This is a genomic window from Bradyrhizobium sp. 87 (assembly GCF_023073015.1).
In the GTDB taxonomy this organism is placed as follows: Bacteria; Pseudomonadota; Alphaproteobacteria; order Rhizobiales; family Xanthobacteraceae; genus Bradyrhizobium; species Bradyrhizobium canariense_D.
In genome coordinates, this window is the sequence record NZ_JADPIQ010000011.1 from 56493 (window position 1) to 171835 (window position 115343).

Consider the following 115343-nt stretch of genomic DNA (forward strand, 5'->3'; position numbering starts at 1 on the left):
ATGGTGAAGGGCGAGCCACTGGCTGCGCCCGCCGGCCGCGCCGACGATTATGCCTGGCCGCGCCGCGAAGTCGGCCGCGAGCAGGCCAAGGGCGATACGCCGGTCGCCACGACGACACCCGATGGCGGTACGCCGGGTGCGGCCGCGGCGATCGCCCCGCCAAAGCTTGCGCCGAAGAAGCCACCGGCGCCGCAGCAACCGGCACAGGCAGCGCCATCGATGCGCGATTTCTTCGGCTTTGGCTCGCCGCCGCCCCCGCCGCGTCAATTGGCGCCGGCGCCGCGCAATCCGAATCCCAACCCTGCGATCCCGCGTCCGCCTGGCAACGTCGGGCGATCGGCGGAAGTGTTCCGATAATTTTCTAAGCTGAGCTCTCGTGTCCCGGACGCGCTGCAGCGTGAAACGCTGCTGCGCAGAGCCGGGACCCAGCTCGTCCGACAGTCACAAAAAGAATGGGCCCCGGCTCGGCAACGCGGCGTACGCGCCGCGCTGCGTCCGGGGCCCTGATGCTTATCGCGCGTTGGCTTTAGCCTAGTAGCGCCAGCGCGGCGGCGGGCGGCGCGAAGGCCGCGCCATCAGCAGTGCCAGTGCAAAGCCGATGCCGCCGGCGACCAGCAGCGCGCCCATCGGGTTGTCCTGCACCTTCTGGGCAATCGCCTGCGAGCCGTCACGCAAGGTTTCGGCCGGCTTGTCGTAGGCGTCCTTGGCATAGCTTGCCGCGGTGTCCGTGGCGTCACGTACGGCATCCTTGGCCTGGCCGTAAAGATTCTGCACACTGCCGGCGGCTTCGCGTGCCTTGCCGGACGCCTGTGTCTGCGTATCGCTAGCCAAATCTCCGATAGCGCCTTCCGCGCGTCCGGCGAATTCCTTGGCCGATCCGACAATCCGATCCTTATCCATGATGCTCCTCCTCGGGGGTCAGCCCAAGTAACCGATCAGGAGCGGCGCAGTTCCATCTGACTTGAAATTGGACTCAGAGAATCAGCCCGCCGTCGACGACCAATGTCTGGCCGATGATGTAGGACGACAGCGGCGATGCCAGGAACAGCGCCGCGCCCGCCATGTCAGCCGGGGTGCCCAATCGCCGCAGCGGAATGCGTGAAAGTGCACCTTCGAGCCGCTTGGGATTGTCGGTCGTCACCTTCGTCATCTTGGTGTCGACCAGACCGGGCGCGATGCCGTTGACGCGGATGTCATCTTCGGCCCAGGCCTCGCCCAGCGTCCGCGTTAGTCCGACCGCGCCGGTCTTCGACGCGTTGTAAGCGGGATTGCCCATGGTGGAATGATAGGCCGCGGTCGAGGACACCATAATCAGCGATCCCCGCGCGTCCCGCAACATGGGATGGAAGCGCGTGGCGCAGGCCATCAGGCTCATCAAATTGACCTCGACGACCTTGCGAAAGCCCGCCATCTCGAACTCGCCGCGGCGATAGAGCACCGCGCCCTGTGCGAGCACCAGGATATCGAGCCGATCGAACGACGGCTTGAACGCTTCGACCGCTCCGGCATTGCCGACGTCGAGCTGCGCATAGGAAAGACCGGTGAGATCCGAGCCTTCAGCTTGCGAATATTCCTTCGCGTGAGCACGCGTGCCGCAGACCGCAACCTGCGCGCCCCTGACGCGAAAGGCTTGCGCAATGCCGTTGCCGATGCCGCTGGATCCGCCGACAACCAGCACCTGCTTGCCTGAGAAATCGAGCTCGTTCGTCATCGCTGGCCTCCCTCATTGTCTTGCTTGTTTGACCTGTCTGCGGATCGATGACAGCCTTGTCAATCACAACAAGAACAAGCAGGGCTCAGAGGAAACAGCATGGCCGATTTCAAACAACTCAGCCGGTCCGTGAAGGGCCTGACCGTTCTCGTTACCGGCGCGGCCAGCGGCATGGGACGCGCGACGGCGCGCGTGTTTGCCACTGAGGGCGCGAACGTTGCCGTCACCGATTATGACGAGCAGGGCGCGCTGGCCGTCGCGAAGGAGATCGTGGCAAGCGGCGGCGCCGCGAAAGCCTGGAAGCTCGACGTTGCCGACGGCGATAAGATCAAGCGCGTGGTCGGCGACGTCGCTGCACATTTCGGTGGACTCGACATCATCGTCAACAATGCCGGCATCTCCGTGCGCGTCGCGATCGACGACGACGCCTATGAGGAAGCCTGGGCCAAGGGCCTCGCGGTGATGCTGACGGCGCATCCGCGCATCATCCGCGCCGCGCTGCCTCACTTGCGCAAGTCGAAGAGCCCGCGCATCGTCAACATCGCCTCGACCGAGGCGCTCGGCGCCACCGCATTGCACGGCCCCTATTCGGCGGCGAAGGGCGGCGTCGCCAGCCTCACCCGCTCGCTCGCGGTGGAGCTTGGCCGCGAGGGCATCACCGTCAACTGCATTTGCCCGGGGCCGATCCGCACCGCCATCACCGACCGGATCTCGGAAGAGCACAAGACCATCTACGCCAAGCGCCGCACGGCACTCGGCCGCTACGGTGATCCGGAAGAGGTCGCGCACATGACGCTGAGCCTGTGCCTGCCGGCAGCGTCCTTCCTCACCGGCGCGGTCATCCCTGTCGACGGCGGCCTGATGGCGCGCAACGCGTAAGCGGCACCAAAGGTGCGTAGCCTGGATGGAGCGCAGCGCAATCCGGGGTTCTCACATCGCAGGAAGACTCCCCGGATTACGCTTCGCTCCATCCGGGCTACGGGCAGCTATGCGCGCCCAGCGTTGACATCGCTTGTTACGGGAGTAACTTTTTCCTCGACAGAGCGGGACCAACCGCTCGCGGTTCGCGGGAGAAACGTCATGACGATCGCCATCCGGCAGCTTCACAAACATTTTGTCGGCGAGGTCTCGGGCCTCGACCTGCGGCAACCTCTCACCGAGGCCGAGGCGCGCGAGATCGAAGCCGCCATGGACAAATATGCAGTGCTGGTGTTCCACGACCAGGACATCACCGACGAACAGCAGATGGCCTTTGCGCTAAACTTCGGCCAGCGCGAGGACGCGCGCGGCGGCACGGTCACGAAGGAGAAGGACTACCGGCTCCAATCGGGCCTGAACGACGTTTCCAATCTCGGCAAGGACGGCAAGCCGCTGGCAAAGGACAGCCGCGCGCACCTGTTCAACCTCGGCAATTGCTTGTGGCATTCCGACAGCTCGTTCCGCCCTATCCCGGCAAAATTCTCGCTGCTGTCGGCCCGCGTGCTCAACCCGAAGGGCGGCAATACCGAATTCGCCGACATGCGGGCGGCCTATGACGCGCTCGACGACGAGACCAAGGCGGAGATCGAGGATCTCGTCTGCGAGCACTCGCTGATGTATTCGCGGGGATCGCTGGGCTTCACAGAATACACCGACGAGGAGAAGGAGATGTTCAAGCCGGTGATGCAACGTCTCGTGCGCACCCACCCGGTCCATCGCCGCAAGTCGCTCTATCTCTCATCGCATGCCGGCAAGATTGTCGGCATGAGCGTCCCCGAGGGAAGGCTGCTGCTGCGCGATCTCAACGAGCACGCCACACAAAGCGAGTTCGTCTACGTCCACAAATGGAAGCTGCATGACCTCGTGATGTGGGACAACCGCCAGACCATGCACCGCGTCCGCCGCTACGACCAGTCGCAGCCCCGTGACATGCGCCGCGCGACGGTGGCGGGCACGGAGCCAACGGTGCAGCAGCAGGCGGCGGAGTAGTTCTCCAGTCGTCCTGGACCAGCGAGCGAAGCAGCGCCGATCCAGGACCCATTACCACCGATGTCCAGTTCGGCGAAGGCTGGTGGTTGCCAGCCTGCTTCAACAATTGCAGCCTGGGGTAATGGGTCCTGACCTTCGCCAGGACGACACTGAGGCGCTACGCGTGCCCCGCCTCGTTCGAGAGCATGCCAGGATCGATGCCGATCTTACGCAGCGCGCGTCCGTATTTTTCGTCGACGTCGTCGCCGAAGATCAAATCCGAATCCGCGTCGCAATGCAGCCAGCCATTGCTCTGGATCTCGGTCTCGAGCTGGCCCGGCGCCCAGCCGGCATAGCCGAGCGCCAGGATGGCGTGCTTGGGGCCGGAGCCGTTGGCGATCGCGCGCAGGATGTCGACGGTCGCGGTGAGGCAGACGCCGTCGTCGATCCGGAGCGTCGCATTCTCGATGTAGAAATCGCTGGAATGCAGCACGAAGCCGCGGCCGGTATCGACCGGACCGCCGCGCAGCACCTTCATGCTTTCGGCATTCTCCGGCAGCTTGATGTGCTCGCCCTTGTTGATGATGCCGAGCTGCTGCAACAGCTCGGGGAAGTCGATGCTGCCGGCCGGATGGTTGACGATGATGCCCATCGCGCCTTCGGCGGAGTGGGCGCAGAGATAGATCACCGAGCGCTCGAAGCGCTCGTCGCCCATCACGGGCATGGCGATCAACAGCTGGCCGTCGAGGTAGCCCGCCGAACTCGGGAGCGCGGGGGCTGGCTTGCGGGTGCTTTCGCCCGTCCTCTTGCCTGTGGGAGCCATCGGTGAAGCACTCCGGTTTCAATTCCTATCCTGATGTCGGGCCGGGCCGCTGTCAAATCAAGGCTTTCAGGGACTTGATTCAAGTGCATCCATCACAAGCAATTCAATGGTTTGCCGCCGGGCGACCCTGTAAAGACGTACCATGCTGACAAGAGTTCCCCGGCGTGCGGCGATTGGCGTCGCGACAACCCTGCTCGCGTCCTCGCTGGCGCTTGCGGCCCATGCCGACGACGCATCGCCGTGGCAGCGCGACGGACATTCCGCGGTGCGGTTGCTGGCAGGATCGCGCAGCGGCGCCGTCCTGCTCGGCGGTATCGCCTTCCAGATCCAGCCCGGCTGGAAAACCTATTGGCGCATGCCGGGCGATTCCGGCGTTCCGCCGCGCTTCGATTTCTCGAAGTCCGACAATGTCGAAGCGGTGACGGTGATGTGGCCGGCCCCGCAGAAATTCGACGACGGCGCGGGCGGCCATTCGATCGGCTATCACGACCAGATCGTGCTGCCCCTGCGCATCATCGCCAAGGCGGCCGACAAGCCGGTGACGTTGCGCGCCGAGATCAATTATGCGGTGTGCGAAAAGCTTTGCATTCCCGTCGAGGCCCGCGCCGAGCTTGGCTTCAACAGCGTCGCCTCGACCGAGGACGCCAATTTGCGTGCAGCGCTCGACACCGTGCCCAAACCTGCCGCCATCGGCGATCCCAATCCGCTCACCATCCGCGACGTGAAGCGTGATGGGCCCAAGAATGTGGTGGTCGACGTGGTCGTTCCGGATGCGCGCACCGTCAGTCTGTTCGTGGAAGGTCCGACGCCCGATTGGGCGCTGCCCATCCCGGCGCCGGTCGAGCCCAGCCCACCGGGCGTGAAGCGATTTTCTTTCGAACTCGACGGCCTGCCGCCGGGCGCCCAGCCCGGCGGCGCAGCGCTGAAGTTCACGCTGGTCGGACCGGAGAAGTCGTACGAGTTCAATACCAATCTGGAGTGAGTGGTCGTCCTGGCGTTCGCCCGGACGACATCTTTGATCCAACCGAATCTTAACGAATGGTTGCTAATCCCCAGGGCTACTGCGGCAAGTCTGCCGCAGCATTCGTGTGCGCCTCGGGGATCCTTCGAATTGGCCGTGATGGATGCAGAACCCGCAACGACCGGACCTGCCGGCCTCATCGCGCGGCTGCGCGACAAATTGACGGGCGGGTCGAGCGAAGCGTCGCTGACGCGGCGGCTGGCAGGCACCATCTTCCTCATCCGCGTGATCAGCGCCGGCCTTGCATATTTCTCGCAGGTCCTGCTCGCGCGCTGGATGGGGACGTCGGACTACGGCGTCTATGTCTATGTCTGGACCTGGGTGCTGCTGCTCGGCAGCATGATGGACTTTGGCATCTCGGCCTCCGCGCAAAAGATCATTCCGGAATACCGCAGCCGTGGCGAGCATGCGCTGCTGCGCGGCTTTCTCTCGGGCAGCCGCTGGCTGACCTTTTGCGCCTCCACGCTGGTCTCGCTCGGCCTCGCGGGCATCGTCAAATTGCTCTCGCCCTGGATCGATCCCGCCGAAGTGCTGCCGCTCTACATCGGCTGCATGACGCTGCCCGCTTTCGTCGTCGCCAACACCCAGGACGGCATCGCCCGTTCGCATGACTGGATGCAACTCGGCCTGATGCCGCAATTCATCATCCGCCAGACACTAATCATCGGCATCACGGCTTGCGCCTTCCTGCTCGGCTATCATCTCGGCGCGGTTGCCGCGATGATCGCGAGCGCAGGCGCGGTGTGGATCGCGATGACCGGGCAGATGGTGGTGCTGAACCGCAAGCTCGCCGATCACATCGAGGCGGGCCCCAAGGCCTACGACGTCGGCGGCTGGCTCGCCGTGTCGCTGCCGATCCTGCTGGTCGAAAGCTTCTATTTGCTGCTGTCCTATACCGACGTGCTGGTGCTTCAGCAATTCCGCCCCTCCGACGAGGTCGGCGTCTATTTCGCCGTGGTGAAGACGCTGGCGCTGGTCTCCTTCATCCACTACGCGATGTCGGCGACGACCGCGCATCGCTTCGCCGAATACAACGCGGCTGGCGACAAGGCGCGGCTGTCGGCTTACGTGGCGCATGCCATCAACTGGACGTTCTGGCCGTCGCTGGCGGCGACCATCGTGCTGCTCGCGCTCGGCAAGCCCCTGCTCTGGCTGTTCGGGCCGCAATTCGTGATCGGCTACGACATCATGTTCGTCGCCGCGATTGGCCTCGTGGTCCGTGCCGCGATCGGCCCGGTCGAACGGCTGCTCAACATGCTCGGCCAGCAGAAGATCTGCGCGCTGGCCTATGCGCTGGCCTTTGCGATGAACCTGGTGCTCTGCATCGCGTTGGTGCCGCGCTTCGGCGGCCATGGCGCGGCGGCCGCGACCTCGATCTCGCTCAGTTTCGAGACGGTGCTGCTGTTCTGGATCGTGCGACAGCGGCTCGGCCTGCACGTGCTGGCGTTTGGGAAATAGACTTCCGACTGCCTTCGCGTGCTGCTCTCGGGGAACGGCTGCTTCGAAGCATGCCCGGGAACAACGCGAAACACCTATTTATTGCCAAGGGCACAGCACGATTTTTCTTATTTGGCCCAAGCGGTTGCACCGCAGGGAAAGTTTATTCTACGTCGTATTGCCCAACTGACGAGATAAACCTAAGATTCCCTGGACATGATCGATCCACTCTACGTCGCCTCTGGTTTCGGCGTCGGCCTGCTGGTCGGGATGACCGGCGTCGGCGGCGGTTCGCTGATGACGCCGCTGCTGATCCTCCTGTTCGGGATTCATCCATCGACCGCGGTCGGCACCGACCTGCTCTATGCTGCCGCCACCAAGACCGGCGGCAGCGTGGTGCATGGCTGGTCGCGCAGCGTGCACTGGCCGGCGGTGCTGCGGCTCGCCTGCGGCAGCCTTCCGGCGAGCGCGCTGACGCTGCTGGTGCTCTGGAAGCTCGACCTCAAGAGCGATTCCGAGCGCAATCTCGTCAACCTCGTGCTCTGCTTCGCGCTGCTGCTGACAGCGACCTCGCTGATCTTCCGCAGATCGATCATGGAGCGCTATCGCCGGCGCCTGGAGCAGGTCGATGACCGCGCCACGGCGATCGCGACGGTCGTCACCGGGATCGTGCTCGGTGTGCTGGTCTCGATTTCATCGGTCGGCGCCGGCGCGGTCGGCGTCACCGTTCTGCTGCTGCTCTATCCGCGCCTGCCGGTGGCGACCATCGTCGGGTCCGACATCGCCCATGCGGTCCCGCTGACGCTGATCGCCGGAATGGGGCACTGGGCGCTTGGCGACGTGGATTGGGCGCTGATGGGCGTGCTGCTGTTGGGCTCGCTGCCCGGCATCGTCGTCGGCAGCTTTAGCGCGACGCGCGTGCCCGAGACGGTGCTGCGCCTCACACTCGCCAGCGTGCTGTTCGTGGTCGCCGGCAAGATCATGTTCGCGGAGCTGCACCTGTCCTCGGCATTCGAGACGGCGCTGGCCTGGACGCACTGAACGAAAATGGCGGAGCTCGGCTTCCGCCATTCGCCAGCGATCGCGGTCTACTCCGCGGTCCAGCCGCCGTCGATCGACAGATTCGTGCCGGTGATCTGCGCGGCATCGTCGCCGCACAGGAACAGCGCGAGGGCTGCGACCTGCTCGGAGGTGACGAACTCCTTGGTCGGCTGCGCGTCGAGCAGCACGTCGTTGATGACCTGGTCGCGCGTGAGGTTACGGGCCTTCATGGTGTCGGGGATCTGCTTCTCCACCAGCGGCGTCCAGACATAGCCGGGGCTGATGCAGTTGCAGGTGATCTTGCTGGTCGCGACCTCGAGCGCCACGGTCTTGGTCAGGCCGGCGATGCCGTGCTTGGCCGAGACATAGGCCGACTTGAAGGGCGAGGCGACCAGCGAATGCGCGGAAGCGGTATTGATGATGCGGCCCCAGCCCTTCTTCTTCATGCCCGGGACGGCGGCGCGAATGGCATGGAACGCCGAGGACAGGTTGATCGCGATGATCTGATCCCATTTCTCCGGCGGGAATTCCTCGATCGGCGAGACGAACTGGATGCCCGCATTGTTGACGAGAATATCGACCGAACCAAAGCTCTTCTCGCCGAGCGCGACCATCCCGGCGATCTCGGCCGGCTTGGTCATGTCGGCCGGCGAATAGACCGCCTTCACGCCGAAATCGGACTCGATCTTGGCGCGCTCCTTCTCGATGTCCTCCGGCGAGCCGAACCCGTTGATGACGACATTGGCGCCGGCGGCGGCGAAGGCGCGCGCATAGGCAAGTCCGATGCCGCTGGTCGACCCGGTCACGACGGCGTTCTTGCCTGACAGACTACCCATATTATTCGCTCCTTCTTGGCGGGGGCGCAGTGACGTCCCCCGTGAGATCGTAGGTCACCATGGTCTCGCCGGATTGCGGCCGCTCGAGCCAATCCTTGTGGCGCATCGACAGATGCACGTCACGCACGCCGGCTTCCCAATGCTCGACCATGGCGACATGCGAGAAATCGTAATCCTTGGACGAGGATTCGTAGTTCTTGCTGCGGTAGATCAGGTGCACCACAGTCACGGTGCTTTCGCGCGATACCTTGGCAAGGAATTCCACGGAAGGGTCGTTCTTGAGATAATCGGGCAATTTGGAAATCAGGTCGCGCACGGCCCTGCGGGCGTTGTGCACCTGCTTGTTCTTGTCGGTGTTCATCCGCGTGCGGCTCGAGAAGCGGATGTCCTTCTCGCGCTCGGTCGCCTCGAGTAGCGAGGTCGGCAGATCGCCGCGGGCGCTGAACAGGTCGATCTGGAAGATCAGGAGATCGCGGTCGGTCTCGGCGTCCAGCACGTAGTCGAGCGGCGTGTTGGAGGCAATGCCGCCGTCCCAATAATGCTCGCCGTCGATCACGATGGACGGAAAGCCGGGCGGCAGCGCGCCGGAGGCCATGATGTGCTCGGGTCCGATTTTCTTGCCGAGCTTCCTGAACTCGAAATTGTCGAAATATTTGAAGTTGCCGGAGGTAACGCCGACTGCACCGACCGACAGCCGCGTCTTCAGATCGTTGATGCGGTCGAAATCGACCAGACGCTCCAACGTCTTCTTCAGGGGTGCAGTATCGTAATAGCTCTCGGCCTGGGGGCTGCCGGGCGGCCAGAGCGGCGCGGGCGGCATCCGCGGAACGAAGAAGCCGGGCACGCCGAAGGTCGCGATCAATGCGGCGCTGGTCGAATTGAACAGTTCGCGGCTGTGCTCGCTTTTGCCGATCGGCTTCCACGGCACCGGCGCGGAGACCATCTCCCAGAATTCCTTGAGCCGCTTGACGCGCGTCTGCCCTTCGTTACCGGCGATGATCGCGGCGTTGACCGCGCCGATCGAGATGCCGGCGACCCAGTCCGGCTCGAAGCCGGCATGGCAGAGCGACTGATAGGCGCCGGCCTGATAGGAGCCGAGCGCGCCGCCGCCCTGGAGGACCAGGACACGTTGCGCGTTCGCGGGGATAGTTGCGACTTCCGGGCTATGATCGGTCATGCGGGAACAGTAGCAGATGGCGAGCGACCGTGGCGACAGTCTGCCGCGGCGTCAATGCATCCCGTGATCAAGTCTGGCTTATCGGGAGTCCGTCGAGGCCAGGATCATGGTCCAGAACACCTTGTATTTGGTGCCGGGAGCATAGCCCGCCGCAATGCCCAATTTTGTGACACCGCTCTTGAGCATGTTCGCGCGGTGCGGGGGCGAGTCGCGCCAGCCGGAAAACGCTTCCGCCAGCGTATGATAGCCGGCCGAGACGTTCTCGACCGCAACGGTCGCCGGATAGCCGCCGGCGCTGAGGCGCTTGGCCAGCGGCGCGCGGACGTCATGGTCCATCTTGTTGGCGGCAGCCATGGCCTGGGACTGAGATTCGGCGAGCCGCATCAGTTCGGGGTCGATCACGAGGGTGCCGAGCCCGTTGTTCTGGCGGTATTGCGAGATCATGATCGCTGCGGCCTGCGCGTCGAGCTTTGCGCCCGGGACAGCCATATCGGCATACATCGAGGGCTGCTGGACCGATGCTTCGTTGCCGGCGCAGCCGGCGAGCAGCAAAAGGATTGATATCGCGGCCGCGACGCGCATGAACAGGAGCCCCCAAATCAGGCGCCGTTGTTGCATACCAACCGTGGCTGAAAGGTGAATATTGAGGAAAAATTGACCGGTTGACCCCGCTCAGGCGCCCCCAAATATCCGGTAGCGGCGGGGCTCCAGGCCGATCGTGTCGCCGGCGCGCAGTTCCCTGTCCCGCGGAGCGTCGATCTCGATGGTCTCTCCGCCTGATAATGCCACCTCGGCCCGCTGCACGGGACCGAAATTCCGGACGTGCTGCACGGCGCCCTCGAAGGCACCGCTGCCGGGCGGGCCAACGAGCATGTCGTGCCGCCGCACGAACAGTCTTGACGCGCCAGGCGCAAGCCCATCTGCCGCGAGCTGAAGCGGCCGGTCGCCAAGCCTGATGACGCCGTCGGCGATCAGGACCGGAAGCTCGATGGATTCGCCGATGAAGCTGTGGACGAAGGCGGTCGCCGGGCTCTCATAGACGTCATCGGGCGAGCCGATCTGCTCGATCTTGCCCTTGTCCATCACCACGACGCGGTTGGCGACTTCGAGCGCCTCCTCCTGGTCATGGGTGACGAAGATCGAGGTGACGTTGATCTCGTGGTGCAGCGAGCGCAGCCATTTACGCAGCTCCTTGCGCACCTTGGCATCAAGCGCACCGAAGGGTTCGTCGAGCAGCAGGATACGTGGCTCGATCGCGAGCGCGCGGGCCAGCGCGATGCGCTGGCGCTGGCCGCCGGAGAGCTGGCTCGGGTAGCGGTCGGCGAGCCAATCGAGCTGCACGAGATCGAGTAGCTCCTTGACGCGCGCACGGATGGTCGCTTCGTCCTTGCGGATCGCGCGCGGCTGCACGCGGAGGCCAAAGGCGACGTTCTCGAACACCGTCATGTGGCGGAACAGCGCGTAGTGCTGGAATACGAATCCGACGTGCCGCTCGCGCGCGCCCTGCGCCAGCGCGTCCTCGCCGTTGAAAGATACCTCCCCGGAATCGGGCCAGTCCAGCCCCGCGATGATCCGCAGCAGCGTGGTCTTGCCGGAGCCAGACGGACCGAGCAGCGCGAGCAGCTCGCCGTCATTGACCTTGAGGTCGACGCCGTCGAGAGCTTTGAAGCTGCCGAACTTCTTGACGAGATTCCTGACTTCAATGCTCACTTGCGTCATGTCCTTCGTCGAGATGATTTTCGAGAACGGTTTTCGCGACCAGCGTGATCAGCGCCAGCATCGCGAGCAGCGAGGCGATCGCGAACGCCGCGACGAACTGATATTCATTGTAGAGAATCTCGACCAGGAGCGGCATCGTGTTGGTCTCGCCGCGGATATGGCCGGAAACGACGGAGACCGCGCCAAACTCGCCCATCGCGCGCGCGTTGCAGAGCAGGACGCCGTACAGCACGCCCCATTTGATATTGGGCAGCGTGACGCGGAAGAAGGTCTGCAGGCCCGAGGCGCCGAGCGAGATCGCGGCCTCCTCCTCCTGCGTGCCCTGCTCCTGCATCAGCGGGATCAACGCCCGCGCCACGAAGGGGAAGGTCACGAAGGTGGTCGCAAGCGCGATGCCCGACACCGCGAACAGGATCTGGATGTCGTGATCGCGCAGCCAGCCGCCGAAATAGCCCTGCGCGCCGAACAGCAGCACGAAGACGAGGCCCGAAATCACCGGGCTGACCGAGAACGGCAAATCGATCAGCGTGATCAGGAAGGTCTTGCCCGAGAATTCGAATTTTGCAATCGCCCAAGCCGCGACCAGGCCGAAGACGAGATTGAGGCCGACGGAAATTGCAGCAACCAACAGCGTCAACTTGATCGCGGACAGCGCCTCCGGGTCGGTCAGCGCGGCGAAATAAGCGCCAATTCCCTTCGAGAAGGCCTGCGCGAACACCACGACCAGCGGCAACACGACGAAGACTGATAGAAAGGTCATCGCCAGCGCGATGATGACGATGCGGACCGCGCGCGGTTCGGTGCGAAGGTTGTTCCGCGCGGCGGCTGCGTACGCGCGTGCCTTGGCGTCGGAGGCCGGGAGTGGGACGGAATCTGCGATCTGCATCGTCATGGCCCCGTCCTCACCGCACCGGAATCCGGCTCTGCGCCCAGCGCTGGAGCCGGTTGACCGCGAAGATAATGACGAAGGACACGACCAGCATGACAACCGCGATGGCGGTCGCATCGGCATAGCGGAATTCGGAGAGCCGGATCACGATCAGCAGCGGCGCGATCTCGGAGACGTTGGGCAGATTGCCGGCGATGAAGATCACCGAGCCGTATTCGCCGACCGCACGCGCGAAGGCGAGCGCGAGTCCGGTGAGCAGCGCCGGACCGAGCGAGGGCAGGATCACGCGAATGATGGTCTGCCAGCGGCTCGCGCCAAGGCTGCCCGCGGCCTCCTCGATCTCTGGGTCGAGATCCTGGAGCACCGGCTGCACCGTGCGCACCACGAACGGGATACCGATGAAGATCATGGCGACGAAGATGCCGACCGGCGTGAACGCCACCTTGATGCCGGCCGCCGCAAGCGGCGCGCCGAGCCAGCCCTTCTCGGCGAACAACGCGGTCAGCGCGACGCCGGCAACCGCCGTAGGTAGCGCGAACGGCACGTCGACGATGGCATCGAACAGCCGCCGACCGGGGAAGCGGTAGCGCACCAGCGCCCAGACGATGATGCTGCCCATCACCAGATTGACGCAGGCGGCTGCGAAGGCGAGTCCGAGGGACACGCGCAACGCATTCAGGGTGCGGCGGCTGGAGAGGATGTTCCAAAACTGCTCGGGACTCAGCTCGACCGATTTCAGGAACAGGCCGGCGAGCGGAATCAGGATGATGATCGACAGCCAGGATAGCGTCAGCCCCATGGTGAGACCGAAGCCCGGCAATGTCCGGCGTCGTGCTGCGATTGCGCTCACCAGGCCCCCTGTTTAAGCCCCGCCGACAGCGCCCGATCAGTTCTTGTAGATCTGATCGAAGACGCCGCCGTCGGCAAAATGTTCCCTCTGCGCCTTGGTCCAGCCGCCGAAAAGTTCGTCGATCGTGAACAGCTCGACCTTCGCGAAGGAGTTTTCATGTTTTTTGGCGATCTCGGGATCGCGCGGACGATAGAAGTTGCGCGCCGCGATTTCCTGACCTTCCTTGGTGTACCAATATTGCAGGTAGGCATCGGCGACACTACGGGTGCCTTTTTTATCGGCAACCTTATCGACGATCGTCACCGGCGGTTCCGCCAAGATCGAGAGCGGCGGCGCCACGATCTCGAATTTCTCCGGACCGAATTCCTTGAGCGCCAGGTACGCCTCGTTTTCCCAGGCGAGCAGCACGTCGCCGACGCCGCGCTCGACGAAGGTCACGGTCGCGCCGCGCGCACCGGTGTCGAGCACCGGCACCTGCTGATAGAGCTTTCCGATGAAATCCTTGGCCTTGTCCGCCGAGCCGTATTTCTTCTGCGCAAAGCCCCAGGCGGCCAGATAATTCCAGCGCGCGCCGCCTGACGTCTTCGGGTTCGGCGTGATCACGGCGACGCCGAGCTTGAGCAGATCGTCCCAGTCCTTGATGGCCTTGGGATTGCCCTTGCGGACCAGGAACACAATGGTCGAGGTATAGGGCGACGAGTTTTGCGGCAACCGTTTCTGCCAGTCGGCCGTCGTGAGGCCTTTGCCCGCGATGGCGTCGATGTCGTAGGCGAGCGCAAGCGTCACCACGTCGGCCTGCAATCCGTCGATCACGGCGCGCGCCTGCGAACCGCTGCCCCCATGCGACTGCTTGATCTCGACGCTCTTGCCGGTTTCCTTCTGATAGGCACTCGCGAACGCCTTGTTGAACTCGACATAGAGCTCGCGCGTCGGATCGTACGAGACGTTCAGCAGAGTGATGTCAGCGGCAAGAGCCGCGCTTGCCAACAAGCCTGTCACGAGCAGTCCTGCCGCGAGCGGAACGATACGACGCATCATGTCCATCTCCATTCACATCAATGACGTCGGCGTCATCGATGGCAGGCATAACTCGGGGCGAAACGCGCTTAAGTCAACGGAACCGGATTTTCTTGTTCGTAGCCGGGCAGCGTAACTTTGCTACGAAGTCTTCATCGTGTGGATGCCGCATTCCGTCTTGGCCCGGCCACGCCAGCGACCGGCACGCTCATCCTCGCCTTCGGCCGTTCTGCTCGTGCAAGGCATACACCCAACCGATAGAAATCCCGACGCGACCAGGGGATGACGCGGCAATTTGGCGCGGGCGAAAATCGCCTCGAGTTCCTCCCGCGAGACATTGGCGAAGGGATTGAACTTCAACCGCGTACCGTCGTCCTCGACCACCGGGATGTCGGCGCGCGAGTTGCCCTGGAAGCGCTTGCGGCCGTTGAGCCATGCATCGAACGGTTTCAGCGCCCGCGCCAGCGGCTCGACCTTGCGGATACGGCAGCAAGCGTCGGGATCGGAAAACCAGAGGTCGCGGTCGGGATCTCCGCGCGACAGCGTCTCCTCGGCAGGCTTGATCGAGCGGACGTCCTTCAGGCCCAGCGTCGCGATCAGCGTATCACGATAGGCCAGCGTCTCCTCGAACAGCCAGCCGGTGTCGAGGAAGATCACCGGGATCGCCGGATCGACATCCGCCATCACCTTGAGCAGCGTCGCCGATTCCGTACCGAAGGACGACACCAGCGCAAGCTTGTCGCGCCCGACCGTCTTCAGCGCAGCGGCGATGATTTCGGCGGGCGAGGCATCGCGCAAGGCGCGATCGAGGTCCTCCGCCGAGGGCAGCGCCGAGGCGGAGATTGCCGAAATTGGAGACGCGATTGCGTTCACGTGCCGACACCCTCGGAATGACGCAGCTGCATGCGCCGGTGCAGCGCCGTGATGCGGCCATCGCCGGTGGGCTGGTAGAAGACCGAATAGCGCTTCGCGGTCTGCATGAACGCTTCCGCGTCGGCCTGCTTCTTGACGTCGAAGGAATCGAAGCCAGCGCGCAGCATGAACACGAACTGGTCCCGCAGGATCTGGCCCGTCGCACGCAACTCGCCGCGGTAATTGTAACGCTCGCGCAGCAGCCGCGCCTGGCTGTAGGCGCGTCCGTCGCGGAAGGTTGGGAACACCAGCGCGACGACGGCAATCTTGCCGAGATAGGGCACCAGCTCGGCGATGTCGCGATTGTTCGGCCAGATCACACCGACCTTGCCGGTCCGCTTGAGCAACGCATCCGCCTCGCCAACGAAACGCTCGGCCGGCACCAGAATGTCGCCGCCCTCGGGCAGCGGCGTGTCGACGGCGAGCTTGACGAAGCTGTCGTCGGCGATCTTTCCGCCGTTAACGAGTGGCATAAACGCGCTCCTTGAAGGGTTCGACGCCGAGGCGTTTTACCGTGTCCATGAACAGCTCTTCGGGCCGCTCGCGCAGCGCCAGATAGGCTTCCACGATGTCCTCGACGACGTCGGCGACCTCGTCGAACTTGACGCCGGGGCCGATCAGATTGCCGAGTGCGGCACTCTCGTCGGCGCGCCCGCCGATGGTGATCTGGTAGACCTCCTCGCCGTTCTTCTCGACGCCGAGAATGCCGATATGACCGACATGGTGATGGCCGCAGGCGTTGATGCAGCCGGAGATGTTGATGTGCAACCGGCCGATCAGATTGGCCAGCTCATGATTGGCGAAGCGCCGCGTCAGTTCCTGCGCGATCGGGATCGAGCGCGCATTGGCCAGCGAGCAATAGTCGAGACCCGGGCAGGCGATGATGTCAGTGATCAGATTGACGTTCGGCGTCGCCAGCCCGAGCTTGTCGAGCGCCTTCCACAGCGCCGGCAAGTCACGCTTGGCGACATGCGGCAGAGCGAGGTTCTGCTCGTGGCCGACGCGGATCTCACCGAAGGAGTATTCGTCGGCGAGATCGGCGAGCGCATCCATCTGCTCGGCGGTGGCATCGCCCGGAGGCGCGCCGATCGGCTTCAGCGAGATCGTGACGATGGAATAGCCCTGGGCCTTGTGCGGGGCCACCGAGTTCTTGCGCCATGCCTCGAAATCGGGATCGGCCGCGGCCTGGCGCAGCTCGTCCGGCATGTGCGGCAGCTTCTCGTAGGCAGGATAGGTGAAGCGCGAGCGGATGTCCTCGACCACCTCGTCGTCGATCTGGAGCGAGGAGTTGCGGATGTGCTGCCACTCCTCCTCGACCTCGCGCGAGAACTTCTCGATGCCGAGCTCGTGCACCAGGATCTTGATGCGCGCCTTGTAGATGTTGTCGCGGCGGCCGTACTGGTTGTAGACGCGCAGAATCGCCTCGATGTAGCTGAGAATGTCGCGGCCGTGGACGAAATGCTTGATGGTCTTGCCGATGAACGGCGTGCGTCCGAGCCCGCCACCGACCAGCACCTCAAAGCCGGTCTCGCCCTTCTCGTTCTTGATCAGCTTCAGCCCGATGTCGTGGATCTTGATCGCGGCCCGGTCGTGGTCCGACGCGGTGATCGCGATCTTGAACTTGCGCGGCAGGAACGAGAATTCCGGATGCAACGTGGTGTGCTGGCGGATCAGCTCCGACCAGATGCGGGGATCCTCGATCTCGCCGGGCGCGACGCCGGCCCACTGATCCGAGGTGACGTTGCGCATGTTGTTGCCGGAGGTCTGCATCGCATGGATGCCGACCTCGGCGAGATCGGCCAGCGCATCCGGCAATTCGGCGAGCTTGATCCAGTTGAACTGGATGTTCTGCCGCGTCGTGAAATGGCCGTAGCCACGGTCGTATTTGCGCGCGACGTGGGCGAGCGCCCGCAGCTGGTTCGACGCCAGCGTCCCGTAGGGGATCGCGACGCGGAACATATAGGCGTGCAGTTGCAGATAGACGCCGTTCTGCAGCCGCAGGATCTTGAACTCGTCCTCGGTGAGCTCGCCGGAGAGGCGGCGCTTCACCTGGTCGCGGAATTCCGAGACGCGCTCGTTGACGAGCGTGCGGTCGATTTCATCGTAAGCATACATAAGAAAGCGCCTTAAACCTGAACCGGCTGTCCGATGGTCACGCCGGTGCGGCGGATCTGTTCGCGCAGATTTCCGGGTTCGACCTTGCCGTCTGCACCGACCTGTACCGGCGCGATATAGGGGCCGATCGCGCCGACGTCATCGGCAACGGATTCCGCAAGCAACGCCTTCGCCTCGTCGGAGTTGCGCACGATCGCGGCTTCCGACAGGTCCGCGGACCAGCTCTTGGCGGCGGTGCGGTAAACCACGATGCCGTCCCAGGTGCGGTTGGCGGTCACGACCGAGGGGCCGGCGATCTTGATCTTCTTCTGTTCAAGCGGGGAGGTCATTCGGCTGCATCCAATAGGTCAGAGATGATTTGCTTTGGGGTTTGGCGGCGAAGCGAGCCGGCATGCCGGACCACATCGCCGATGATGAGAATGGCGGGACCGCCGTTGGTCCGGCGGACCAGTTCGGGCAGATCGCGCAGCGTGCCGATCTCGCCTTGCGCATCGGGACGCGTGACGCGGGCGAATACGCCGACCGGCGTCTCCGGCGAACGGCCGGCGGCCAAGAGGCCGGCGCGTATGGCCGGCGCAGCCGTCATGCCCATGTAGACCACGACGGTCATCCTGGCGTCGGTCAGCGTCGACCAGTCCACGACTTCTGCGTCGCGCGCCTTGTGCGCGGTGAGGAAGGTGATGCGCGTTGCTTCGTGACGATAGGTGAGCGGCACCTCGAAATCGGCGGCGCCGCCGAGACCTGCGGTGATGCCGGGAACGATCGAATAGGCAAGGCCGGCGGCACGAAGTGCTTCGACTTCTTCGCCGCCGCGGCCGAACACGAAGGGATCGCCGCCCTTCAGCCGCACCACACGCTGGCCGGATTGCGCGGCCTCGATCATGCGCTTGTTGATGGCGTCCTGCCCGATGCCGGGCTTGCCGACGCGGCGGCCGACCGGCACGCGCGTGGTGTCACGGCGGATGCGGTCGAGAATTTCAGGCGAGACCAGCTCGTCATGGAAGACGATGTCGGCATCCTGGAGCGCGCGCAACGCCTTGATGGTGAGCAAATCCGGATCGCCAGGCCCGGCGCCGACCAGCGCGACGGATCCTTCCGGCTTGTCGGCCCGCGCGAACGCGGATGGATCTGAAATCGCCTTGAGCGCTGCGTCCGCCTCGCCTTTGCGGCCGGCCAATACGGCGGCACCGATCGGGCCGTCGATGACGCGCTCCCAGAAGCGGCGGCGCAGCGGAAACTCGGCAATACGTTCGTTGATGGATTTGCGGAAGCCGCCGATGAACTCGGCGAGCTCGCCGATGCGCGCCGGCAGCAGCGCCTCGATCTTCTCGCGCACGCGCCGCGCCACCACCGGCGACGTGCCGCCAGTGCCGACGGCGACCACGACATCGCCGCGATCGACGATCGCCGGAAAGATGAAGCTCGAATGCTCGAGATCGTCCATGACATTGACCGGCAGGCCGAGCGCCTTGGCGCGGACCGACATCGCCACGCCGACATCGCCGGCGCCGGCGCAAACCACCGCGATGATTCCCGAGAGATCGGCGGTCAGCGGATCGGTGGCCGAGATGTCGATACGCGCCGCGTCCTCGGAGCTCAGACCCAGGTCGTGATTGCCATCGATCGCATGCACGCGAATGCGCGCACCGGCAGCGGTCAGCACGCGCAGCTTGGCGCGCAAAAGCTCACCCGCACCGATGAGGACCACCGGACCGGCCTTGAGATCGAGGAACACGGGCAAGAACCGCATACGATACTCGCTTACCCCACATGCGGGGTTGACTGGAATTATTTTCTATATATGTGTCGTTTCAGGCGCGCAAAGAGAAAATTTTTTCTTCTCTCTTGCACCGCAACTATAGAATTTTCGCCTCCAAACGCAAAGTGGCAGAGATGCATCTTCTCAAGGACAATTCCACTGCTGGCGGGCTGAGCAGCCCCGCTCTCGCCGAGCGCGTGCCCGCGCAAGAATTTTCTTCTGACCTTGCCCCGAGCATGGACCATCTCGACCAGCTCGAGGCCCAGAGCATCTACATCTTCCGCGAAGCCTTCGGCCGCCTCAAGAAGATCGCCCTGCTGTGGTCGCTCGGCAAGGACTCCAATGTCATGATCTGGCTGGCGCGCAAGGCATTCTTCGGCCGTCTGCCGTTCCCGGCCCTCCATGTCGACACCGGCAAGAAGTTTCCGGAGATGTATCGCTTCCGCGATCACTACGGCAAGGAATGGGATCTCGATCTGCGCGTCGAGCCCTGCCCGCCGATTGATGCCGTCGACCCAACGCTGCCGCCCGCCGCCCGTTCCGCCGCGCGCAAGACCGAGGGCCTCAAGATGGCGCTCGCCAAATACGGTTTCGACGGTCTGATCGCCGGCATTCGCCGCGATGAGGAGGCGACGCGCGCCAAGGAGCGCGTGTTCTCGCCGCGCGGCTTGGAGGGTAATTGGGACGTGCGCGACCAGCCGCCGGAGTTCTGGGATCATTTCAATGCGTCGCCGCCGCAGGGCGCGCATTTGCGCATCCATCCGATCCTGCATTGGACCGAGTCCGATATCTGGGCCTACACCAAGCGCGAGAACATCCCGATCATCCCGCTGTATCTGTCGCAAAACGGCAAACGCTATCGCTCGCTGGGCGATCAGGACATCACCAATCCGGTCGCCTCAAACGCGTCGACTATCGACGAGATCCTGATCGAACTCGAGCAGACCAAGGTGCCGGAACGTTCCGGCCGCGCGCTCGACCACGAGACCGAGGACGCTTTCGAGCGCCTGCGCGTCGCCGGCTATCTCTGATCAAGGACGCGAGCGTCGTATGAACATGATCGTCACCCCCGCATCGCCCGCCACCCCGAACGGCACCACGCGTCCGCAGGTCCGCATCGTCATCGTCGGCCATGTCGACCACGGCAAGTCGACGCTGGTCGGCCGCCTGCTGCACGAGACCGGCAGCCTGCCCGACGGCAAGCTCGACATGCTCAAGGCCGTCAGCGCGCGGCGCGGCATGCCGTTCGAATGGTCGTTTCTGCTCGACGCGCTCCAGACCGAGCGCGACCAGGGCATCACCATCGACACCACGCAGATCCGCTTCCGCACCAATTCGCGCGACATCGTACTGATCGACGCGCCCGGCCACGCCGAATTCCTGCGCAACATGATCACCGGCGCCTCGCAGGCGGACGGCGCGGTGCTGATCATCGACGCGCTCGAAGGCGTGCGCGACCAGACGAGGCGGCACGGCTATCTCCTGCATCTGCTCGGCGTGAAGCAGGTCGCGGTCGTCGTCAACAAGATGGACCGCGTCGACTTCTCCGCAGCGCGCTTCAAGGAGATCAGCGACGAGATCTCGGCGCATCTGCAAGGCCTCGGTGTGAAGCCCACGGCCGTGATCCCGATTTCCGCCCGCGAGGGCGACGGCGTCGCTGAGCGCACCGACCGCATCGGCTGGTACAAGGGTCCGACCGTGGTCGAAGCGCTTGACCGGCTCGAGCCGGCCCGGCCGCTGGAAGCGCTGGCGCTGCGGCTGCCGGTGCAGGCGATCTACAAATTCGACGATCGCCGCATCGTGGCGGGCCGGATCGAATCCGGCAGCCTGGTTGCCGGCGACGAAATCGTGATCATGCCCGCCGGCAAGATCGCCAGAATCAAGACGGTCGAGAGCTGGCCGGTGACGCCGGTCGCAGGCCGCCAGGGTGCGGGCCGCTCGGTCGGCATCACGCTCGACCGCGAGCTGTTCCTCGAGCGCGGCGACATCATCGCGCATGCCAACAGCGCGCCGCGCGAGACACGACGGCTGCGCGCGCGGATCTTCTGGCTGCACGACAAGCCGCTGGCCAAGGGCGACCAGCTCCTGGTTCGCTGCGGACCGAAGGAAAGCCGTGCCACCGTCGTCGCCATCGAGAAGGCGGTCGATCCCGGTGAGCTGTCGAGCGTCGAGAACAAGGCAATCGGCCGCAACCATGTCGGCGAGATCGACATATCCCTTTCGAATCCGATTGCCACCGATCCCTACACGGAAAATCCGCGCACCGGCCGTCTCGTGATCGAGGTGTCCGGGCGCATCGCCGGCGGCGGTCTCGTGCTGTCGGTCGATGCCGGCCAGCGCGCCTTGCCCGTCGACATCGTGCCGGTGGAATCCGCGCTGCGGCCCGACGAACGCTCCGCGCGCTATCGTCACAACGGCGCCGTGGTCTGGCTCACCGGCCTCCCCGCCTCCGGCAAGTCGACTCTAGCCAAGGCGCTGGAGCGGCGGTTGTTCAGCAATGGCGGCTCACCGATCCTGCTCGACGGCGACACGCTGCGTGCCGGGCTCAACAGCGATCTCGGCTTCTCGGCCGCCGATCGCAGCGAGAACATCCGCCGCCTCGCCGAAGTCGCGACGCATCTCGCCCGTAACGGCCACATCGCCATTGTCGCCGCCGTCTCGCCCGCCCGCGAGGACCGCGCCACCGCGCGCCGCATCGCCGACACGTCGTTCCGCGAGATCTACGTCGCGACGCCGGCGGAAATTTGCGAGGAGCGCGACCCCAAGGGCCACTACAAGAAGGCCCGCGCCGGCACGCTCGCGTCGTTCACCGGTATCGGCACCGACTACGAGCGGCCCGAGGCCGCCGAGCTCGTGATCGACACCTCGACGCGGACGGTCGCCGAGGCGGCGGACGAGATCGAACAGATGCTCAAGACGACCGGCGTGCTGTTCGACGAACTCGTGGACCTCGCCGCGAATATTTGAAGCCGGGCTGCTGCTCCGCTGTCGTCGCCCGGCTTGACCGGGCGACCCAGCATTCCACCGACAGCAGTGATTCAGGCGAGAGGCCGCGGCGTACTGGATTTCCCCGCCTTCGCGGGGAATGACACCGTGCGTGGGCCGCCCACCTCGCCTTGACATTTTGACAACTTTTGGGGGCCTTCTCACGGCCCCGATTTTGGGGCTAATAAGACCCCGAAAGCCGCTCCTTGGAGCGCATTTTGCTGCTGTCGGGTCAAAAGCAGCCAAAAACAGCCATTTCCAACAAGAAAGCCCATCATGAAACGCGTCGACGCCCACGGACTGAAGATCGCTCCCGTCCTGTTCGATTTCATCGCCAAGGAAGCGGCCCCGAAGACGGGGATCGCGCCGGATGCGTTCTGGGCCGGGCTCGCCGCCATCATCAAGGAGCTGGGGCCGAAGAACCGCGCGCTGCTGGCGGTGCGCGACACGTTGCAGGCCAAGATCGACGACTGGCACCGGGCCAACAAGGGCAAGGCGTTCGACCTCAACGCCTATACCGCCTTCCTGAAGGAGATCGGCTATCTCCTCCCGGAGCCGGCGACGCAGAAGGTCGAGACCGCCAATGTGGACGAGGAGATCGGCAAGATCTGCGGCCCGCAGCTCGTCGTGCCGCTGACCAACGCACGCTATGCGCTGAACGCGGCGAATGCGCGCTGGGGCTCGCTCTATGACGCCTTCTACGGCACCGACGCGATCCCGCACGATCCATCCGAGAGCGGCAAGGGCTACAACAAGGCGCGCGGCGACAAGGTGATCGCCAAGGCAAAAGCGTTCCTCGATGCCGCCGTGCCGCTGGCGACCGGCAGTCACACCGACGTCACCGCCTATAGCGTGGTCGCGGGCCAGCTCGCGGTGAAGCTGAAGAGCGGCAACGCCACCGCCCTGAAGAACGCCGCGCAATTCGCAGGCTTCCAGGGCGACGCAGCCGCACCGAGCGCGGTACTGCTCGTCAACAACGGCCTGCACGTCGAGGTAAAAATCGACCGCACCAGCGCGATCGGCAAGGACGATCCGGGCGGCGTCGCGGACATGGTCATGGAGTCCGCCGTCTCCACGATTCTCGACATGGAAGACTCGGTCGCTGCCGTCGATGCCGAGGACAAGGTGCTGGTCTATCGCAACACGCTCGGCCTGATGAACGGCACGCTGTCGGCCGATTTCGAGAAGGGCGGCAAGACGCTGACGCGCTCGCTCAATGCCGACCGCAGCTACAAGATGCCTGACGGCAAAGGCGAAGTGAAATTGCACGGCCGCAGCCTGCTGCTGATGCGCAATTGCGGTCACCACATGTTCACCGACGCGGTGCTGGACGACAAGGGCGAGGAGATTCCGGAAGGCTTGCTCGACGCCGCCGTCTCCGGGCTTCTTGCTGTCCATGATCTGAAAGGCAACTCCAAGGTCAAGAACAGCCGCACCGGCTCGGCCTATATCGTCAAGCCGAAGATGCACGGCCCCGACGAGGTGTCGCTGACCTGCGAGATCTTCGACCGCGTCGAGAAGATGCTGTCGCTGCCCGAGAACACGCTCAAGGTCGGCATCATGGACGAGGAGCGGCGCACCACCGTCAACCTCAAGGCCTGCATCCAGCGCGCCTCCAAGCGCATCATGTTCATCAACACCGGCTTCCTCGACCGCACCGGCGACGAGATCCACACCTCGATGGAGGCGGGTCCGATGATCCGCAAGAACGAGATGAAGGCGCAGCCCTGGATCAAGTCCTATGAGGACTGGAACGTCGATATGGGCCTGACCTGTGGCCTGCCCGGCCATGCCCAGATCGGCAAGGGCATGTGGGCCGCGCCGGACAAGATGGCGGACATGCTGGCGCAGAAGCTCGCCCATCCGCAGGCCGGTGCTATCACCGCCTGGGTGCCCTCGCCGACCGCCGCGACGCTGCACGCGCTGCACTACCACCAGGTCAACGTCACCGCGCGCCAGCAGGAGCTCGCCAAGGGCGGCCCACGGGCAAAGCTCGAAGACATCCTCACCATCCCCGTGTCGAAGTCGAACTGGGCGCCCGACGACGTCAAGCAGGAGATCGACAACAACTGCCAGGGCATTCTGGGCTATGTCGTGCGCTGGATCGACCAGGGCGTCGGCTGCTCGAAGGTGCCTGACATCCACGACGTCGGCCTGATGGAAGACCGTGCCACCTTGCGCATCTCCAGCCAGCACCTCGCCAACTGGCTGCACCAGGGCGTGATCACCGAGGCGCAGGTGATGGAATCGCTCAAGCGCATGGCGGTGGTCGTCGACAAGCAGAATGCGGGCGATCCCATCTACAAGCCGATGGCGCCCGCCTTCGACGGCACAGCCTTCAAGGCGGCCAGCGACCTCATCTTCAAGGGACGCGAGCAGCCGAACGGCTACACCGAATACATCCTCACCGCCCGCCGCCGCGAGGCCAAAGCCCTTGGCTGACAACGCCCTGGCTGACAAGGCGGCCTGCCGACCCGACTAGAACACCAAAAGCCCCGGCTCGCGCCGGGGCTTTTTCGTTGCGCTAGCTAAGCGCCCGGCTAAAACACTGCCAGATATTTCAGCAGCGAGACGATGCCGATGATGATGACGACGACGCGCGCGATCTGCTTGGCGCGGCCGTCCATCGGCAGCATGTTGATGAGGTAAAGTACGAGAATGACGACGAGAAAGGTGACGAGTACGCCGACCAGCATCGCTAGGACCCCCCTTTAGGCAAAATTGCTGACAGTCTCCTAACGCGCAGCTCGTGGCTTGGTTCCATCGACGCAACCCTTTGCAACTTCTAGTAAATACGTACTTCTACGATCAGCCGGCCTGCTGAAAACTTTACCCTTTTCCTTTCAGATGCGGAAACCGTTTGGGCCCTGAGCCGCAAACGGCATGCGATTGCCTTGTCTGACGGGCCCCTTTTTCTGCTGTTGCCGGGGCGCCTTTACGAACTTTGTATTGGGAATTGGGGGACTTCGATGCTGAATCGTCTGACCGTATCCGCGCTGCTGAAGGCGGTGATCGCGATCACGTCGATCTGCGTGGTGATCGCGCTCTCGCTCACCGCCTACGAGTCCTGGGATCGCCTGAAGACCGCCAACCGCATCTCGCAGATCGCCGACACGTCCGCCGATCTGTTCAAGGCGATGCACAATCTGCGCACCGACCGCTCGACCACGGTCCGCCTCCTGAATGCGACCGAGCCGATGGACGGCGAGATCGAGAAATATCTGCGCGCGCTGCGCGATGCCCAAATGCCCGCCATGGCGCGCGCGATCGAGCTGCTGCCGGCCATGGACTTTCCGCAATCAGGCACGCTGGTACCGGAGCTTGCGCGCCTCTACAAGCTGCTGATCGAGGAGCAGAAGCAGTTCTGGGAGGATGTAGCCAAGCCGAAGGACCAACGCCGCGCCGGTCTGCCCAAGGAATATATGGAGACAACGCAGGGCCTGCTCGACACGCTCGACAAGCTCTCGAACACGTTGGCCGCCACGGTCAATCACCTGGACGCCGCGATCGACCAGCTGCTGTCGATCAAGCAGAACGCCTGGCTGCTCCGCAACACCGCAGGCGAAGCATCGCTGATCGTCTCGACCGGGCTGGCCGCCGGCAAGATCACGACGGAGGGCCGCTACGCCTATACCCAACATGTCGGCGGCACGAGCGCGATGTGGAAGGCGCTGGAGCTGTCGACGTCCGGCATGCAGTTGCCGTCGGGGCTCGCCTCCGCGATGGCCTCCGCCAAGACCTCGTATTTCGAGCCGCAATATCTGGCCTTGCGCGACCGTCTCACGGACGCGCTGGTCAAGGGTGAGAAGCCCGAGATGACGGCGAACCAATGGAGCCCGCTCACGGTCGCCCGTATGGCGAGCGCCGTCACAGTGGCAGAAGGTGCGCTCGATGCTGCCAAGATCCACACGCAGGAGCAGCGCGGCGCCGCACAGCGCGCACTGATCGTGCAGCTTACGCTGCTGGCGCTCGCCGTGGGGCTTGCCGTCGGCGCGATCATGCTGGTCAGCCGCCGCGTCATCACTCCGCTCAACACCATCCGGGACGCCATGCTGAAGGTCGCCGGCGGCGACCTTGCCGTCGATAGCGGCTATCTCGACCGCAACGACGAGATCGGCGCGCTTGCCGGCGCGCTGGAGACCTTCAAGCAGCAGGCCAACGACAAGCTCACGATCGAGGCGCAGGAGCGCGAACGCAATGCGGGCGCCTCCGCGCGCCAGCGCGCGGTCGAGACCTATGTCGGCGAGTTCGAGGGCGCGGTGCGCAAAACGCTCGGCGAATTGAGCGAAGCCTCTGGCGAGATGCGCAAGACCTCGGGCGATCTCTCCGCGGTGTCGCGGCAGACCAACGACCGCGTGCAGATCGCCGGCAAGGCCTCCAATGACGCCTCCATGAGCGTCGACAGCGTCGCCGCCGCCGCCGAAGAGCTGAGCGCCTCGATCAACGACATCAGTCAGCAGGCCGCGCATGCCGCGGGCATCGCCAGCCGCGCCGTGACCCAGGCGCGCGAGACCGACGGCACGTGCAGGGACTTCAAAAGTCGGCCGGCCGCATCGGCGAGGTCGTCGGCCTGATCAACACCATTGCGCAGCAGACCAATTTGCTCGCGCTTAACGCCACGATCGAGGCGGCCCGCGCCGGCGAGGCCGGTCGCGGCTTTGCCGTGGTCGCCTCCGAGGTGAAGTCGCTGGCGAGCCAGACGGCGAAGGCGACCGAGGAGATCTCCGAGCAGATCGCCGACATCCAGAAGGTCGCGGCCGACGCCATCAGCGCCATCCAGACCATCGGCGGCATCATCGGCGAAGTGAACGAGGTCGCGACCGCAATCGCCGCCGCCGTGCAGGAGCAGGGAGCGGCCACCCAAGAGATCACCCGCAGCACCCAGTTTGCGGCGCAGGGCACCAAGAACGTCTCGGACAACATCACCGGCGTCAAATCCGATGCAGACGCTGCTGCCGCTGCCGCCGACAACGTGAAACACGCCTCCGAGATGCTGGAGAGCCAGAGCCGCCAGCTCGGCCATGACGTCAGCGACTTCCTCGGCAAGATCCGGGCGGCATAGCCCACACTCTTGGTGTCGTCCTGGCGAATGCCAGGACGACGTTGAGGCCTATTCCTTCGCCACCACCGGCACCTGGCGGAATCTTGCGCGAACCGAGTCGGGCAGCGGCGAGAAATTCATCGCGACGCCGCGGCGGTCGTTGGCATTGCGGCTGGCGACCACCAGGCCGTCCGCGCCCGCGACGATGTCGCCCTTGCGCAAGGTGGGATCGTCGTCGACCTTGACCTGAGCGAGCCCGACCGGATCCTTGCCGTTGCAGGTACAGCCTGCGACAATCTCATTGCGATAGCGGAACGCGTTAGGCAGGTCGGAATAGGATTTCCCCTTATCCGTCGTCGCGTCGTCGATGTTGCCGCCATAGACCAGCGAGGTCTCCGAGGCCGGGCAGAAGCTCTTGCAGGATTGCGCCTTGCTCTCGGAATCGTTTCCCTGCGCCGGGAAATAACGTCCGTCGCAGCCGCGCACGCAATAGGCCGTGCCGCCACCGTAGGAGGCCCGCTGGCGCGGCGGGTCGTAGCGCGGCGTGTCATCGGTCTGGAAAGGCATGCGAATCTCGGGCGCCGGCCGTCCGCGGAAGCCGCCGAACAGCGCCGAGAAAAAGTCCTCCGCATGGGCGGATGGCGTCAGCGCGAGGCCGAAGGAGGCAATGGCGACGAACGCCGCCGCGCCCCCGGCGAGTTTGCCGATCGAACGTCTCTTCATGTGACCTCACTCGACCCTTAGTTCACGGCCGAATTCGAAATGTTCAGCGCCTGCCGGCCTGAGGGCAGCGCGGTCACGGCTGGGCGCTTGCGCACGGAATCACTGCCTTTCGCCATCAGCGGCGCGTTCTTCGGTAGCACGACCACCTTGGCGCCGACATTGACACGGCCGAACAGGTCGGTGACATCCTCATTGGTCATGCGGATGCAACCGGACGAAACGAACTTCCCGATCGTGGTGGGATCGTTGGTGCCATGGATGCGGTATTCGCTCGACCCGAGATACATCGCACGCGCGCCGAGCGGATTGCCGGGGCCACCAGCGACGAAGCGGGGCAGATAGGGTTGGCGCGCGATCATCTCAGCCGGCGGATGCCAGTCCGGCCACTCCGCCTTGCGGCTGACGCTCTGCACGCCCGACCAGGTGAAGCCCTCGCGGCCGACGCCGACGCCATAACGGATCGCGCGGCCCTGGCCGAGCACATAGTAAAGGTAAGTATTGTTGGTATCGATGACGATGGTGCCGGCCGGCTCGCTGCGGTCGAAGCTGACAATCTGCCTGCGCAGGCGATCTGGCAGCGCGGCATCCTCGTCGGGCGCTTGCGCGTTCTGACTTGCATAGCCTTGGTTCGCATAGCCCTGGTTCGCATAGCTTGGGCTCGCATAACCCTGCGAATAGCCCTGGTCCTGCGGGTAAGCCTGATCTTGCGGATAGGTGTAGCCCAGCGTCTGTGCGCTTGCGGCGCCGAACGGCACTGCCAGCAAAGCGGTTGCAAAGGCAAAAGCGGTGATGCGGCGCTGCGATAAGCGGCGTCGGACTGCAGAGAACTTCGTCATGTGCTGCCCCGTGTGGATGCCTGCATCAGGGTGATGCGCTGGTTTGTTCAACGCGGTCCAACCGCTACAAGTTCCGCGGCGGGATGCAGCAGCGACGTCAGAGTCAAGCGAGCGCTTCTTCGCGAAGCCGCGATGGAACCCGCAGGGCGCGAGGACGTTCTCCCCTGGTCATGGGCGCGAGGACTGAAGTCTCCGTGCCGGAGAGGTATTGTGCGCGTCCTTCCCAGTGAACGTATGACTCCCGGCAATGGCGAAGGCACTCCGCTTCCCGAGAGCCACGGCGAACTCCCGCCGGTGATCCGCCGCACCGAACTCGTCGCCTTCTCGCTCGCCGGACTGCTCCTCATCGCAATCGTCGCGGTGCTCTATGTCGGAAAGGCGTTCTTTTTGCCTGTCGTGATGGCGTTCGTCACCGGCACGATGCTCTCGCCGGCAGCGACCTTTCTGGAGTACCGGAAAGTGCCGCGCGGGCTTGCCGCCGTCTTGATCGTGTTCGCGGTGACCGCCGTGGTCGGCTTCATCGTCGCGCTGATCGCCTCGCCGGCGATGGAATGGAGCTCGCGCCTGCCCGAACTCGGCGCGCAGTTGAAAGACAAGGTCCACGTGTTCGACCGGCCGCTGGCGCTGTGGCGAGAGCTGCAGACGATGCTCGGCGGCTCGGAGGGATTGCCAAGCTTCCAGATGCCGAAATTCGAGTGGGTGCAGCCAACGATTGAATTCCTGTCACCGACCTTTACCGAATTCCTGCTGTTCTTCGTCACCCTGATCCTGTTCATCGCCAGCTGGCGCGACCTGCGACGGGCAATGATCATGACCTTCAGCGATCACGACGCACGGCTGCGCACGCTTCGCATCCTCAACGAGATCGAGGTCCATCTCGGCAACTACCTTTTGACTGTGACCCTGATCAACGTCGGCGTCGGCGTCGCCGCCGGAATCGTCTGCGCCCTCACCGGAATGCCCAATCCGGCTGGCCTCGGCGCGCTGGCGGCCACCCTCAATTTCATTCCGATCATCGGACCGGTGGCCATGTTCGCCATTCTGGTCGTGGTGGGGCTGGTCACCTTCCCGACCGTCAGCGGCGGCCTGATGGCGGCGCTCGCCTTTGGCGGCATCACCTTCCTGGAGGGACATTTCGTCACGCCGACCATCATCGGCCGGCGGCTGGCGCTCAATGCGCTCGCGGTGCTGCTGGCGCTGGCGTTCTGGACCTGGCTGTGGGGCCCGATGGGCGCGTTCCTGTCGTCGCCGCTGCTGATCGTCGCCCTGATCCTGAAGGAGCATCTGTTGCCTGAGGATTCGCCGCAGCTCCCGCAGGACTGACCGGTTTCCGTGAACGGAACTTACACCACGACGAAACGTTTCCCGGCTGTCTCAACCGTCAACAGCCCGGAGCCCCTGATGTCCACCACCAATGCCGAAGCCGGGATGAGAGACTGGACCGACAAAGCCACCAGAGAACGCCTCGAGAAGGATGTAGCAGCCGTGAAAAGCGATATCGCCGCCCTCACTGATCAGATCACCGACGCGCTCAATACTTTTGCCAACTCCTCCAGCAAGCAAGCCCGCCGCGGCTATAGCCAAGCGCGCGAAAACGTGGATTCCGCGATCGACGACATGTCGGAACGCGGCAGCGCGATGATGGGCGCGGCACAGGAGGCCTACGGCTCGATCGAGGAGACGCTGGAGGACGCGATCACGCAGCGGCCGCTCGCGACCGTCGGGCTTGCGCTCGGCATCGGCTTCCTGATCGGCGCGGTCTGGCGTCGCTGAGATCGCGAACGGGTATCGAGACGGTGGCGCAGCGGCGCCGCCGGTGCCGGCTTGTGGGGATCTGAGGAGCAAGACCATGTTTCAGCGCATCATCGACGGGATCAGCGCATCCACCGGCACCACTGTGCGGCTGACCTCGCTGGCAGCAGGCGCGGCGTTCGCACTCTTCATCACCACGTGCTTCCTGTGCGCGGCGGCATTCATTTCGGTGCTCAACAAATATGGTCCGGTGCAGGCCTGCCTCGCCGGTGCGGGCATTTTCTTTCTGCTGACCCTCACCGCGGCGGTGAGCTATTGGGTCTACAAACGGCAGCTGCGCAAGCAAGCTCATATCGCGGCCGAGCGCGCCACGAAATCGGCGGCCTCGAGCATGCTCGCGGACCCCATGCTGCTCGCCACCGGTCTCCAGATCGTTCGCGCCATCGGGATCAAGCGGCTGTTGCCGATCCTGGCGATCGGCGGCGTCGCCCTCGGACTCATGGCGAGCCGCGCCGGCGTACCCGACGAGGCCTCGGCTGAGCCTGCCGAGTAGCAGCTACCGGGTTAGAAAATTTCGTCACGGGTCCCGCGAACGCGCCTATCCAATCGGCACCGGCGGCCCCGCGCCAATTTCGCGCCGTTTGCCTGCGCCATCACGCAAACGCTACTCGGATAGGCAGGCGGTTGCCGCTAAAAGCAGCGCCCCTGATTCCAAAAGCCATTTTTTCGATGAAACCGTCCGTCCAGGCGAACCTCGCCGCATTTCAACACGACCCCCGGCTCTATTTGACGCTCGGTATCGCCAACTGGTCGGTTTTCGTCGACCACATCCCGAACAACGTCGTCAATTTGCTGACGCTGCGCAATTTCGGCTTCAGCGGCGCCGCAGACTTGTTCGTGTTCGTGGCCGGCTATGGCATGGCCATCATTCACGGCAAGATCGCCCTGGAGCGCGGCTACGTCGTCGCGGCGACGCGCATCTTCCAGCGCATGTGGCGGCTCTACGCCGCCTATGTCGTCCTGTTCGTGATCTACATCGACGCCATCGCCTATGTCGCCTCGCAATCGATGGCGCCCGAGATCATCAACGAATACAACATCTCGGGCATCATCGAGCATCCGCTGCGGATCCTGATACGCGGACTGGTGCTTCAGGAAGAGCCGCTGAACCTCGATCTTCTTCAGCTGATGATCCCGCTGATGGCCCTCCTTCCACTCGCGCTGTGGGGGCTGTTGCGGCGTCCGAACCTGACGCTGGCGGCGTCGGTCGCGCTGTACGTTGCGGCGCGCTGGTTCGGCTGGAATTTCCGGGTTTATCCGGACCAGGAGTGGACCTTCAACCCGTTCTGCTGGCAGATGCTGATGGTGCTGGGCGGCTGGTTTGCCGTGACCGGCACGTCGGGCCGCGCGCTGCATGGCCTGTCCTGGCTGCGCGTGCTCGCAGGCGCCTATCTCGTATTCGCGATGGCAATCACGCTGATGCGACACTCGCCGACGCTAGCGGCCTATTTGCCGGATATCGCGCTCAACACCATCACGCCGACCGACAAGGAAGACCTCGCCCCCTATCGCGTGGTCCACTTCCTCGCGCTCGCTTTCCTCGCGACATATTTCGTCCCGGCCGATCATCCCGGCCTGCGACTGAAGCCGCTTCAGGCGGTGATCAGATGCGGCGAGGAATGGCTCGCGGTGTTCTGCGTCGGCGTGTTCCTGTCGTTTGCCGGCCATCTCATCCTGATCACCGGCGCCAATTTGGTGGTGATGCAGATTGCCGTGAGCCTGGCCGGCTTCGCGGCGATGGCCGCGGTCGCATATTACATCGCCTGGTCGAAGCGGCAGGACCTGCCCGCGGCCTTGCGGCAACAGGCCTAACCCGGCACCTTCCGATTCCCCTAGGCCGGCCATTACGGCTGGGCTATGCGGAGCGGCAGCGGATTGCATGGGGAGGCCGGGCGTGGTGATGGCGAATGGCGGGGATGAGGGAGCCGACGGCGCGCCCCGGCGCGGCCGGCCAAGGTCGATCGAGACCACCAACGCCATTCTCCAAAGCGCCTATGCGCTGATGGCCACTACCGGCCTTGCCGCCACCACCATTGACGCGATCGCGCGCCACTCCAGCGTCTCCAAGATGACGATCTACAAATGGTGGCCGTCGCGCGAAGCCTTGCTGATCGACGCCTTTCTTCACCATGCCGCGCAGATGCTGCCGCTGCCGCATGCAAGCTCGGGCAGCCCCGCCGCGCGCGCACGCCGCCATGCCGCCGCCTATGCCGAAGCCCTCCAGGGCGAGTTCGGCAAGGTCCAGCTCGCCGTCATCTCCGAATGCATCTCCAAGACCGGCTCGGCGGAGCTGTTCTACGCCCGCTACCTGCAATTCCGCCGCGACGCGCTGATCGAGATGATCGCCGCGGGCCAGAACGACGGCAGCATTCTGGCGGAAGCACCGCCCCAGGATCTCTACGACGCGATCTATGGCAGCCTGTTCTACCGCTACGTCTTCGGCATCGCGCCGATCACGCCGGCCTACGCGCGGACCCTGGTTGACCTCGTGCTGCGGCCGAAGAGCTAGCCTCGAATTACCGCGCAGGCCGGATCGGTGCTGACAGCTTGTCGGTGCGGTCGCGCTCGGTCATGTCCTCGACCGTCTCCATCGGCGCGGTCAGCTCGTAGACATAGGAGACATCGGTGAAATAGCGCTTGGCGGTGCCGCCGAGCGCCTCGGGCGCGACGCGGTCGAGCAGGATCAGGCCGAAGTCGGAATCGGGGCGGCGCGTCGCTTCGCTGGTGTTGAACTCCTCCCAGCGGAAATAGAAGACCTCGCCGGACCCCTCGTTCGTCACCGTCCAATTGGCAGTGATGTGCGGATGCTTGCCGACAAGCGACAGGCCCTCGTCGGAGTGCGAGGCGAGCTCGAAGAACAGCAGCGACAGACTCTGCGCCGCGCGCGCGCTGACTGCGATATCAGGACCGGTGACGGCAATGCGGTCGGCATGCGGGATGGCGCGCGCCTCGAACAGGCCCTTCAGCTTGACACCCTGCCACTGGCTCTCGCTGAGCAGCGAGACGACGTTGGACATGGCGTGGATGCGGCCGATCAGGAGCTCGCGCGCGACATCGATGTCGGAGCCATGGCGCAGCGTGCGGGTCACGATCGACTGGATCACCGCCAGGATGTTTTTGACCCGATGGTTGAGCTCGTCGATGACAGCCGTCAGCCGGCGCTCGAAGCCGATTCTGACCTGGATTTCCCGGCTGAGCCGCAAATTGTTGTAGGCGACATAGCCGAACAGGCCGCACACCATCGCGGTGATCGCAAGGCCGATCGCCGCCACGATGATCGCAGTCTGCTCGGCGCGGCGCGCCGAATTGGTCTTGGCGTAATAGCCGAGCTGCCAGTCGCGACCACCGAAGCTCACCGTGCGCGTCGCCGACGGCGCCGGCCCATCGGCCGCTGTCGGGCGGGCCGAGACCACGCCTTGATCGTTGGCGACCAACTCGCCACCCTCCCGGCGCGGATCCTTCAGCGCAACCGCGAACAACGACATGTCGTCGTTGGTCAGCATCAGGGAAGAGAGCTCATAGGAAAATGTGATGAAGCCCGCCGGCTCCGTCGCGCCCTCCGGGATGACGGGAGCCGCCACAATGATGCCGATCGACCCGTCGCCACGCAGGAGGGCAACCGGTTCTGAGGCAACCGACCTCTTCTCCACTCTGGCGCGCGCCAGCATGGCGCCGCGCACCTGATCCTGGTCGTAACTGCGGCCGGGCAGCCCCTTGGTCTCGTTGCTGCGCGGCTCGAGATCCATCAGCACATCGATCGGCTGGGTGACACCTGCCGGATCGATCGGCTTGTCCTCATAGCTGCGGATTCGCGGATTGGGGAAGCCGGCGCTCGCGATCGCGGCTTGTGCTGCGGCAAGCTCGTTCGGCTTCAGGCGGGCGACCCAGCCCGCCACCACGAAATCGGTCTTGAAGGCGTAGATGGCCGAGCGCAGCGGCTCGAGCATGTTGGGCTTGAGCACCGACGGCGCCCGGAACAGGCCGGAGGCAACCCGCGCGAGCAGTTCGCGCTCGGTGAGCCGGTCCTGGACCAGGCTCGCATGGACATCGATCGCGCGCGCCAGCGCGATCCGGTCCAGCGCCAGCTCCTGGTCGTGGACGCGATAAGCCGCAAGCCCGGAGAGCAAGGCCCCGAGAAGAGCAATGAAGCCGATGATGAAACCCAGCCGGACCACGCGACTACTCAGGCGAAAGCAGGAGGTCGGCAATAAATACGGAGCATATGGACGCCGCTCGAACGGGCACGTGCCGAAACAGGGTGAACCCCAATCGCCGAGATAATGAAGGAGGAGGCATCGGTACGCAACTTGGTCGCCTGAGAAGCTTAAATCGGCCCGCCGATGGTCCGGCCGAGTTGGATTTGCTCCGGGCACCGGAGGTAATCAATTGCCGTGACCGAAATTTGTTCCGCGGACACGGCTCTGCCCACGGTGTTAACGGGGGAAACGCCTGCGTTAGGTCGTCGCGCCGGTCAGCCGGCCCGTTTCAAGCCGCCTTTGGCCTCAATGAAGCCGATGATGCGGTCCAGCCCCTGGCTCTTTTTCAGGTTGGTCATGACGAACGGCCGCTCGCCGCGCATCCGCCTGGCGTCCGTCTCCATCTTTTCCAGGGAGGCGCCGACATGGGGCGCCAAGTCGATCTTGTTGATGACAAGGAGGTCGGACCGGGTGATGCCGGGGCCGCCCTTGGACGGGATCTTGTCGCCGGCCGCCACGTCGATGACGTAAATGGTGAGATCGGCGAGCTCCGGGGAAAAAGTGGCAGCGAGGTTATCACCGCCGGATTCGATCAGCACGAGATCGAGTCCGGGAAACTTGGCGCGCATATCCGCCACCGCGGCGAGATTCATCGAGGCGTCCTCGCGGATCGCGGTGTGCGGGCAGCCGCCGGTCTCGACCCCGGCAATGCGATCCGGCGTCAGCGAGCCCGAGCGTACCAGGAATTCCGCATCCCATTTGGTGTAGATGTCGTTGGTGATCGCGGCGATGTCGTAGCGCTCGCGCATGGTCTTGCAGAGCAGGTCCATCAGCGCAGTCTTGCCCGATCCGACCGGACCGCCGATGCCGACACGCAAGGGGCCGTGAGATGTAGCCATTGCTTTTTTTCCTATCGTCGTCCTGGCGAAAGCCAGGACCCGTTACCACTGAATCCGATTGTCACGGCACGCTGCAGCCACATCTGTGCATAACCACGCGCACCCGTGGTTATGGGTCCTGGCTTTCGCCAGGACGACAGTGAAAGCGACGAACCCGCTCAAGATCTGAACAGCCGCGTATATTGCGTCTCGTGCCGCACGCTGGCGAGGTCGGCGCGGAACGTCGCGCCGCCGACATCGTCCAATGTCGCATTCAGCGCACGATTCGCCGTCGCGGCAACCGCGGCTTCCAGCCTCACCAGCACGCGCTGGCTGTCGGTCTGGCCGAGCGGAATGAGCCGGCTGGCCGCGGAAATCCAGTTCGAGACCAGCGCATGCAGGAAGGCGTGCAGCGTCGGCGCCAGCGGCACGCCGTGCATCGCAGCGACCACGCCAACGGCAACGGGATAGACCAGTGGCGTACGGCATGCCGCAACCATCGCATCCAGCCCGTCTGCATCCCACGCGGCGCGGGCGATGTCGATGAAGGCACGGCCCTGCGATGTCGTCTCCAGCTGCCGCTCGCGCGACGGCACGAAGGCCGCGGCGAGCTCGGCGATATCGCCCAAGGTGTCGCCCTCGCCCGCTTCAGTGGCGCGATAGGCGTGGACCAGAAACGTCGCATCGCAGAAGCCAGAGCCATCGCGAAGCATCGCATCGAGCCAGTCCGCCAGCGACGCGGTGTCGTTGATGTCACCGGCTTCGACCGCCCATTCGATGCCGCTGGAGTAGGAAAAGCCCCCGACGGGAAACGCCGGCGACAGCCAGGTCATCAACCGGTACAGCGCCGCCGCCTCGCACTCCGCGAGGTCGCGGGCCGCGACCGGCTCATTTGTGGTCATGAGCATGCTTGTGGCCGTGGTGATGGTCCGGGTGATCGCAATGCTCGTCGTGGTGGTGATGGTGATCGTGACCGTCGCCATGTGCGGCATGATCATGATGGTGATCATGACCGTGATGATCATCGTGGCCGTGATCGTGATGCGCGTGGTCGTCGTGTCCATGCGCATGTCCGGCATCCGCATAGGCGCCGCCTTCGGGATCGAACGGCGCCTCGATCTCGATCACGCGCGCGCCGAGGCCCTTCACCATGGCTTCGATGACGTGGTCGCGGCGGATGCGCAGGCTCTTGGCCATGATCTGCGTCGGCAGATGGCGATTGCCGAGATGCCAGCCGACACGAATAAGGTGGTGCGGATCGTGGCCGCGGATCTCGAGCAGCGGCTCGGGCGCAGCGACCACCTCGACCAGCCGGCCGTCCTCCAACACCAGCGCATCGCCGCCGCGCAGCGCGACGGCATTCTCCAGGTCGAGCAGGAACTCGAGTCCCCGCGTCCCCGTCATTGCCATGCGGCGGCGGTGCCGATCGTCGAAATCGAGCACGACCGTATCCGCCGGCGCTTCCGCGAAGCGGTGTTGTCCCCTGACCTGCGTCGCCCGGATCATCCGCGTTTACCCCGTTACCGTGTCTCGACCTTCTCGGGCGTGATCACTTCGATCTTCGGCGGCGCCGTAAAACACTTCACCGCGACGCGGCCGAACGTCTTCATGTGCTCCATGGCGCGATGCGGCACCAGCGCCTCGGCATTCTCCCACTGCTCGACGAACACCATCTTGGCGGGATCGGTGACGCTCTCATGCAGATCATAGGCGATATTGCCGGGCTCTTTCCGCGTCTCCTTGATGCAGGCGGTGGCGGCTGCAATGAATTCGGCGCGCGTTTCAGGCTTGATGGTCAAGGTGGCGACGACGTAGATCACGAGAAATCCTCCCGGCTTTTCTTCTGGGCTTCAGATACCGGGCGGGACCTTAGACCAGGCGGGATCGAACGCAAAACCCGGAAAAGCCGCTCCCGGATATGCGACCAGGACATGGTCCTGGGACATGCGTTGAGGCGCTATTTCAGTACATGAAATATCGCTGCGCCATCGGCAGCACCTCGGCGGGGGCGCAGGTCAAAAGCTCGCCGTCGGCGCGGACCTCATAGGTCTCAGGATCGACCTCGATATTGGGCGTGGCGTCGTTGTGGATCATGCTTTTCTTCGAGATTTTTCCGCGGGTGTTCTGGACCGCATAGAGCTTCTTGTCGATGCCGAGCTTACGCGCGAGGCCGCCGGTGATGGCGGCCTTCGAGGTGAACACCACCGAGGACGCGGTGCGCGCCTTGCCGAAGGCGCCGAACATCGGCTGATAATGCACCGGCTGCGGGGTCGGGATCGAGGCGTTGGGATCGCCCATGGGAGCGGCGACGATCATGCCGCCCTTGACGACGCAATCCGGCTTGACGCCGAAGAAGGCCGGCGACCACAGCACGAGATCGGCGAGCTTGCCCTTCTCCACCGAGCCGATCAGCTTCGAAACGCCATGGGCGATCGCGGGATTGATCGTGTATTTGGCGATGTAGCGCTTGACGCGGAAATTGTCGTTCTCCTTGCCCTTGTCCTGCGGCAGCGAACCGCGCTGCTTCTTCATCTTGTCAGCGGTCTGCCAGGTCCGGATGATGACCTCGCCGAGGCGGCCCATGGCCTGGGAGTCCGAGGAGATCATCGAGAGCGCGCCGAGATCATGCAGGATGTCCTCGGCCGCGATGGTCTCCTTGCGAATGCGGCTTTCGGCGAACGCCAGGTCTTCCGCGATCGAGGGATCGAGGTGGTGGCACACCATCAGCATGTCCAGATGCTCGTCGATGGTGTTGCGCGTGAAGGGCCGCGTCGGGTTGGTCGAGGACGGCAGCACGTTCTTCAGCCCTGCGACCTTGATGATATCGGGGGCGTGACCGCCGCCGGCGCCCTCGGTGTGGAAGGCGTGGATGGTGCGGCCTTTGAACGCCTTGATCGTATCCTCGACGAAGCCGGATTCGTTGAGCGTGTCGGTGTGGATCATCACCTGGATGTCGTAGTCGTCGGCGACCGACAGGCAATTGTCGATCGCGGCAGGCGTGGTGCCCCAGTCTTCGTGCAGCTTCAGCGCACAGGCGCCGGCCTTGATCATCTCGACCAGCGCGGCGGGCCGCGAGGCGTTGCCCTTGCCGGAGACGCCGAGATTGACCGGGAATGCGTCGAACGATTGGATCATCCGCCCCATGTGCCACGGCCCCGGCGTGCAGGTGGTGGCGAACGTGCCGTGCGAGGGGCCGGTGCCGCCCCCTAGCATCGAGGTGACGCCCGACATCAGCGCGTGCTCGATCTGCTGCGGACAGATGAAATGGATGTGGCTGTCGAAGCCGCCCGCGGTGAGGATCTTGCCTTCACCCGCGATCACGTCCGTGCCGGGGCCGATGATGATGGTGACACCGGGCTGGATGTCGGGATTGCCGGCCTTGCCGATGCCGGCGATCATGCCGTCCTTGATCGCGACGTCGGCCTTCACGATGCCCCAGTGATCGACGATCAGCGCATTGGTGATGACTGTGTCGGCCGCGCCCTGCCTGTTGGTGACCTGCGACTGGCCCATGCCGTCGCGGATCACCTTGCCGCCGCCGAACTTCACTTCCTCGCCGTAGCTGGTGAAGTCCTTCTCGACCTCGATGATGAGATCCGTGTCGGCCAGCCGCACCTTGTCGCCGGTGGTCGGGCCGAACATGTCGGCATAGACGGAACGCTTTATTTTGACGGACATCACAAGCCCCGTTTGCGTTTGAATTCTGGATCGGTGCTCACAGAGAGGTTCTCGCTGTGAGCACCATGTCGTCGAAGGTCGTATCGAGCCAAGAGTTACCGCCGCGGCAACCAGCGACAACCTGTTCGGCCCAGTCGGTATAATCGACGAGATCGTCACGTTCCTCGGCCGTCGGATCCGAATGTACGCGCGCGCCGATATTGCTGATCTTGTCGGCGATCTTGATCAGCCTGGCGCCAGCCGATTTTTTCGGTGCGTCGAGCACCTGACGCCGCCGCCGCTCCGGCTTCGACAGGCTCATATCGTCGGTGCACTCGTCGACAAGCGACGCGACACGGTCGGAGAATTTTTGCGCGAGCTCCTCGCGCGTGGTGTCGGTGTCCTCGATCGCATCATGCAGCCAGCCGGCTGCAACCAGTTCGGCGTCGGCGCCGTCGGTCGCGGTCGCAAGCAGGTTCGCGACCTCGGCGAGGTGGTTGATGTAAGGCTCATGACCGCGGCCCTTGCGCGCCATGCCGTTGTGACGGCGCGCGGCGAGTTCGGCGGCTTCGGAGACGAGGCGGACAGGTGACAGCATGGCAAAGTCCTCCGTTTTCGCCTCAACCATGCCGCGCCACGCTCGTTCCTGTGGAATTCACAGCTTCCCCATCACGTCGCCGCGGAAGCCGTAGATGGTCTTCTTGCCGGCCACCGCGACGAGTTGGACGTCGCGGGTCTGGCCGGGCTCGAAGCGGACCGCGGTGCCGGCGGCGATGTCGAGGCGCATGCCGCGGGCCTTCTTGCGGTCGAACTTCAGGGCCGGGTTGGTCTCGAAGAAATGGTAGTGCGAGCCGACCTGGATCGGGCGGTCGCCGGTGTTGGCGACCGTCAGCGTCACCGTCTTGCGGCCGGCGTTGAGCTCGATCTCGCCGTCCTGGATGAAGAGTTCGCCGGGGATCATGCTTCGCTCCTACCTGATCGGCTCGTGCACAGTGACGAGCTTGGTCCCGTCCGGAAACGTCGCCTCGACCTGGATGTCGTGGATCATCTCGGGAATGCCCGGCATCACCTGGTCGCGGGTGAGAACCTGCGCACCCGATTGCATCAACTCGGCGACGGTGCGGCCATCCCGCGCGCCTTCGAGGATGAAATCGGAGATGAGCGCGATCGCCTCCGGATGGTTGAGCTTGACGCCGCGATCCAGCCGGCGGCGGGCCACGATCGCCGCCATCGAGATCAGAAGCTTGTCCTTTTCGCGAGGAGACAGGTTCATACGAAATCTCTTCCGTTCACTTCGTCAATTCAACCAGAGCCGCGGCAGCGCCGCGCCGGTGCGCGCCAGCACGGTCATCATGTCTGCGCGCAGACGCGCCGCATCTTGGGCACAGAACCGCGCCATTGCAAAGCCATTCCAGGCGGATATCCCGACCTCGCTGGCGAAGGATTCCGAGGCCTCGCGGATGCGCTCGATCAGGGCCTCGTCGCCGGGCACGATCAGCGCCGTGCCAATCGCAGCGCCGCCCCTGGCCACCGCCGATCGCGCAAGCTTTGCGCCAATATTGCCGTCGAGCCTGACGGTCTCGGCGAACACTAGCTTGCCGCCGCGACGCAGCCGCCAGCGATCGACGAACTCACCCTGCTCCATCCGTTCGCCCATCGCGGTACGGCCGAACACCACGATCTCGCACAGCAGGAGCGAGGCAGTCGCATCGAGGTCTATGTCGAAGCGACGACGCACGCGCGCGCGGTCGAACAGGATCGTCTCCTGCGGCAGCCAGCCGAGATGTGCGCCTGCGGCAACGTTCAGTGCGATATTGAGCTCCGCCGCCTGACCGGGCGCGCGATAGACCTTTTCCGCGGCCGCCGTCGTCAGCGTCAGCTTCGAACCATCTGCGGCAGCGATCTCGATGTCGAAGCGATCGCCGCCGGCGACACCACCGGCCGTGTTGACGAACACGCCGGAGAGCCCCTCGTCCTCCGGCGAAGGGAAGCGCACGCGCAGGGAGCCGGACTCATGCAATATCCCGCGACGTGTCACACCGTCGCGCGCGTGGACGTCGAAGCGCACCGCGCCGCGGGCACGGTTGGCGTCGAACACCGAAGATGCCGTTAGAACGTCGCTGCGCATCCGCCCCCCAGCCGGTCGCGGCAGAATGGCCTACAGCGCCATCTGGCGGCTGATTTCGCTCGCGTCGAGATTGGAGCGGTCGCAGGTGAACTTCACCGCGCCGCGATCCATCACCGCAAAACTGTCGCCGAGTTCGCAGGCAAAGTCGAGATATTGTTCGACCAGCACGATGGCGATGTTGCCGAGATTGCGCAGGTACGAGATGGCACGGCCGATGTCCTTGATGATCGAGGGCTGGATGCCCTCGGTCGGCTCGTCGAGCAGCAGCAGCTTCGGCCGCATCACCAGCGCGCGCCCGATCGCGAGCTGTTGCTGCTGGCCGCCGGAGAGATCGCCGCCACGCCGTCCGAGCATGGATTGCAGCACCGGAAACAGGGAGTACACGTCGTCCGGAATGTGCTTGTCCTCGCGCCTGAGCGGCCCGAAGCCGGTCTTGAGATTCTCCTCGACCGTCAGAAGCGGAAATATCTCGCGCCCCTGCGGCACGAAGCCGATACCCTTGCGCGCGCGCTCATAGGGTTTCAGGCCCGTGATATCGTTGCCGTCGAGCACGATGGCGCCCGAGGAGATCGGGTACTGCCCGACCATGGCACGCAGGAGCGAGGTCTTGCCGACGCCGTTGCGCCCGAGCACGCAGGTGACCTTGCCGGGCTCGGCCGCAATCGACACGCCGCGTAGTGCCTGCGCCGCGCCGTAGAACAGGTTGATGTCCTTGACCTCAAGCATCGCTCAGCGCCCCAGATAAACTTCGATGACCCGCTCGTTGGACGAGACCTGGTCGATGGTGCCTTCCGCGAGCACGGTACCCTCGTGCAAGCAAGTGACCTTGACGCCGAGCTCGCGCACGAATGTCATGTCGTGCTCGACCACCATCACGGTGTGGGTCTTGTTGATTTCCTTGAGCAGCTCGGCGGTGAGATGCGTCTCGACGTCGGTCATGCCGGCGACGGGCTCGTCGACGAGCAGTAGTTTCGGATCCTGGGCGAGCAGCATGCCGATCTCGAGCCACTGCTTCTGGCCGTGGCTGAGGCTGCCGGCGAGACGGTTGCGGGCATCGGTGAGGCGGATCGTCTCCAGCACCTTGTCGATCTGCTCGGCCTCCGCCCGGCTGCCGCGCCAGAACAGCGTACCCTTGACGCTGTGGTCGACATTGAGCGCGAGCAGCAAATTGTCCTGCACGGTCTGGCTCTCGAACACGGTCGGCTTCTGGAATTTACGGCCGATGCCGAGCTCGGCGATGCGGGTCTCGTCCAGTCGCGTCAGATCGGTGACTCCGTCGAACAGCACGGTGCCTTCGTCGGGCTTGGTCTTTCCGGTGATGATGTCCATCATCGTGGTCTTGCCGGCGCCGTTCGGGCCGATGATGGCGCGCATCTCGCCGGGCTCGAGCGTCAACGAGAGGTTGTTGATGGCGTGGAAGCCGTCGAACGAGACGTGCACACCGTCGAGATACAGCATTGCGGAGGTCGCGCGGGTGTCCATGACGTTCATTGCGCCTCCTCCGCCATTTTGGGTTGGGTGACGCCGTCTTCGGCCGCGGCGCTCGCAATGGTCGCGGCGTCGCGCCTTTCCTTCGACGAGTCCCACCAGGCGTTGAAAGTGCCGACGATGCCCTTAGGCAGCAGCAACGTTACCAGGATGAACATGGCACCCAGCATGAACAGCCAGTAGGGCGCGAGCATGCCGGAGGTGAAGAACGTCTTTGCGTAGTTGACGACGACGGCGCCGAGCGCGGCGCCGACCAGCGTACCGCGGCCGCCGACCGCGACCCAGATCACGGCCTCGATCGAATTGCCCGGCGCGAATTCGCTCGGGTTGATGATGCCGACCTGCGGCACATAGAGCGCGCCGGCGACGCCGGCCATGCAGGCCGACACTGTGAACACGAACAGCTTGTAGGATTCGACCCGGTAGCCGAGGAAGCGCGTGCGCGATTCCGCATCGCGCACGGCGATCAGCACCTTGCCGAGCTTGGACGAGACGATGGCGCGGCAGATCAGAAAGCCGGCGATCAGCGCCAGGCAGCTCAGCGCGAACAGCGCAGCACGCGTGCCCTCGGCCTGCACGTTGAAGCCCAAGATGTCCTTGAAGTCGGTCATGCCGTTGTTGCCGCCGAAGCCGAAATCGTTGCGGAAAAAGGCGAGCAGCAGTGCATAGGTCATCGCCTGGGTGATGATTGACAGATACACGCCAGTGACGCGCGAGCGGAAGGCGAGCCAGCCGAAGGAAAAGGCGAGCAGGCCCGGCACGATCAGCACCATCAGCGCGGCAAACCAGAACATGTCAAAGCCGTACCAGTACCAGGGCAGCTTCGAATAGTTCAGGAACACCATGAAGTCCGGCAGAATCGGATTGCCGTAGACGCCGCGGCTGCCGATCTGCCGCATCAGGTACATGCCCATCGCGTAGCCGCCGAGCGCGAAGAAGGCACCGTGACCGAGCGAGAGGATGCCGCAATAGCCCCAGATCAGGTCGATCGAGAGCGCCAGGATCGCGTAGCAGACATATTTGCCCCAGAGCGCGACGAGATAGGTCGGCACTTGCAGGAACGAACCTGCGGGCAGCAGCAGGTTGGAGAGCGGGATGAGGATGCCGCAGGCCACGACGATGGCAAGGAAGATGGTCGCGCCGCGGTCCAGCGATCGCGTCAGCATGTGAGGGGTCATGCTTCCACCGCGCGGCCCTTGAGCGCGAACAGGCCGCGCGGCCGTTTTTGAATGAACAGGATGATGAGAACGAGGATGGCGATCTTGCCGAGCACGGCGCCGGCGACCGGCTCCAGGAATTTGTTGGCGATGCCGAGCGTGAAGGCGCCGACCAGCGTGCCCCAGAGATTGCCGACGCCACCGAACACCACGACCATGAAGCTGTCGATGATGTAGCTCTGGCCGAGATTGGGGCTGACATTGTCGATCTGCGACAGCGCCACGCCGGCGATGCCCGCAATGCCCGAGCCGAGACCAAAAGTCAGCGCGTCGACCCGCGAAGTGGCGATGCCCATCGAAGCCGCCATGCGCCGGTTCTGTGTCACCGCGCGCATCTCGAGCCCGAGTGCCGTGTAGCGCAGCATCGCGAGCAGAATGACGAACACCGCGAGCGTGAAGACAAGGATCCAGAGCCGGTTATAGGTGACCGTGATCTGGCCGATCTCAAACGCGCCGCTCATCCAGGAGGGGTTGCCGACCTCGCGGTTGGTCGGGCCGAACATGGTGCGCACGGCCTGCTGCAGCACCAGCGACAGGCCCCAGGTCGCCAGCAGCGTCTCCAGCGGACGGCCATAGAGAAAGCGGATGATGCTGCGCTCGATCACGACGCCGAGCGCGCCGGCCACCAGGAAGGCGAGCGGCACGGCGATCAGCAGCGAATAGTCGAACAGGACGGGATAGCGGGTACGGATCACCTCCTGCACCACGAAGGTGGTGTAGGCCCCGATCATCACCATCTCGCCATGGGCCATGTTGATGACGCCCATCACGCCGAACGTGATGGCAAGCCCGATCGCAGCAAGCAGCAGCACCGAACCGAGCGAGAGGCCGTACCAGGCATTCTGCACCATCGACCAGACCGCGAGCGAACTCTGGATCGAGCCGATTGCGCTCGCGGCAGCCTTGGTCACCGAGGCCGGCTGGTCGCCCATGCCGGTCAGCAGCGCCATCGCCTCCTGGTCGCCGCGCGCCTTGATGGTGGCAACGGCTTCGAGCTTCTCGAGCTCGGTGGCATCCGGCTTGAACAACAGGATCGCCGCGCGGGCGTCGCCCAGCGCAGCCTTGACGGATCGGTTGGTTTCCTTGGCGAGCGCGCCATCGACCGCTTCGAGCGACGTCTCCTCATGCGACTTGAAGACGGATTGCGCGGCCTGGAGCCGCGCTCCGATGTCGGGTGACTGCAGCGTCAGGCTGCCGATCGCCGCATCGACGCTGCGGCGAAGGCGGTTGTTGAGGCGGACCGCGCTCGCACTGTCGGGCACGCTGGCCACGGCCTGACCGGTCGTGGCATCGATCGACTTGCCGTCGGTGCCGCTGACGTAAACCTTCTTGCTATCAGGGTCGGCCATGAGCCGGCCGTCCTGGAGCGCGCTGATGATCGGAAAGGCCAGCGTATTGCCGCTGCTTGCGACCACGCCGATCGCCTCCTCCGTGTCGGAATAATCGTCGTTGGCGAATTTGGCGACCGCATCCTCGAACGGGCCGGCCAAGGCCGGCAGTGCGAACGCGATCAGGAAGAACGAGAGCAGGAGCGAACAGAGGCGGGCGGACAAATTGGCTGGCACTGTGAAAGACCCCGGCAGAAAAGGGTGGAGAAGGCGGCGGGATCGCCGCCTTCTCCGATCGTGCAATGGAGCGTCAGATCCGGATCAGGAGCCCGAACCGAGGCACTTGTTGGTTTTGGTGTTGAAGTTACCGCACTTCTTGCCGACCCAGTCGCCGACCAGGTCCTTGGAGCCGTCGAGCTCCTTCGACCAGGCGTCGCCCGCGACAAGACCCGGGGTCTTCCACACCACGTCGAACTGGCCGTTGGCTTTGATTTCGCCAATGAACACCGGCTTGGTGATGTGATGGTTCGGAAGCATCTTGGAGGTGCCGCCGGTCAGGTTCTTGGCTTCGATGCCGGGGAGCGCATCGATCACCTTGTCCGGATCGGTCGACTTCACCTTCTCGACCGCCTTGATCCACATGTCGAAGCCGATCACGTGCGCTTCCATCGGATCGTTGGTCACGCGCTTCGGATTCTTGGTGTAGGTCTGCCACGCCTTGATGAACTTCTCGTTCTCCGGCGACTTGATCGACTGGAAATAGTTCCAGGCGGCGAGATGGCCGAGCAGCGGCTTGGTGTCGATGCCGGCGAGTTCTTCCTCACCCACCGAGAACGCGACGACCGGGATGTCCTTCGCCTTGATGCCCTGGTTGCCGAGCTCCTTGTAGAAAGGAACGTTGGCGTCGCCGTTGATGGTCGAGACCACAGCGGTCTTCTTGCCGGCCGAGCCGAACTTCTTGATGTCGGCCACGATCGTCTGCCAGTCGGAATGACCGAACGGCGTGTAGTTGATCATGATGTCTTCCTGGGCGACACCCTTGGACTTCAGATAGGCTTCCAGGATCTTGTTGGTGGTGCGCGGATAGACGTAGTCGGTGCCCGCGAGCACCCAGCGCTTCACCTTCTCGTCCTTCATCAGATAGTCGACGGCGGGGATTGCCTGCTGGTTCGGCGCGGCGCCGGTGTAGAACACGTTGCGCTCGCTCTCCTCGCCCTCGTACTGCACGGGGTAGAACAGGATGCTGTTCAGCTCCTTGAACACCGGGAGCACCGACTTGCGCGACACCGAGGTCCAGCAGCCGAACACGACCGAGACCTTGTCCTTGGTGATCAGCTCGCGCGCCTTCTCGGCGAACAGCGGCCAGTTCGAAGCGGGATCGACGACCACGGCTTCGAGCTTCTTGCCGTTGACGCCGCCCTTCTTGTTCTGCTCGTCGATCAGGAAGAGGATGGTGTCCTTCAGCGTGGTTTCGCTGATGGCCATGGTGCCGGAGAGGGAGTGAAGCACGCCGACCTTGATGGTGTCGTCCGCGGCTTTCGCACCAGAAATGGAAGCCAGACCAAGCATCAGTCCGGCGGTCGCGGCGAGAACGCCACGGCGGCTAAATGGCGCCGCTATATCGTGAGTGGATTTGCTATGCATGAGTGTCTCATCTCCCTGACGCAGACGTGAAAAACGCTGCGGCCCCAACGGCCGCCTGCGATTAACGGATTCGCAAGAACTGTGCCATGGATTAGACACCCTTCAACCGATTGTTTTTGCTGGTGAAATTGACAGAAAACGAAGTATCGCACAGGCCGCGCCGCCTAAACATTGAGCAACTCTAATGTATGCGAATGCGGCAGGCAGGTTATTTTCTGAGCAAATTTGTCACTCTGGCTAAATTTCCGGCATAACTATTTCTGCACCGCGATCGCCGTTTCTGTGGGGCGTGCCTTGAAAGCGCCGCCTCAATGTTCCATATGAGGTCGAGGTCTCTTGCGAATCAGGAGACCGTTGCGAGCCGCGTGTTCTTAAGCCCTTACGGGCGTCTGGCTTGCCCCATCCCATCAAGCCATCCGACACCCCAAACACGCAGGTGTCCCACTCGACACCCTTTTGCGCGCGCCGCGCCGAATGCGCCGGGCGCCCGCTTTTGACATGGAAAGAACCCATCTTTTGACTTCGTTTCAGGATTTCGGCCTCGCCGAGCCCATCGCCCGTGCTCTCACCGAAGAGAACTACGTCACCCCCACCCCCATCCAAGCCCAGACAATTCCGACCGCGCTGACCGGCCGCGACGTCGTCGGCATCGCCCAAACCGGAACCGGCAAGACCGCGTCCTTCGCGCTGCCGATCCTGCACCGCCTGCTCGAGAATCGCATCAAGCCGCAGCCGAAGACGACCCGCGTCCTGGTGCTGTCGCCGACCCGCGAACTGTCCGGCCAGATCCTCGACAGTTTCAACGCCTATGGCCGTCACATCCGCCTGTCCTCGACGCTCGCCATCGGCGGCGTGCCGATGGGCCGTCAGGTCCGCTCGCTGATGCAGGGCGTCGAGGTGCTGGTCGCCACCCCCGGTCGTTTGCTCGACCTCGTGCAGAGCAACGGACTGAAGCTTGGCAGCGTCGAATTCCTCGTGCTCGACGAGGCGGACCGCATGCTCGACATGGGCTTCATCAACGACATCCGCAAAATCGTCGCCAAGCTGCCGATCAAGCGGCAGACGCTGTTCTTCTCGGCCACCATGCCGAAGGACATCGCCGAGCTGGCCGACGCCATGCTGCGCGACCCCGCCCGCGTCGCGGTGACCCCGGTCTCCTCGACCGTGGAGCGCATCCAGCAGCGCATCATCCAGGTCGACTTCTCCGCCAAGCCGGCGTTCCTCGCCCAGCTGTTGAAGCAGGAGCAGGTCAACCGCGCGCTGGTTTTCACCCGCACCAAACACGGCGCGGACAAGGTGGTGAAGACGCTCGAGAAGGCCGGCATCCCCGCCAGCGCCATCCACGGCAACAAGTCGCAGAACCACCGCGAACGGACACTCGCTCTGTTCCGCACCGGCGAGATCCGTACCCTGGTCGCCACCGATATCGCCGCCCGCGGCATCGATGTCGACGGCATCACCCACGTCATCAATTTCGATCTGCCCAACGTGCCGGAGACCTATGTGCACCGCATCGGGCGCACCGCGCGCGCGGGTGCCGAGGGCACCGCGATCTCGCTGGTCGCAGGCGGCGAGGAACTCGCCTATCTCCGCGACATCGAGCGGCTGATCAAAGTGGCGCTGCCGCGTGAGGATCGCCGCACCGACGCCGGCCGCCGCGATGCGGGCCCTCCCCCGCAGCAGCAACGACAGGGTCGGCCGGGCCGCCCGGGCCAGCGTCCGCAAGGCGCAAGGCATGGTGAGGGACGCCACGCTGACGGTCGCCGTGCCGACGAAAGGCATGCGGACGGGCGCCACCACAGTGCCGCCAAGCAGGGCGACGGAAGGCCCGGCAGTGGCCCGAAGGCAGCTCCTCGCAGCCGCTCCGGAGGCAAGGCGCATTCTTCGCCAAACGCCCGTCCGGAACAGCGTTCCGCGCATAGCGCCGGGGCGTCTGATGGGATACAAGGCGTTGCCTTTTTGCGCCGCGAGAGTCGGCCGAACGGCCAACCGAACCGCAAACCCCATTCGCACTAGCCGTCCACGACCTGGAGAAATTCATGGCTAAGGAAGAGCTGATCCAGTTCGAAGGACTGGTCACCGAAATCCTCCCCGACGCGCGCTACCGCGTGCAGCTCGACGCCGGACACGAGATCGTCGCCTACACCGCCGGCAAGATGAAGAAGAACCGCATCAAGACTCTGGCGGGCGACCGCGTGACGGTAGAGATGTCGCCCTATGACCTCGAAAAGGGCCGGCTGATTTTCCGCCACAAGGACGAACGTCCGAGCGGGATGGGCGGACCTCCGCGTCCCGGACAGCGCGGCGGCCAGTTCCGCCGCCGCTAGCGGGGGCCCAGCGCGCGAGCGCGGACCTGTAATTCCGACGTGTATGCTGATCCGCCGTGACCATCACGGCGGATCAAAAAATCGTGCACGTCAGCATTGTTTTGGGTGTCTGTTTCCAATAAAATGACTTAATCGATTTTCGGCCGGACGACATTAGCATCCACCGGTACAGCCGGTTCAGACACGCTGACGACCCTTCCAAAAATTCGATCTAACCTGTCCGCGCAAGCGGGCTCTGACATTGTGTTATCTGAGAAGGGACTACCCCCATGAGCATGGGAACCGTGAAGTGGTTTAACGCGACCAAAGGCTTCGGCTTCATCCAGCCCGACGATGGCGGCCAGGACGTGTTCGTTCACATCAGCGCTGTGGAGCGTGCAGGCCTCGGCACGCTGCGCGAAGGTCAGAAGATCTCCTACGAGATCGTCGCCGACCGCCGTTCCGGCAAGTCGGCAGCCGACAACCTCCGCTCCGCCGGCTGAGCCTACCGCTTACGGGCCCCGATCGGCTCGAGCGAACCAATCAATGAAAAGGCCGGGCGCGATGCCCGGCCTTTTTTTATTCCAGGATCTGCTCTCGTATTTCAGCACGGCGACTTTACACCCGTGTAAGGAACGCAGGTGACCTGGCGCGGCCGCGTGTAGGAGACATCGCTCAGCGTGATGCCCGTCTTCAGGACGAATTTGACAGAAGGCGTGTAGACGTAACTCGCCTGACTGAAGATAAGGTAGGTCGACGCGATCAAGAGCGATGGCGGAATCATCGAGGTGACCGTGGTGCCAGCTACCAGAGTCGGGGGCGGAGCCGTCAGCGTGGCCTGCGTCGCACCGTTGGCAATGGTGGCGGACTTGCTCCATTGAATCTTGGCGACCTTGCTTGAGTCGATATAGATCTGAAGGACCGTGCCGTTCACGAGCGTAGCGTCGTACGGCATGATCATCGATATGCTTGCCGTGAACGTGTCCTGCATGTCGCCATCGTCGACCGATGTCGACTGCGACGTCAAATCGGACAGAGTCCGTGCAATCATTGTGACTTTGCGATTGATCGCCACGGCCGATGAAAATTCGACGGTCCCGAAGAACATCACCAGCATCAGCGGCACGATGACCGCGAACTCGGTCGCCGCGATCGCACGCGTGTCGGCGACGAAGTCGCGCACGGAGTTACGGGCATTCCTCCAGATATTCGCAATCGCCTGCATCTGTCCGCTCGGATCCATCTGTCTCAGAAGGGTTCATTCTTGAAGGCCGCGGTCGCAATCAGCAGCCGCTTGTTGTTGCAGCCCATGTTGAAGCCAAGGCCAGTGACGAAGAGCGGCCACTGATAGAACAGCCGCACCACGACGACCTGGTTGGCGGCCCCGGCACTGTACTGCACGCCGGTTGGATTGAAGCTGCAGGAATCACCATAATTGGTGAGGCTCAGCGCTCCGAACGAGTTTGTACTCACGACGTCGACGTAGAGCTTGGTGCAATCAAACAGCGCCGGGATCTGGCTGCAGACGTAAGCCTTGAACGTCGTTTGCGAGCAGGGTGTGCTGACGCCGGAGACCGCGCAGGCCGTGAGCGTGCCGGAATTGCGCCTGCCCGGTCAGCAACACGCGCGCAGAATTTTGCGAGGCACTCTCGAGCACCTGGCTCGCCAGGAACATCAGCGCCGACTCGATGATGGCGAACAGCAACGCAAAGAACATCGGCGCAACGAGCGCGAACTCGACGGCTGCGGAGCCGCGGCGGCTGCCACGAAACCGGCGCAACGTGGCGAGGAGCCTGAATCTCGTAGGTGCAGGCGAAGGCATCAAATTCCCCAGCAGCAGCAATCATCTGCCATGTTCAATAGCGGAAACTGATTGTTTAAGTGTTTCAGGCGATCCGCACCCGGCGGCCCGGGCCGTTAAGAGCGCGTTAACCGCGAACGACCCGGACCAGGGAGACGAGGACACGGAAAGAGAAACTCGCGCGCGTGCGGCGGGCGGGGACGATCCTTGCCCCCAAATCCGCCAATCAAACTTGCTGGTTGGTCTTACTTGGTTCGTCTTACTTGGTTCGTCTTGCTCAGTTCGCCTTAGTCAGTTCGTCTTGGCGCCCGCACCGGCACTGCCGCTCGCCGAGCTGCTCAACGAACCGGCCTGGCTCATCGTGCTGTTGAAGTAGGTGTCGCTGTCGCCGAGCGTCACGCGGCGCTGGCAAAGCGGCGCGCAGCTGTAGGACTCGCGTTCGATCCCGCGATAGACGGTAACGAGCCGGTCGCTCGGACCTTCGACCTGGACCTGGCGGTCGACCAGGATCTCGCCGCCGCGGTCGAGCGCGATGAAATTGGTGGCGCCATAGCCCTTTCCGGTGACGACGATCATGCCGCCGGGCTGGAGCGTGACGTCGGCGATCAGGGGATTGCCGACCACGATGGTTGCCACCTTGCCAGGCAGCCGCACCAGCTTGGCCTGGTCGACATTGACGGCGATGGTATCGGCGGACTCGGCAATGACGGCAGCCGGCGATGCCAGCACCGCTGTCGCAACCAGAAGACAGACGCGCGCATGACGGCGCAGCAGTTGTTTACGCATACTCTTACCCCCGGGACGTCACAAACCGGCAGAAGCGATCAGATAACAGCCGAGCCGGTGCCCGACCCGGCTAACCTGCCCTCAATTCGTGAACGTTCCGCAAACTCTCGGACTATTGTTTGAACGGACTGGCGTTCGCGGCTCTCGAGAACCTAGCGGCGGAACGGATAGGCAAGCTGCCCTCCGATTTCCTTCGGCATGGTGGCTTCATCCTTGCCGTAATCCTGCGGCAGTTGCCCCTCGGGCATGCGGAAAGTGCCGAACAGCAAGTCCCAGATCGGGAACGTGCCGGCAAAATTGGTGTCGCCGCCCTCTGCTAGCGCGGTGTGGTGCCAACGGTGGAACACCGGCGTCGCCAACACATATTTGAACGGCCCGAAGGTCCAGTTCAGGTTGGCGTGCACGAAGGCCGAATGGAAGGTCGTGAACGGGGCGAGCCAGACCATGGCGTTCGGCGAAATGCCGGCCATCAGCAGCACGACGTCGACCGCGATGGTACCGAGCACGAGATTGACGGGATGGAAGCGTGCCGCAGAAATCCAGCTGATCTCCTCCGAGGAGTGGTGGATCGCGTGGTACTTCCAGAACCCACCGCCGTGGAACAACCGGTGCAGCCAGTACAGCATGAAATCGGACAGCACCAGGAACAGCATGGCCTGGACCCAGAGCGGCAATAGCGCCAGCGAGCCGTGGCCATTGTCGTAGAAGGCGATGAGCCCGTCGGCATCATGGATGTTGAAGACGAAGCTCGCACCGACGATCAGAAGGCCGATCCGCATGACACGTGCGAACACCGGAACGATAAACCAGTAGCAGATGTCCGTGACGATCTCCCGCTTGCGCCACCACGGCACGCCGGGATTGCAGGCCCAGACATGCTCGAGCACGGTGAAGACCACCGCGAGCGCGAAGGTCGCGGGGATCACCTTCGCGATGGTCTCGCCAAGCATCAGGGCGATTTCCATGGGCAGGCTCGACATTGTCGCCTCTCTTGCGAATTGCTGGTCCCGCCTACGCGTACTCCCCCAAATTTAAGGGAGGGTGAAGCCGGTGCTGCGCTTGCTGCACATCCGGAACCGGAACGAATTGCAGCTGGCTGCCTTAAGGCGAAATTCACTCTGGCCAGCGGCAAGCGCGTTTGCCCGATCGAATTAACTCTCCCGAAAGAGCTCGGATCTCATGGTCGTTGCGTCAAGCACACCGCCGAACGAGGCGATCCCACCCCAGATGGAGTTTTGTTCATGAAGAACCTGATTGCGCGTTTCGCGAAAGATGAATCCGGCGCCACCGCCATCGAATACGGTCTGATTGCCGCCGGCATCGCGCTGGCCATCATCACCGTCGTCAACAATCTCGGCACCACGCTGAACGCCAAGTTCACCTCGATCAGCAGCTCGCTGAAGTAGGCGATCGATCAACGACTGCAAAAGCCCCGGATTTCCGGGGCCTTTGTTTTTAAGACGGCGAGTTCCAGTGGCGTTGAGCAAGTACAGAACCGATGCCGTGGTCGCGGCGAACGCGGCCGAGGCGGCGCAGACCGGCTCGCCGGCTTACTGGGTCTGCCTGGCCCTGCTGCTTGCGACCGTCGCGCTCGCCGCACGCATCGCCTCCCTCTGGTGAGCACGCCTTCGGCTGGTTCTACCCCTCAAGACCGCCGCCGCCGTTTTCGGTTTGTTTAGCACTGCCGGCTAGAATCCGGCGACGCCAGCTCCGCGGCACACCCAGGCCTCAAGACGCAGCCCATGATCCTCGACCTTGCGCGCCTTCTGCTCTTCCCGGCCCTGATGGCGTTTGCCGCCGCAAGCGATCTCTTCACGATGACGATCTCCAACCGCGTATCGCTGGCGCTGGTCGCCGGCTTTTTCGCGCTCGCTCTCGCCGGTGGCATGGCACCTTACGAGATGCTGGGCCATGTCGGCGCCGGCGCGCTCGTCCTAGTCGTGGCCTTCACCTGTTTTGCGATGGGCTGGGTCGGTGGCGGCGATGCCAAGGTGGCGGCCTCCGTCGCGCTTTGGTTCGGGTTCGCACAGCTGATGAACTTCCTGCTCTACGCCTCGCTGTTCGGCGGGGCGCTGACGCTGCTCCTGCTCCAGTTCCGGCAGTGGCCGCTGCCTTACGGGCTCGCTGGCCAGACCTGGCTCGCGCGGCTGCACGCCAAGGACAGCGGCATTCCCTACGGCATCGCGCTCGCACTGAGCGCGCTGATGGTCTACCCGGAGACCGAATGGGTGAAGGCGATCGACCTCGCTCACCTCGCATTGCGCTGAACGCATCGGGTAAACCCGGCGTTAAGGCGATTTAGATACGCCTCATTAACCATGCTTTGACGAATAGCTGGTCAACTGCCGATTACGGCGGCGTCAGCGTCGCGGCGTTTGTTGGAAAGTGAAGCGTATGAATAGGGCACGCATTGTCGTCCTGACGGTCGCCATCTGCGCCGGCGGTGTCGCCGCGTATCTGGCGAGCGGCTCGGACAATTCTGCACCGCCTCCTGCTCCGGTCGCGCAGCTTCCCACCGTCGACGTCCTGGTCGCGAAAAACGACATCGGCCTCGGCCAGACCGTCAAGCCGGAAGACGTGCAATGGCAGACCTGGCCGTCCGCGACCGCCAGCGCCACCTTCATCCGCCGCAACGAGCGCCCCGAGGGGGTAACCCAGGTCACCGGCTCGATCGCACGATCTCCCTTCATCCAGGGCGAGCCGATCCGGGACCAGAAGCTGGTCAAGGCCGAAGGCTCCGGCTTCATGGCGGCAATCCTGCCCACCGGCATGCGGGCGATCTCGACCGAGATCTCGCCGGAAACCGGCGCAGGCGGCTTCATCCTGCCCAACGACCGCGTCGACGTGCTTTTGACGCGCCGTCTCAAGAACCCGGACCAGAGCAGCGGCGCTCCCGATGTCGTCACGTCCGAGATCATCCTGGCCAATATCCGCGTCCTGGCCATCGACCAGGCTCCCAAGGAGAAGGACGGCCAGAACGCGGTGGTCGGCAAGACCGTCACTCTCGAACTCAATCCTGCGCAGACTGCGACGCTCTCCTCCGCACGCCAGAGCGGCACGCTGTCGCTGGCGCTGCGCAGCATCGTCGATGTCAAGCTGAGCGAGATCACGCTCGATGACTCCGCACAGAAGCGCGAGGGCATTTCGATCATTCGGTACGGTATCCCAAGCTCGACGGCGAAGGCACGATGAGGACTGTCGACATGAAATGCAGGGCGAATTTGGCGACGATGCGAACCCCGGTGGTCCGCGCCCTGTCGTTTTCGGCCGCCGTCGCGCTCGCGCTCAACCCGGTGCTCACCCCTGTGGTCGCCGCCGACTATCGCCCTGTGGCGCAGGCTGCGGCCGACGGTCAGATGAACGCGCGATTCCTCTCGCTCGGCATCGGCAAGTCGATCGTGATCGACCTTCCGCGCGACATCAAGGACGTGCTTGTCGCCGATCCGAAGATCGCCAACGCGGTCGTCCGCTCGGCGCAGCGTGCCTACATCATTGGCGCCTCGATCGGGCAGACCAACATCGTGTTCTTCGATTCCGCCGGCCAGCAGATCGCGGCCTATGACATCGCGGTCAAGCGCGACCTCAACGGCGTGCGGGCCGCGCTGAAGCAGGTCCTGCCGAACTCAGACATCCAGATCGACGGGCTAGGCGACGGCATCATCTTGACCGGCTCGGCCGCGAATCCGGCCGAAGCCCAGCAGGCCAACGACCTCGCCGTGCGCCTCGCCGGCGGCCCCGAGAAGGTCGTGAACTCGATCGTGGTCCGCGGCCGCGATCAGGTCATGCTCAAGGTGACGGTCGCGGAAGTGCAGCGCAGCATCGTCAAGCAGCTCGGAATCGACCTCACCGCCAACCTCAGCTACGGCACCTCGGTCGTCAGCTTCAGCAACTCCAATCCGTTCACGGCTCTTGGCCACAACCTCGTCGACGGCAATAACCTGACCACGAAGTTCGGCGCGGCCCCGTCGGTGCAGGCCACGCTGCGTGCGATGGAGACCGCGGGCGTGATCCGGACGCTGGCCGAACCGAACCTGACCGCGATCTCCGGTGAATCGGCAACGTTCATTGCCGGCGGTGAATTTCCGGTGCCTGCGGGCTATGCGTGCGACCCCACCACGCACGTCTGTACCACCCAGATCAGCTTCAAGAAGTTCGGCATCTCGCTCAACTTCACCCCCGTCGTTCTCACGGAGGGCAAGATCAGCCTGCGGGTAATGACCGAGGTGTCCGAGCTCTCGAACGAAAACGCGATCACGCTGTCCCAGGCCGTGACCTCGACCTCGGTCAACTCGCTCACGGTGCCCTCGATCAAGACCCGCCGCGCAGAAACCTCGCTGGAAATTCCCTCAGGCGGCGCGATGGCGATGGCTGGCCTGATCCAGCAGCAGACCAAGCAAGCGGTCAGCGGACTGCCAGGTCTGATGCAGCTCCCGGTCCTCGGCACGCTGTTCCGTAGCCGCGACTTCGTCAACAACGCGACCGAGCTGGTCGTGATCGTGACGCCCTACATCGTTCGCGCAGTTGCGCAAAAGGACCTGTCGCGGCCGGATGATGGCTTCTCCGCACCGGCTGATCCGCAGGCCGAACTGCTCGGCAACATCAACCGCATCTACGGCGTGCCCGGCCGGACCGAACCGGCCAAGAACTACCGCGGCACCTACGGCTTCATCACCGACTGAGGCGGAACGGGGACTTCATGAAGATCACTAGACCACCCCAGATTCGCAGGCGCGCCATCCACCTCGGCGGCGCGCTCGTCGGCATGGCGCTCGCCCTAGGCGGCTGCCAGCATGACGAAGCGGTCACGGCCTCCATTCCCGACGACTACAAGCAGCGCCATCCGATCGCGATCGAGGAGCAGAATCGTTCCATCGTCGTCTTCGTCGGCCATGCCCGCGGCGGCTTGACCGCCGCCCAGCGCGCCGACGTGATGGGCGTCGCGTCGGCCTGGATGCACGAAGGCACCGGCGCGATCCGGATCGACGTACCGTCCGGCACGCCCAACGCGCGTCCGGTCGCGGACACCATGCGCGAAATCCAGGCAATGCTGTCGGCGGCGGGCGTTCCGCCGCGCGGCATCAACGCCCGCTCTTACACGCCGGACGACAAGCGATTCCTGCCGCCGATCCGCCTCACCTATTCCAAGATCGCCGCAGTCGCGGGTCCCTGCGGCCTGTGGCCGGAAGATATCGGCCCTTCGATGAAGAACAAGAGCTGGTTCGAGAACAAGGACTACTACAATTACGGCTGCGCCTATCAGCGCAACCTCGCAGCGATGGTCGACAATCCGTCGGATCTCGAGCAGCCGCGGCCCGAAACGCCGTCCTACACGCCGCGGCGGACCGCCGCGTTCGAGAAGTATCGCAAGGGAATGCCGACGGCGGTCGCCTATCCTGAGGCCGACAAGGCCAAACTCAGCGACACCGGCAGATGATCAGCTACGCTCGCCAGCCCCAAGAAGATCAGTCCGAGGCATCGCTCCCACCGGTCGAGGAGCATATTGCGCCGGCGCCCCGCGTTTCCGTCCAGGCTTTCTGCGAGACCGTGGAAACGGCGGCCGCCGTGCAGTCAGCCGGCGAAGATCGCCGTCTCGGCAAGGCCCATCTGAAGATCCAGATGGGCGGAATGGCGGCTGCGGTGGAAGCCTACCGCTCGGCCCCCACGCCGAACGTGATCGTGCTCGAAAGCGACGGCCGCAACGACCTCCTGGGCGGGCTCGACCATCTCGCGACCGTCTGCGATGCCGGCACCCGCGTGGTCGTGATCGGCCGCATCAACGACGTCACGCTCTACCGCGAGCTGGTCCGCCGCGGCGTCAGCGACTACGTGCTCGCGCCGGTCGGCGCGATCGACGTCGTGCGCTCGATCTGCAACCTGTTCTCGGCGCCGGAAGCCAAGGCCGTCGGCCGCATTATCGCCGTGGTCGGGGCCAAGGGCGGCGTCGGCGCATCAACCATCTCCCACAATGTCGCCTGGGCGATCGCCCGCGATCTCGCGATGGACGCGGTCGTCGCCGACCTCGACCTCGCCTTCGGCACGGCCGGACTCGACTACAACCAGGATCCACCGCAGGGCATTGCCGACGCGGTATTCTCACCCGATCGCGTCGACACCGCCTTCGTCGACCGCCTTCTGTCGAAATGCACCGACCACCTCAGTCTGCTGGCGGCGCCGGCGACGCTCGACCGGGTCTACGATTTCGGCGCCGACGCCTTCGATTCCGTGTTCGACACGTTGCGCTCCACGATGCCCTGCATCGTCCTCGACGTTCCGCACCAATGGTCGGGCTGGACGAAACGCGCCCTGATCGGAGCGGACGACATCCTGATCGTGGCGGCGCCCGACCTCGCCAATTTGCGCAACACCAAGAACCTGTTCGATCTCCTGAAGGCCGCGCGCCCCAACGACCGGCCGCCGCTCTACTGCCTGAACCAGGTCGGCGTGCCGAAACGGCCCGAAATCGCCGCGGCGGAGTTCGCCAAGGCGATCGAGAGCCAGCCGGTCGTCTCGATTCCGTTCGAGCCGCAGATCTTCGGCTCGGCGGCCAATAACGGCCAGATGATCGCGGAGATCTCGGCCAACCATAAGTCGATCGAGATGTTCCTTCAGATCGCCCAGCGCCTGACCGGCCGCAGCGAAACGAAGAAGCAAAAGTCGTCCCTGCTTTCACCCCTGATTGACAAGTTGCGGGGAAAATAGGTCGCCGCATGGAGTTTTTAAGTGTTCGGTAAGCGTAGCGGAACAGACGCCGACGCCCGGGCCCCGAAGCCCGGTGCCGTGTCGCCAGAGCCTGCCCAGGCTTCGGCGCCCGCCATGTCGCGCGTGCCGCCGCCGCCGGCAATCTCCTCGCCGCCGCTCGCCCCGGCGAAGCCTGCGCCGACCATGGAAGCCCGCCGCTCGGACAATTATTACGAGGTCAAGGCGACCATCTTCGGCGCGCTGATCGAGGCCATCGACCTCGCCCAGCTTGCCAAGCTCGATTCGGAGTCCGCGCGCGAGGAAATCCGGGACATCGTCAACGAGATCATCGCGATCAAGAACATCGTGATGTCGATCGCCGAGCAGGAAGAGCTGCTCGACGACATCTGCAACGACGTCCTCGGCTACGGTCCGCTGGAGCCGCTGTTGTCGCGCGACGACATCGCCGACATTATGGTCAACGGCGCCGACACCGTCTACATCGAGGTCGCCGGCAAGATCCAACGCACCGGTATCCGCTTCCGCGACAATCAGCAGCTCCTCAACATCTGCCAGCGTATCGTCAGCCAGGTCGGCCGGCGCGTCGACGAATCCTCGCCGATCTGCGACGCCCGCCTGGCCGACGGCTCCCGCGTCAACGCCATCGTGCCCCCGCTGTCAATCGACGGCCCCACGCTCACGATCCGCAAGTTCAAGAAGGACAAGCTGACGCTCGATCAGCTCGTCAAGTTCGGCGCAATCTCGCCGGAAGGCGCGGAAATCCTCCAGATCATCGGCCGCGTCCGCTGCAACGTGCTGATCTCCGGCGGTACCGGCTCGGGCAAGACCACGTTGCTCAACTGCCTGACCAACTACATCGAGCACGACGAGCGCGTCATCACCTGCGAGGACGCCGCCGAACTCCAGCTCCAGCAGCCGCACGTGGTGCGACTGGAAACCCGCCCGCCCAACATCGAGGGCGAGGGCCAGGTCACCATGCGCGAGCTGGTGCGCAACTGCCTGCGTATGCGTCCCGAGCGCATCATCGTCGGCGAAGTCCGCGGACCCGAGGCGTTCGACCTGCTCCAGGCCATGAACACCGGCCATGACGGCTCGATGGGCACGCTGCACGCCAACAATCCGCGCGAGGCGCTATCGCGCTGCGAATCCATGATCACGATGGGCGGCTTCTCCCTGCCTTCACGCACCATCCGCGAGATGATCTGCGCCTCGATCGACGTCATCGTCCAGGCCGCGCGCCTGCGCGACGGTTCACGCCGCATCACCCACATCACCGAAGTGATGGGCATGGAAGGCGACACCATCATCACCCAGGACGTGTTCCTCTACGACATGGTCGGCGAGGACGCCAACGGCAAGATCATCGGCCGGCACCGGTCGACCGGAATCGGCCGCCCGAAATTCTGGGAACGCGCCCGCTATTACGGCGAAGAGAAGCGCCTTGCCGCGGCGCTCGACGCGGCGGAAGTGGCGCCCACGACGTGAGCAGGTCAACGCAGCCATGAACATGCAAGTCCTTGCCCTCGCCTTCCTTGCCACCGCCACCGTCGGCGGCCTCGCCTGGGTCTTCCTTTATCCAATGCTGTCCGGGGAACGGAAGGCCGAGAGCCGCCGCGCCTCGATCTCGCGGGCCGAGGCGCCCACGGCCCGCGCCGCCGAGAAGACGCAGCGCTCGCGCCGCGAGCAGGTCGAAACCTCGCTCAAGGATCTCGAGGCGCGGCGCCAGCAGGAGAAGAGCGTACCGCTCAGTGTCCGCCTGTCGCAGGCCGGCCTCGATTGGGCGCCGCAGAAATTCTGGATCGTGTCCGCCGTCGTGGCGGGCGTGCTGTTCGCAGTCGCCTTGTTCATCGGCGGCGGCCTGCTCGGTGCCGCCGGCTTCGCGTTTGCCGGCGGCCTCGGTCTGCCCCGCTGGGCGCTCGGCTTCCTGAAGAAGCGCCGTGAAAACAAGTTCCTGGCCGCCTTGCCCGATGCCGTCGACGTCATCGTCCGCGGCATCAAGGCGGGCCTGCCGCTGTTCGAATCGATCAAGGTGGTCGCCGCCGACGCGCCAGAGCCGCTGCGCTCCGAGTTTCTGTCCATCATCGAGACGCAGGCGATCGGCATGCCGCTCGGCGAGGCCTGCACGCGGCTCTACGATCGCATGCCGCTGCCCGAGGCCAATTTCTTCGGCATCGTCATCTCCATCCAGCAGAAATCGGGCGGCAACCTCTCCGAAGCGCTCGGCAACCTTTCCAAGGTGCTGCGCGACCGCAAGAAGATGAAAGAGAAGATCCAGGCGATGTCGATGGAAGCCAAGGCCTCGGCCGGCATCATCGGCTCGCTGCCGCCGATCGTGATGTTCCTCGTCTACCTCACAACGCCAGGATACATCTCGATGCTTTGGACTCATCCCACCGGCCAGCTCATGCTGGTCGGCTGTGTTGTCTGGATGTCGATCGGCATCATGGTGATGAAGAAGATGATCAATTTCGACTTCTGATGGTGTCTTATGGTAGAGTTCCTCGTTGCGAAACTTCACGACGTCCACTTCATGACGATGCTGCTGGCGGCCATTGCCGCCAGCGCCACCGTCTATACGCTGGTGATGCCGCTGTTCGCCGGCGAGGGCCTTTCCAAGCGCATGAAGGCGGTGGCGAACGAACGTGAGCGCATCCGGCAGCGCGAGCGCGAGCGCCTCCACAAGAGTGAAAAAGTCTCGCTGCGCCAGACGCCGAAGCAGCTCGTCTCGAAGGTCGTCGATGACTTCAACCTGACCAAATGGCTCGCGCAGGAAGCTGCGCGGGACAAGCTCATCATGGCCGGCTATCGAGGCCAGGCGCCCTACATCACCTTCCTGTTTGCCCGCCTGGTTGCCCCGATCGTGCTGTTCGTCGGTTCGGTCGTCTACGTGTTCCTGATCGCGCATATGCAGCAGTCCATGCCGATCAAGATCGGCATCTGCGTCGGTGCGGCCTATCTCGGACTCCAGGCGCCGATGCTGTTCCTCAGGAACGCGATCTCCAAGCGCCAACTCTCGATCAAGCGCGCCTTTCCCGATGCGCTCGACCTGCTCCTGATCTGCATCGAATCCGGCATGTCGGTCGAGATGGCGTTCCGGAAGGTCGCGGTCGAAATCGTGGGCCAGTCGATCGCGCTATCGGAGGAGTTCACCCTGACCACGGCCGAGCTGTCGTATTTGCAGGATCGCAAGGTCGCCTACGAGAACCTCGCGCGGCGCACCGGGCTCGAGGGCGTCAAGTCGGTATGTCTCGCGCTCCAGCAGGCGGAGCGTTACGGCACCCCGCTCGGCCAATCCTTGCGGGTGATGGCGCAGGAAAACCGCGACATGCGCATGAACGAAGCCGAGAAAAAGGCCGCGGCACTGCCGCCGAAGCTGACGGTACCGATGATCCTGTTCTTCCTGCCGGTGCTGTTCGTCGTCATCCTTGGACCGACTGGCATCAAGGTCACCGAGATGCAATGACCTTAGACGTGGACCGCGTACGGTCCGAGGATGCCTTCAAGATTGGAAGATCAAGATCGGAAGATCACGTCTGATCAGTCGGGCAGGCCGAGCGAGGCGACCGGCGTCCGCTTCGGCGCACCACGCCGGACGTCGCTGCGGGTCAACATTTCCTTGAGATAGGCGACATTGGCCGTAGCCTGGTCCGGCGGCAGGTCCGCCTTCACAATAGTCTCGGCTTCGGCGAAGCGGCCCTGGAGACCGACGACAAGACCGAGATTCTGCCGCACCCGCGCGCTTGCGTGCGGCGAGGCATAGGCTTGGCGCAGCGCGTCTTCGGCCTTCGGCAGATCTCTCGACAACATGTAGGACAGGCCGAGATTGGAGAGCACGCCGGGATCGCCAGGCGCGATCTTGAGCGCACTCGCATAGTAGGAGCGCGCTTCCTCGTGACGCCCCATCTGATCGAGCGCGGTACCCTGCACCGAGAGCAGGCGCCAATCCGGGTTATCGGGCGAATGCGCCTTCGACAGCACGTCGAAGGCTTGCTGGAAATTGCCGTTGTCGGAGAGCGCGCGGCCGTATTGGGCCATCAGCGCCTTGTTGCCGGGATTGGCGATGGTCGCCTGCTCGAGCACGGCGGCAGCCTGGGCGCGCTGGCCGTTGGCGCGCAGGGCCTGGCCGTAGGCGAGCGCCGCGTCGGCGTCCTTGGGATTGGCACGATAGCGCTCGCCATAGACTTCAGCAGCGCGCGCGGGATCGGTGGGAGCGGCTTCCGCCCGCGGCCCGACCGAGCCCGTGACGTCGGAGAGTTTCGACATCGCCGTGCAGCCGCCGAGACCCATGGCCACCGCTGCGACCAGCGAGGTGGACGCAAGAAGCCGGGCAAGACTTAACCGTTCACGACTGAACCGTTGACGCATGACGCTTTGACTCTCGAGCCGATTGATCGAGCCGAACGCGCCAGCAATAGACTGTTAACCCTAACGGCCGGTTAATGCTCCCGGCCCGGGCCCGTCACTGCGGCGCCTGCGGCGGCACCTCGCCGCCGAGACCCGCATCGAGGCCGAGCGCCTTCGCCTGCTCGTTCAGGTCCCGCAGCAATTGCAGTCGTTGCCGCGTCTCGATCGCGACATCGATGCCCGGACGCACGACCCTCGGCAATTCGCGTCGAAGATCGTCACGATTGACCAGACGCCTCGCGCGGAGCTCGTCGAGCTGAACGTCGTCGATGCCGAGCACATTTGCAGATTGCTCGATCAGTCGGCGCAGTAGTGACGTCACCGCGGCCTCGACATCATGCTTGCGTGCGGATCTCGAGAACTTGCTTTCCAGATCGGCCCAGACATGAGAGGTCACGAGATAGACGTGGAGCAAATTGGCCCAATCCACCTCGTCGTCGGCATAGAAGGCGCGGCGCAGCAGGAGCCGGCGCGCGAATGCTGCGACCTGATTCCGTTTCAGCGTGGTGCATGCGTCGATCTCGATGCCCGATTGGACGGCCGGATCTCGGGAAAAATCCCGTCCGGCCGGCAGTCTGACGACGCCGTGCGGCAGGTTGGAATCGAGCGGCCTGAAGACACCATCCTTGCGCGGACGTGAGTAGCGGGCGATCGCGAAGCGATACTCTGTGCGGCCGCCATGGGACATCGGGTCGGACATCGGGCCGAAATGGATGACGTTGAAGCCGGCATCGTCACCGGCCTGCCCGGTCGATGACGGACAGGACAGGACGTAGATCGTGCGCCAGAATGCTTCAGCGCTCTCGCTCGACGTGGCGCGCGGATCGGGAATCGAATAACGCGTCAGCCCTTCGACATGCCGGTGTCCGTGCAGGACCAGATCGACATTGAGCGATGTCGCCGCTTCGAGGAAGGTCGCGGGCGCGGCGAGATACATCAGCGGCTCGTCGGGCACGCCGAGAAACCGCTTTCCTTCTCCGGTCGCCTGCGGCAGTGGATGATGGTGCAGCGCCAGCACGCGCACGAGGTTTTCCACCGGCTCGGCATAATCGGCGCGGCCGCCCGACCCGAGGCTGCCCGCGAGCTTGACGCTCAGCCGCGCGGAATCCGAAACCATGGCGCTATAGGCGCTCTGGTCGACGTTGCCGCTCACGAGCGTCGTGAGGCTCGCGCGGTTGGAATCCAGCAGCACCAGATCGAGGCCGGCCTGACGGTAGTAGACGCTCTTCGAGGTCCGCGGCAAATGCAGGTAATCATAAACATCGTGGCGACCTGCACGCTGGCTCGGTCGCTTGACGTCGTGATTGCCGGCAATTGCCTGGATGTCGGTGAACAGCCCGGTCTGCCGGAAGGACGCAATGACGGCGATCGCTTCGTCGAGCGCAGGCGGCGCCGGGTCGTCCACGATATCGCCGGTGATCAGCAGGATGCGATCGGGAACATCCGCGAAGTCCGCCATCCTCTCGCGAATTGCGGCATTGAGCGTCTCGATGGTCGCAAGCAGTCGACCAGACCCGTCCAGATGCAGGTCGGAAATCTGTACGATGACGAACGATCTATCCATTTTGCGTCGCTTATTTGCGAATGCCGCGCCGCGCAAACGATGAGAGAAATGCCTTCGACGATCAGGTTCAGTCCGGTATCAATCAGCCCGGGCCATGATGAGCCGGGTAAGAATTGACCCCATCCCCTGTTGTTGCACTCCGTGCAGAACCGTACGACACAATCTAAAATATTGGGCAATAATGCCACAACCGCAGCGCTAGTAAAGCCCTGCGGCCGCTCGCGTGGATCGTGTCCTCGGCATGAGACGGGGCTCGCCCGATGATGGTTTCGCTCACCCGATCAATATTCGATAGCGAGCCTCTTGCGAATTTCATCAATGCGCTTGTCCAATGCATCGAACCGCGCGTGAACGGAGCGGTCGTGGAGATAGAAGACGTAACCGCCGGCAAGGAACGCGAATATCCAATGATGATGCTCGACATAGCCAAAAATCGCCTCGACCGCCTGCCCGATGAAGGTGACCACGCTCCACACAAATTCCATTGCATTTCCTCCCGGCCGGCTTTGTCGTCGGCCGCCGGAGATCTGCACACCTGACGGCCGTTGCCGGAACCTAGCATGGCCCCTTTGCTGCGAGTAGCGGACCGCCGAACGGTGGCAGCAAAGCTGATTGCGGCGGCGGCAAAACTCTGCGAAATCTCGTCCGTTCGTATGACCCGCTCGATCTGACGATCCGGACCCGCCAATGCCTTCTGTCTTCGAGACGTCGCCTACCGCCATCCCGATCACCTTCGTCACCAAGTCGAGCTGGGATCAGGTCGCCGAGGGGCTACCGGCGGCGCAACGCCAGTTCGCCACCGCGAGCGCCTTCACCGCAAAGCCGGGCGGCTATCTCGCGCTGCCCGCGCCCGATGGCGCGATCGCGCAAGTGCTGTTCGGGCTCGAGGACGAGGGTGCAAAATCGCGCGACCTGTTCCGACCGGGCGCCCTGCCCGGCCTCCTGCCGCCGGGCATCTATCGCTTCGCCAATGCACCGCAGGATGCACGGCTCGCCGCACTCGCCTTCGCGCTCGGCAGCTACCGCTTCGCCCGGTACCGCAAGGCCGATCGCCCCGAGGTCAGCCTCGTTCCCCCCGACGGCGTCGACGCGACCGACATCAATCGCATGGCGGACGCCGCAATGCTGGCGCGCGACCTCATCAACACGCCGGCCAACGACATGGGGCCGGAGGAGCTGGCCGCAGCCGCGCAGGATCTCGCCGCCGAATTCGGCGCAAGCTTTGCCTGCACCATCGGTGACGACTTAAAGACGAATTTTCCACTGATCCACGCCGTCGGCATGGCATCTAGCCGCGCGCCGCGGCTGATCGACATTGGCTGGGGCGACCCGGCTCATCCCAAGGTGACGCTGGTCGGCAAGGGCGTCTGCTTTGACACCGGCGGGCTCGACTTGAAGCCTCCGAGCGGCATGCTGATCATGAAGAAGGACATGGGCGGCGCCGCCAACGTGCTGGCGCTGGCGCGCATGGTGATGGATGCGAAGCTGAAGGTGCGACTGCGCGTGCTGATTCCGGCCGTGGAGAACGCGGTCGCGGGCAATGCCTTCCGCCCGCTCGACATCTTCACCTCGCGCAAGGGCATCACGGTCGAGATCGGCAATACGGACGCAGAGGGGCGGCTGGTGCTCGCCGACGCGCTGGCGCTTGCGGACGAGGAAAAGCCGGACCTGCTGATCGATCTCGGCACGTTGACGGGAGCGGCACGCGTCGCGCTGGGGCCGGATTTACCGCCCTTTTACACCAATGATGAGACGCTTGCCGCTGACGTCGCACGATGCGCGGCGAGGGAGAACGATCCGTTGTGGCGCATGCCACTGTGGCCGCCTTACGATGCGTGGCTGGATTCCAAGACCGCCACTATCACCAACGCACCATCAGGCGGCTTTGCCGGCTCGATCATTTGCGCGCTGTTCCTGCAACGCTTCGTCGAGCATGCCAGGAGCTGGCTGCATGTCGACATCTACGGCTGGACGCCGTCGGCGAAGCCCGCACGCCCCGAGGGCGGCGAGTGCCAGGCCGCGCGCGCGATCTACACATTGCTGAGCGAGCGCTATGCGTGATCCAGAACACGATCTAAGCCACGATCCAAGTCACGATCCAAGATACGATCCAAGGCTGACACCGTCGCGCGGCGACATCGCCGCGAAATACCTCGAAAGCAAGGTGCAGGCGGATCGTTTCGTCACGGGCGAGGAATTCGAGATCATCGCGGCGATCGCGCCCGTGCGCGAGCAGCCGTCGTCGAACGCGATGCTAATGACACAAGCGTTGCGCGGCGAGGGCGTCACGGTTTACGACCGCAACGGCGAAGGCTGGGCATGGGGTCAACTTTCAGGTGACGGCTATGTCGGCTGGCTGCCGGACGCAGCGCTCATGAAGCCCGCGGCCGCGCCGACCCATATGGTCAGTGCTTTACGAACCTTTGCCTTCCCCGGTCCCTCGATCAAGCTGCGGCCAGCAGACACGCTGGTGATGGGATCGAAGATCGCGGTTGCACGCGAGGACGGCAGCTTCGCCGTGACACGCGACGGACACTATCTGCCGAAGGCCCATCTCGCCCCGCTTGGTCATTGCGAGCCGGATTTCGTCGCAGTCGCCGAGCGTTTCGTCGGCACGCCCTATCTCTGGGGTGGCAAGAGCAGCCTTGGCGTCGATTGCTCCGGCCTGGTCCAGATGTCGCTGACATCGGCGGGCATCGGCTGCCCGCGCGACAGCGACATGCAGCAGGCCGGCCTCGGCCGCGCGCTGGAGCCCCATGAGCAAAGCAGCTTGCTGCGCGGCGATCTCATTTTCTGGAAAGGTCATGTCGCCATCGTCCGCGATGGCAGCACCATGGTTCACGCCAATGCGCATCACATGGCAACGGTGATCGAGCCGATCGAGCCGGCAATCGCAAGGATCAAGCAAGCCGGCAGCGAGGTCGCCGCGATCAAGCGGCTCTGACGGAGGCTACGTCGCCGCGGACCCGTTCTCCGCCGTCTCCAGCCGGAACGCCGCCGCAAACAGCGCGCGCGTGTAATCCGTCTTCGGGTTCTTGAAGAGCTCGGCGGCCTGACCTTCCTCGACCACCTTGCCGCCACGCATCACGATCAGATGGCTGGCGAGCGAGGCGACGACGCGCAGATCGTGCGAGATGAACATGTAAGTGAGATCGCGCCGGCGCTGCAATTCACGCAGCAGATCGACCATCTGCGCCTGAATCAGCATGTCGAGCGCACTGGTCGGCTCGTCCAGGACGACGAAATCCGGCTCCAGCACCACCGCCCGCGCGATGCTGATGCGCTGGCGCTGGCCGCCGGAGAATTCATGCGGATAACGGTGGCGAGTATCCGGTTTCAGTCCGACGTCCTCGAGCGCCTTGACGACGCGCTCCTCCCGCTCGCCTCGCGAGAGCTGCGGCTGATGCACGGTGAGGCCTTCGGCGACGATGTCGGCGACCGACATGCGCGGGCTGAGCGAGCCGAACGGATCCTGGAACACGATCTGCATGTCGCGCCGGAACGGCCGCATCTCCTTGAAGCGCAGGCCCTGGATATCTTTTCCCAGGAACACAATGCGTCCGTTCGAGGAGATCAGCCGCAGCAATGCGAGCCCCAGCGTGGTCTTGCCCGAGCCGGACTCGCCGACAACGCCGAGCGTCTCGCCCTTGCGCACGGCGATGCTGACGCCGTCGACCGCCTTGATGTGGCCGACCGTCTTACGCATCAGCCCCCGCTTGATCGGGAACCAGACCTTTAGGTCGTCGGCGGACATCACCACCGGGGCATCCGGCTGCGGCGGCGCCGGATCTGGCTTCGGCTCCGCGGCGAGCAGGTCGCGCGTATAGGGATGCTTCGGGGTCTTGAAGACGTGCTCGACCGGCCCCTGCTCGACGATCTCGCCCCCCTTCATGACGCAGACCTGGTCGGCGATGCGGCGCACGATGCCGAGATCGTGGGTGATGAAGAGCAGGCTCATGCCGAGCCGGCCGCGGATCTCTGCGAGCAGCGTCAGGATCTGCGCCTGCACGGTAACGTCGAGCGCCGTGGTCGGCTCGTCCGCGATCAGGAGGTCCGGCTCGTTGGCGAGCGCCATCGCGATCATCACGCGCTGGCGCTGGCCGCCGGAGAGCTGGTGCGGATAGCTCTTCAGCCGCGTTTCAGGCTCGGGAATGCCGACCTGCGTGAGCAATTCCAGCGTCCGCCTGCGCGCCTCGGCATTGCTGGTCGGATTGTGCAGCTGAATGATCTCGCCGATCTGCGCCTCGATCGTATGCAGCGGGTTGAGCGAGGTCATCGGCTCCTGGAAGATGATCGAGATGTCGCTGCCGCGAATCTCCCGCATCTCCTGCTCCGACCGGTCGATCAGTTCCTGGCCCTTGAAGTGGATGCTGCCCGAGGGATGCGAGGCATTTGGATAGGGCAAGAGCTTGAGAATCGAGAGCGCGCTGACCGACTTGCCGGAGCCGGACTCGCCGACCAGCGCCAGGCACTCGCCGCGCTTGATCTGGAACGAGACCTTGTCGACCGCGAGCGTGGTGGCGCCCCCCTGGTGGAAGGCCACCGAGAGGTCGCGCACGCTGAGCAAAGGCTGGTTGATCGCGTCCATTGGCTTACCTGAACGTCTTGCGCGGATCGAATGCGTCGCGCACGGCCTCGCCGATGAAGATCAAAAGCGACAGCATGATCGCGACCGAGAAGAAGCCGGAAAAACCGAGCCACGGCGCCTGCACGTTGGACTTGCCCTGCGACAGCAACTCGCCGAGCGACGGCGAGCCGGGCGGCAGTCCGAACCCCAGGAAATCGAGCGCCGTCAGCGTCATCACCGAACTCGACACGATGAACGGCAGGAACGTCATGGTCGCGACCATCGCGTTCGGCAACAGATGCCGGAACATGATGACCTTGTTCGACACGCCGAGCGCCCGCGCCGCCTGGATATACTCGAAATTGCGCCCGCGCAGGAATTCCGCGCGCACGAGTCCGACCAGCGACACCCAGGAAAATAACAACAGGATGCCGAGAAGCACGAAGAAGCCGGGCACCAGCACCGACGACAAGATCAGCAGCAGATAGAGCGAAGGGATCGCAGTCCATATCTCGATGAAACGCTGGAACAACAGGTCGATCCAGCCGCCGAAATAGCCCTGCACCGCGCCGGCCGCGATGCCGACGATGGAGGAGACGATGGTCAGGCAGAGGCCGAACAGCACTGAGATGCGGAAGCCGTAGATCAGCCGCGCCACCACGTCGCGGCCCTGATCGTCGGTGCCGAGCCAGTTGTATTCGAGATCGCGGCAGCTCTTGAGGCCTTTCTTCTCGACGACGGGCTTGCACTGCGCTTCCGTCAACATCCAGGTCGGCCGCGACGGCGCCGGCGTCGGCAGATCGAGATTGTGGGTGTCGTAGGAATAGCGGATCAGCGGCCAGACGATGCTGCCGCCCTTGTCCCTGATCAGCTTCTGCAAATAGGGATCGCGATAGTCGGCCGCGGTTTCGAAGTCGCCGCCGAAAGTGGTTTCCGAATAGGTGACGACGGACGGCCAATAAAGGTGGCCGTCATATTTGATCAGGAACGGCCGATCATTGGCGATCAGCTCGGCGAACAGCGACACCACAAATAGGATCAGGAAGATCCAGAACGACCAATAGCCGCGCCGGTTCGCCTTGAAATTCTGCCAGCGGCGCCTGTTGAGCGGCGACGGCACGAACGGTTTGCGAGTGATCGGCACGGCACTGCCGAGCGGCGACTTCGCAGTGGTTTCGATCGGCGTGGTGGGGGCGGCCAGCGTCATCAGACCTCCCGCGCCTCGAAATCGATTCGTGGATCGATCCACATATAGGTCAGGTCAGAGATCAGGTTGATCACGAGGCCGACGAGCGAAAAGATGAAGAGCGTGCCGAACACCACGGGGTAGTCGCGATTGAGAACGCTCTCGAAACTGAGCAGTCCCAGTCCGTCCAGCGAGAAGATGGTCTCGATCAGAAGCGAGCCCGAGAAGAAGGCGTGAATGAAGGTCGAGGGAAAGCCGGCGATGACGATCAGCATCGCGTTGCGGAAAACGTGACCGTAAAGCACCCGATTCTCGCTGCAGCCCTTCGCGCGCGCGGTCATCACGTATTGCTTGCGGATCTCGTCCAGAAACGAGTTCTTGGTCAGGAACGTCATGGTGGTGAACGCACCGAGCCCCATGGCGATCAGCGGCAGCGTCAAATGCCAGAAGTAATCGATGATCTTCCAATACCACGGAAACTGCGACCAGCCGTCTGACGTCAGTCCGCGCAGCGGGAACCAGTTGAAGAACGAACCGCCGGCAAACAGGATGATCAGGAGGATCGCGAATAGAAAGCCGGGAATCGCGTAGCCAAGTACGAGCACGCTCGACGTCCAGGTGTCGAAGCGCGTCCCGTCCCTGACCGCCTTGCGGATGCCGAGCGGAATCGAGATCAGGTAGGTCAGCAGCGTCAGCCAGATGCCGAGCGAGATCGAGACCGGCAACTTCTCCTTGACGAGCTGCAGGACGCTGACGTCGCGAAAATAGCTCTTGCCGAAATCGAAGCGGGCGAAATTCCAGACCATCAGCGCGAAGCGCTCCGGCGCCGGCTTGTCGAAGCCGAACTGCACTTCCAGCTTCTTGATGAAATCGGGATCGAGGCCTTGCGCGCCGCGATACTTCGAGTTGATGGCGTCGCCGCCGGCTCCCAACTGCCCCGGGGCGCGCTGCGCAAAGTCGCCGCCGCCCGAAATGCGCGAGGTCCCGCCGGTGTCCGCGCCCGAGAGCTGCGCGATCACGCGCTCGACCGGGCCGCCCGGCGCGAACTGCACGACGATGAAGGAGACGAAGAGGATCCCGAGCAAGGTCGGGATCATCAGCAGGATGCGGCGGGCGATGTAGGCGCTCATGGCTGCTTCGCCTGCTCGAGCCTGGCGGCCTTGCCGCCATCGTACCACCAGATGTCGGGAGCGCCGACGCCGTTGGCATAACGCGGCGGCTTCTGCGGATGACCGAATTGGTCCCAATAAGCAAGCCGGTGCGTCTTGTTGAACCAGTGCGGCACCCAATAACGGCCGGCGCGGAACAGGCGATCGAAGGCGCGGCAGGCGACGGTCAATTCCTCGCGGCTGTCGGCCGCCATGATCTTCTCGATGATGGCATCGATGGCCGGATTGGCGACGCCCGCAAGATTGTACGAGCCCTTCGTTGCCGCGACCTGCGACGAGAAGAACGAGCGCATGGCGTCGCCCGGCGTTGCCGACATGCTGAAGCGCTGGGTCGTCATATCGAAGTCGAAATCTTCCTGGCGTACCTTGTATTGCACGGCGTCGACGAGGCGCACGCTCGCTTCGATGCCAAGCGTCGCGAGATTCTTGATGTAGGGCCCATGGTGCGGCTGGAACGAAGGCTCGTCCAACAGAAATTCGATCCTGAAGATCTCGCCGTTCGGCAGCATCCTCTTGCCGTCCTTGATCGGCAGGCCGGCCTCGCTCAGCAATCGCTGCGCCCTGCGCAACAGGCTGCGATCCTGCCCGGAGCCGTCGGAGACGGGCGGCGTGAACGGTGCGGCGAACACCTCGTCCGGAACCTGGCCGCGAAACGGCTCCAGCAGCTTCAGCTCTTCCGGCGGCGGAGGCCCATCGCTCGCCATGAGGTCCGAGTTCTGAAATGGCGATACCGTGCGGGCATAAGCACCGTACATGATGGTCTTGTTGGTCCACTCGAAGTCGAAGGCGTCGATCAGTGCCTCACGCACGCGAGGATCCCTGAATTTTTCGCGCCGCGTGTTGATGAACCATCCTTGCGCGCCGGACGGCGTGTCGTCGGGCACGACCTCCATCTTGACGCGACCCTCCTTGACCGCGGGGAAGTCATAGCGGGTCGCCCAGATACGAGCGGTGAACTCTTCGCGGTAGAGATAGTTCTTGCCGGTGAAACCTTCAAAAGCGACATCGCGGTCGCGGTAGAATTCGTAGCGCACGACGTCGAAATTGTAGCTGCCACGACAGGGGGGCAGGTCGGCAGCCCACCAATCCTTGACGCGTTCGTATTCGATGTAGCGGTTGACCTCGAACTTGCCGACCTTGTACGGGCCCGAGCCCAACGGGATATCGAGCGATGTTTCGTCGAAAGCGCGAGAGGCATAATATGCTTTCGAGAAGATCGGCAGACTCGCCACATAGAGCGGCACGTCACGCGCGCGTCCCTTGGCAAAGGTGACGACCAGCGTCGCATCGTCAACGGCTTCCGCGCTGACCATGTCGCGCATCTGCACGATGATCAGCGGATGCCCCTTGGCCTTCAGCGACGTCAGCGAAAACGCCGCGTCGTGAGCGGTAAGCTTGGTGCCGTCATGGAATTTCGCCTCTGGCCGCATGGTGAAGCGATAGACCAGCCTGTCTGCCGATATATTTACAGACTTGGCGGCAAGCCCGTACATCCCGTCCGGTTCGTCATTGGCTCGCACCATCAGCGGCGCAAAAGTCATGTCCATGCCCTGCGCGCCATCGCCTTTGAGGATGAAGGCATTGAGCGAGTTGAAGGTCTGGTAGGACTGGTTGTACGCGCGCACCGACGGGATAAGCGAGAAGGTGCCGCCCTTCGGCGCGTCGACATTGACGTAGTCGAAGTGATGGAAGTCGGCGGGATATTTGAGGTCGCCGAAGGCCGACATGCCGTGGGCCTCTGCAGGCATCTCGGACGCTGTCGCGCCCCGGAGCCAGGCGGCGCTGAACGCGCCACCGGCACCCAAGGCCAGCACATGCCGGCGTGAAAGCTGCGCCATGCGAGAAATGCCCTTCACGACTTCTTTGCGATCCGCGCCGCCTTGTCCGCGTCGTACCACCAAATGAACGGGAAGCCGGACTGACCGTATTTGGGTAATTCCGCCGGCCGGCCGAACCGATCCCAGCGCGCGGTGCGCACCTTCGTATAAGTCCACTGCGGTACGACGTAGTGATTCCACAGCAGCACGCGGTCGAGTGCCTTGGTTGCCGCGACGAGATCGTCGCGACCCTTGGCGTAGATCACCCGCTCGATCAGCTTGTCGACCGCCGGATTCTTGATGCCGGTGATGTTGCGTGAACCGGCGATGTCAGCCGTCTTCGAGGACCAGAATTCGCGCTGCTCGTTACCCGGCGACTGCGACTCGCCCCAGGAGTTAGTGACGATGTCGAAATCCCACTCGCGCGTCCTGTTCTCGTACTGAGTGGGATCCACCGTCCGCACGCTGACAGCAATGCCGAGCCGTTCCAGCGACGGCTTGTAGAACAGCGTGATCCGCTCGAAGCTTGGATCCGAGTTCAGCAATTCAAGGGAGAACTGGGCGCCCGTCTTGACGTCGATCAGCTTGCGCTCGCGCACCTCGTAGCCAGCTTCCTTGAACAGGCGCAGCGCCTCGCGCAGATTGTCGCGAACGGCTTCCGGACTGCCGCCGACCGGGTTGGTGTAGGCCGTGGTGAAGACTTCGGGCGGGACCTCGGCGCGGACTGTCTCGAGGATCTCGAGCTCCTTGCCCTGCGGCAACCCGGTCGCCATCAGCTCATCGATGCCGTCGAAATAACTGCTGATGCGCTTGTACTGGCCGTAGAAGATCTGCTTGTTCATCTCCTCAAAGTCGAACGCGTAATTGAGCGCGCGTCGCACGCGCGGATCCTTAAACTTGGCGCGGCGCAGGTTCGGCACGAAGGCCTGCATGACGCCCGAGCTGCGATTGGCGAACTCCTCGAGGATCACGCGTTTTTCGGTGACGGCCGGGAAATCGTAGGCTGTCGCCCAGTTCTTCGCGCTGTTCTCGGTGCGCCAATCGACCTGATCGGCCTTGAATGCCTCAATCGCCACGGTGGCGTCGCGGAAATACTCATAGCGCAGCTCGTCGAAATTATTGCGGCCCACATTGGCGGCGAGGTCGCGCCCCCAATAATCCTTGACGCGCTCCAGCGCGATCGACCGCCCGGCAACGAATTCCTTGACCCGATAGGGGCCGGAACCTAGAGGCACTTCAAGCGTGGTGGCGGAGACATCGCGCTTGCGGCCCTGCGCATCCGTGCCCTCCCACCAATGCTTCGGCAGGACCGTGAGCTGCCCGACGATCTGCGGCAGTTCGCGGTTGCCCGGCGCGTCGAACACGAATTTTACCTCGCGCTCGCCGACCTTCTCGGCTTTCGTCACATGGCTGTAATAGGCCGAGTACTGCGGGTGGTGCTTCTTGAAGGAATCGAGCGAGAAGATCACGTCATCCGCGGTTACCGGCTTGCCGTCGTGCCATTTGGCTTGCGGCCGCAAGCGGTAAGTCACGAAGGAGAAATCATCCGGATGGCTGACGGCCTCGGCCAGCGCGCCGTACTCGGTCGAGACTTCGTCAAGCGAGGCCGTCGTGAGGGATTCGTAGATGAACGCCACGGCACCGGCGACTTGCCCCTTCACACCGGAGACGACGATGTTGAAATTGTCGAATGTGCCGACGGCGATCTGGCGCGCGACGCCGCCCTTGGGCGCTTCCGGATTGACGTAGTCGAAGCGCTTGAAATCCGCCGGGTATTTGATCTGTCCGAACAGCGACAGCGCGTGCCGCCAGGTGGGCTCGTTGGCGGATTGCGCGTGTGCCACGCCGACGCCGGAAAGGCCCCCTACGGAACCAAGGGCGGGGAGCGTTGCGGCAGCAGTGCCGGTGAGCAGGAGATCGCGTCGGGTAAGGGCCAAATCAACATTCCTGTCTTGAAGGAGGCTACTCCTTTAAGTTCCCAATATAGGCGAGGTTTCGACGGAATATGTTGCTTTTTCCTCATCTTGGAGGGCCAGCTGGCCGATCGCTGCGGCCAAACGCCCCGATAACAACGCCGCGAGGCCCGGATAAGCAAACGGCCAGGCTTTTCAGCCTGGCCGCGTACTAAGATCGAAGTCGATAGGCCTTACTTCGCCGCGGTCGGCAGCGGCTTCGGGCTGTCGGAGAGACTGTTCAGGTAAGCGATCACGTCGGCACGCTCGCTATCCTTCGGGATGCCAGCAAAGCCCATCGCGGTGCCCGGGACAGCTGCCTTGGGATTGGCGATGAACTTGTTGAGCGCATCGAAGTCCCAGGTGCCGCCCTTGGCCTTCATCGCGGCCGAGAAGTTGAAGCCGCCGCGGCCCTCGCCAACATGGTCGCCGACGACGCCATAGAGGTTCGGACCGACACGGTTCGGGCCGCCCTTCTCGAAGGTGTGGCAAGCGCCGCACTTCTTGGCAGCGGCGGCGCCCTTCTCGACCGAGGCGGTCTGGAGCAGCTTTTCGATCGGCTCGGCAGCCGCGGCGGCAGCGCCGCCTTCCTTGCCGTGGCCGGCGTCTTCCTTCACGGCGATCTCGAAGCCCGGCTTCTCCGGCATCTTGGGCGAGAACAGCGCACTGGCGGTGAAGCTCGTCACCAGCAGAAGGAGACAGGTGCCGAGCACGGCACCGAGAATCTTGTTCAGTTCGAAAGAGTCCATTTCCGGCCAGGCCCCACACCGCAAGAAGGATCGAGCGGCCCAGTGCGGCCGCCAGGACGAGCCTCGGAGAATCAACGTTCCTTACTGTTTCCCCGAGTTTTGCCATTGAGATATCGGTTTGCCCGGGGTCTGGCAACCCGTATAAGCGAGCGGGCTTCACCCCCGTCCCCACCCCATTTCCCGGCGCGGAAAACGCCCCGTTTCCAGGCCCTTGAACCGATGATCGATCCCCGCATCCTGGTGCTGATTCCGGCCCGCATGGCCGCCACCCGCCTGCCCGGCAAGCCGCTAGCCGATATCGCGGGGCAGCCGATGATCGTGCACGTGATGCGCCGTGCCGAAGCGGCCGGGATAGGCCGGGTCGCGGTCGCAACCGACACCGCGGAGATCGCATCCGTCGTGACCGCCCATGGTGGCGAGGCCGTGATGACCCGCCCGGAGCATCCGTCCGGCTCCGACCGCATCCACGAGGCCATGCAGAAGCTCGATCCGGACGGCAAAGCCGAGATCGTGGTCAATCTGCAGGGCGATTTCCCGACCATCACGATCGACAACATCCGCGAGGTGTTGCCGCCGCTGCAAGACCCCGCCGTGGATATCGCAACGCTGGCGTCGCAGATCCACACCGAGGAGGAGGACCTCGCGCCGAGCGTCGTGAAGGCGATCGGAACCTCGCTCGGCGGCAGACGCATGCGCGCACTTTATTTCACCCGCGCAACCGCGCCGACCGGCGACGGACCGCGCTACCACCATATCGGTCTCTATGCCTATCGCCGTGCCGCGCTGGAGCGCTACGTCCGGCTTCCGCCGTCGCCGCTGGAATTGCAGGAGAAGCTCGAGCAGCTCCGGGCGCTCGAGGCCGGAATGCGCATCGACTTCACCATTGTCGATACCGTGCCCCGCGGGGTCGACACGCCGGCGGACCTGGAAACCGCCCGCAGCATCCTTTCCAAATCCTGAGCCGCTGTTACAAGGCCGAGCATGAGCAAGCTGAAAATCGCATTCCAGGGCGAGCCTGGGGCCAATTCGCACATCGCCATCGTCGAGGCCTATCCCGACGCCGAGCCGATGCCCTGCGCCACCTTCGAGGACGCCTTGTCGGCGATCTCGTCGGGCGAAGCCGATCTCGGCATGATTCCGATCGAGAATTCGGTCGCAGGCCGCGTCGCCGACATCCATCATTTGCTGCCGGCCTCCGGCCTCTTCATCATCGGCGAATGGTTTCTGCCGGTCCGGCATCAGCTGATGGCGGTGAAGGGGACCAGGCTCGAGGACATCAAGAGCGTCGAGAGCCACGTGCACGCGCTCGGCCAATGCCGGCGCATCATTCGCAAGCTTGGCATCAAGCCAATCGTGCACGCCGACACCGCCGGCAGCGCCCGCGACATTTCCGAGCGTAACGACAAGTCCGTCGCCGCGATCGCCTCGCGCCTCGCCGCGCAGATCTACGGCCTCGACATCCTCGCGGAGGACATCGAGGACGAGGCCCACAACACCACGCGCTTCGTGGTGCTCGCGCGCGAACCGAAATGGGCCGCACAGGGCTCCGGTCCGTTGGTCACGACTTTTGTGTTCCGGGTGCGCAATTTGCCCGCCGCGCTCTACAAGGCGCTCGGTGGCTTTGCCACCAACGGCGTCAACATGACCAAGCTCGAGAGCTATATGGTCGACGGCAATTTCTTCGCCACGCAGTTTTATGCCGACGTCGACGGCCACCCCGCGGACAAGGGCCTCGCTTTCGCGATCGAGGAGCTGAAATTCTTCTCACGCGAATTCCGCATCGTTGGCGTGTATCCGGGGCACCCGTTCCGCGCGACGATGGAATAGATTCGTGTCCCGGACGCGCGAAGCGCGAGCCGGAGCACCAGAGCCTTATCCGACCGCCTTAAGCCCGAACGCCTCCGCCAGCAGCGAATATGATTTCTTTCGTGCCTCGTGATCGTACACGGCGGTAATCACCATCAACTCGTCCGGCTTGCTCGCATCGATCAACGGCTGCAGCGTCTTCTGCACGGTTGCCCGGCTGCCGACGAACAGACGGGAACGGTTGCGCCGCATCGAGGCGCGCTCCGAGTCGGTATAGGGATAGGCCAGCGCCTCTTCGACGCTCGGCAACGGAAGATACTGGCCGCGGTCCCGGCGCAGGCGGTTGAGGTCGAAAGACGCGGCGAGCTTTTCGGCTTCGTCATCCGTGTCGGCCGCAATGACGGCGACCGCGAGGATCGCGCGCGGGCTCGCACTCCAGGCCGAGGGCTGAAAACGATTGCGATAATGCACCATCGCATCGATCGCATCGTGGGACGCAAAATGATGGGCGAATGCGAACCCCATGCCGATTTGCGCGGCGAGCTCCGACGAATAATCGCTGGAGCCGAGCAGCCAGATCGGCGGCAACGGCGTATCGTCGGGCATCGCAACGACGTTGTGATAGGGATGGCCCGAGGGGAATTCCCGGGTCTGCCACAGGATCAATTCGTGCAGCCGCTCGAGGAAATCGTCGCCTTCGCGACGGTCGAGCCGGCTGCGCAGCGCATAGGCCGTGGCGCCGTCGGTGCCAGGGGCGCGGCCGAGGCCGAGATCGATGCGGCCCGGAAACAGCGCCTCCAGCATCTTGAAGCGCTCGGCCACGACCAGCGGCGCGTGATTGGGCAGCATCACGCCACCGGAGCCGACGCGGATGTGCTTGGTCACCGCCGCGATCTGCCCGATCATCACGTCGGGCGCCGGGCTCGCGACGGAGGCGAGGTTGTGATGCTCGGCGAGCCAATAGCGGACATAGCCGAGCCCATCGACATGGCGCGCCAGGTCGATGCTGTTGCGCAGCGCCGCGGCGGGCTTTGTGCCGGTGGTGACGACGGAGAGGTCGAGGACTGAGAGCGGGATCATGGCGCGCTAACGTAGTGGAGGGCAGCGCGGCGGCAATGGGAGGGCGCGCAGATCTGACGTGCAGGCCAGGGCCCGCGCGCTCCGGACCCGCGCCGCGGCGTTGGGACAATGATCAATCTGGCAACATGACTTTCATATTGCCCACTCAATATATTGCGCCAGTTAATCCGCAAGTTCTCCCTACTTGGCTGGTATATTTATCTTTTTATACCAAACCGAGCTTCCCACTTCGATTCTAAATCACCGAATATTTTATGCCAACACCGCCAAAGTGGGCCACTTCCCATTACCGATGGGCTGTCGGATGCGGCCGCTTTGGCTTATCTTGGCCTTTCGCAATCTAGACCTGACCGCCGGCCGCCAACGACCCGGCGCGCCCTTGGAGAGTGAGTGGTGCCCATGACTGACGCGACAATGCCTGCCCACACCGGCGGGCAAGACGGGTACCTGAAGCGGCCTGCGATTTCCTTCGAGTTCTTTCCGCCCAAGACCGAAGATATGGAGCGCAATCTCTGGGACACCATCAACCGGCTGGCCCCGCTCGACCCGAAATTCGTCTCGGTGACCTATGGCGCCGGCGGCTCGACCCGTGAGCGGACCCACGCGACCATCTCGCGCATCCTGAAAGAAACCGCGCTGCTGCCGGCCGCGCATCTGACCTGCGTCGGCGCCTCCCGCGGGGAGATCGACGAGATCGTCGACCGCTATCACGAGGTCGGCGTCCGCCACATCGTCGGCCTGCGCGGCGATCCCCCGGGCGGCATTGGCACGGCCTATTCTAGCCATCCCGATGGCTACCAGAGCTCCGCCGACCTCGTCGCCGGCATCAAGAAGCGGCACGGCGATATCGAGGTGTCGGTCTCGGCGTACCCTGAGAAGCATCCCGAGGCGCGCGACTTCGACGATGACATCGACACGCTGCAGGCCAAGGTCGATGCAGGTGCGACCCGCGCGATCACGCAGGTGTTCTTCGATAACGACCTCTATTTCCGCTATCTCGACCGCGTGCGCGCGCGCGGGATCAACATCCCGATCGTGCCGGGCATCATGCCCATGCATAATTTCAAGCAGGCTCGCAATTTCGTCACCCGCGCCGGCACCTCCGTGCCGGACTGGTTCGCCGCGAAATTCGAGGGGCTCGACGAAGACGCCGAGACCCGCAAGCTGGTGGCGGCGACCGTCGCGGCCGGCCAGGTGCAGAAGCTGGCCAAGCACGGCGTCGACACCTTCCATTTCTACACCATGAACCGCGCCGATCTCGTGTTCGCGATCAGCCATTTGCTCGGCATCCGCGCCAAGAGCGCGCAGAAGGCGGCTTAAGACACCATGACCGTATCCACCTCTCCCAAGCGAACCGCCCTGCTCAACGCCGCGCGCGAGCGCATTCTCGTGCTCGACGGCGCCATGGGCACGATGATCCAGAATCTCCAGTTCGACGAGGCCGCCTTCCGCGGCGAGCGATTCAAGAACTTCCATCGCGATTTGCGCGGCAACAACGACCTCTTGATCCTGACCCAACCGCAGGCGATCGAGGACATCCACGCCGCTTACTTGCGCGCCGGCGCCGACATCGTCGCGACCAACACCTTCTCCACGACCTCGATTGCCCAAGCCGATTACGATCTCGCCGACATCGTCTACGAGATGGCGCGAGAAGGCGCCCGCCTCGCCGGCAACGCCGCACGCCGCGTCGAGGCCGAGGACGGCAAGCCGCGCTTCGTCGCCGGCGCCATCGGACCGACCAACCGCACCGCCTCGATCTCGCCCGACGTGTCCAATCCCGGCTACCGCGCCGTCACGTTCGACGACCTGCGCAAATCCTATGGCGAGCAGATCAACGGCATGCTCGACGGCGGCGTCGATCTGCTGCTGGTCGAGACCATCTTCGACACGCTGAACGCCAAGGCGGCGCTGTACGCGATCGCCGAGATCACGGAAGAACGTGGCATCGACATGCCCGTGATGGTGTCGGGCACCATCACCGACAAGTCCGGCCGCCTGCTGTCCGGCCAGTTGCCGGAAGCGTTCTGGCATTCGGTCCAGCACGCCAAGCCCGTCACCATCGGCTTCAACTGCGCGCTCGGCGCGGAAGATCTGCGCGCGCATATCGCCGATATCGGCCGCGTCGCCGACACGCTTGTTTGCGCCTATCCCAATGCCGGCCTGCCCAACGAGTTCGGCCAGTATGACGAGACCCCGGAATACATGGCCCGCCTGGTCGGCGAGTTCGCGCGCGATGGCCTCGTCAACATCGTCGGCGGTTGCTGCGGCACCACGCCGGACCATATCGCGGCGATTGCGGCTGCGGTCGCGCCGCACAAGCCGCGCATCGTGCCGGAGATCGAACCTCGCTTGCGGCTCTCCGGCCTCGAGCCGTTCATCCTGACCGACGCCATTCCCTTCGTGAACGTCGGCGAGCGCACCAACGTCACCGGCTCCGCCCGCTTCCGCAAGCTGGTCACCGCCGGCGACTACACCGCCGCGCTGCAGGTCGCGCGCGACCAGGTCGAGAACGGCGCGCAGATCATCGACGTCAACATGGACGAGGGTCTTCTGGACTCGGAAGCCGCGATGGTGACCTTCCTCAACCTTGTCGCCGCCGAGCCCGACATTGCCCGCGTCCCCGTAATGGTCGACAGCTCGAAATTCTCCGTGATCGAGGCCGGCCTGAAATGCGTGCAGGGCAAGCCGGTCGTCAACTCGATCTCGATGAAGGAAGGCGAGGACAAATTCATTCACGAGGCCAAGATCGCCCGCCGTCACGGCGCGGCCGTCGTGGTGATGGCGTTCGACGAGGTCGGCCAGGCCGACACGTTCGCCCGCAAGACCGAGATCTGCAAGCGCGCCTACGACATCCTGGTGAACCGCGTCGGCTTCCCGCCGGAAGACATCATCTTCGATCCCAATATTTTCGCGATCGCAACCGGCATCGAGGAGCACAACAATTACGGCGTCGACTTCATCGAGGCGACGCGCTGGATCCGCAAGAATCTGCCGGGCGCGCACATTTCTGGTGGTGTGTCCAATTTGTCGTTCTCGTTCCGCGGCAACGAGCCGGTGCGCGAGGCCATGCACTCGGTGTTCCTGTATCACGCCATCAAGGCCGGCATGGACATGGGCATCGTCAATGCCGGGCAGATGATCGTCTATGACGATATCGATCCCGAATTGCGCCAGGTGTGCGAGGACGTCATCCTCAACCGCGACCCCGGTGCGTCCGAGCGTCTGCTGGCGCTTGCGGAAAGATTCCGCGGCAACAAGACTCAGACCAAGGAAGCCGATCTCGCCTGGCGCGAATGGCCGGTGGCGAAGCGGCTGTCACATTCGCTGGTGCACGGCATCACCGAATTCATCGAGCAGGATACCGAAGAGGCCCGCAAGGCCTCGACGCGGCCACTCGACGTGATCGAGGGACCGCTGATGGCCGGCATGAACGTGGTCGGCGATCTCTTCGGCGACGGCAAGATGTTCCTGCCGCAGGTGGTGAAGTCGGCCCGCGTGATGAAGCAGGCTGTCGCCTGGCTGATGCCGTTCATGGAGGAGGAGAAGGCGCGCAATCTCGCCAACGGCATCGGCACGGAAGGCTCCTCGTCCGCCGGCAAGATCGTGCTCGCGACCGTCAAGGGCGACGTCCACGACATCGGCAAGAACATCGTTGGCATCGTGCTCCAGTGCAACAATTACGAGGTCATCGACCTCGGCGTGATGGTGCCCGCGGCCAAGATCGTCGATACGGTGAAGGCGGAGAAGGCCGACATCGTCGGGCTGTCCGGCCTGATCACACCCTCGCTCGACGAGATGGCGTTCTTCGCCGCAGAATTGCAGCGCGAAGGCCTCAAGCTGCCGCTCTTGATCGGCGGCGCCACCACGAGCCGCGTGCATACGGCGGTGAAGATCGACCCGAGCTATCGCGCAGGCCCCGTGGTGCATGTCAACGACGCCAGCCGCGCCGTCGGTGTTGCGTCGGCGCTGCTGTCGCCCGAGAGGCGCGAGGCCTATGCCGCGGAGGTGCGCGCCGAATACGCAAAGATCTCGGACGCCCATATGCGCGCCCAGGCCGACAAGAAGCGGCTGAAGCTGGCGACCGCCCGCGCCAACCGCGTGCCGGTCGACTTCACCGCGAACAAGCCGGTGAAGCCGACCTTCCTCGGCACCCGAAGCTTTGACGACTACGATCTCGCCGAGCTGGTGCCCTATATCGACTGGACCCCGTTCTTCCAGACCTGGGAGCTCGCCGGACGCTTCCCCGCCATCCTCGACGACGCCAAGGTCGGCGAAGTTGCGCGCTCGCTCTACGGCGACGCGCGCAAGATGCTCGACCTGATCGTCAAGGAGAAATGGTTCCGCGCGCGCGCCACCGTCGGCTTCTGGCCGGCCAATGCGCAGGGCGACGACATCGTGCTCTATGCCGACGAGAGCCGGACCAGGACGATCGCGACGCTGCACACGCTGCGCCAGCAGCTCGAGAAGCGCGAGGGCCGTTTCAACGCCGCGCTGTCCGACTTCGTCGCGCCCGCCACAACCGGCGTGCCCGACTATGTCGGCGGCTTCGTCGTCACCGCCGGCATCGGCGAGGATGTGGTCGCTGACCGTTTCAAGATGGCCAATGACGACTATTCCTCGATCCTGTGCAAGGCGCTGGCCGACCGCCTGGCCGAAGCGTTCGCCGAGCGCATGCATGCCCGCGTCCGCCGCGAATTCTGGGCCTATGCGCCGGACGAGACGCTCTCCCCCGACGAGTTGATCCTCGAAAAGTATCAGGGCATCCGTCCCGCCCCCGGCTATCCCGCGCAACCCGATCACACCGAGAAGGCCACGCTGTTCGAGCTGCTCGATGCCGAGAACACCGCCGGCGTGAAGCTGACCGAGAGCTATGCGATGTGGCCGGGCTCCTCCGTGTCGGGGCTCTATCTCGCCAATCCAGAGAGCTATTATTTCGGAGTCGGCAAGATCGAGCGCGATCAGGTCGAGGATTATGCTGCGCGCAAGGGCATGAGCGTCGCCGAGACCGAGCGCTGGCTCGCGCCGATTCTGAACTACATCCCGACGCGAGAGGGTGGGAGCGACAAGGCGGCGTTCACGGCAACGCCGGCGAACGACGAGACGTCGAAGGAGCTTGCGTCGCATCCGCCGGGCTGCACCTGCGCGGTGCACCTGGTCTGGCAGAAGAAGCGCGCGGGCGCGGGTTAGGCGCCCTCCAAACAGAAAACGAGAAATCAACCCCATGCACAGTAGGCATGGGGTTGAAAAAGCTCGATAATTTTTGCGGTGTCACCGAATAATTTTTCGATATTACCGAAATTGCTTGCGGCGTCGGGCAAAACACCTGTAACATTCCATCATCGCCGACCGTGCCCGTTTGATACTCCCTCGCCAGTCGCCATCACGGCGCGTGCCACACGTTCGCTGTCGTCCTGGCGAAAGCCATCCATACCGGGTGATCCATTGGTGGCCATCGCAGGCAATACCGAACGACCAATCTTCGCCAAATGACCCGCTGGGGCAATGGGTCGTGGCTTTCGCCAGGACGACATTGGTGAAGCAATGCCTGGCATGTGCTGGGGCAACGCACAGCATCGAACGCAAAGCGCGTTTGCCGCGACCAATGGCGGTCGTCGCCGAAGCGCAGGGGAATCGGATGCTGAACGCCCAACAATTGATGTGGACACAGATTGCCGCCGGCATCGCCGTGCTGCTGTTTGGATTGACGCTGTTCAATCTGATCCGCATGCGGGGCCGGATGGTGGCGGCGCGGAGCTGGGACAAGGTGGAGGGCATCATCACGGTCTCCCGGGTCGACCAGCCGACGGCGCATTCCTCGGACGATCGGAACGACGCCAAGCCCATCATCCGCTATCGATATCAGGCCGGCGGCCAGGAGCTGGAAGGCGACAAGATCTTTGTCGGCGGCACCGTCATCACGACGAGGGTCCTGGCCGCAAAACTGACCGGACGCTATCCGGTCGGCGCCCATGTCGAGGTCCATGTCGATCCGAAGCAACCGACAGAGGCGCTGCTGGAGCCTGCCGCCGCGCAGAACGTCGCGGCCCTGGTGGCGTTCACAATGGTGTTCGGCGTCATCGCCGCCACCCTGACCGCGCATTCGTTCGCGGGCCACGTGCTCTACGCCGACAAGGGCGTCCCGCTGTTCGCGTTCGCGGTGCCGATCATCGTGCTCGTGGGCGGGGTGTTCCTCGCCGCCGATTATGTCCGGACGCGCCGGCTGGCGAGCGCCAGCCTGCGCTGGCCGACCGCGTCGGGCAGGGTCACCCATTGCGACGTGATCGAGGAAATCATCGAAGAGAAGACCGAGCACGACAATCGACCGACGACTTCAAAGCTCGTCCACCGCTATCAGATCGACCTGCGCTACGCCTACAGGGTCGGCAAGCGCGACTTCATCGGCACCGAAGTCGATTGGAACGGCACCATGATCTCCGGCCTGCGCGAGGCCGCCGAAGAGGCCGCGGCGAAATATCGGCCTGGGAAGAGCGTCCAGGTCTATTACGATCCGGACCAGCCCGGACAAGCCGTGCTGGAGCCTGCAAGCCGGGGAGGCGCGCTGGGGCCGCTGATCGGTGCCGCGGTCTGCGCGGTTGTCGGCGGCCTCTTCCTGACGATCCTGATCAAGGTCGGGTTCGCATAGCGGCGATCACCCCTTCGGCGGTGCCAGGGGCTGCACAATCTCCTTGAACGGCGCCAGCGCCTCGCACGCGTCGGCATGCGCCGACAGCGCCGGATAGCGCGATGGCTCGAACAACTGCGGATGGGCCTCGCGGGTGAAGCGGACGACGCAGGCGACCACAATATCGGCGTGGCCGATGCGCTCGCCCAGCCAGTACGGCGTGGTCACCTTGGCGCGCTCGGCCTCCAGCGCTTTCAGCACGTCCGCGATCTGCGCCTGGCAGCGCTCGACCCATAGCGTAAGCTGCTCCTTCCGCAGCACGCGTTCGTAGAGCAGGCTCACGGCCTTGTCGCCGAGGCCGGACGCGAGCGCGCAGATGCGCAAGTGATGCCGGCGCTCGGCGCCGGAGCGCGGCAGCATCGCCTTCTCCGGCCCGGCGAGCTCGTCGAGATAATCGAGGATGAACGTGCTCTCGATCAGCGCCTCGCCGTTGTCGAGCACCAGCGTCGGCACGCGGCGCAGCGGATTATAGGGCGCGATCTTGTCGGCGTCGCCGAAGGTCGACCACGGCCTGTGCTCGAAGGCGAGGCCGTAAAGCCGCAGCGCAATCGCGACGCGGCGGACGAAGGGGGAATCATATTGGCCGATCAGGAACATGGTTTTGCGCTCTTCTCTGGCTTTTGGACGAGGCAGGGCCGATCAGTTTCCACGGCAAGGCCGCAGTGGCGCAAGCAAAATCATGGAAGTGGAGCATTGCGCTGCATGCAACGGCGCCGCGACAGCGGCTGCCGGATGCGTTATCAAGGACGGCATCATGACAGCAACAATGGACATCAATCGGGAGCGGATCGCGGCGACCGAGGCCGTCATCCGTCCGCACATACGGCGCACGCCGCTCGTTGAGGCCGATCTCGCCGATTTTGGCCTGCCGGCTTCTCCCGTCACGTTCAAGCTCGAGATGCTGCAGCATTCCGGATCGTTCAAGGCGCGGGGTGCCTTCGCCAATCTGCTGTTGCGCCGGCTGCCGGAAGCCGGTGTCGTCGCCGCATCGGGCGGCAATCACGGCGCGGCGGTGGCGTATGCGGCGCAGCGGCTCGGCATCCCGGCCACGATTTTCGTGCCCGACATCACCTCGCCGGCCAAAGCCGAGCGTATCAGAGGCTATGGCGCGAAACTCGTGATTGCGGGCAGCCGCTATGCCGACGCGCTCGCCGCAAGCGAAACCCATGTCGCGCAGACCGGCGCCATGGCGGTGCATGCCTACGACCAGGTCGAGACCTTGCTCGGTCAGGGCAGTGTCGGAATGGAGCTGGAGCAGGATGCACCGGGCATTGACACGGTGCTGGTTGCAGTCGGCGGCGGCGGCCTGATCGGTGGCATGGCAGCCTGGAGCGCCGGCAGGACGCGCATCGTGGCGGTCGAGCCCGAGCAATCGCCGACGCTTCACGCCGCCTTCGCGGCAGGCGCGCCGATCGATGCGCCGGCGGGCGGCATCGCCGCCGATAGTCTCGCCCCGCGACGTGTCGGACAATTGATGTTTCCGATTGCGCGGGCCCATGTCGAGCGGGTCGTCCTGGTCGCCGACGACGCGATCAAGCAGGCGCAGTCGGCCTTGTGGTCGAGCCTGCGCCTGGTGGCCGAGCCCGGCGGCGCCGCCGCATTTGCCGCCTTGCTCTCCGGTCGCTATCGCCCCTCACCCGGCGAGCGGGTCGCGGTGCTGCTTTGCGGTGCAAACACCACGGCGGTGAATTTCAACAGCTAGCGAGCTTCGCATGATCGGGTATCGCGGACTCATCGCCGCACGGAGCAGAGCGATTTGACTGCTGACCAGCCTCCCTCACTCACTCTCCTAGGCGCCTACTCCTTCAGCGCTGATAATGCTGCCTATGCCCGTTTCATCCGGGAATTGATCGACTCACACGATCCCCCCAATTTCAGCGAAGAGGTGAACGCTCTGCTGCGGAAAGCCGGCAGGGGCGATGAAATAGTGCCTCTGACTGGTGAGGACCGGCGGAAATTGGAAGACAATCTACGAGGTTACATGGATGACGCTGTAATTCTCGAGGTGCTCGTGGCGAATCCGGACGCGCGGTTCAATCCTCATGATTTTACCCAAATCGATCCGTCCAACCCGGAAGGCCACGCAGAGATGGCGTGGAACGAAACGTTCCTGACCGCGGATGGCGAGACGGTGATCGAGACCGACTACAAGCAAAGACTGCCCGCGGCGAAACAGTATCGCGTGGTGTTCGTCATCCATCGTTGGGAGCCTAGCCTCCCACTGCTCTCCAGCTACGGAGAGCTGTATGCTCCGCCCGTGCAGCCATTGACCGAGCGATTACGGCGTCTCGCTCCCTATGATCTTCCGGAACCGAGTGTTGGCGTGATCCGGTGATCCCGCCACGCGTAGCCCCAATGAAACGCGACGACAGCGCCACACTCCGTCATTGCGAGCGCAGCGAAGCAACCAGTATCTCCCACGGAACCAGACTGGATTGCTTCGTCGCAAGGGCTCCTCGCAATGACGGCGGAGAGGCAGCTGCTACCTATTCGATGATCGGCACATGCTTTGCCGCGGACCGCGGCGCCGTGCCATCGAGCCGCGGGTCGTCGGCGATCTCGATCTGGCGGCGGAACGGACGGAAGCCCGAGCGCTGGTAGAATGCGACGGCGGACGGATGGTCGAACGTGCAGGTGTGCACCCAGACGCGGGACAGGTCGCGTGACCATGCGAGCTCAAGCGCGCGGTTCATCATAAAGCGGGCGGCACCGCTGCCGATCAGTTTTGCGGTGACACCGAAATACACCAGCTCGCATTGGCCGGCCTCGCGAAAGTCCAGCTCCAGCAGGCCCTCATCGTGGCCGTCCACGACAAGCGCATATACCTCGACGCCCGGTGCATGGATGATTGCGGCGAGCTCGCCGTCGTTCATGCGCGCCCGCGAAAACCACAGCCACTCCTCGCCGACGCGGCGATGGAGGTCGCGATACCAATGAAGCGCGGGAGTATCGACCTTGCGCAGGGTCCATGCGCCAAGAGGATTGTCACGCAGCGGCGGACGCGCTGTCATCTCGAGATGCGTGACGACGGCAGCGATCTTGCTGGCGGGAATGTCGGAATAGCCGTCGGGGAGGATCATGGGATGCGTCCCTTAGAAGCTGAACGCCGGCAACACATTCCGGGTCGTCCTGGCGAAAGCCTGGACGACGGCGGGATTTCTGGATACGCCTCATTCACCGCGGCGTCAGCGTGATCGCCTCCGCCGTTGCAGCCTCGACCGCGGCGCGGCTGTAGAGCAGCGGCACATACTGGCCGGTCGCCCAGAGCGGCGCGAGGTCGCGATAATGGCCGCTGAAGGGATCGCCCGACTGGCCCGGTGTGTTGATGGTGCGGCTCGCATCCCAATTGCCGACGTCGAGCACCATGCGGAACGATGCGCCAGCGAACAGCTGATAATCGGTGCGGCGATAGGTGGCCGCGCGCGGCACGTTGGCGGCGCCGCCGTAGGCCAGCGGACCGACCGAGAGCTGAGCGGCCGTCGCCTTGTCGGCCAGCGGCATCAGAGCATGGTCGAATTTTGCGACGTGCAGGCGGCCCCAGCGCCAGGTTGAGGAATCGGCCCCGAGCTTGGCTGTGACATCGGCCACCGCGGCGCCGAGGCTGTCGCGCAGGATCTGGTCGCGCGCGGTGGCGGGATCGGAGCCAAACGACGCGTCCGGAGATTCCAGAAAGGCGACAAGCGCCGAAATGCTGGACGCCTCCGGCGCGATCAGGTCGGCAGCCTTGGGCGCCGTGGTCTTCAGCAGTACCGGTCCAAGATGATTGGAGATCCAGACCTCGAACACCGCAGCAGCGGCATTGTCGGCGGCATCACGGGCGTCCCAAGGCTTGAGCAGTTCGAGGCCCTTCTTCACGTTGGCATCGTCCGAAGTGAGCGGCTGCAACAGCTTGACCAGCCGCCGGCCCAGCATCGTGGTGTCGTCGTTCTGCAGATCCATGGCATCGGCCAGCGTCACCTTGCTGTTGGCCTTCAGGACCTCGGTGATGCGCTGCCAGCGCGCACTGTCCGCCCATTCGAAGCCGACCTTGCGCTCGCTGACGGGATAATCCGCCGGCAGGTTCATCTGGTTGGCGGTGGCGAGAAAGCCCTGCTTGGGCTGATAGGTCTTGGGCAGTTCGTCGAGCGAGAGAAAACCCTGCCATTCGTAGCGGCCGTCGCCGGGCACCGGCATCAGGCCATCATAGTTGGCGCGCCGCGGCGTCTTGCCGGCGGCGACCCAGCCGATATTGCCCTTGGTGTCCGCATAGACCTGATTCTCCGACGGCGCGCCCCAGCGCCGCATGGCGCCGAGGAATCCGTTCCAGTCCTTCGCGGTCATGTAGTCGGAGGAGCCGAAATAGGCCGAGGTGCCGGGCTCGAACCAGATCGAGCGGACGGCGAAGGCCCGCTTGTTGGCGTCGTCGACGTAGATCACCGGACCATGCCGGGTGAATTTCAGCTCGAGATCGCGATCGCTCTCGCCTTTCACCTGCTCTTTCTCGTGGACGATGCGCATGTCCTCCCAGCCAGCGCCATAGCGGTACTGGTTGGGATTCTGCGGATTGAGCTCGTAGATGTAGAGGTCTTCCTGGTCGACGTTGAAGATGGTGAGACCGAAGGCGATGGTGCCGTTGTGGCCGATGGAGATGCCGGGCAGCGCGGGCTCGCCCGCGCCGATCACGGAGAGGCCGGGCGCATTGAGGCCGACGATGTAGCGCAGCGAGGGCACGCTGTGCTCGCGATGCGGATCGTTGGCGAGGATCGGACGCCCAGTCGCGGTCCGTGACGCCGCGATCACCCAATTGTTGGAGCCGATGGTGTCGCGTTGCAGGTCGGCCTCGGTGAGGTACTTGTCGGGATCGTGCGCGAGTGCGGCCTGGCGATCTTTCGGCGCGGCAAAGGCGACCGGGCGCGTCGCCAGATCGTAGGGCGCCAGCACCGCCTTCGGCACGCTGCAGGGATCGAGACCATCTGGAATTTTCGTCGTCCACGCCGGCTCGAGCTTGACGCGAAACCGATCGGCATCGAGGCCTGCCGCGCAGGCGACCAAGGAGCGCTTGACCTCGGAGGCGACATTGCGCGTCAGGCCGTGGCTGCGGATGCGGACGATGTCATCCGCCGTCCACGCATCCGGCATCGTGCCGGCGATCCTGAACTCGATCGGCAGCGGGCGCTTGCCCGCGCGCACATCGGCGACGTAGGCGTTGACCCCGGCGACGAATGCCTCCGCATAGGTCTTCCCCTTGGGGCCGTAAGCCGCCCATTCCGCATTCATATCGCCGCGATAAAGAAAGAGACGCAGCGCCTTGTCCTGTTCGGCATAGGCCGGGCCGAAATCCTTGGCCAGCAGACCAAGCCCTCGCTTGCGCCAAAGATCGATCTGCCAGAGCCGGTCGCGCGCGGCGTTAAAGCCTTGCAGGAAGAACAGGTCGTGCTCATTGCCGGCATAGATGTGGGGGATACCCCAGACATCGACCAGAATCTGCGCGGGAGCATCGAGACCGGCGACGTCGGTCTTGACCTGCCGCGCGCTGCCGAGCGGGTCCGGCTTCTCACGCGCGAGGGAGGTCGAGGTGAGCAGCGCGGCGCAGATCGCGGCGCCGCAGAGCTTTTGGACGACCCGGTTGAAATCCGTGTTCATTGTCGTTTCTCCCGTTTGTTGTTGTTGGGCGCGTCGTGCGCGCCCGTTATTCGCCCTCGTCGCTCGCGAGCACGCCCTTCACCGCCCTCGTCCATCCCGCAAGCTTCCGCTCGCGCGTCGCCTGGCTCATGTTGGGCTTGAAGCGGTGCTCCAGCCGCCAGTTATCGGCGAATTTGGTCGGCTCGGGATAGACGCCGGCCTCGAGGCCGGCAAGATAGGCGGCGCCAAGTGCCGTCGTCTCCTGGATCACGGGGCGATCGACCGGCGCATCGAGCAGGTCGGCGAGGCGCTGCATGGTCCAGTCGGATGCGGTCATGCCGCCATCGACGCGGAGCACGACGCTTGCCACCTCCGAGCTCGGCCAGTCGGCGCGCATTGCGGCCCAGAGATCAAAGGTCTGGTAGCAGACGCTTTCCAGGGCGGCGTGGGCAAGCTCGGCCGGGCCGGTGTTGCGGGTGAGGCCGAACAGGGCGCCGCGCACGCGCGGATTCCAGTACGGCGCGCCCATGCCGACGAAGGCCGGGACGAGATAGACGCTCTGCATGGAGTCCGACTGATCGGCGAGAGGTCCGGTCTCGGCGGCATGCTTGATGATGCCGAGGCCGTCGCGCAGCCACTGCACTGCCGAACCTGCGACGAAGATCGAGCCTTCGAGCGCATAGGTGCGCTTGCCCCCGAGCTGGTAGGCGATGGTGGTGAGCAGCTTGTTCTTCGAGGCCACGGGCGTGGTGCCGGTGTTGAGCAGGGCGAAGCAGCCGGTGCCGTAAGTCGATTTCATCATCCCCGGACGGAAGCAGGCCTGGCCGATGGTCGCGGCCTGCTGGTCGCCGGCGATGCCGCAGATCGCAATGGCGCCGCCGAACAAATCCGGCGTGCTCTCGCCGAAACGGGCGGAGGAATCCTTCACCTCGGGCAGCATCGAGCGCGGCACGCCGATGATCTCCAAGAGCTCGTCGTCCCACTGGCCGGTGTGGATGTTGAACAGCAGCGTGCGCGAGGCGTTGGTGGCGTCGGTGGCGTGGACCTTGCCGCCGGTGAGACGCCAAAGCAGATAGCAATCGACGGTGCCGAACATCAATTCGCCGCGCGCGGCGCGCGCCCGTGCGCCGGGGACGTGGTCGAGAATCCAGGCGACCTTGGTGCCGGAGAAATAGGGGTCGATGATCAGGCCGGTCTTCTGCGAGATCACGGGCTCGCGGCCGTCGGCTTTCAGCTTGGCGCAGATGTCGGCGGTGCGGCGGTCCTGCCAGACGATGGCGCGGTGCACGGCCTGCCCGGTGGCGCGGTCCCACACCACGGTGGTCTCGCGCTGGTTGGTGATGCCGATCGCGGCGATGTCCTTTGCGCCGATGCCGGCCTGCGCGATCGCGTCGCGGCAGACCGTCACGGTCGAGGTCCAGATGTCCTCGGGCTCGTGCTCGACCCAACCCGAGGCAGGGAAATGCTGCGGAAACTCGGCCTGCGCCTTCGCCGCAATGGAAATGTCGCCGCGAAACACGATCGCGCGCGAGGAGGTGGTGCCCTGGTCGATGGCGAGGACGAAAGACATGGAAGCAAACCTTGGGGTTTCTTTGGCGTTTTCCCGGCGTTGTCCGGTGAGGGGCTATTGTGTTTCGCCAAAGGGAGCGGATTAGGGCGGGAAGGTCAAGACGGCTGTCCTCCCACCCTCCCCTGGAGGGCAGGGTGGGCTCGCATGCAGCGAAGCGGAACGCGAACCGGGGCGGGGTGACAGACTATCCGCGAACTTGATGAGCAGCAGCCGTCTCGTCGACGCAAGCGATACCGCCTTTGCGGCTTCACCCCACCCCGCCTCGCGTTGCGCTCTGGGCAACACGAAGCGACCCTCCCCCTCTAGCGGAGGAAAAGTGAAGCGCGCCCGGCGTACAATTGCAAGTAGAGCAGAAGTTACGGCGCCGCCGTGGTCACGCCGCCGTCGATGACGATCGTTTGTCCCGTCATGAAGCTCGACGCGTCGGAGGCGAGGTAGGCCACTGCGCCTGCGATTTCGTCGGGTTCGCCGATACGGCGGAGCGGCGTGGTGGCCGTGCGGCGTTTCAGATTCGCTTCGTCTTCCCACAGCGCGCGGGCGAAGTCGGTCTTGACGAGGCCGGGCGCGATGCAGTTGACGCGGACGCCTTTCGGGCCCCATTCGCCGGCGAGCGAACGACACAGCGCGAAGTCGGCGGCTTTCGAGATGCCGTAGGCGCCGATCACGGTCGAACCGCGCAAGCCCCCGATCGAGGAGATGATGACGACTGAGCCGTTGCCGCGGTCGGCCATCTGCGGGATCGCAAGCGCGGAGAGCCAGATGTTGCTCTTGACGTTGCTGCCCATGATCTTGTCAGGCCTCGTCGGTGATGTCGAGCAGCGGGCCGTAATACGGGTTGACCGCGGCGTTGCAGACGAGGATGTCGATCTTGCCGTAATGCTTGATCGTGCCCGCGATCAGCGCCTCGACCTCCTGCTTGCGCGCGATGTTGCAGGGGATGACGGTGGCCTCGCCGCCGGCCGCCTTGATGCCGTCGGCGACTGCCTTGCAGGCATCGGCCTTGCGCGAGGAGACCACCACTTTGGCGCCGAGCTTTGCGAGCAGCTCGGCGGAGGAGCGGCCGATGCCGCGGCTGGAGCCGGTGACCACGGCGACCTTGCCGGTGAGATCGAACGGGGTGTTCTTCATTGTTGTTGGGCTCCGTTGAGGCCACTTGTTCAGACGTCATCGCCCGGCTTACCCGGGCGATCCAGTATTCCAGAGACGGCGCGGCTAGAACCGAGAAGCCGCAGCGTACTGGATTCCCCGCCTGCGCGGGGGATGACAGCGACCTTGTAGCTAGATCAACCCGCCACCGTCCGCCACGCGGCGCTGGTGGTAGTCGGTGTCGCCGAACGAGTTCTCGATCATGGTCAGGCGCTTGAAGTAATGGCCGATCTTCGCCTCCATGGTCATGCCGATGCCGCCGTGGAGCTGGATCGCCTGCTGTCCCACGAACTTCAGCGACTTGCCGATCTGCACCTTGGCCGCGGCAATAGCGTTGCTGCGCTCCTTGGCGTCCTGGAAATCGCCCGCCATGGTCGCGAACATCGACATCGATCGCGCCTGCTCGGTGGCGACGAACATGTCAGAGGCGCGGTGCTGCAGCGACTGGAACGAGCCGATCGGCACCCCGAACTGCTTGCGCGTCTTGATGTACTCGACCGTGGTCTTGAGCGATTCGTCCATCAGGCCGACCGCTTCGGCGCAGAGCGCGATGCGAGCTTCGTCGACCACACGCTCGATCAGCGTGAGCGAATCGTCGGGATTGCCGAGCACGGCATCGGCACCGATTTCGACGCCGGTGAAGGTGATGTCGGCGGCGTGCAGGCCGTCCTGGGTCGGGTACGACTTCTTGGCGACGCCCTTGGCGTCGGCCGGCACCAGGAACACGCCGATGCCGCTCTTGTCGCGGCGCTCGCCCCTAGTGCGCGCGGTCACGATGAGGGTATCTGCATTCTCGCCGTTGAGCACGACGAACTTCTCGCCGTCGATGACCCAACCGTCGCCCTTCTTCTTCGCCGTCGTGGTGACGTCGAAGAGATCGTAGCGCGAGTTCTTCTCGAGCTGGGCAAAGGCGAGCGTCTTGCTGCCGTCTACGATGCCGGGCACATGCGCGGCCTTCTGCGCATCGCTGCCCGCATGGCGCAGGAAGCCGCCGCCGATCACGACGGTTGCGAGGTAAGGCTCGAGCACCAGTGCCTTGCCGAGCGCCTCCATCACGATCATGGTCTCGACGCCGCCGCCGCCGAAGCCGCCATCGGCCTCCGCGAAGGGCAGACCGAGCAGGCCCTGCTCGGCGAGCTTGCCCCAGACCGCTTTGCTCCAGCCGCCCTTCTCCTTCATGTACTTCTTGCGGCTCTCGAAATCGTAGGAATCGGTCAAGAGGCCGTCGATGCTTTCCTTGAGAAGCCGCTGCTCCTCGTTCAGATCAAAATCCATGTTCTTTGCTCTCCGGTATCGATTTCGTCATGCCCGGCCTTATGCCGGGCATCCACGTTCTTTCGTGGCGCTAGGCGTGGATGGCCGGGTCAGGCCCGGCCGTGACGGTGAGTGCGTGTTGATGGTGTACGATCAAAGCCCCAGCACCGCCTTGGCGATGATGTTGCGCTGGATCTCGTTGGAGCCGCCGTAGATCGAGACCTTGCGGTTGTTGAAATAGCTCGGCGCGATCTGGGCGGTCCAGTCCATGGCTTCGTTCGAGCCGTCGTCGCCGTGCACGTCATAGGGTGCCGCGAACGGGCCGATCACCTCCATCAGCAGCTCGGTGGTGGTCTGCTGGATCTCGGAGCCCTTGATCTTCAGCACCGAGGAAGCCGGATTGGGCTTGCCTTTGCCGTGCTTGCCTTCGTCGGCGACGACGCGGAGCTGGGTGAGTTCGAGCGCCTTGAGCTCGATCTCGCAGGCCGCGAGCTTGTCGCGGAAGGCCGCGTCCTGAATGATCGGCTTGCCGCCGGATTCGACCTTGGAGGCGAGATCGCGGATGCGGCGGAGCCGCTCCTTGGAGACGCCGACCCGCGCGATGCCGGTGCGCTCATTGCCGAGCAGGAATTTCGCGTAATCCCAGCCCTTGTTCTCCTCGCCGATCAGGTTCTCGATGGGCACTTCGACGTCGTCGAAGAACACCTCGTTGACCTCGGCGCCGCCGTCGATGGTCTGGATCGGGCGCACCGTGACGCCCTTCGACTTCATCGAGAACACGATGAAGGAGATGCCCATCTGCTTCTTGGCGGACGGGTCGGTGCGGCAGAGGCAGAAGATCATGTCGGCGTGCTGGGCGAGCGTGGTCCAGGTCTTCTGGCCGTTGATGATCCACTTGTCGCCCTTGCGCTCGGCCTTCGTCTTCAGCGAGGCGAGGTCGGAGCCGGAGCCGGGCTCGGAGAAGCCCTGGCACCACCAGTCGTCGACATTGGCGATGCGCGGCAGATACTGCTTCTTCTGCTCTTCATTGCCGAAGGTGTAGATGACGGGACCCACCATGCTGACGCCGAAGGCGAGCGGCTGCGGCGCCGGATAGGACTGCAGCTCCTCGTTGAAGATATAGTGCTGCACGGAGGTCCAGCCGGTGCCGCCATATTGCTTGGGCCAGTGGCTGACGCCCCAGCCCTTCTTGTTGAGGATGCGCCACCACGTCACCATCTCGTCCTTCGAGAGGTGGCGGCCCTCGACCAGCTTGCGCCGCGTATCCGGCGGCACGTTGTCGCGGAAGAATGACCGCACTTCCTCGCGAAACGCCTGCTCTTCTTTCGTGAATGCGAGATCCATCGGATCCTCCTGTGAATGTGTCGTCCCGGCGAAGGCCGGGACCCATAACCACCGGCCTTCGTTGGTTTGCGAAGGCCATTGTTGTTCGCGTGCCACACTCCTGCTGCGGAGTATGGGTCCCGGCTTTCGCCGGGACGACGGTTACTGGACGACGGCTACTGCAACACCTCGAAAAGCCCCGCCGCGCCCATGCCGCCGCCGACGCACATGGTGACGACCGCGTACTTCGCCTTGCGGCGGCGGCCTTCAATCAGAGCGTGGCCGGTGAGGCGCGCGCCCGACATGCCGTAGGGATGGCCCACCGCGATCGCGCCGCCGTCGACATTGATCTTGTCGGGGTCGATGCCGAGCTTGTCGCGGCAATACAGCACCTGCACCGCGAAAGCTTCGTTCAGCTCCCACAGGCCGATGTCGTCGACGGTCAGGCCATGACGCTTGAGCAGGCGCGGCACGGCGAATACCGGGCCGATGCCCATCTCGTCCGGCTCGCAGCCGGCGGAGACGAAGCCGCGGAAGATGCCGAGCGGGTTCAGCCCGCGCTTTGCCGCTTCCTTGTCGCTCATGATCACGCTCGCGCTGGCGCCGTCCGAAAGCTGGCTGGCATTGCCGGCGGTGACCGAAAATCCCTCGCCACGGACGGCCTTGAGGCCGGCGAGGCCTTCTGCGGTGGTCTCGGGGCGCGGGCCCTCGTCCTGCGACAGCGTGACGTCCTTGAACGAGACTGCACCGGTGGCCTTGTCGGTCACCGCCATCCTGGTGGTGATCGGCGCGAGCTCATCCTTGAACTTTCCGCCCTGCTGCGCCGCGGCGGTGCGGCGCTGGCTCTCCAGCGAATATTCGTCCTGCTTTTCGCGCGAGATGCCGTAGCGCTTGGCGACGATCTCGGCGGTGTCGATCATGGGCATGTAGACCTCGCCCTTGATCTCGAGCAGCGCCGGGTCCTGCGCGTGGAAGCCGTTCATCTTGTCGTTCTGCACCAGCGAGATGGACTCGCCGCCACCGCCGACCGCGATCTCGACACCGTCGAAGATCACCGAACGCGCGGCGAGCGCGATCGCCTGCAGGCCCGAGGCGCATTGCCGGTCGATAGTGGTGCCGGCGACGGTGACGGGGAGACCGGCACGGAGCAGCGCCTTGCGCGCGATGTTGCCGCCGGTCGCGCCCTGCTGGAGTGCTGCGCCCATCACGACGTCCTCGACCTCCTTGGGGTCGATCTTGGCGCGCGCGACGGCCTCGCCGATGGCGTGGCCGAGCAGCGTTGCGCCCTCGGTGGCGTTGAGCGCGCCGCGATAGGCCTTCCCGATCGGGGTGCGGGCGGTGGAAACGATGACGGCGTCGGTCAAGCGCGATCTCCTGATGCAAGTCGGGTGGCAAGTTGGGCGGATTGTGACGGTTTCTGCCGCTGGCGCAATTCGTGGCGCGACAGCTTTCCGACCGGCGTGCGCGGCAGATCGTGGACGAATTCGACCTCCGCCGGCAATTCGTGCTTGCCGAGCTTGCCGGCGAGCTGAGCGCGCAGCTCGTCGAGCGAGAACGGCTTTGCATCCGTCTTCAGCTTGATGAAGGCTTTGGCGGCCTCGCCGCGGTACTGGTCGGGAATACCGAGCACGATCACCTCGTGCACGCCTGGTATGGTATAGATCGCCTGCTCGATCATCTGCGGATAGACGTTGAAGCCGCCAGAGATGATCATGTCCTTCTTGCGGTCGACCAGGAAGAAATAGCCGTCGGTATCGACATAGCCGATGTCGCCGGTGAGGAAGCGGCCGTCGACGAAGGCCTCCGCGGATCCTTCGGGCTTATTCCAGTAGCCTTTGGTGACGTTCGGGCCCTTGATGCGAATCTCGCCGACTTCGCCCGGCGGCAGCACCTTCGAGGGATCGTCCAGGGAAACGACGTCGAGCTCGATGCCGGGCAGCATCAGGCCGATCGAGCCGGGCTTATCGGGACCTGTAGGCGGATGGCCGGTGCCGGGCGAGCAGGTCTCGGTCATGCCCCAGCCGCTGCGGAGCTTCTTGCCGACTTTGCGCTCGAAGAAACTCGCGATCTCCACCGGCAGCGGCGCGCCCCCGGAGCCGATCGTCGCCAGCGAGGAGAAATCGCGCTTGTCGAGATCGGGAAGGGCTGCGATCGCGATCCACATCGTCGGCACGCCGGGAAAGTAGGTTGCGCGCTTGATTTCGATGTCGCGCATCACCGCTTCGACGTCAAAACGCTGATGCAGCGAGATCAGATTGCCGCGCCTGAGCGAGGACAGCAGCACGACGGTGAGCGCATAGATGTGGAACAGCGGCAGCACGCAGATCACGCGCTCGACGACGTCGCCACGCGTCGCGCGCGACGGCTTGCCCCAGACGTCGTAGATCGACACGGCCGAGGTGAGATTGCCGTGGGTCAGCATCGCGCCTTTGGGCAAGCCGGTGGTGCCACCGGTATATTGCAGCAGCGCGACATCGTCGGCGCTCACTTGCGGCCACTCTGCCGGCGCGGTGGCGCCCTCGACAAAGGCCTTGAAGGTGACGATGCGGGGATCGCTGGGGATCGCAGCCTGCGGCGTGCCGACCTTACCCCAATTGTCGTCCTCGCAGACCACCAGGCGGTCGATCAGGCCCTTCTCCAGGAATTTCAGCGCGGTCGGCAGCAACGCCGCCAGGTTAGAGGTGACGAGCAGGCGCGAACCGGAATCGGAGACCTTGTGCGTCAGCGCGATCTCGCCGTCGAGCGGTGAGAGATGCGCGACGCGGGCGCCGGCCTTCAGCGCGCCGAAGAAATTGACGGGATGGTCCGGCGTATTGCCGAGGAACAGCGCGACCGAACTGTTCTTGCCGTAGCCGGCGCGCAGGAAGGCGGCGGCTGCGCGCTCAGCCATCGCGGCGAGTTCGCTGTAGGTAATCGGATGGTCGCGGAATTCCAGCGCGGTGCGCGGGCCGTACTCGGCGGCGGCTTTTGCCAGCAGATCAGGCAGCGTGCCCTGGACGATGGTGTCGTCCCAGCGCACGCCCTCGGGATAAAACTGTTCGCCGGGATGGGTCATTAGGGGTCGTTACTCTGCAAGGCGGCCGCGACGATACCGTGTGAGGTGGGCACAAGCGGACCGGCTCCCTTCCCCCTTGTGGGGAAAGGTTGGGGAAGGAGGTGGCCACAAACGCCGGCGCCCGGGCCTGCCCCCGTCCCTGACCCTCCCCCACAACGGGGGAGGGAACGGAGAGAGCGTTGCCCGGGACGAGACATCACAGCCACCGCCAATCCAATCACGCCGCTTTCGAGCCCGCCGCGAGCGAGGCGAAGGTCTTGCCTTCGGCCGCGAGCTTCTTCAGCAGCGGCGCGGGCTCGAGGCTCGGATCGTTGGTCTCCTTGGCGTAGAAGGAGAGCCGATCGGCGATGTGCTTGAGGCCGACGGTGTCGGCCCAGAACATCGGGCCGCCGCGGTAGATCGGCCAGCCATAGCCATAGAGCCAGACCACGTCGATATCGGACGGGCGCGCGGCAATGCCCTCTTCCAGGATCTTCGCGCCCTCGTTGATCATCGGGTACATCATGCGCTCGAGGATCTCATCGTCGCTGACGACGCGCTTCTTGCGGCCCAAACGAAGCAGCGTCTCGTCGATCAGCTTCTCGACTTCGGGATCGGGCAGCGCCGAACGGGAGCCGGCTTCGTATTTGTAATAGCCCTTGCCGGTCTTCTGGCCGAAGCGTCCGGCTTCGCAGAGCGCATCCGCGATCTCCGACTTGATGCCGCGGTCCTTGCGCGAGCGCCAGCCGATGTCGAGGCCGGCGAGGTCACCCATCGCGAACGGCCCCATCGGCATGCCGAACTTCGTCACGACGGCGTCGACCTGCTGCGGAAGCGCGCCTTCGAACAGCAGTTTCTCGGACTGCTTGCCGCGCTGGGCCAGCATGCGGTTGCCGACAAAGCCGTCGCAGACGCCGACCACGGCCGGCACTTTTGCGATTTTGCGCGCGATCGAGACCGCCGTCACAAGGGCATCCGGCGCGGTCTTGTCGGCGCGCACGATCTCGCACAATTTCATGACGTTGGCGGGAGAGAAGAAGTGCATGCCGAGCACGTCCTGCGGACGCTTGGTCGACTTCGCGATCTCGTCGATGTTCAGGTAGGAGGTGTTGGAGGCGAGCACGGCGCCCGGCTTGACGTACTGGTCGAGCTTGCCGAACACTTCCTTTTTCACTGCCATGGTCTCGAACACGGCTTCGATGACGAGGTCGGCGTCGCCGACGTTCTCGATGCCCACGACGCCGTTGATCAGCGCCATGCGCTTCGCGGGCGCATCCGCCGGGATGCCGCCCCGTGCCGCGGTCGCTTCCCAGTTCTTCTGCATGATGCCCATGCCGCGCTTGAGCTGCTCCTCGCCTGTCTCGATCAGGGTGACGGGAATGCCGGCATTGGCAAAGGACATCGCGATGCCACCGCCCATCGTGCCGGCGCCGAGGATGGCGACGCGGTTCACGGGCCGCGGCTTGGTCCCTTCAGGAACGCCGGCGATCTTGCTGGCCTCGCGCTCCGCGAAGAAGGCATAACGCTGCGCCTTGGACTGATCGCTGGCGACGAGCTTCAGGAAGCCCTCGCGCTCCTTCTTCAGACCTTCGTCGAACGGCAGGTCGATGGCGTAGCCGACGGCGTCGGCCGCCGCGAACGGCGCTTCCAGGCCGCGCGACTTCTTGGTCATGGCGGCGACCGCATTGGTGAAGATCGAGCGGTCGGCCTTGGCCGCCGCGATCTTGGAGTCGTCGTCACGCAGGCGGCGCAGCGGACGCTTTTCAGCCAGCAGCTTTCGTACGAAGGCTTCGCCACCGGCGGCCGGACCCTCGACGATCTCCTCGATCAGACCGTTCTTCAGCGCTTCCGCCGCTCCGATCGGATCACCGCCGACGATCATCTTGACCGCGAGCTCCGGTCCAACCGCGCGCGGCAGGCGCTGGGTGCCGCCGGCGCCCGGCAGCAGGCCGAGCTTCACCTCGGGGAGGCCGAGCTTGGCTTCCTTCACCGCGACGCGGAAATGACAGGCGAGCGCGACCTCGAGGCCACCGCCGAGCGCGGTGCCGTGGATCGCGGCCACGACCGGCTTCGGTGAATTCTCGATCTCGGAAAGCACGTCGTTAAGGGCGGGCGGCTTCGGCGGCTTGCCGAATTCGGTGATGTCGGCGCCCGCGATGAAGGTGCGGCCGGCACAGGTCAGCACGATGCCCTTGATGGCGGGATCGGCGACCGCGGCCTTGATGCACTCCAGAATTCCGCCACGAACCGCGGCGCTCAGCGCGTTGACCGGAGGGCTGTCGACCGTGACGATCCCGACTTCGTCATGACGCTCAAGCTTGACCACTTCGCTCACGGTGTCCCTCCTTGGTGGGGTAACTTTGTTCAATTTCGCACTGCAGAATTTAATTCCGCATCTTGACGGCAGGGTTATTTTGAAGCACGTGGCTTGTCAACGACTCCGCGCAAGAAGCAGATCAGGGATGAAGCGTACAGGAAAGAAGACAGCGACCGATCGGAATTTCGTCGTCGCGCTTTCCCGCGGACTTGACGTATTGCGCGCATTCCAGCCCAGCGACGGACTTCTTGGCAATCAGGAAATCGCGGCCCGCACCAATTTGCCCAAGCCGACCGTTTCGCGGCTGACCTATACCTTGACCAAGCTCGGCTATCTGACGCCGGTTCCCCGCTTCGAGAAATATCAGCTTGCGCCGGCCGCGATGGCGCTCGGCTACGCCGCGTTGTCCAATCTCGGCGTTCGGCATTTGTCCGAGCCGTTTCGCGAGGAAATGATGCGTGCGACCGGCGGCGCCGTCGCCATCGGCGGCCGCGACCGGCACAGCATGATCTATTTCGGACAGAGCCGTGGCAGCGAGACGGTTGGCGTTCAACTGGACGTCGGCTCCCGCGTGCCGATTGCAACCAGCGCGATGGGCCGCGCCTATTTCTGGGCACTCGACGAAGACAATCGCGCTGAACTGTCTCGTGTCTTGCGCGAACATTACGGCAGCCGCTGGCCCAAGATGCGCGACGGGTTGGAACGCTCCGGCGAGACGGTCGCGAAATATGGATTTGCGATTTCGGTCGGCGACTGGCACGACGACATCGGCGCCGCCGGCGTCGCGCTCAGACTCAACGACGGAACCGGTCCTTACGCATTCAATTGCGGCGCGCCCGCATTCCGCTTCACGGAAGAGCGTTTGATCAACGACATTGGACCGCGTCTGCTTGCGATGGTAAGGAACATCGAAGCGGCACTCGGGGGTCTGATGCCGCATTCCAAAAAAGACGTCAGCAAAAAGCTGAAATCAGGAGGGAAAGTTGCGCGTGTGGCCGAGGGGATCAGATAGCCTTTGTCATCATCGGGAGCGGTTCACATCGCCCCTTCGCTCACTGAACACAGTGGGCGAGACGAGATGACGCAGGCACAGCTCGCGCAGGGGACATCGCCCCTGCTCGCGGTTCGCGACGTCAGCGTCGTGTTCGGCGGCATCGTCGCGCTCAATGGTGTGTCCTTTGACATGCACAAGGGCCAGATCCTCGGCTTGATCGGCCCTAACGGCGCCGGCAAGACCACGCTCTTCAACTGCCTCTCGCGGCTCTACCAGCCGTCGTCCGGCGACATCCTGATGGAGGGCGCGAGCATCCTGACGCGCCCGCCGCACCGGATCGCGGAGATCGGCATCGGCCGCACCTTCCAGAACGTGGCGCTGTTTCCGAATTTGTCGGTGATGGACAATGTCCGCGTCGGCACCCATGCCCGCACCTCCAGCGACATCATCAGCGACTCGCTGCGGCTGGCCTGGGTTCGCCGCAGCGAGAGCGACGTCAACAAGAAGGTGCACGAGATCCTCGCCTATCTCGACCTCGAGGACGTCGCCCACACCGTCGTGTCGGGCCTGCCGTTCGGCACGCAGAAGCGCGTCGAGCTGGCGCGCGCGCTCGCTGCCGATCCGAAGATCCTGCTGCTCGACGAGCCCGCCGGCGGCCTCAACCACGAGGAAGTCTACGTGCTCGGCGACCTCATCCGCCGCATCCGCGACGAACGCCACATGACCGTGCTGCTGGTCGAGCATCACATGGGCCTCGTGATGTCGATCGCCGACCACGTCGTCGCGCTGAATTTCGGCAAGAAGCTCGCGGAAGGCACGCCCGCCCAGGTGCAGGCGGATCCCGACGTCATCAAGGCCTATCTCGGGAGCAAGGACCAATGACGACGCTGCTCAACGTCAAGGACCTGCGCGCTTATTACGGCCAGGTCCAGGCCCTCCACGGTCTGTCCTTCTCGCTCAGCGAGGGATCGCTGACCACGTTGCTGGGGGCCAACGGCGCCGGCAAGACCACCACGCTGCGCGCGATCTGCAACATGGTGCGCTCAACCGGCGGCATCGAGTTCGACGGCAAGCCGCTGAACAACCGCTCCACCGAGAGCATCGTGCGGTTCGGCATCGCCCATGTGCCGCAGGGCCGCGGCACCTTCACCACCATGACGGTGGAGGAAAACCTCCAGCTCGGCGCGATCACCCGCAAGGACAGCGCCGGCATCGTCTCCGACATCGAGCGCATGTATGCGCATTTCCCGGTGCTGAAGCAGCGGCATACCCAACAGGCCGGCACGCTCTCGGGCGGCGAGCAGCAGATGCTGGCGGTCGCCCGCGCCCTGATGCTGCGGCCGCGGCTGATGCTGCTGGACGAGCCTTCGTTCGGCCTGGCGCCGCTGGTGGTGCGCGACCTGTTCGGCATCCTCGGCAAGATCAACCGCGAGGACAAGGTGTCGATCCTGGTGGTCGAGCAGAACGCCCAGCTCGCGCTGGAGCTCGCCGACCAGGCCTATGTGATCGAGACCGGGCGCATCGTGATGTCGGGCAACGCCAAGGACATCGCGAACAACGAAGAAATCCGCAAATCCTACCTGGGTTACTGAGGAGCCGGCACGATGGAGCTGTTCACCAACCAAGTGCTGGCCGGCATCGCCACGGGCGCGATCTACGCCTGCATGGCGCTCGCCGTGGTCATGATCTATCAGGCGATCGACCATCTCAACTTCGCCCAGGGTGAGATGGCGATGTTCTCGACCTTCATCTCCTGGCAGCTGATGCAATGGGGCATCCCATATTGGGCTGCCTTCGTGATCACGCTGGCATTGTCCTTTGTCGGCGGCATCGCGATCGAGCGCATCCTGTTCAAGCCGCTCGCCAAGGCGCCGGTGCTGACCAACGTCGCCGGCTTTATCGCGCTGTTCGCGATCATCAACTCCTCGGCCGGCCTGATCTGGGACTTCACCATTAAGCAGTATCCGACCCCGTTCGGCTCCTCGCCCTTCCTCGGCAGCCAGCTGATCTCGACCCACCAGGCCGGCATGATCGGCGTCACCGTGCTGCTGCTGCTCGGCCTCTACTTCTTCTTCCAGTACACCAAGATCGGCCTCGCCATGCGCGCGGCCGCCTCCGTGCCTGAATCGGCCCGACTGGTCGGCATCAACACGAGCTGGATGATCGCGCTCGGCTGGGGCATGGCGTCCGCGATCGGTGCGATCGCCGGCATGCTGATCGCACCGGTCGTGTTCCTCGAGCCCAATATGATGGGCGGCGTGCTGATCTACGGCTTCGCCGCGGCGGTGCTCGGCGGACTGACCAGCCCGTTCGGCGCCGTGGTCGGCGGCTTCCTGGTCGGCGTCTTCGAGAACCTCGCCGGCACCTACATTCCCGGCGTCGGCAACGAGCTGAAGCTTCCGATCGCGCTCGCGCTGATCATTTCCGTCCTGGTCGTCAAACCCGCTGGCCTGTTCGGCCGGCAAATCGTCAAGCGAGTTTGATCATGAGCGCTGCAGAAGACGTCGTCACGGAAGCCCCGGCCGTCGAGGCGGTTCCGAAGCGGGCGATGACGCTGGGCACGGGCACCTCTCTGTTGGTGCTGGCGGTGCTGTTGATCGTGCCGGTGTTCGTCAAGAACTTCATCATCTTCCAGATGACGATGCTCCTGATCTACGGGCTCGCGGTGCTGGCCTTGAACATCCTGACGGGCGGCTCCGGCCAGTTCTCGCTCGGCCAGAGCGCCTTCTACGCCGTGGGCGCTTATACGTCGGCGGTGCTGATGGAGTACTTCAACGTCAACTATGCGCTGACAATTCCGATTTCCGCCGCGGTCTGCTTCGCATTCGGCTACCTGTTCGGCAAGCCGGCGCTGCGGCTGTCGGGCGTCTATCTCGCGCTCGCGACCTTTGCGCTTGCCACCGCGATGCCGCAGCTGCTGAAGCTGAACTTCCTCGAGCACTGGACCGGCGGCGTGCAGGGCCTCGTCGTCACCAAGCCCGACGCGCCGTTCGGGCTGCCTATGTCGCAGGACACCTGGCTCTACTACTTCTCGCTCGCCGTCGTGCTCGCGATCTACATCTTCTCGGTCAACCTGCTGCGCTCCCGGTCGGGCCGCGCCTTCATGGCGATCCGCGACAACGAGATCGCGGCCTCCTCGATGGGCGTCAACGTCGCACTGTACAAGACGCTGGCCTTCGGCGTGTCCGCCGGCATCACCGGCGTTGCCGGCTCGCTTGGCGCCATCGCCGTGCAGTTCGTCGCGCCCGACAGCTACACGATCACGCTGGCGATCTCGCTGTTCCTCGGCATGGTCGTCGGTGGCGTCGGCTGGCTGCCCGGCTCGTTCGTCGGCGCCGCCTTCATCATTTTCGTGCCGAACATGGCGGAGGGCATCTCCAAGGGCCTCTCCGGCGCGGTGTTCGGCGTACTCCTGTTCGCCGTCATCTACCTCGTGCCGCACGGCGCGAGGCAGATTGCGATCATGGGCCAGCAACTCGTCGGCCGGCTCAGAAAGAACTGACAACCCGTTGATTAAGCTAAGGAGACCCGAATTGTTTTTTGAAAGAACACTGCGAACCGCTGCGCTGGTGACGGCAACGGCGGTCATCACTCTCACCTCCGGCGCCGCATTCGCCCAGAAAAAATATGACACCGGCGCGTCCGATACCGAGATCAAGATCGGCAACATCATGCCGTATAGCGGTCCGGCCTCGGCCTATGGCATCATCGGCAAGACCGAAGAAGCCTACTTCAAGATGATCAACGACAAGGGCGGCATCAACGGCCGCAAGATCAACTTCGTCACCTATGACGACGGCTATTCGCCGCCGAAGGCCGTCGAGCAGGTCCGCAAGCTGGTCGAGAGCGACGAGGTGATCGTCGTGTTCAACCCGCTCGGCACGCCCTCGAACAGCGCGATCCAGAAATACCTCAACGCCAAGAAGATCCCGCAGCTGTTCGTCGCCACCGGCGCCACCAAGTGGAATGACCCGAAGAACTTCCCCTGGACCATGGGCTGGCAGCCGTCCTACCAGAGCGAAGCGCAGATCTACGCGAAATGGCTGTTGAAGGAAAAGCCGGACGCCAAGATCGCGATCCTCTATCAGAACGACGATTTCGGCAAAGACTACCTCAAGGGCACCAAGGACGGCCTGGGCGCCAAGGGCGCGTCCATGATCATCATGGAAGAAAGCTACGAGGTGTCCGAACCCTCGATCGACGGTCACATCGTCAAGATCAAGGCGGCCAATCCCGACGTCCTGCTGATCTACGCGACGCCGAAGTTCGCGGCCCAGACCATCAAGAAGACCGCCGAGCTGAGCTGGAAGCCGCTGCAGATCCTCACCAACGTGTCGATCTCGGTCGGCAGCGTGATGAAGCCGGCCGGCTTCGAGGCCTCGCAGGGCGTGCTGTCGGCGGCCTATGCCAAGGACTCCACGGACCCGCAGTGGGCCAACGACCCCGGCATGAAGAAGTGGAACGAGTTCGTCGACAAGTACATGCCGGGTGCCGACAAGTCCGACACCAGCATGGTCTACGGCTACGGCGCGGCGTCGACGCTGGCCAAGGTCCTGGAGATGTGCGGCGACGATCTGACCCGGGCCAACATCATGAAGCAGGCGGCCTCGTTGAAGGATTTCGCACCGGATACCCTGCTGCCCGGCGTCAAGATCAACACCAGCCCAACCGACTTCGCCCCGATCGCCCAGCTCCAGATGCAGCGTTTCAAGGGCGAGAAGTGGGAACTCTTCGGCGAGATCATCAGCGGCGACATCGCCACGGAGTGACGCTCTGACGCTATAGTCCGACACATCGAGAAGCCCCCGCGAACGAATCGCGGGGGCTTTTTGTTGACGTCCCGCATCAATCTTGTTCAATGCGGCGGCGATCCGTTCCGGGTGGAGAAAGATGACTGCCGTTCGATTTCAGGTTGCGGGCGTTCTGGCCGCATTCGCGTTGTGCACTGCGATGAGCGGCCCGGTCCTGGCGCAGAAGAAATACGACAGCGGCGCTTCCGATACCGAGATCAAAATCGGCAACATCATGCCCTATAGCGGCCCGGCCTCCGCCTATGCGGCGATCGGCAAGGCCGAGGAAGCCTATTTCAACAAGATCAATGCCGAGGGCGGCATCGGCGGCCGCAAGATCAAGTTCATCTCCTACGACGACGGCTATTCGCCGCCGAAGACGGTGGAGCAGGCCCGCAAGCTGGTCGAGAGCGACGGGGTGCTGCTGATCTTCGGCTCGCTCGGCACCTCCACCAACGGCGCCATCCGCAAATACATGAACGAGAAGAAGGTGCCGCAATTGTTCGTGGCGAGCGGCGCTTCGAAGTGGAACGATCCGAAGCAATATCCCTGGACCATGGGCTGGCAGCCGAGCTACGCCAGCGAGGCGCGCATCTACGCCAAATACATCATGAAGGAGAAGCCGGAAGGCAAGATCGGCGTGCTCTATCAGAACGACGATTTCGGCAAGGACTACCTGAAAGGGCTGAAGGATGGCCTTGGACCCAAGGCCTCGATGATCGTGCTGGAAGACGGTTACGACACGTCGGAGCCGGCAATCGACGAGCACGTTGTGAAATTGAAGGCCTCCGGCGCCGACATTTTCGTCAGCATCACCACCCCGAAATTTGCAGCGCAGGCGATCAAGAAGGCGGCCGAGATCGGCTGGCATCCGGTCCACATCATCTCCAACGTCTCGGCCTCGGTCGGCGGCGTACTCGAGCCGGCGGGGCTCGAGATCTCGCAAGGGATCCTGTCGGCGAGCTACACCAAGGACGCCTCCGACCCGCAATGGAATGCCGATGACGGCATGAAGAAATTCTACAACTTCCTCGCCAAATACGATCCCAAGGCCAACAAGCTCGATGCCGGCGTGGTGTTCGGCTATGCCGCCGCGCAGACCATGGTGAAGGTGCTGCAAATGTGCGGTGACGACCTCACCCGCGACAACGTCATGAAGCAGGCCGCCTCCTTGAAGGATTTCCAGCCCGACACGCTGTTGCCAGGCATCAAGATCAACACCGCAGCCGACGATTTCGCCCCGATCGAGCAGCTCCAGATGATGCGCTTCAAGGGCAAGAAGTGGGAGCTGTTCGGGGACGTGATCTCGAGCGAGCTCGACCACTGAAGCCGCGCAACTCAAACTCGCTCCTGATCGGTTCATCAACTCAAGCGGATGCCTCTTCTCGCAGTCGCACACGAGCGCGCGGCCGCCCCTGACTACTAAAGAAGCAGCCCCCGCGACCCCGCCGCAGGGGCTTTCTGTTGTAGGCATCAGGTAAATCGTATTGAATTGCGGCTGCGTCACCAAAAACAGGCAACACAAGAAAAGGGACGCACACACACCAAGAAAATAGGGAGATAGGAATGCCCGCTGTCACCGGCAAACTTGCGGCCGCGTCACTGGCGCTCGCGCTCATTGCGGCCTCGGCCTCCACTGCATCGGCCCAGAAGAAATACGACACCGGCGCGACCGATACCGAGATCAAGGTCGGCAACATCATGCCTTACAGCGGACCGGCCTCCGCCTACGGCATCATCGGACGGACCGAAGCCGCCTATTTCAAGAAGATCAACGACGAAGGCGGCATCAACGGTCGCAAGATCAACTTCATCAGCTACGACGACGCCTACTCGCCGCCGAAAACGGTGGAGCAGGCGCGCAAGCTGGTCGAGAGCGACGAGGTGCTGTTCATCTTCAACTCGCTCGGCACGCCGCCGAACTCGGCGATCCACAAATACATGAACTCGAAGAAGGTGCCGCAGCTCTTCGTCGCCACCGGCGCCACCAAGTGGAACGATCCGCAGAACTTCCCCTGGACCATGGGGTGGCAGCCCAACTACCAGAGCGAGACGCAGATCTACGCGAAGTGGCTGCTGAAGAACAAGCCCGACGCCAAGATCGCCGTGCTGTTCCAGAACGATGATTACGGCAAGGATTATCTCAAGGGCCTGAAGGACGGCCTCGGCGCCAAAGCCGCGTCGATGATCGTCGTGGAGGAGAGCTACGAGACCTCCGAACCGACCATCGACAACCACATCGTCAAGCTGAAGTCGACCGGCGCCGACGTCTTCATGAACATCACGACGCCGAAATTCGCAGCCCAGGCGATCAAGAAGAACGCCGAGATCGGCTGGAAGCCGCTGCACTTCCTCAACAACGTCTCTGCCTCCGTCGGCAGCGTGATGAAGCCTGCCGGCTTCGAGAACGGCCAGGACATCATCTCGGCCGATTATCTGAAGGACGTATCGGATCCGCAGTGGGCCAATGATGCCGGCATGAAGGACTTTCTCGCCTTCATGACCAAATACTTCCCCGAGGGCGACAAGCTCGATAAGGGCACGATCGTCGGCTATGCCGTGGCCCAGACCCTGGTTCAGGTCTTGAAGCAGTGCGGTGACGATCTCACGCGCGAGAACGTCATGAAGCAAGCGGCGAATCTGAAGGACTTCCGCACCGAGGCCCTGCTGCCGGGCGTGAAGATCAACACCTCGCCGACCGATTTCGCGCCGATCAGCCAGCTTCAACTCGAGAAGTTCAAAGGCGAGAAGTTTGAGCTGTTCGGAGACGTGATCAGCGCCGACGTCGGCGGTTAGCCCCATCAAGGACGCGACGACGGAAACCCCCTGCGAACCATCGCAGGGGGTTTTTGCTTGCGCGGCGATTATGATCACGCGATTGCACAATCGAATGATGGCAAAGCCGGCTTACGCTTTGGCGCATGATGCGGTAGGCAGGTGAGCGGCGCGTTCGCCGCCAGTCTTTCCTGTCCGCTCAAGGCCCTTCGTCATGACCGACCGACGCCCCCTGCTCCGCGCGCTCTACGACGCCGCCGTTGCCGCCGCTCATCCGAGCACAATTCTGGCGCCGCACCTGCGGCCCGCGCCAAAGGGACGCGTGATCTGTCTCGCCGCCGGCAAGGGCGCGGCCGCGATGGCCGCCGCCGCCGAGCGGCATTATCTCGACACGCTCGGGCTCGCACCGGAACGCCTCGTCGGCATCGCCACCACGCGTCACGGCTACGGCGTGCCGACGCGCCGCATCCGCGTGGTCGAGGCCGGTCATCCCGTGCCCGACGAAGCCGGCCTGAAGGGCGCGGCCGACACGCTGGCGCTCGCGGCCGAGGCCGGGCCGGACGATCTGCTCTTGGTGCTGCTCACCGGCGGCGGCTCGGCGAACTGGATCGCGCCCGTCAACGGCATCAGCTTCGGGCAGAAGCAGGCGGTCAACAAGGCGCTGCTCCGCTCCGGCGGGCCGATCGGCGAGATGAATGTCGTGCGCAAGCATCTGTCGCGGATCAAGGGCGGGCGGCTGGCGCGCGCCGGCAAAAATGCCGCCGAGATCGTGACGCTTGCGATTTCCGACGTGCCGCATGACGATCCCTCCGCAATCGCCTCCGGTCCGACCGTGCCCGATCCGACCACGCTCAATGATGCGCGCGCCATCGTCGCCAGGTACAAGCTCGACATCGACGATGCCGTCCGCCGCGCGCTGGACGACCCCGCCAACGAGAGCTGCAAGCCCGGTGATGCCGCCTTCGCGCGCGCGCATTTCGAATTGATCGCACGTCCGAAGCAATCGCTCGACGCTGCGGTCAAACTCGCGCATGAGGCCGGTTACGAGACGATCGATCTCGGCGCCGACCTCGAAGGGGAGGCCCGCGACGTTGCCGCCGATCACGCCAGGCTGGCGCTTCAGGCCCGCGCGCAGGGCAAGCGTGTCGCGATCCTCTCCGGCGGCGAGCTCACGGTCACCGTGCGCGGCAATGGCCGCGGCGGCCCGAACCAGGAATACGCGCTGGCGCTCGCCGGCCTCTTGAAGGACACGCCTGACATCTCCGCGCTCGCCGGCGACACCGACGGCGCCGATGGCGGTGCCGGCAATCCCACTGATCCCGCCGGCGCGCTGATCGACGCGGCGACGTTCGCGAAGATGGCGGCGCAGCGGCTGCAGCCGCAGGCCTATCTCGACAACAACGACGCGACCACGTTCTTCGAGGCGACGGGCGACCTGTTGCTGCCGGGGCCCACGCTGACCAATGTGAACGACATCAGGGTAATCCTGGTCGACTGACACGGTGGCATCGCCATCCCGCCGGCGCCCCGCGCGGTTCGGCGGACGACATGGTTAACGATCTCTGAATTCTCGTCGGTGTCCTCTTTTCCAGGGGGCGGGCATCGCCGCCCTTAAGCTCGCGTTCGCCGCAGTTTCAGGAACATGTCCCGAAATTGGGCGAATTGTCGGGCTGATCTACCGCGAGATGTACGCGCTCTCGCCCGACCAGGTGCACCCGGGCACGCCGATCAAGGACCTGATCGAGCATCGGCTCAAACTGGGCCTGAGCATCGGCGGAGAAGCCGGCGCCTATGTCCGTGCCCGCACCGAGGGTTCGGTCGTCAGTGAGCAGACGGTCCAGCAATTCGCCGACGGACGAATCATCGCCTACACCATTCATCCCCTGCCCGACGGCGGCGGCATGGCGACGCACGAGGACATTACAGAGCGCGAAGAGCTCAGTCGGCGGTTGCAGGAGCGCAATTTTCAGTTCGACATCGCGATCAACAACATGTCGCACGGACTCTGCTTCTTCAGCGCCGACCATCGGCTGGTGGTCTGCAACACGCACTTTATCGAGATGTACGGCCTGCCGCCCGACCGCGTTCGTCCGGGCACGCCGCTCCAGGAGATCCTCGACCTACGCTACGAGGTCGGCAGCGTGCCGGCGATGACGCGGGAGGAATACGCCAAATGGCGGACCGATGTCGCCATGTCAGCCGAGGCCATGGACAGCATCGTCGAGATGCAGAACGGGCGAACCTTCAGATCAGGCACCGACCGATGCCCGATCTCAGGTGGGTCGCGACCCACGAAGACATCACCGAGCAGCGCAAGGCGGAATTGCAGATCGCGCATATGGCGCACTACGACGCGCTGACGGACCTCGCCAATCGCGCCCTGCTCGGTCAGCGCCTCAAGCAGGCGCTCGAACAGGGCGGGATGTTCGCGATCCACCACGTCGATCTCGACAAGTTCAAGGCCGTCAACGACACCCTGGGCCACCAGGCCGGCGACATCCTGCTGCAGGATGTCAGCCGCCGCCTCAAGCAGCTCGCGCGCGACAGCGATACGGTCGCGCGCATGGGTGGCGATGAATTCGTGATCCTCCAGACGCCGATTTCCGATTCGAGCGAGGCGGACCTGCTGGCGCGCGACGTTGTCAGGACGCTGAGTGCTCCGTTCGGGCTCGACGGACACCAGACCATTGCGGGCGCGAGCATCGGGATCGCGATTGCGCCTGGCGACGGCTCGACGCCCGAGCAACTCCTGCACAATGCCGATCTGGCCCTGTATCGCGCGAAAAGCGACGGCCGCGGCATGCACTGCTTCTTCGAACCGGCCATGGGCGAAGAAGCGCAAAGCCGTCGCGGGCTGGAGCAGGACCTGCGCAACGGCCTTGCCGCCGGCCAGTTCGAACTGCACTACCAGCCGGTCGTGAAGACCGACGGCGGCGAGATCAGCGGCTTCGAAGCCTTGATCCGCTGGCGACATCCCCGGCGCGGACTGGTCGCGCCCAACAGCTTTATCCCGCTTGCGGAAGAGATCGGCCTGATCGTGCCGATCGGCGAATGGGTGATCCGGCAGGCCTGTGGCACTGCAAGCCGATGGCCGGACCATCTGCACGTCGCCGTCAACATCTCGGCGGTGCAATTCCGCCAGCCGGGCCTGACGGAGGTGATCGTCGGCGCGCTGGCGGCCTCCGGCCTCGATCCGCGGCGGCTGGAGATCGAGATCACGGAAAGCGTGTTTCTGCAGGACAGGAACGGAACGCTGACGACGCTGCACCAGCTCCGGGCGCTGGGCATCAAGGTCGCCATGGACGATTTCGGCACCGGCTATTCGTCACTGACCTATCTGCAATGCTTCCCCTTCGACAAGATCAAGATCGACCGGTCTTTCGTCAGCGGCGTGGAAAACAATGCGGCATCCCTCAGCATCGTGCGGGCGGTGGCGGCACTGGCGCGCGGGATGGGCATGACGACGACGGCGGAGGGGGTGGAGAGCGAGGAGCAACGGGACCGGATCGCAGCGGAGGGCTGCACGGAAATGCAGGGCTATTTGTTCAGCCCTCCGTTGCCCGCCGAGGAAATCGAGCGCCATTTCCTGTCCGCGAAAACACCTGCCATGCCCGACCGGTTCGCTCTGCGGCATAACCGCCGCCAGCCCGCCCGCGCTTCCGGGTTTGATGCCCGGTCGCCGGGCAATCAACCGTCAAAACTCGTTGGCGATCTTCGAGAGCATCCCGAGCAGGGCTTCGCGGTTGGACGGCCCGAGCAGCTCGTTCAGCCGGGCCTCGTGCTTGGTGGCGACGAGCTTCTTGGCGCGGGCCAGCACGGCCTTGCCCTTGTCGGTCAGCACCAAGATGTGCGAGCGGCGGTCGTTGGTGGAGCGGATCCGCGCGCAAAGGTCGCGGCTCTCGAGATTGTCGAGCATCGCCACGAAATTCGGGCGCAGGATGCCGAGGGTGGAGGCGATCTCGGTCTGGTTACGGCCGGGGTTTTTCTCGACCAGCAGCAGCACGGAGAACTGCGCCGGCGTGAGCTGGAGCGAGGCCATGCAGCGCAGGAAGTTCTCGAACACCTTGAGCTGTGCCCGCTTCAGGACATAGCCGAGCTGCTCCGAGAGCTCGCCGAGCTGGAGGGCTTCACCAGGCCCGTCGGCCGCGTCCTTGCGGCCCTTGGCGGTCTCGGCGGGTTTTTCAGAGGACTTTTCAGCGGTTTTGGAAACGGTCATCGCCTCATGCTCGCAATCCCGTTAAGTTCGGGAGGATCGTTCGCCACCCTTGATGTTATATTTGATAATTGTTATGGACCATATCAAATATCGTCAGCGCTGTTCAATGGCTGTGAGCGGACCGTCCACCACAATCAGGGGACCGGTCCTGAATCTTTGAGGGGGAGCGTCCGGTCTTGAATACCACCATCATGCTGTTCCTGCTGCAGGACGGCATCACCAATGGCGCGATCTATGCGCTGCTCGGCCTGGCGCTGGTGCTGGTGTTCGCCGTCACCCGCGTCATCCTCATTCCCCAAGGCGAATTCGTCACCTATGGCGCGCTGACCTATGCCTCGCTGGCCGCGGGCCAGATGCCGGGTACGGCGAAACTCGCGCTCGCCCTGGGCATTGGCGCCTTCGCGTTCGACCTGTTCGCCGCGCGCAAGGCGCTGCACGGACGCCTGATCCTGCGCAGCGTCATCACCAATATCGTGCTGCCGGCCATCGTGCTGGCGCTGACCGTCTACTACGCCGCTCAGAAGCCGCCGGTTGCGGTCTGCATCGCACTGTCGCTGGTGATCGT

Annotated in this window: 103 protein-coding genes and 4 pseudogenes (2 of these 107 cut by a window edge); 49 read left to right on the top strand and 58 right to left on the bottom strand. The window is 64.1% G+C overall.

Annotated features, from left to right (window positions below):
• Positions 1 to 357, top strand: partial view of an SGNH family hydrolase gene (locus tag IVB50_RS02480; RefSeq protein ID WP_018454631.1) — the end only. Its footprint begins 1332 nt before the window's first position; only the last 357 of its 1689 coding nucleotides appear in the window; its start codon lies beyond the left edge, outside the window; it ends in the stop codon at positions 355 to 357.
• A gap of 174 nt (positions 358 to 531) precedes the next feature.
• Here the strand turns inward: IVB50_RS02480 and IVB50_RS02485 are convergent, their stop codons facing one another.
• Together IVB50_RS02485 and IVB50_RS02490 are read right to left on the bottom strand one after the other, a co-directional pair.
• Positions 532 to 900 carry a CsbD family protein gene (locus tag IVB50_RS02485; protein WP_018454632.1) on the bottom strand — a complete coding sequence of 123 codons (369 nt, stop codon included), beginning with the start codon at positions 898 to 900 and terminating at the stop codon, positions 532 to 534.
• Positions 901 to 973: 73 nt separating this feature from the next.
• Positions 974 to 1711, bottom strand: a complete 738-nt coding sequence (locus IVB50_RS02490) for an SDR family oxidoreductase (RefSeq protein ID WP_018454633.1) — start codon at positions 1709 to 1711, stop codon at positions 974 to 976.
• Between the two features lie 99 nt (positions 1712 to 1810).
• On the opposite strand from IVB50_RS02490, the gene IVB50_RS02495 reads away from it, so the two are divergent.
• Both IVB50_RS02495 and IVB50_RS02500 read left to right on the top strand, forming a co-directional pair.
• Positions 1811 to 2590 (top strand): SDR family NAD(P)-dependent oxidoreductase, encoded by a 780-nt coding sequence (locus tag IVB50_RS02495; RefSeq protein ID WP_018454634.1) that lies wholly within the window; start codon positions 1811 to 1813, stop codon positions 2588 to 2590.
• Between the two features lie 201 nt (positions 2591 to 2791).
• A complete protein-coding gene (locus IVB50_RS02500; RefSeq protein WP_018454635.1) occupies positions 2792 to 3679 on the top strand; it encodes a TauD/TfdA family dioxygenase in 888 nt (295 codons plus the stop codon).
• 157 nt (positions 3680 to 3836) lie between these two features.
• Here the strand turns inward: IVB50_RS02500 and IVB50_RS02505 are convergent, their stop codons facing one another.
• A complete protein-coding gene (locus tag IVB50_RS02505; RefSeq protein WP_018454636.1) occupies positions 3837 to 4481 on the bottom strand; it encodes a YqgE/AlgH family protein in 645 nt (214 codons plus the stop codon).
• Positions 4482 to 4623: 142 nt separating this feature from the next.
• On the opposite strand from IVB50_RS02505, the gene IVB50_RS02510 reads away from it, so the two are divergent.
• The 3 genes from IVB50_RS02510 to IVB50_RS02520 all read left to right on the top strand — a co-directional run bounded on the left by IVB50_RS02510 (position 4624) and on the right by IVB50_RS02520 (position 7980).
• Entirely contained in the window at positions 4624 to 5463 is an 840-nt protein-coding gene (locus IVB50_RS02510; protein WP_018454637.1) for a protein-disulfide reductase DsbD domain-containing protein, read from the top strand.
• A 138-nt stretch (positions 5464 to 5601) separates the two neighbouring features.
• A complete protein-coding gene (locus IVB50_RS02515; protein WP_018454638.1) occupies positions 5602 to 6960 on the top strand; it encodes a flippase in 1359 nt (452 codons plus the stop codon).
• Positions 6961 to 7155: 195 nt separating this feature from the next.
• Positions 7156 to 7980 (top strand): sulfite exporter TauE/SafE family protein, encoded by an 825-nt coding sequence (locus IVB50_RS02520; RefSeq protein WP_018454639.1) that lies wholly within the window; start codon positions 7156 to 7158, stop codon positions 7978 to 7980.
• Positions 7981 to 8027: 47 nt separating this feature from the next.
• Here the strand turns inward: IVB50_RS02520 and IVB50_RS02525 are convergent, their stop codons facing one another.
• The 12 genes from IVB50_RS02525 to cysG all read right to left on the bottom strand — a co-directional run bounded on the left by IVB50_RS02525 (position 8028) and on the right by cysG (position 19245).
• Complete coding sequence (locus IVB50_RS02525; protein WP_018454640.1) at positions 8028 to 8816, bottom strand: 3-hydroxybutyrate dehydrogenase; 789 nt, start codon at positions 8814 to 8816, stop codon at positions 8028 to 8030.
• Position 8817: 1 nt separating this feature from the next.
• A complete protein-coding gene (locus tag IVB50_RS02530) occupies positions 8818 to 9993 on the bottom strand; it encodes a patatin-like phospholipase family protein (RefSeq protein WP_018454641.1) in 1176 nt (391 codons plus the stop codon).
• Positions 9994 to 10071: 78 nt separating this feature from the next.
• Positions 10072 to 10575 (bottom strand): CAP domain-containing protein, encoded by a 504-nt coding sequence (locus IVB50_RS02535; protein ID WP_026232777.1) that lies wholly within the window; start codon positions 10573 to 10575, stop codon positions 10072 to 10074.
• A gap of 90 nt (positions 10576 to 10665) precedes the next feature.
• Positions 10666 to 11703, bottom strand: coding sequence for a sulfate ABC transporter ATP-binding protein (locus IVB50_RS02540; protein WP_026232778.1), 1038 nt, complete (start codon positions 11701 to 11703; stop codon positions 10666 to 10668).
• Positions 11693 to 12604, bottom strand: a complete 912-nt coding sequence (gene cysW / locus IVB50_RS02545; RefSeq protein WP_018454644.1) for a sulfate ABC transporter permease subunit CysW — start codon at positions 12602 to 12604, stop codon at positions 11693 to 11695. The genes IVB50_RS02540 and cysW overlap by 11 nt, the downstream gene beginning before the upstream one ends.
• A 10-nt stretch (positions 12605 to 12614) precedes the next feature.
• The gene (gene cysT / locus IVB50_RS02550) at positions 12615 to 13451 is read right to left on the bottom strand and encodes a sulfate ABC transporter permease subunit CysT (protein WP_346283322.1); all 837 of its coding nucleotides are present in this window, start codon (positions 13449 to 13451) and stop codon (positions 12615 to 12617) included.
• Positions 13452 to 13487: 36 nt separating this feature from the next.
• Positions 13488 to 14501, bottom strand: a complete 1014-nt coding sequence (locus IVB50_RS02555) for a sulfate ABC transporter substrate-binding protein (RefSeq protein ID WP_018454646.1) — start codon at positions 14499 to 14501, stop codon at positions 13488 to 13490.
• A 108-nt stretch (positions 14502 to 14609) separates the two neighbouring features.
• The gene (locus IVB50_RS02560) at positions 14610 to 15341 is read right to left on the bottom strand and encodes a phosphoadenylyl-sulfate reductase (protein ID WP_018454647.1); all 732 of its coding nucleotides are present in this window, start codon (positions 15339 to 15341) and stop codon (positions 14610 to 14612) included.
• Positions 15338 to 15853 (bottom strand): DUF934 domain-containing protein, encoded by a 516-nt coding sequence (locus IVB50_RS02565; RefSeq protein WP_018454648.1) that lies wholly within the window; start codon positions 15851 to 15853, stop codon positions 15338 to 15340. Before IVB50_RS02565 ends, IVB50_RS02560 begins: the two co-directional genes overlap by 4 nt.
• On the bottom strand, positions 15840 to 17495 hold the full coding sequence (locus IVB50_RS02570; protein WP_018454649.1) for a nitrite/sulfite reductase: 1656 nt from the start codon (positions 17493 to 17495) through the stop codon (positions 15840 to 15842). Before IVB50_RS02570 ends, IVB50_RS02565 begins: the two co-directional genes overlap by 14 nt.
• Positions 17496 to 17506: 11 nt before the next feature.
• On the bottom strand, positions 17507 to 17824 hold the full coding sequence (locus tag IVB50_RS02575; RefSeq protein ID WP_007599842.1) for a DUF2849 domain-containing protein: 318 nt from the start codon (positions 17822 to 17824) through the stop codon (positions 17507 to 17509).
• Complete coding sequence (gene cysG, locus IVB50_RS02580) at positions 17821 to 19245, bottom strand: siroheme synthase CysG (protein WP_018454650.1); 1425 nt, start codon at positions 19243 to 19245, stop codon at positions 17821 to 17823. The genes IVB50_RS02575 and cysG overlap by 4 nt, the downstream gene beginning before the upstream one ends.
• 245 nt (positions 19246 to 19490) lie before the next feature.
• On the opposite strand from cysG, the gene cysD reads away from it, so the two are divergent.
• The 3 genes from cysD (at position 19491) to IVB50_RS02595 (ending at position 24681) form a co-directional block, all read left to right on the top strand.
• Positions 19491 to 20285 carry a sulfate adenylyltransferase subunit CysD gene (cysD, locus tag IVB50_RS02585; protein WP_026232781.1) on the top strand — a complete coding sequence of 265 codons (795 nt, stop codon included), beginning with the start codon at positions 19491 to 19493 and terminating at the stop codon, positions 20283 to 20285.
• A 19-nt stretch (positions 20286 to 20304) separates the two neighbouring features.
• Positions 20305 to 22221, top strand: a complete 1917-nt coding sequence (cysC, locus tag IVB50_RS02590; RefSeq protein WP_018454652.1) for an adenylyl-sulfate kinase — start codon at positions 20305 to 20307, stop codon at positions 22219 to 22221.
• 294 nt (positions 22222 to 22515) lie between these two features.
• Positions 22516 to 24681 (top strand): malate synthase G, encoded by a 2166-nt coding sequence (locus IVB50_RS02595; RefSeq protein ID WP_018454653.1) that lies wholly within the window; start codon positions 22516 to 22518, stop codon positions 24679 to 24681.
• Between the two features lie 98 nt (positions 24682 to 24779).
• Here IVB50_RS02595 and IVB50_RS02600 read toward each other — a convergent pair whose 3' ends face one another.
• Positions 24780 to 24935 (bottom strand): Thivi_2564 family membrane protein, encoded by a 156-nt coding sequence (locus tag IVB50_RS02600; protein WP_007599832.1) that lies wholly within the window; start codon positions 24933 to 24935, stop codon positions 24780 to 24782.
• A gap of 273 nt (positions 24936 to 25208) precedes the next feature.
• On the opposite strand from IVB50_RS02600, the pseudogene IVB50_RS02605 reads away from it, so the two are divergent.
• Positions 25209 to 27301, top strand: a pseudogene (locus tag IVB50_RS02605) (methyl-accepting chemotaxis protein).
• Positions 27302 to 27349: 48 nt separating this feature from the next.
• On the opposite strand, the gene IVB50_RS02610 reads toward IVB50_RS02605, so the two are convergent.
• The gene (locus tag IVB50_RS02610) at positions 27350 to 28003 is read right to left on the bottom strand and encodes a DUF2865 domain-containing protein (protein WP_018454654.1); all 654 of its coding nucleotides are present in this window, start codon (positions 28001 to 28003) and stop codon (positions 27350 to 27352) included.
• Positions 28004 to 28020: 17 nt separating this feature from the next.
• On the bottom strand, positions 28021 to 28839 hold the full coding sequence (locus IVB50_RS02615; RefSeq protein WP_204513289.1) for a L,D-transpeptidase: 819 nt from the start codon (positions 28837 to 28839) through the stop codon (positions 28021 to 28023).
• 210 nt (positions 28840 to 29049) lie between these two features.
• Here IVB50_RS02615 and IVB50_RS02620 point away from each other — a divergent pair, with 210 nt between their 5' ends.
• From IVB50_RS02620 to IVB50_RS02640, 5 genes are all read left to right on the top strand, one after another.
• Positions 29050 to 30162, top strand: a complete 1113-nt coding sequence (locus IVB50_RS02620; protein ID WP_026232782.1) for an AI-2E family transporter — start codon at positions 29050 to 29052, stop codon at positions 30160 to 30162.
• Between the two features lie 78 nt (positions 30163 to 30240).
• Positions 30241 to 30612 (top strand): DUF883 family protein, encoded by a 372-nt coding sequence (locus tag IVB50_RS02625; RefSeq protein WP_026232783.1) that lies wholly within the window; start codon positions 30241 to 30243, stop codon positions 30610 to 30612.
• Positions 30613 to 30688: 76 nt separating this feature from the next.
• Positions 30689 to 31144, top strand: a complete 456-nt coding sequence (locus tag IVB50_RS02630; protein ID WP_018454658.1) for a hypothetical protein — start codon at positions 30689 to 30691, stop codon at positions 31142 to 31144.
• Between the two features lie 176 nt (positions 31145 to 31320).
• A complete protein-coding gene (locus IVB50_RS02635) occupies positions 31321 to 32463 on the top strand; it encodes an OpgC domain-containing protein (protein ID WP_018454659.1) in 1143 nt (380 codons plus the stop codon).
• Positions 32464 to 32530: 67 nt separating this feature from the next.
• Positions 32531 to 33160 (top strand): TetR/AcrR family transcriptional regulator, encoded by a 630-nt coding sequence (locus tag IVB50_RS02640; RefSeq protein ID WP_026232784.1) that lies wholly within the window; start codon positions 32531 to 32533, stop codon positions 33158 to 33160.
• A gap of 7 nt (positions 33161 to 33167) precedes the next feature.
• On the opposite strand, the gene IVB50_RS02645 is transcribed toward IVB50_RS02640, so the two are convergent.
• The 15 genes from IVB50_RS02645 to urtA form a co-directional block, all read right to left on the bottom strand.
• Positions 33168 to 34826, bottom strand: coding sequence for an HWE histidine kinase domain-containing protein (locus IVB50_RS02645; RefSeq protein WP_018454661.1), 1659 nt, complete (start codon positions 34824 to 34826; stop codon positions 33168 to 33170).
• Between the two features lie 296 nt (positions 34827 to 35122).
• Positions 35123 to 35746 carry an urease accessory protein UreG gene (gene ureG / locus IVB50_RS02650; RefSeq protein WP_026232785.1) on the bottom strand — a complete coding sequence of 208 codons (624 nt, stop codon included), beginning with the start codon at positions 35744 to 35746 and terminating at the stop codon, positions 35123 to 35125.
• Between the two features lie 158 nt (positions 35747 to 35904).
• A complete protein-coding gene (locus tag IVB50_RS02655) occupies positions 35905 to 36633 on the bottom strand; it encodes an urease accessory protein UreF (protein WP_018454663.1) in 729 nt (242 codons plus the stop codon).
• Entirely contained in the window at positions 36614 to 37231 is a 618-nt protein-coding gene (locus IVB50_RS02660; RefSeq protein ID WP_018454664.1) for an urease accessory protein UreE, read from the bottom strand. Before IVB50_RS02660 ends, IVB50_RS02655 begins: the two co-directional genes overlap by 20 nt.
• 14 nt (positions 37232 to 37245) lie before the next feature.
• Positions 37246 to 37545, bottom strand: a complete 300-nt coding sequence (locus IVB50_RS02665) for a putative quinol monooxygenase (protein ID WP_007599815.1) — start codon at positions 37543 to 37545, stop codon at positions 37246 to 37248.
• Positions 37546 to 37687: 142 nt separating this feature from the next.
• A complete protein-coding gene (gene ureC / locus IVB50_RS02670; RefSeq protein WP_247294151.1) occupies positions 37688 to 39403 on the bottom strand; it encodes an urease subunit alpha in 1716 nt (571 codons plus the stop codon).
• A gap of 37 nt (positions 39404 to 39440) precedes the next feature.
• Positions 39441 to 39980 (bottom strand): HD domain-containing protein, encoded by a 540-nt coding sequence (locus IVB50_RS02675; protein WP_026232787.1) that lies wholly within the window; start codon positions 39978 to 39980, stop codon positions 39441 to 39443.
• 57 nt (positions 39981 to 40037) lie between these two features.
• Positions 40038 to 40343: an urease subunit beta gene (locus tag IVB50_RS02680; protein WP_007599812.1), complete on the bottom strand. Its 306-nt coding sequence runs from the start codon at positions 40341 to 40343 to the stop codon at positions 40038 to 40040.
• Between the two features lie 9 nt (positions 40344 to 40352).
• Positions 40353 to 40655, bottom strand: a complete 303-nt coding sequence (locus IVB50_RS02685) for an urease subunit gamma (RefSeq protein WP_018454667.1) — start codon at positions 40653 to 40655, stop codon at positions 40353 to 40355.
• A 24-nt stretch (positions 40656 to 40679) separates the two neighbouring features.
• Positions 40680 to 41510, bottom strand: coding sequence for an urease accessory protein UreD (locus IVB50_RS02690; protein WP_018454668.1), 831 nt, complete (start codon positions 41508 to 41510; stop codon positions 40680 to 40682).
• Between the two features lie 30 nt (positions 41511 to 41540).
• The gene (gene urtE / locus IVB50_RS02695; protein ID WP_007599806.1) at positions 41541 to 42236 is read right to left on the bottom strand and encodes an urea ABC transporter ATP-binding subunit UrtE; all 696 of its coding nucleotides are present in this window, start codon (positions 42234 to 42236) and stop codon (positions 41541 to 41543) included.
• A gap of 3 nt (positions 42237 to 42239) precedes the next feature.
• A complete protein-coding gene (gene urtD / locus IVB50_RS02700) occupies positions 42240 to 43001 on the bottom strand; it encodes an urea ABC transporter ATP-binding protein UrtD (RefSeq protein WP_018454669.1) in 762 nt (253 codons plus the stop codon).
• The gene (gene urtC, locus IVB50_RS02705; RefSeq protein WP_026232788.1) at positions 42998 to 44176 is read right to left on the bottom strand and encodes an urea ABC transporter permease subunit UrtC; all 1179 of its coding nucleotides are present in this window, start codon (positions 44174 to 44176) and stop codon (positions 42998 to 43000) included. The genes urtD and urtC overlap by 4 nt, the downstream gene beginning before the upstream one ends.
• Positions 44173 to 45780, bottom strand: coding sequence for an urea ABC transporter permease subunit UrtB (urtB, locus tag IVB50_RS02710; protein WP_018454671.1), 1608 nt, complete (start codon positions 45778 to 45780; stop codon positions 44173 to 44175). Before urtB ends, urtC begins: the two co-directional genes overlap by 4 nt.
• Before the next feature lie 84 nt (positions 45781 to 45864).
• A complete protein-coding gene (gene urtA / locus IVB50_RS02715; RefSeq protein ID WP_026232789.1) occupies positions 45865 to 47187 on the bottom strand; it encodes an urea ABC transporter substrate-binding protein in 1323 nt (440 codons plus the stop codon).
• A gap of 474 nt (positions 47188 to 47661) precedes the next feature.
• Here urtA and IVB50_RS02720 point away from each other — a divergent pair, with 474 nt between their 5' ends.
• From IVB50_RS02720 to IVB50_RS02730, 3 genes are all read left to right on the top strand, one after another.
• Positions 47662 to 49203 (top strand): DEAD/DEAH box helicase, encoded by a 1542-nt coding sequence (locus IVB50_RS02720; RefSeq protein ID WP_051112971.1) that lies wholly within the window; start codon positions 47662 to 47664, stop codon positions 49201 to 49203.
• A gap of 23 nt (positions 49204 to 49226) precedes the next feature.
• Positions 49227 to 49514, top strand: a complete 288-nt coding sequence (gene infA, locus IVB50_RS02725; RefSeq protein ID WP_007599789.1) for a translation initiation factor IF-1 — start codon at positions 49227 to 49229, stop codon at positions 49512 to 49514.
• Between the two features lie 269 nt (positions 49515 to 49783).
• Positions 49784 to 49996 (top strand): cold-shock protein, encoded by a 213-nt coding sequence (locus tag IVB50_RS02730; protein WP_007599788.1) that lies wholly within the window; start codon positions 49784 to 49786, stop codon positions 49994 to 49996.
• Between the two features lie 101 nt (positions 49997 to 50097).
• On the opposite strand, the gene IVB50_RS02735 is transcribed toward IVB50_RS02730, so the two are convergent.
• From IVB50_RS02735 to IVB50_RS02750, 4 genes and pseudogenes are all read right to left on the bottom strand, one after another.
• Positions 50098 to 50718 (bottom strand): TadE/TadG family type IV pilus assembly protein, encoded by a 621-nt coding sequence (locus tag IVB50_RS02735; RefSeq protein ID WP_039799130.1) that lies wholly within the window; start codon positions 50716 to 50718, stop codon positions 50098 to 50100.
• 23 nt (positions 50719 to 50741) lie between these two features.
• Positions 50742 to 51315, bottom strand: a pseudogene (locus IVB50_RS02740) (TadE/TadG family type IV pilus assembly protein).
• A gap of 270 nt (positions 51316 to 51585) precedes the next feature.
• The gene (locus IVB50_RS02745; RefSeq protein WP_018454676.1) at positions 51586 to 52080 is read right to left on the bottom strand and encodes a pilus assembly protein N-terminal domain-containing protein; all 495 of its coding nucleotides are present in this window, start codon (positions 52078 to 52080) and stop codon (positions 51586 to 51588) included.
• Between the two features lie 152 nt (positions 52081 to 52232).
• On the bottom strand, positions 52233 to 53060 hold the full coding sequence (locus IVB50_RS02750; protein WP_018454677.1) for a sterol desaturase family protein: 828 nt from the start codon (positions 53058 to 53060) through the stop codon (positions 52233 to 52235).
• Between the two features lie 261 nt (positions 53061 to 53321).
• On the opposite strand from IVB50_RS02750, the gene IVB50_RS02755 reads away from it, so the two are divergent.
• From IVB50_RS02755 to IVB50_RS02800, 10 genes are all read left to right on the top strand, one after another.
• Complete coding sequence (locus IVB50_RS02755) at positions 53322 to 53486, top strand: Flp family type IVb pilin (protein WP_007599783.1); 165 nt, start codon at positions 53322 to 53324, stop codon at positions 53484 to 53486.
• A gap of 73 nt (positions 53487 to 53559) precedes the next feature.
• A complete protein-coding gene (locus tag IVB50_RS02760) occupies positions 53560 to 53700 on the top strand; it encodes a hypothetical protein (RefSeq protein ID WP_162496356.1) in 141 nt (46 codons plus the stop codon).
• 122 nt (positions 53701 to 53822) lie between these two features.
• Entirely contained in the window at positions 53823 to 54347 is a 525-nt protein-coding gene (locus IVB50_RS02765) for a prepilin peptidase (RefSeq protein ID WP_018454679.1), read from the top strand.
• Positions 54348 to 54474: 127 nt separating this feature from the next.
• A complete protein-coding gene (gene cpaB / locus IVB50_RS02770; RefSeq protein ID WP_018454680.1) occupies positions 54475 to 55272 on the top strand; it encodes a Flp pilus assembly protein CpaB in 798 nt (265 codons plus the stop codon).
• An 11-nt stretch (positions 55273 to 55283) separates the two neighbouring features.
• A complete protein-coding gene (locus tag IVB50_RS02775) occupies positions 55284 to 56759 on the top strand; it encodes a type II and III secretion system protein family protein (protein WP_026232792.1) in 1476 nt (491 codons plus the stop codon).
• Positions 56760 to 56776: 17 nt separating this feature from the next.
• Positions 56777 to 57514, top strand: a complete 738-nt coding sequence (locus tag IVB50_RS02780; protein WP_018454682.1) for a CpaD family pilus assembly protein — start codon at positions 56777 to 56779, stop codon at positions 57512 to 57514.
• The gene (locus IVB50_RS02785; RefSeq protein WP_018454683.1) at positions 57511 to 58779 is read left to right on the top strand and encodes an AAA family ATPase; all 1269 of its coding nucleotides are present in this window, start codon (positions 57511 to 57513) and stop codon (positions 58777 to 58779) included. Before IVB50_RS02780 ends, IVB50_RS02785 begins: the two co-directional genes overlap by 4 nt.
• Before the next feature lie 21 nt (positions 58780 to 58800).
• Positions 58801 to 60264, top strand: a complete 1464-nt coding sequence (locus IVB50_RS02790) for a CpaF family protein (protein WP_026232793.1) — start codon at positions 58801 to 58803, stop codon at positions 60262 to 60264.
• Between the two features lie 16 nt (positions 60265 to 60280).
• Complete coding sequence (locus IVB50_RS02795; RefSeq protein ID WP_026232794.1) at positions 60281 to 61258, top strand: type II secretion system F family protein; 978 nt, start codon at positions 60281 to 60283, stop codon at positions 61256 to 61258.
• Between the two features lie 9 nt (positions 61259 to 61267).
• Positions 61268 to 62242: a type II secretion system F family protein gene (locus IVB50_RS02800; RefSeq protein WP_018454686.1), complete on the top strand. Its 975-nt coding sequence runs from the start codon at positions 61268 to 61270 to the stop codon at positions 62240 to 62242.
• Positions 62243 to 62316: 74 nt separating this feature from the next.
• Here the strand turns inward: IVB50_RS02800 and IVB50_RS02805 are convergent, their stop codons facing one another.
• From IVB50_RS02805 to IVB50_RS02815, 3 genes are all read right to left on the bottom strand, one after another.
• Complete coding sequence (locus IVB50_RS02805; protein WP_026232795.1) at positions 62317 to 63144, bottom strand: tetratricopeptide repeat protein; 828 nt, start codon at positions 63142 to 63144, stop codon at positions 62317 to 62319.
• Positions 63145 to 63238: 94 nt separating this feature from the next.
• Positions 63239 to 64747 (bottom strand): metallophosphoesterase, encoded by a 1509-nt coding sequence (locus tag IVB50_RS02810; protein ID WP_085361622.1) that lies wholly within the window; start codon positions 64745 to 64747, stop codon positions 63239 to 63241.
• 281 nt (positions 64748 to 65028) lie between these two features.
• The gene (locus tag IVB50_RS02815; RefSeq protein ID WP_018454690.1) at positions 65029 to 65232 is read right to left on the bottom strand and encodes a hypothetical protein; all 204 of its coding nucleotides are present in this window, start codon (positions 65230 to 65232) and stop codon (positions 65029 to 65031) included.
• A 202-nt stretch (positions 65233 to 65434) separates the two neighbouring features.
• Here IVB50_RS02815 and IVB50_RS02820 point away from each other — a divergent pair, with 202 nt between their 5' ends.
• Complete coding sequence (locus IVB50_RS02820; protein WP_085361623.1) at positions 65435 to 66808, top strand: leucyl aminopeptidase family protein; 1374 nt, start codon at positions 65435 to 65437, stop codon at positions 66806 to 66808.
• The gene (locus IVB50_RS02825; RefSeq protein ID WP_018454692.1) at positions 66801 to 67691 is read left to right on the top strand and encodes an NlpC/P60 family protein; all 891 of its coding nucleotides are present in this window, start codon (positions 66801 to 66803) and stop codon (positions 67689 to 67691) included. Before IVB50_RS02820 ends, IVB50_RS02825 begins: the two co-directional genes overlap by 8 nt.
• Before the next feature lie 6 nt (positions 67692 to 67697).
• Here IVB50_RS02825 and IVB50_RS02830 read toward each other — a convergent pair whose 3' ends face one another.
• The 6 genes from IVB50_RS02830 to IVB50_RS02855 form a co-directional block, all read right to left on the bottom strand.
• Entirely contained in the window at positions 67698 to 69335 is a 1638-nt protein-coding gene (locus IVB50_RS02830; protein WP_018454693.1) for an ABC transporter ATP-binding protein, read from the bottom strand.
• 4 nt (positions 69336 to 69339) lie between these two features.
• Entirely contained in the window at positions 69340 to 70521 is a 1182-nt protein-coding gene (locus IVB50_RS02835) for an ABC transporter permease (RefSeq protein WP_018454694.1), read from the bottom strand.
• The gene (locus tag IVB50_RS02840; RefSeq protein ID WP_018454695.1) at positions 70521 to 71630 is read right to left on the bottom strand and encodes a microcin C ABC transporter permease YejB; all 1110 of its coding nucleotides are present in this window, start codon (positions 71628 to 71630) and stop codon (positions 70521 to 70523) included. The genes IVB50_RS02835 and IVB50_RS02840 overlap by 1 nt, the downstream gene beginning before the upstream one ends.
• Positions 71627 to 73507, bottom strand: a complete 1881-nt coding sequence (locus IVB50_RS02845; protein ID WP_247294153.1) for an extracellular solute-binding protein — start codon at positions 73505 to 73507, stop codon at positions 71627 to 71629. The genes IVB50_RS02840 and IVB50_RS02845 overlap by 4 nt, the downstream gene beginning before the upstream one ends.
• A gap of 14 nt (positions 73508 to 73521) precedes the next feature.
• Positions 73522 to 75423 (bottom strand): extracellular solute-binding protein, encoded by a 1902-nt coding sequence (locus IVB50_RS02850; RefSeq protein ID WP_026232797.1) that lies wholly within the window; start codon positions 75421 to 75423, stop codon positions 73522 to 73524.
• 209 nt (positions 75424 to 75632) lie between these two features.
• Positions 75633 to 76187: a cytochrome c family protein gene (locus IVB50_RS02855; protein ID WP_018454698.1), complete on the bottom strand. Its 555-nt coding sequence runs from the start codon at positions 76185 to 76187 to the stop codon at positions 75633 to 75635.
• Between the two features lie 219 nt (positions 76188 to 76406).
• Here IVB50_RS02855 and IVB50_RS02860 point away from each other — a divergent pair, with 219 nt between their 5' ends.
• Entirely contained in the window at positions 76407 to 77147 is a 741-nt protein-coding gene (locus IVB50_RS02860) for a 3-deoxy-manno-octulosonate cytidylyltransferase (RefSeq protein ID WP_018454699.1), read from the top strand.
• 21 nt (positions 77148 to 77168) lie between these two features.
• A complete protein-coding gene (locus IVB50_RS02865; protein WP_018454700.1) occupies positions 77169 to 78014 on the top strand; it encodes a prephenate dehydratase in 846 nt (281 codons plus the stop codon).
• A gap of 45 nt (positions 78015 to 78059) precedes the next feature.
• Here IVB50_RS02865 and IVB50_RS02870 read toward each other — a convergent pair whose 3' ends face one another.
• Positions 78060 to 79073 carry an LLM class flavin-dependent oxidoreductase gene (locus tag IVB50_RS02870; RefSeq protein WP_018454701.1) on the bottom strand — a complete coding sequence of 338 codons (1014 nt, stop codon included), beginning with the start codon at positions 79071 to 79073 and terminating at the stop codon, positions 78060 to 78062.
• Between the two features lie 399 nt (positions 79074 to 79472).
• Here IVB50_RS02870 and metF point away from each other — a divergent pair, with 399 nt between their 5' ends.
• The 3 genes from metF (at position 79473) to IVB50_RS02885 (ending at position 85719) form a co-directional block, all read left to right on the top strand.
• Positions 79473 to 80393, top strand: coding sequence for a methylenetetrahydrofolate reductase [NAD(P)H] (gene metF, locus IVB50_RS02875; RefSeq protein ID WP_204513271.1), 921 nt, complete (start codon positions 79473 to 79475; stop codon positions 80391 to 80393).
• 6 nt (positions 80394 to 80399) lie between these two features.
• Positions 80400 to 84263 carry a methionine synthase gene (gene metH, locus IVB50_RS02880; RefSeq protein WP_204513270.1) on the top strand — a complete coding sequence of 1288 codons (3864 nt, stop codon included), beginning with the start codon at positions 80400 to 80402 and terminating at the stop codon, positions 84261 to 84263.
• A gap of 448 nt (positions 84264 to 84711) precedes the next feature.
• Entirely contained in the window at positions 84712 to 85719 is a 1008-nt protein-coding gene (locus tag IVB50_RS02885; protein WP_247294164.1) for a DUF3592 domain-containing protein, read from the top strand.
• 6 nt (positions 85720 to 85725) lie between these two features.
• Here the strand turns inward: IVB50_RS02885 and IVB50_RS02890 are convergent, their stop codons facing one another.
• Entirely contained in the window at positions 85726 to 86355 is a 630-nt protein-coding gene (locus IVB50_RS02890; protein ID WP_018454705.1) for a glutathione S-transferase family protein, read from the bottom strand.
• Positions 86356 to 86512: 157 nt separating this feature from the next.
• Here IVB50_RS02890 and IVB50_RS02895 point away from each other — a divergent pair, with 157 nt between their 5' ends.
• Positions 86513 to 87460, top strand: coding sequence for a threonine/serine dehydratase (locus IVB50_RS02895; RefSeq protein WP_204513269.1), 948 nt, complete (start codon positions 86513 to 86515; stop codon positions 87458 to 87460).
• A 54-nt stretch (positions 87461 to 87514) separates the two neighbouring features.
• On the top strand, positions 87515 to 88093 hold the full coding sequence (locus tag IVB50_RS02900; RefSeq protein ID WP_018454706.1) for a hypothetical protein: 579 nt from the start codon (positions 87515 to 87517) through the stop codon (positions 88091 to 88093).
• A 151-nt stretch (positions 88094 to 88244) separates the two neighbouring features.
• Here IVB50_RS02900 and IVB50_RS02905 read toward each other — a convergent pair whose 3' ends face one another.
• The 9 genes and pseudogenes from IVB50_RS02905 to IVB50_RS02945 all read right to left on the bottom strand — a co-directional run bounded on the left by IVB50_RS02905 (position 88245) and on the right by IVB50_RS02945 (position 102021).
• Positions 88245 to 88838: a GNAT family N-acetyltransferase gene (locus IVB50_RS02905; RefSeq protein WP_018454707.1), complete on the bottom strand. Its 594-nt coding sequence runs from the start codon at positions 88836 to 88838 to the stop codon at positions 88245 to 88247.
• Positions 88839 to 88932: 94 nt separating this feature from the next.
• A complete protein-coding gene (locus IVB50_RS02910; RefSeq protein WP_018454708.1) occupies positions 88933 to 91380 on the bottom strand; it encodes a penicillin acylase family protein in 2448 nt (815 codons plus the stop codon).
• Positions 91381 to 91426: 46 nt separating this feature from the next.
• A complete protein-coding gene (glpK, locus tag IVB50_RS02915; protein ID WP_018454709.1) occupies positions 91427 to 92929 on the bottom strand; it encodes a glycerol kinase GlpK in 1503 nt (500 codons plus the stop codon).
• A 356-nt stretch (positions 92930 to 93285) separates the two neighbouring features.
• Positions 93286 to 94057 (bottom strand): annotated as a pseudogene (locus IVB50_RS02920) (glucose 1-dehydrogenase).
• Between the two features lie 150 nt (positions 94058 to 94207).
• A complete protein-coding gene (gene pimD / locus IVB50_RS02925; RefSeq protein ID WP_018454711.1) occupies positions 94208 to 95350 on the bottom strand; it encodes a pimeloyl-CoA dehydrogenase small subunit in 1143 nt (380 codons plus the stop codon).
• Between the two features lie 132 nt (positions 95351 to 95482).
• Complete coding sequence (gene pimC / locus IVB50_RS02930) at positions 95483 to 96673, bottom strand: pimeloyl-CoA dehydrogenase large subunit (protein WP_018454712.1); 1191 nt, start codon at positions 96671 to 96673, stop codon at positions 95483 to 95485.
• A gap of 155 nt (positions 96674 to 96828) precedes the next feature.
• Positions 96829 to 98016 carry an acetyl-CoA C-acyltransferase gene (locus tag IVB50_RS02935; protein ID WP_247294166.1) on the bottom strand — a complete coding sequence of 396 codons (1188 nt, stop codon included), beginning with the start codon at positions 98014 to 98016 and terminating at the stop codon, positions 96829 to 96831.
• Entirely contained in the window at positions 98013 to 99707 is a 1695-nt protein-coding gene (gene pimA / locus IVB50_RS02940; protein ID WP_018454714.1) for a dicarboxylate--CoA ligase PimA, read from the bottom strand. Before pimA ends, IVB50_RS02935 begins: the two co-directional genes overlap by 4 nt.
• Before the next feature lie 217 nt (positions 99708 to 99924).
• Entirely contained in the window at positions 99925 to 102021 is a 2097-nt protein-coding gene (locus tag IVB50_RS02945) for a 3-hydroxyacyl-CoA dehydrogenase NAD-binding domain-containing protein (RefSeq protein ID WP_247294167.1), read from the bottom strand.
• Between the two features lie 127 nt (positions 102022 to 102148).
• Here IVB50_RS02945 and IVB50_RS02950 point away from each other — a divergent pair, with 127 nt between their 5' ends.
• The 11 genes and pseudogenes from IVB50_RS02950 to IVB50_RS03000 form a co-directional block, all read left to right on the top strand.
• Positions 102149 to 103015 carry an IclR family transcriptional regulator gene (locus IVB50_RS02950; RefSeq protein WP_018458483.1) on the top strand — a complete coding sequence of 289 codons (867 nt, stop codon included), beginning with the start codon at positions 102149 to 102151 and terminating at the stop codon, positions 103013 to 103015.
• A 66-nt stretch (positions 103016 to 103081) separates the two neighbouring features.
• Entirely contained in the window at positions 103082 to 103879 is a 798-nt protein-coding gene (locus IVB50_RS02955) for an ABC transporter ATP-binding protein (protein ID WP_007599710.1), read from the top strand.
• Positions 103876 to 104589, top strand: a complete 714-nt coding sequence (locus IVB50_RS02960) for an ABC transporter ATP-binding protein (RefSeq protein ID WP_007599709.1) — start codon at positions 103876 to 103878, stop codon at positions 104587 to 104589. Before IVB50_RS02955 ends, IVB50_RS02960 begins: the two co-directional genes overlap by 4 nt.
• Positions 104590 to 104601: 12 nt before the next feature.
• The gene (locus tag IVB50_RS02965) at positions 104602 to 105480 is read left to right on the top strand and encodes a branched-chain amino acid ABC transporter permease (protein ID WP_007599708.1); all 879 of its coding nucleotides are present in this window, start codon (positions 104602 to 104604) and stop codon (positions 105478 to 105480) included.
• 2 nt (positions 105481 to 105482) lie between these two features.
• Positions 105483 to 106499: a branched-chain amino acid ABC transporter permease gene (locus IVB50_RS02970; protein WP_026233593.1), complete on the top strand. Its 1017-nt coding sequence runs from the start codon at positions 105483 to 105485 to the stop codon at positions 106497 to 106499.
• Positions 106500 to 106530: 31 nt separating this feature from the next.
• On the top strand, positions 106531 to 107766 hold the full coding sequence (locus IVB50_RS02975; protein WP_026233592.1) for an ABC transporter substrate-binding protein: 1236 nt from the start codon (positions 106531 to 106533) through the stop codon (positions 107764 to 107766).
• A gap of 121 nt (positions 107767 to 107887) precedes the next feature.
• Positions 107888 to 109114: an ABC transporter substrate-binding protein gene (locus IVB50_RS02980; protein WP_247294169.1), complete on the top strand. Its 1227-nt coding sequence runs from the start codon at positions 107888 to 107890 to the stop codon at positions 109112 to 109114.
• A 239-nt stretch (positions 109115 to 109353) separates the two neighbouring features.
• A complete protein-coding gene (locus IVB50_RS02985; RefSeq protein ID WP_018458479.1) occupies positions 109354 to 110583 on the top strand; it encodes an ABC transporter substrate-binding protein in 1230 nt (409 codons plus the stop codon).
• A 193-nt stretch (positions 110584 to 110776) separates the two neighbouring features.
• Positions 110777 to 112060, top strand: a complete 1284-nt coding sequence (locus tag IVB50_RS02990) for a glycerate kinase (RefSeq protein WP_247294184.1) — start codon at positions 110777 to 110779, stop codon at positions 112058 to 112060.
• 187 nt (positions 112061 to 112247) lie between these two features.
• Positions 112248 to 112922, top strand: a complete 675-nt coding sequence (locus IVB50_RS02995; protein ID WP_026233591.1) for a PAS-domain containing protein — start codon at positions 112248 to 112250, stop codon at positions 112920 to 112922.
• A pseudogene (locus tag IVB50_RS03000) lies at positions 112901 to 114058 on the top strand (EAL domain-containing protein); the annotation flags it as partial. The gene IVB50_RS02995 and the pseudogene IVB50_RS03000, both read left to right, overlap by 22 nt.
• 198 nt (positions 114059 to 114256) lie before the next feature.
• On the opposite strand, the gene IVB50_RS03005 reads toward IVB50_RS03000, so the two are convergent.
• Positions 114257 to 114778: a MarR family transcriptional regulator gene (locus tag IVB50_RS03005; RefSeq protein ID WP_007605305.1), complete on the bottom strand. Its 522-nt coding sequence runs from the start codon at positions 114776 to 114778 to the stop codon at positions 114257 to 114259.
• Positions 114779 to 114954: 176 nt separating this feature from the next.
• On the opposite strand from IVB50_RS03005, the gene IVB50_RS03010 reads away from it, so the two are divergent.
• Positions 114955 to 115343 carry the 5' portion of a branched-chain amino acid ABC transporter permease gene (locus IVB50_RS03010; protein ID WP_026233590.1) on the top strand. It continues 652 nt past the right edge of the window, so the window shows 389 of its 1041 coding nt (coding positions 1-389); the start codon lies at positions 114955 to 114957; the stop codon falls past the right edge of the window.

Excerpts from the sequence above, each read along its gene's own strand:
- IVB50_RS02500 (WP_018454635.1), top strand. The coding sequence starts at position 2,792 with ATGACGATCGCCATCCGGCAGCTTCACAAACATTTTGTCGGCGAGGTC.
- IVB50_RS02745 (WP_018454676.1), bottom strand. The coding sequence starts at position 52,080 with ATGCGTAAACAACTGCTGCGCCGTCATGCGCGCGTCTGTCTTCTGGTT.
- IVB50_RS02845 (WP_247294153.1), bottom strand. The coding sequence starts at position 73,507 with ATGGCGCAGCTTTCACGCCGGCATGTGCTGGCCTTGGGTGCCGGTGGC.
- IVB50_RS02795 (WP_026232794.1), top strand. The coding sequence starts at position 60,281 with ATGAACATGCAAGTCCTTGCCCTCGCCTTCCTTGCCACCGCCACCGTC.
- IVB50_RS02685 (WP_018454667.1), bottom strand. The coding sequence starts at position 40,655 with ATGAACCTGTCTCCTCGCGAAAAGGACAAGCTTCTGATCTCGATGGCG.
- cysD (WP_026232781.1), top strand. The coding sequence starts at position 19,491 with ATGGACCATCTCGACCAGCTCGAGGCCCAGAGCATCTACATCTTCCGC.
- IVB50_RS02910 (WP_018454708.1), bottom strand. The coding sequence starts at position 91,380 with ATGAACACGGATTTCAACCGGGTCGTCCAAAAGCTCTGCGGCGCCGCG.
- IVB50_RS02525 (WP_018454640.1), bottom strand. The coding sequence starts at position 8,816 with ATGGGTAGTCTGTCAGGCAAGAACGCCGTCGTGACCGGGTCGACCAGC.
- IVB50_RS02720 (WP_051112971.1), top strand. The coding sequence starts at position 47,662 with ATGCGCCGGGCGCCCGCTTTTGACATGGAAAGAACCCATCTTTTGACT.
- IVB50_RS02505 (WP_018454636.1), bottom strand. The coding sequence starts at position 4,481 with ATGGCTCCCACAGGCAAGAGGACGGGCGAAAGCACCCGCAAGCCAGCC.
- IVB50_RS02615 (WP_204513289.1), bottom strand. The coding sequence starts at position 28,839 with ATGACGAAGTTCTCTGCAGTCCGACGCCGCTTATCGCAGCGCCGCATC.
- IVB50_RS02855 (WP_018454698.1), bottom strand. The coding sequence starts at position 76,187 with ATGGACTCTTTCGAACTGAACAAGATTCTCGGTGCCGTGCTCGGCACC.
- IVB50_RS02785 (WP_018454683.1), top strand. The coding sequence starts at position 57,511 with ATGATCAGCTACGCTCGCCAGCCCCAAGAAGATCAGTCCGAGGCATCG.
- IVB50_RS02625 (WP_026232783.1), top strand. The coding sequence starts at position 30,241 with ATGTCCACCACCAATGCCGAAGCCGGGATGAGAGACTGGACCGACAAA.
- IVB50_RS02485 (WP_018454632.1), bottom strand. The coding sequence starts at position 900 with ATGGATAAGGATCGGATTGTCGGATCGGCCAAGGAATTCGCCGGACGC.
- IVB50_RS02630 (WP_018454658.1), top strand. The coding sequence starts at position 30,689 with ATGTTTCAGCGCATCATCGACGGGATCAGCGCATCCACCGGCACCACT.
- IVB50_RS02800 (WP_018454686.1), top strand. The coding sequence starts at position 61,268 with ATGGTAGAGTTCCTCGTTGCGAAACTTCACGACGTCCACTTCATGACG.
- IVB50_RS02655 (WP_018454663.1), bottom strand. The coding sequence starts at position 36,633 with ATGCTCATGACCACAAATGAGCCGGTCGCGGCCCGCGACCTCGCGGAG.
- IVB50_RS02870 (WP_018454701.1), bottom strand. The coding sequence starts at position 79,073 with ATGATCCCGCTCTCAGTCCTCGACCTCTCCGTCGTCACCACCGGCACA.
- urtC (WP_026232788.1), bottom strand. The coding sequence starts at position 44,176 with ATGACCCCTCACATGCTGACGCGATCGCTGGACCGCGGCGCGACCATC.
- ureC (WP_247294151.1), bottom strand. The coding sequence starts at position 39,403 with ATGTCCGTCAAAATAAAGCGTTCCGTCTATGCCGACATGTTCGGCCCG.
- IVB50_RS02885 (WP_247294164.1), top strand. The coding sequence starts at position 84,712 with ATGCTGAACGCCCAACAATTGATGTGGACACAGATTGCCGCCGGCATC.
- IVB50_RS02690 (WP_018454668.1), bottom strand. The coding sequence starts at position 41,510 with ATGCGCAGCGACGTTCTAACGGCATCTTCGGTGTTCGACGCCAACCGT.
- IVB50_RS02965 (WP_007599708.1), top strand. The coding sequence starts at position 104,602 with ATGGAGCTGTTCACCAACCAAGTGCTGGCCGGCATCGCCACGGGCGCG.
- IVB50_RS02765 (WP_018454679.1), top strand. The coding sequence starts at position 53,823 with ATGATCCTCGACCTTGCGCGCCTTCTGCTCTTCCCGGCCCTGATGGCG.
- IVB50_RS02780 (WP_018454682.1), top strand. The coding sequence starts at position 56,777 with ATGAAGATCACTAGACCACCCCAGATTCGCAGGCGCGCCATCCACCTC.
- ureG (WP_026232785.1), bottom strand. The coding sequence starts at position 35,746 with ATGGCTACATCTCACGGCCCCTTGCGTGTCGGCATCGGCGGTCCGGTC.
- IVB50_RS02895 (WP_204513269.1), top strand. The coding sequence starts at position 86,513 with ATGACAGCAACAATGGACATCAATCGGGAGCGGATCGCGGCGACCGAG.
- IVB50_RS02730 (WP_007599788.1), top strand. The coding sequence starts at position 49,784 with ATGAGCATGGGAACCGTGAAGTGGTTTAACGCGACCAAAGGCTTCGGC.
- IVB50_RS02675 (WP_026232787.1), bottom strand. The coding sequence starts at position 39,980 with ATGCTGTCACCTGTCCGCCTCGTCTCCGAAGCCGCCGAACTCGCCGCG.
- IVB50_RS02595 (WP_018454653.1), top strand. The coding sequence starts at position 22,516 with ATGAAACGCGTCGACGCCCACGGACTGAAGATCGCTCCCGTCCTGTTC.
- IVB50_RS02805 (WP_026232795.1), bottom strand. The coding sequence starts at position 63,144 with ATGCGTCAACGGTTCAGTCGTGAACGGTTAAGTCTTGCCCGGCTTCTT.
- IVB50_RS02660 (WP_018454664.1), bottom strand. The coding sequence starts at position 37,231 with ATGATCCGGGCGACGCAGGTCAGGGGACAACACCGCTTCGCGGAAGCG.
- cpaB (WP_018454680.1), top strand. The coding sequence starts at position 54,475 with ATGAATAGGGCACGCATTGTCGTCCTGACGGTCGCCATCTGCGCCGGC.
- IVB50_RS02575 (WP_007599842.1), bottom strand. The coding sequence starts at position 17,824 with ATGACCTCCCCGCTTGAACAGAAGAAGATCAAGATCGCCGGCCCCTCG.
- IVB50_RS02815 (WP_018454690.1), bottom strand. The coding sequence starts at position 65,232 with ATGGAATTTGTGTGGAGCGTGGTCACCTTCATCGGGCAGGCGGTCGAG.
- IVB50_RS02980 (WP_247294169.1), top strand. The coding sequence starts at position 107,888 with ATGACTGCCGTTCGATTTCAGGTTGCGGGCGTTCTGGCCGCATTCGCG.
- IVB50_RS02680 (WP_007599812.1), bottom strand. The coding sequence starts at position 40,343 with ATGATCCCCGGCGAACTCTTCATCCAGGACGGCGAGATCGAGCTCAAC.
- urtA (WP_026232789.1), bottom strand. The coding sequence starts at position 47,187 with ATGCATAGCAAATCCACTCACGATATAGCGGCGCCATTTAGCCGCCGT.
- IVB50_RS02600 (WP_007599832.1), bottom strand. The coding sequence starts at position 24,935 with ATGCTGGTCGGCGTACTCGTCACCTTTCTCGTCGTCATTCTCGTACTT.
- IVB50_RS02985 (WP_018458479.1), top strand. The coding sequence starts at position 109,354 with ATGCCCGCTGTCACCGGCAAACTTGCGGCCGCGTCACTGGCGCTCGCG.
- IVB50_RS02890 (WP_018454705.1), bottom strand. The coding sequence starts at position 86,355 with ATGTTCCTGATCGGCCAATATGATTCCCCCTTCGTCCGCCGCGTCGCG.
- metH (WP_204513270.1), top strand. The coding sequence starts at position 80,400 with ATGACCGTATCCACCTCTCCCAAGCGAACCGCCCTGCTCAACGCCGCG.
- urtD (WP_018454669.1), bottom strand. The coding sequence starts at position 43,001 with ATGAACGTCATGGACACCCGCGCGACCTCCGCAATGCTGTATCTCGAC.
- IVB50_RS02970 (WP_026233593.1), top strand. The coding sequence starts at position 105,483 with ATGAGCGCTGCAGAAGACGTCGTCACGGAAGCCCCGGCCGTCGAGGCG.
- IVB50_RS02990 (WP_247294184.1), top strand. The coding sequence starts at position 110,777 with ATGACCGACCGACGCCCCCTGCTCCGCGCGCTCTACGACGCCGCCGTT.
- IVB50_RS02840 (WP_018454695.1), bottom strand. The coding sequence starts at position 71,630 with ATGAGCGCCTACATCGCCCGCCGCATCCTGCTGATGATCCCGACCTTG.
- IVB50_RS02565 (WP_018454648.1), bottom strand. The coding sequence starts at position 15,853 with ATGCCACTCGTTAACGGCGGAAAGATCGCCGACGACAGCTTCGTCAAG.
- IVB50_RS02535 (WP_026232777.1), bottom strand. The coding sequence starts at position 10,575 with ATGCGCGTCGCGGCCGCGATATCAATCCTTTTGCTGCTCGCCGGCTGC.
- IVB50_RS02865 (WP_018454700.1), top strand. The coding sequence starts at position 77,169 with ATGAGCAAGCTGAAAATCGCATTCCAGGGCGAGCCTGGGGCCAATTCG.
- IVB50_RS02835 (WP_018454694.1), bottom strand. The coding sequence starts at position 70,521 with ATGACGCTGGCCGCCCCCACCACGCCGATCGAAACCACTGCGAAGTCG.
- IVB50_RS02950 (WP_018458483.1), top strand. The coding sequence starts at position 102,149 with ATGAAGCGTACAGGAAAGAAGACAGCGACCGATCGGAATTTCGTCGTC.
- glpK (WP_018454709.1), bottom strand. The coding sequence starts at position 92,929 with ATGTCTTTCGTCCTCGCCATCGACCAGGGCACCACCTCCTCGCGCGCG.
- IVB50_RS02635 (WP_018454659.1), top strand. The coding sequence starts at position 31,321 with ATGAAACCGTCCGTCCAGGCGAACCTCGCCGCATTTCAACACGACCCC.
- IVB50_RS02955 (WP_007599710.1), top strand. The coding sequence starts at position 103,082 with ATGACGCAGGCACAGCTCGCGCAGGGGACATCGCCCCTGCTCGCGGTT.
- IVB50_RS02570 (WP_018454649.1), bottom strand. The coding sequence starts at position 17,495 with ATGTATGCTTACGATGAAATCGACCGCACGCTCGTCAACGAGCGCGTC.
- IVB50_RS02860 (WP_018454699.1), top strand. The coding sequence starts at position 76,407 with ATGATCGATCCCCGCATCCTGGTGCTGATTCCGGCCCGCATGGCCGCC.
- IVB50_RS03005 (WP_007605305.1), bottom strand. The coding sequence starts at position 114,778 with ATGACCGTTTCCAAAACCGCTGAAAAGTCCTCTGAAAAACCCGCCGAG.
- IVB50_RS02810 (WP_085361622.1), bottom strand. The coding sequence starts at position 64,747 with ATGGATAGATCGTTCGTCATCGTACAGATTTCCGACCTGCATCTGGAC.
- IVB50_RS02510 (WP_018454637.1), top strand. The coding sequence starts at position 4,624 with ATGCTGACAAGAGTTCCCCGGCGTGCGGCGATTGGCGTCGCGACAACC.
- IVB50_RS02830 (WP_018454693.1), bottom strand. The coding sequence starts at position 69,335 with ATGGACGCGATCAACCAGCCTTTGCTCAGCGTGCGCGACCTCTCGGTG.
- IVB50_RS02750 (WP_018454677.1), bottom strand. The coding sequence starts at position 53,060 with ATGTCGAGCCTGCCCATGGAAATCGCCCTGATGCTTGGCGAGACCATC.
- cysG (WP_018454650.1), bottom strand. The coding sequence starts at position 19,245 with ATGCGGTTCTTGCCCGTGTTCCTCGATCTCAAGGCCGGTCCGGTGGTC.
- IVB50_RS02755 (WP_007599783.1), top strand. The coding sequence starts at position 53,322 with ATGAAGAACCTGATTGCGCGTTTCGCGAAAGATGAATCCGGCGCCACC.
- IVB50_RS02905 (WP_018454707.1), bottom strand. The coding sequence starts at position 88,838 with ATGATCCTCCCCGACGGCTATTCCGACATTCCCGCCAGCAAGATCGCT.
- IVB50_RS02825 (WP_018454692.1), top strand. The coding sequence starts at position 66,801 with ATGCGTGATCCAGAACACGATCTAAGCCACGATCCAAGTCACGATCCA.
- pimD (WP_018454711.1), bottom strand. The coding sequence starts at position 95,350 with ATGGATTTTGATCTGAACGAGGAGCAGCGGCTTCTCAAGGAAAGCATC.
- IVB50_RS02555 (WP_018454646.1), bottom strand. The coding sequence starts at position 14,501 with ATGGAGATGGACATGATGCGTCGTATCGTTCCGCTCGCGGCAGGACTG.
- IVB50_RS02995 (WP_026233591.1), top strand. The coding sequence starts at position 112,248 with ATGTACGCGCTCTCGCCCGACCAGGTGCACCCGGGCACGCCGATCAAG.
- urtE (WP_007599806.1), bottom strand. The coding sequence starts at position 42,236 with ATGCTTGAGGTCAAGGACATCAACCTGTTCTACGGCGCGGCGCAGGCA.
- IVB50_RS02530 (WP_018454641.1), bottom strand. The coding sequence starts at position 9,993 with ATGACCGATCATAGCCCGGAAGTCGCAACTATCCCCGCGAACGCGCAA.
- IVB50_RS02735 (WP_039799130.1), bottom strand. The coding sequence starts at position 50,718 with ATGCAGGCGATTGCGAATATCTGGAGGAATGCCCGTAACTCCGTGCGC.
- cysW (WP_018454644.1), bottom strand. The coding sequence starts at position 12,604 with ATGACGATGCAGATCGCAGATTCCGTCCCACTCCCGGCCTCCGACGCC.
- IVB50_RS02820 (WP_085361623.1), top strand. The coding sequence starts at position 65,435 with ATGCCTTCTGTCTTCGAGACGTCGCCTACCGCCATCCCGATCACCTTC.
- pimA (WP_018454714.1), bottom strand. The coding sequence starts at position 99,707 with ATGACCCATCCCGGCGAACAGTTTTATCCCGAGGGCGTGCGCTGGGAC.
- IVB50_RS02640 (WP_026232784.1), top strand. The coding sequence starts at position 32,531 with ATGGGGAGGCCGGGCGTGGTGATGGCGAATGGCGGGGATGAGGGAGCC.
- IVB50_RS02495 (WP_018454634.1), top strand. The coding sequence starts at position 1,811 with ATGGCCGATTTCAAACAACTCAGCCGGTCCGTGAAGGGCCTGACCGTT.
- IVB50_RS02610 (WP_018454654.1), bottom strand. The coding sequence starts at position 28,003 with ATGAAGAGACGTTCGATCGGCAAACTCGCCGGGGGCGCGGCGGCGTTC.
- pimC (WP_018454712.1), bottom strand. The coding sequence starts at position 96,673 with ATGGATCTCGCATTCACGAAAGAAGAGCAGGCGTTTCGCGAGGAAGTG.
- IVB50_RS02775 (WP_026232792.1), top strand. The coding sequence starts at position 55,284 with ATGAAATGCAGGGCGAATTTGGCGACGATGCGAACCCCGGTGGTCCGC.
- metF (WP_204513271.1), top strand. The coding sequence starts at position 79,473 with ATGACTGACGCGACAATGCCTGCCCACACCGGCGGGCAAGACGGGTAC.
- IVB50_RS02515 (WP_018454638.1), top strand. The coding sequence starts at position 5,602 with ATGGATGCAGAACCCGCAACGACCGGACCTGCCGGCCTCATCGCGCGG.
- IVB50_RS02960 (WP_007599709.1), top strand. The coding sequence starts at position 103,876 with ATGACGACGCTGCTCAACGTCAAGGACCTGCGCGCTTATTACGGCCAG.
- IVB50_RS02520 (WP_018454639.1), top strand. The coding sequence starts at position 7,156 with ATGATCGATCCACTCTACGTCGCCTCTGGTTTCGGCGTCGGCCTGCTG.
- infA (WP_007599789.1), top strand. The coding sequence starts at position 49,227 with ATGGCTAAGGAAGAGCTGATCCAGTTCGAAGGACTGGTCACCGAAATC.
- cysC (WP_018454652.1), top strand. The coding sequence starts at position 20,305 with ATGAACATGATCGTCACCCCCGCATCGCCCGCCACCCCGAACGGCACC.
- IVB50_RS02490 (WP_018454633.1), bottom strand. The coding sequence starts at position 1,711 with ATGACGAACGAGCTCGATTTCTCAGGCAAGCAGGTGCTGGTTGTCGGC.